Consider the following 115343-nt stretch of genomic DNA (forward strand, 5'->3'; position numbering starts at 1 on the left):
AGATACACATGATACGCATACTGATTGTTGAGGACATGACCATGCTCCGGGAAGCATTGACCACAATACTTTCCGATGAGAAGGATATGCAGGTCGTCGGCGCCCTGGAACATGCCGGAGATGCCCTGGAGTTCTGCCGTGAGAACCGGCCTGACCTTATCCTTATGGATGTGCTTACCGACGACAACCTGGTAAACGGCGGTTCCCACCGGAGCCTGGAGCAGGAAGAAAGCAGCCGAACCCAAATTAACGGTATAAGCGCCACCCAGGAAATCCTAGCTGAATTCCCGGACACCAAGATCGTCATCATAACCGCCTTCCCGGAGATTACCTTTATCGAGGCCGCAAAAAAAGCCGGGGCCCATAGCTTTGTCTATAAAAACGTAAAGAACGATTTACTCTTACAGATAATCCGGGGAACCATGGCAGGATACGGCACCTTTCCCACCCATATCCCCACCCTGGCGACCCTGAGCCCGAAATTTACCGACCGGGAGATGCGGATCCTGCGCCTCCTTGCCCAAGCCCGGGATCGCCGTTTTATTGAGCAGGAACTCAACATTTCCGAAGGCACCCTCAAGGCGGTTATCACCGGCATCCTCAATAAAACCGGCTACGATAGCATCATGCAGTACGTGGTATACGCCGTGGCTAACGGGCTCATTAGTCCCCATGGATAAAACACGTGCGAATAAAACCTAGACAAAAGTCTATATTTTACCCCCAAAGTCTAGCCAAAAGAAACCGGTATTTCCGGTTAAACGCGCTATGTTTATCTATAAAGCTATTTCTCCTCTGTGGAGAACTATAAAAAGGGGGTATGACATGACCAATCCGTCGGATACAGCGCATGAACACGTTGCTTTTATAGTGACTAAAATAACTAACACTACCCCCCCCATTACCGATAGGTTTACTAGGATATAGAAACCGGCCCATTTTCGGACAGCCCTTTCCTCCCCCTAAGTTCCCGGTAACCCAAACAGTTCTTTTCTCACCCCTGGCAAAAAGCCCGTACCCTCACGCATGGAGGCACGGGCTTTCTTTTTTCCCCAGAGGCTCAACACCGGCACCAAAAAGGAGATTCCGAATCCGTTGGGTTCGTTCAATTTGTATACTGCGGGTATTCACCCGCAAAAAAGCGAGGATTTTTGTATGAAAAAGACATTACTGGTAAGTATTCGTCTTGTGGCGTTGTTCGCGCTGCTCGGGGCATTCGCCCTGGCAGGGTGCGAGAACGGAGATGGCGGCACCAAAGTGCCATTCCTGGTATCCATTACCATAGAGGGAGCGCCGGAAACCTATGCTGCGGGCGCCGACCTGAATGTAGGCGGGCTGACTGTAACCCTGACCTATTCCAATGGAGTAGCCAGCTCCGTAACCCTTCCTGAGGGAACCGTTGGTGTCCTTGATGAGGCAGGGGACCTCACCTATACCGTAGGGGGTATCACCATAATTATTTCCGGGTACAACCCCGACGAAACCGGGGACCAGACCATCACCGTGACGGTGGGCAGTAAGACAGAGGAATACACCATCACCCTAAGCAGCACAACCACCGACAAGGCCGCCTTCAATACCGCCATTGCTGCGGCGAACACTGCCAAGGCTGGTGTGGTGGTTGATACCGATGCCGCCAATGTGGCCATCGGGACTGAGTGGGTAACCCAGGAGGTTTTGGCCGCCTTTAATACCGCCATTGCCACTGCCGAAGGGGTAGCCACCGACAGCGAAGCAAGCGCAGACCAGATTACCAGCGCGGTAACAGCCCTGAATGCTGCCATTGCCGCCTTTAACGGGGCGAAGCAGGACGGAACCGGGACCGATATCGTAAACGCCAACAAGGCTGAACTGAATACCGCCATTGCTGGGGCAAACACCGCCAAAACCGGTGTGGTGGTTGATAGCGCCGCCGCCAATGTGGCCACCGGGACCAAGTGGGTGACCCAAGGGGCACTGAGTACATTTAATGCCGCAATAAGTGCCGCCGAAGGGGTATCCTCCAAAAACGGGGCAACCCAGGCGGAAGTAGACAGCGCCGTTACTACCCTGAACAGCGCCAAAGACACCTTTAATGCCGCGAAGCAGGACGGGACCAAGGCCAACGAAGTATCCGTAGATAAGCCCGCCCTCACCACGGCTATTACCACGGCGAATAGCGCCAAGTCCGGTGTGGTGGTTGATACCGCCGCGGCGAATGTGGCCACCGGGACCAAGTGGGTGACCCAAGGGGCCTGGGATGCCCTTGCCACGGCGATTACCAATGCCGAAACCGTGTCCGCCAACAACGGGGCGACCCAGGCTCAAGTGAGCAGCGCCGTTACTGCCCTGAGCACTGCGGTCACCACCTTTAACAATGCGAAGAAGGACGGAGCCAAGACCGGCGGGGTAACAATAAATAAAACCGCCCTCAATACCGCCATTACCACGGCGAATAGCGCCAAGTCCGGCGTGGTGGTTGATACCGCCGCAGCGAATGTCGCAACCGGGACCAAGTGGGTGACCCAAGGGGCACTGGACACCTTTACCACCGCTATTGCTACTGCCGATGGGGTAGCCGCAAATAATTCGGCAACCCAGGCGGTAGTAGACAACGCAGTCACGACCCTGAATGCCGCCAAAGACACCTTTAACGATGCGAAGAAGGACGGAGCCAAGGCCGATGTCTCCATCGCAATCTATACCTTTACCTTCAATACCGGTGAAGGCGGGTCCGCGATTGCCGCCCAGACGGTAAGCGCAGGCGGGACCGTAACGCGCCCGGCAAACCCAACCAAAGACGGCGTTAACTTTGACGACTGGTACACCACAGAAGGATTAACCGTCAAGTACGACTTTACCGCCGCCGTGAACAGCAATACCACCGTGTACGCCAAATGGATCACCGCAGCGGATGCCGAAGCGGATGCCGCTAAGAAAGAGCTGGCGGAGGCCAAAGCCACCCTGGCCGGGAAGATTACCGAAGCCCTAGCGTTGAACTCTTCTATCAATATCCCGGAAAACACCGCCTATCAAACGGCGATTACTAGCGCACAGTGGGTCCACACCAACGGATCAACCAAGGAGCAGGTGACTGAGGCGATAGCTGCCCTCCAAACAGCAACAGGTACCTTCACTACCGCTAAGGACGCCGCCGACTTGGTAACCGCCTTAGTGCAGCTACAGACCGCCATTACCGCGGCGACCACGGCAAAGAATGCCGCCGTTATTACCACCGACTTTGCGGAAGGCACAAAGTATGCCGCTGGGGGCATTTTTCAAGGCGGATCCGCCGCCGCCATCCCGGTAGGCTTAAAAGTTCTGGCCGGAACCGACCCACGCACAGCCTATGAAACTGCCATCAGTACTGCCCAGAGCGCCTATGACAACCCCACGACAGCAGCTGCAGCTAACAGCGCAAAAGGCACCCTTGACGGGGCGAGCGGAACCTTTATCAGCGCCCTTGCCGCGGCGAAGACAGACGCAACTTCCGGCACGAAGGGCCTTCTCGCCCGCGTAACCGCCGCCACGACCGGAACCACCATCTACCTGTACGGCAATGAAGGCGTTGCCGGTGAAGCTGCCACTGGCAGTATCTCCAACAAAGCAATCATCCTGGAAGGCGTAGGCGAAGAACGAACGATTACACTTGAGAGTAACGGCAGGATGTTCCAGATTGGCACAAGCGGCAGTCTTACGCTTAACGACAACGTTACCCTTAAGGGCAAAGCTAGCAATACCAAGGAACTTGTGTATTTGGGTAGCACTGCTGAATTTATCATGAATACCGGATCGAAATTAACCGGCAACGTCAACAGCAGCACCTACGGTGGCGGTGTTGTTAATACTGGTGTGTTTAAGTTATCAGGCGGTGAAATCAGCGGTAACAAAGCCACCTACGGCGGCAGCGTGTATGTTTCTAGTAGCGGCACGTTTAACCAGTCCGGCGGCACGATCAGCGACAACACCGCTACCACCAACAACGGCGGCGGCGTGTATGTTAACGGAGGCACGTTTAACCAGTCCGGCGGCGCCATCAGCGGCAACGAAGCTACCTCCTACGGCGGCGGCATGTATGTTACCGGCAAGTTTAATCTGTCCGCCAGTGGCGTAATCAGCGGCAACAAAGCCGGTACCAGCGGCGGCGGCGTGTATTTTACCGGAAACAGCTCCGAGTTTAACCAGACGGGCGGCACAATCGGTGGCGATACAGAAGCCAAGGGCAACAAAGCCACCACCAATGGCGGCGGCGTGTATCTTGCCGCCGGCACGTTTAAATTGTCAGGCAGTAGCGCTATCAGCAACAACACCGGCACCAACGGCGGCGGCGTGTATGTTAGCGGAGCCAACTCCAAGTTTACCCAATCAGGCGGTACCATCAGCAGCAACAAAGCCACCAACGACGGCGGCGGCGTGTATGCTGCTGAGAACGACACGTTTGACCAGTCCGGCGGCACAATCGGCGGCGATACAGCAGCCAAGGGCAACAAAGCCACCAACGACGGCGGCGGCGTGTATATTTATAAAGGCAAGTTTAACCAGTCCGGCGGCCTAATCAGCGGCAACAAAGCCACCAACGGCGGCGGCGTGTATATGTATCATACCGGATCAAGCCCATACCCCACGTTTAATCTGTCCGGCAATGGCGAAATCAGCGGTAACACCGCTACCGACGGCGGCGGCGTGTATGTTTTAGGCGGATCCTTAGCCACGTTTAACCAGACGGGCGGCGCCATCAAGAACAACGCCGCCACCAACGGCGGTGGCGGCGTGTATCTTTCCGGACAAACCCCGTTTAACCTATCCAGTAGTGGCGTAATCAGCGGCAACACCGCCAGCGGCGGCGGCGGCGTGTATGTTTTCAACGGTATATTTACCCAATCAGGCGGTACCATCAGCAGCAACATCGCCAGCACCATCGGCGGCGGCGTATATGTTAATCAAAGCAGTGGCAATGCCAGGTTCTTCATGTCGGAGGGAACCATTACCGCCAACAACAGCGCCCCCAGCGGATACGGAAATGCCTTGTATAAGAATGCTACCGGCTGGGCGTATTTCGGCGCATCTACCGGCAGCCCCAAAGAGGATGATTATATCATCGCAGGTGGAGGTGCAGGCGGTTTGGACGGCCTGATAACCGGACACCCCGCCACAGCGGACTAAGCAGTAACGGAAAAAAGGTGACTGTCACCAGTAAAACGTAAAACGGTGACAGTCACCTTTTTAGCCTGGAAAAACGGAAAAATGGTGACAGTCACCTTTTTAACCTATCGCAGTAAATACTATTTCTGTGCAAAAGAAAGCAATAAAAAGCCCGGTAACCCCGGGCTTTTTTTGCAATCATCGGTACCAATACAAAAAAATATTTTTCACTATTAAAGCAAAATCCAAAGTACCGTTTACACAGCGGGTATGGGGAAATAGATGAAATTCGCATAAACTTCGTTAGGCGAAATTTTTGGGCTAAGATTTTTACCAAAAATATACAAAATATTGACAAAATAATAAGAATATACTATATTTGTTAGTAAGGAAAGTAAGGAGGTAGGATATGGAAATAGCGAAGGTTACCTCAAAAGGGCAAATAACTATACCTCAAGATATTAGGCGGAAAATGGACCTAAAAGCGGGGGATAAAATTATATTTTTTGAAGAAAATGGTAAATTTTATTTTCAAAATACAGCTTCTGTAGCATTAAAAACTTTTCAAAAAGCTATGACGGGTGAAGCAAAAAAAGCAGGTTTTAATGACCTTGATGATGTTGTACAATATATAAAAAAAATGCGAAAAAGTCATGTAAAATAATATATGCGCATAATGGCTGATGCAAATATTCTCATTTCTGCAATTCTATTCCCATCATCAGTTGTAGCTAAAGTATTTGATTGCATAATTGGAAACTATATACTGGTTTTGTGTAATTATACAATCAAAGAAGTCGATAATGTATTTTTAGATAAATTTCCTCATAAGATTAATGAAAAAAATACCTTCATGGGTGAATTAATCTATGAGAAATTTGATCTTAAAATGGACAATAATAAAAAATATCCACAAATAAGAGATGTAGCTGATTTACCTGTACTTGCAAATGCTATTGAATCAAATGTTGATATATTAATAACCGGTGATAAAGATTTTGACGAAATTCAAATTAATAAGCCAATAATAATTAAACCGAGACAATTTTTAGATAAATATAAAATAGGATAAAGTGGTATTATCAGATCAAGTAAAAAGCCTTGATTGGAAAAAGCGAAATATTAAATTCATTACAAAATCGACGGAAGATGAAATTTCAGAAATAATAGACGAAATAAATGTATTACTAAATTAAGCGCCGGAGAATCGTTAGGGCAGGATAATTTCCTCTTCCCCGGGAAGCTCTTCCTCCTCCGGTTTTCTGGGTTCCGGCGTCGAATGGAATTCTTCAAAATAGGGCTCCATGCCGTTGATCATCCGGGGTATGGAAAGGAGGAACATGTCCGGCTTCAGGGGCAGGGTAAAGTTTGTTTCAAAGGGCGGTTTACCATCGCTGAATTCTACCCTGATCCGGTGCAGGCCCCCGCCCACATCGAAAATGTCCCGGTCACCCCGGAAAAATTCCAGGGTCTTGCTGCCGTCTACTGAAACTTTGATTAAGTCCGGGGCCCGGATATTGTCCGCTTCTATATTACGGTTATCCACCAGGATCGAATGGCCGCGGTTCAGAATGAAGAGAAGCACTCCCAGGCCGATCCAGGCAATCACCAGGGCTGAACGGATAATCAGGCGCCGCCTTTTGATATTGTTTTCCATACCCTATTCCTTCACCGCTTCTGTCCCGCCCCGCAGGCTGGAACGGGCTGCTTCCGCATTGGCCCGTTTGCGCCAGGCATGGATGACCAGCGCCAGGGCAATGATCGCGTAACTAAAGGCGTCCCTGAAATATTCACCGATCTGGGCGTCCCCGAAGAGGTTGGTCCCTGCACGGGGCACCACAATATACATGAGGTGGAGCAGCATGGTTCCGATAAACACATTTGGTATGCTTGCCTTGGACACCGATGCGCCCCCCACGAGGATCGCTGCGGCGGCGAAAAACCCGGTCTGTTGATGGGCGTTGTAGGTGGCAATGTTCCCCATGTTCTGTAAAAAGATGATCTGTCCCAGGCTTGCGAGGATCGTGGAAATGACAATCGCCAGGATCCGGGTGCGGTCCACGGGTATCCCCGCCGCATGGGCAACCGCCTGATTTTGCCCTACCGCCCGCATATCGTGGCCCAGCTTTGTTTTCCTGAACCAGATAATAAAGAGGCAGAGAAGGCCGATCACGATGTAATTGGCCACAGGAACTGAAATGGCCCCGATTTTAAGGGGAATGAATTTGTCCAGGGACTGGCGTACCGCATCAAGGTTCAGGGTGTTGCGTATTCCATAGCCCCGGGAAAGGATGATCGTCGGCGAATGTATGGGTATAAGGGCGGTCCACCTGTCCAGGACCTTTGCGGTCCAGATGGAAGGCTGCCCCATAAGATAGAGGACGATGAACTGATAGAAGCCGTCCATAAAGAAACCCAGCACATAGCCGGTAACCATTTCCCGGCCCCTGGCGCGGTTGAGTATCTGCCCGGCGATCCAGCCGAGGATTGCCGCAATGGGGATGGCGATTAGGCTTGCAAAGAGCAGCCCTGTAACCCCCACAATGTTCCAGTCCACCACGAAGATGAGGCCGATCTGTCCCGCCATGGCGCCCAGGACCATGCCGAAGTTTATCCCCATTCCCGCCATGATGGGGAGGAGTAGGCTGAATACCAGGAAGCAGTTCCGCCCTATACGGGTCAGTATTTCCTGCACAATCGATGTGAGGGGGAGCCCTGAAATGGGAATTGCCCCCAGGGTGATGATCACAAAGATTAGAACTACTGCGTTATCAGCCAGAAAGCTCTGTAACTTAAAATTCTGCTTCATTTGGTCACCTTCGTTTTCCGGGTCAGGGCATAGATGATCATCCCGTTGGAGATGAGAATCCGGATAACCTCGGACATATCGGTTTGCAGTACATTGTTGATTACCGAGGGGGTCATGGTGAGGATGCTCTGAAAGAGGAAGGTCCCCACCACCACATTGAGGATGCTGGCCTTGTTTACCGATGCGCCCCCCAGAAGTATGGCCGCCACAGCGGGGAAGGCCATGTAAAGGGGCGCCTGGTAGAGCTGTATAAAACCGAAGCCCTGCTGGTAGGTGAGTATGCCGATGGCGCCGTATATTGACGAAATCACTACCCCGATAATCCGGCAATGGTTTACCGAAACGCCCCCTGCCCTGGCAAAGTCCGGATTTGATCCCACTGCGGTGAGGGCGGTTCCGGTACGGCTCCGCATAAAAAGCCACATGATAAAGGCCATAAGGATAAAGAAGAGGATCGCCCCGGTGGGGAATTCAAAATAGGGCCCTATTTTTATTACAAGAAAATTGTTGAGCACCCGTGACCAGTACCCGTCCAGGGTGATGGTGGTCCGCAGCCCCTTCCCGGTATAGCCCCAGACCATGGTGGGGTTGGTGTAGGGGAGGATGAGCCACATGATCGCCATAAAAGTAACAATAGAAAAGCCCACATACATGGCGATGGTCATTTCTTCGCCTTTAACCTTGTTGAGGAGGAGCCCGTAGAGCCAGCCTAAGATGAGCGCAAAGGGCATGCTGAAAAGGATCGCCATAAGGAAACCCAGGGCGCCGGTAAATTCGCACTGCATGGCAAGGGTGGAACCCAAAAGGCCCGCCACTATCCCTACCGGGAGGCCGAAGTTGAGCCCCGCCCCGGACTGCATCATGGGGACCATGGCCAGTACCATTACCCCGTTCTGGCCGAAGCGGACCAGCACATCTTTTATAGAGCTGTCCGCATTGACACCTACAAAGGGGGCGGCAATGAAAAGGGCTACCACAAAGAAAAAGATGATAAGCCGGGGCCATCCGAAGTCGGTAATAAATTCCCGTACCTTGCCGCTGAAATCGTTTTGGCTGTTTTTTTCGCTGATGTCGCTCATACTTTTTCCCCCGCCCTTCCGGCCATAAGAAGCCCAAATTCGGTAATCGGGGCATCCGGTTCCAGGATGCCGGCGATCCGGCCTTCATCCACAATGGCGATGCGGTCGCAGATGGAGCGGAGTTCCTCCAGTTCGCTGGAAATCATTATGATGGTGGTTCCCCTGTTCCGGTTATAATCGGAAAGGGTGTCCAGGACTATTTTTTTTGCCCCTACGTCGATACCCCTGGTGGGCTCGGATACAAAAAGCAGTTTTGGGTTCAGGGCAAAGGCCTTGGACAAACAGACCTTCTGCTGGTTTCCTCCGGAAAGTTCCTTGGCAGGCTGCTTGCTGGAGGTACATTTGATTTCCAATTTGCTGATATAGTCCTCAGCCAAAAGCCGCATGGCCTTTTCATTCCGTAGGTGGAAGAGGCCGCCGAAAAAGGATTTCAGGTACTGCCCCTTGATCTGCATGGCCCCAAAGGCAATGTTCCAGTCCAGGCTTTCATCCAAAAGCAGCCCCACCCCCCGGCGGTCTTCGGAGACAAAGGCGGCGCCAGCGTCCAGGACCTGACGGGGGCTGCCCAGGGGCAGTTCGGCGCCGTCCATCCAGGAGCGGCCTCCGGCGGCATAGAGGCCCATGATGCCGTTGGGGATCCCCAGTTTGCCCTGACCGGCTAGTCCGCCTATGCCGAAAATTTCCCCTTTTTTGACTGAAAAGGAAACGTCCCTGACGGTTTCCCCGGGCATGTCCACCCAGAGCTGTTCCACCCGGAAGGCTTCCCCTTCCAGCCGCCGTTTTTCATGGTTGCCGCCCCGGACCGACACTTCCCGCCCCACCATCCAAGTGGTGATTTCCGGTACGGTAACGTTTTTATTTTCAGTGTTCCGGACCACATTCCCGTCCCGGAGAACCACAATGCGGTCGCATAATTCCGTTACCTCCCGGAGGCGGTGTGAAATGAAGATGATGGCGATCCCCTCTCCGGCCAGCCGTTTCAGGGCCCCCAGGAGTATCTCCGCCTCCCCTTCGGTAAGGACCGCGGTAGGCTCGTCCAGTACCAGGAGCCGGACCTGATCCCGGTCGATTTCCCGGGCTATCTCGGTAAACTGTTTATGGGCTACGGGCATTTCGGAGACCACCGTTTCCGGGGAGATGGTAACCCCCAGCTTGGCTATGGTCCTGGTGGCCCGCTCCTGCATTACTTCCCGTTTCAGTGTGGCAAGCCGCTCCCCGAAAACTTCTACCGCTGGGTTTTGTTTCAGCGGTTCCCGGTTGAGCATGATGTTTTCACAGGCGGTAAAACCGGGTATCAGAGAAAATTCCTGGTGGACCATGCCGATCCCCGCATCCAGGGCGTCGAAGGGGCTTTTGAATGATATGGGTTTTCCGTCTATATGAATCTGGCCGCTGTATCCCCCGGTTTCGATGATATCGGACATACCAAAGAGGATGTGCATGAGGGTCGTTTTGCCTGCGCCGTTCTCCCCCACCAGGCCGAGAATCTCACCCCTTTCCAGGGAAAAATTAATCCCCGAAAGGACCGTGGTCCCGTAAAAGCTTTTTGCAATATTTTCCAGTCTTAACAAGGGAACATCATTGGCCATCGCATTTCCTTGAACAAAGCTAAGGGAGTGGGCAAGCCCACCCCCTCTTAAAACGTCTCAATGAAAATTAATTAGGTCTCTGGAACGTGATGTTGTAATATTTCTCAGGAACCACTACTTCGGTGGCCTTCATGTAACCTTTGCCGAACATGTAGGTATCCATGTAAACCAGTATCTGGTTGCGGGCCCGCACACCGGTGGCGGCGTCCTGATAGTAGTTGCCCTTCCATTCCGCACCGGGTGTAGCTTCTCCCAGAGCGGCGAAAAGGTCGTCCCGGCTGTCAACTTTGGCTTTTCCATCCAGGATACGTTTGGCAAATTCGCCGAGCCCCACGCTGACGGAGAAACCGTAGGAATAGGCCCAGGTACCGAAACGTCCGGAGCCGCCCTTATCGACCACCGCCTGTTCAACTTTTTTGAGGATCGCGGGGAAGTCCCCTTTTTCGGCAGAGAGGTCAATTCCCAGAGCACCCGGATAGCCCATGATGGGGGCGGGGAGGGACGCTTCGGGGAAAAAGCCGCCGTACTGCATAAGCTGGCGGATAAGGGGTTCCGTATGGGCATCATTGGTACAGAAGAACGCCGAGTTTTTGCCGTACTGGGCTACCCACTGGGGGGTCTGTTCCAGGATGTACTGCTGTGCGCCAGCGATTCCCACATCAGAGGTGGGGTCCGGGGCGGTAACAAATACAAACTTGATCCCCAAATCCTTACAGGCTTCTTCAAAAATCTGCCGGCGGAGTCCCAGGGTCTGGGAGGACATGTGCCGGGGGAAGCTGATGTGTACAAAGGTATCGCAGCCGAGTTCTTTGGCAATCCAGGGAATGGTATAGCCCCTGGAAATAAAGTCCGCATTAATGGCGAGATCCGCGACCCGTTGAATGATAAGGGGGTCTTCCTGGGGCTGACCGGTGAAAAGCAGGATGTCCGGGCGTTTCTCCTTGATCCGGCGGAAAGCTTCCGCAGTACCGGATACGCCCTGGTTCATGATAATAGCCTTCATCAGGGGATCATCCGCCAGGGTCACCATCTGGGTAATCAGGGTTTCCTGCTGGGCCATGAAGTTATCCGGGTAGGTAACATGCTGGATAATACCGCCATTGGCTACTGACCCGTAACGGCGGATCAGTTCCTCGGCGCCCCGCAAATCGTCATCGGACTGGGAAACCGTCCCTGTCATAATGCCGATGTGATAGGCAGGGGCCGCCTGGCCCGAATCGGGCTGTTTTGCGCCGTTTGCAAAGACCATTGCGCTGCCCAGTATCAGTGTCAGGGCAATTAAACTCAGTTTTTTCATACTTTCCTCCAATAAAAATTAACTATACCGGATTTTAAGGCTCTTGTATACAATTTGACAAAAAAAAACAGGCGCCCGCAAAATGGAGGCGCCTGTATAGTCTTCAGCCCGGCGTTTAATTGCCTTGGAACTTTATGTTGTAGTATTTTTCAGGTACTGTCTGTTCTGTGGTGGGAAGGTATCCCTTGCCCATAATATAGGTGTCCATATAGATGAGAATCTGGTTCCGCGCCCGGATCCCGGTATTGGCGTCCACATAGAAACCGCCGTTCCACTTGGCGCCGGGGGTAAATTCTCCCAGTGCGGCGTAGAGATCCGCGGTGCTGTCAACTGAAGCTTTCCCGTCCAGGATACGCTTGGCGAATTCGCCGAGTCCCGCAGAGGCGGTGAACCCGTAAGAGAAGGCCCAGGTGCCGAAACGGCCCGCGCCGCCCTTGTCCACCACGGTCTGTTCCACCTTCTTGAGGATAGCCGGGAAGTTACCCGCCTCGGTGGAGAGGTCGATCCCCAGGGCACCGGGATAGCCCATCAGGGGGCTGGGAAGATCCGCTTCCACAAACATGCCGCCGTAAACCAGGAGCTGCTTGAGCAGCGGTTCCGTATGGGCGTCGTTGGTACAGAAGAAGACCGCGTTTTTACCGTACTGGGCAATCCACTGGGGGGTCTGTTCCAGGATGTACTGCTGCGCGCCGGCCACACCCACATCGGAGGTCGGGTCCGGGGCGGTTACAAACACAAATTTTAAGCCCAGGTCGTTACAGGCCGCCTCGAAGATCTGGCGGCGCAGTCCCAGGGATTCGTAGCTCATGTGCCGGGGAAAGGAGATATGCACAAAGGTGTCTGCGCCGAGCTGTTTAGCCGCCCAGGGGATGGTATAACCCCGGGAAATAAAGTCCGCGCTGACCGCCAGGGTGGCGGACTTCTGGATAACCAGGGGATCCTCGTGGGATTCGCCGGCAAAGAGCAAAATGTCGGGCCGCCGTTCCTTAATCCGCCGGAAAGCTTCGGCGGTACCGGGGATTCCCTGGTTTACGACGATGGCCTTTGTCAGGGGATCATCCGCCAAGGTGGTTATCTGGGTGATGGTAGTTTCCTGCTGGGACATAAAGTTGTCCGGGTAGGTTACGTGCTGGATAATGCCCCCGGAGGACACTGCCCCGTAGCGCCGGATAAGTTCCTCGGCGCCCCGCAGGTCGTCCTCGGACTGGGAAACCGTACCGGTCATAATGCCGATATGGTAAGCGGCTTTGGCCGCGGGCTCTTTTTTCTGACATCCGGTAAAGACCAGAACACCGGTCATTAACAGGGCAAAAATAGCCAAACTAATTTTTTTCATGTATTCCTCCATAATTTATCAGTTTTTACCCCAATATAGATCGTGTCAATAGACCGGGAAACTATCCGGCTTACCAGTCTATCCCGGCGGCTTTTCTGAACCGCATCACCGTGGCCGCCGCTATGGGCCGGGCCTTTTCCGCCCCCCGGACCAGGATGGCGTCCAGCCCTGTGGGATCCGCCAGGATCGCCTCAAAGCGTTCCCGTATGGGGCTAAGTTCCCGGTTTACCACCCGGAAGAGCTCTTCCTTTGCCTCACCCCAGCCCATGCCGCCTTCCCGGTAGCGCTTGGCCAGACTAGCCTGCTCATCTGCGGTGGCGAAAAGCTTATATAATAGATAGATTTGACTGACTTCCGGGTCCTTGGGCTCTTCTACGGCCTGAGAATTGGTGACGATCCGCATGATCAGCTTGCGGAGCTCCTTTTCCGGGGCAAAGAGGGGGATGGTGTTGCCGTAACTTTTGCTCATTTTGCGGCCGTCCAGGCCGGGGATCACCGCCACCGACTCCTGGACCGCTGCCTGGGGAATCTTCAGTACCTGCTGCTTGTAGTTGGCGTTCACCGCCTGGGCTATGTCCTGGGCCATTTCGATGTGCTGGACCTGGTCTTTCCCCACGGGAACCACGTCGGAATTAAAGAGAATGATATCCGCCGCCATGAGTACCGGATAGGTAAAGAGCCCCATGTTGACCCCTGCATCAGGATCCTCCCCCTTTTCGGTGTTATCAGCCACGAAGGCCTTGTAGGCGTGGGCCCGGTTCATCAACCCCTTGCTGGTGAAGGCCATGAGCTGGGTGGCAAGCTCGAAGGTTTCGGGGATGGAACTTTGGCGGTAAAAGATGACCTCTTCCGGGTCCAGTCCGGCGGCCAGCCACCCCGCGGCAACCTGCCGGATCAGGGCGGAAAGTTCCTTAGGGTCCTTCATGGTGTTCAGGGCGTGGTAGTCGGCGATAAAGTACCGGGAGTCGTATTCCTTGGCCAGTTCCAGGGCGGGCTTGATGGCCCCAAAGTAGTTGCCCACGTGGAGTATCCCGGTGGGCTTGATTCCGGTGAGAGATATCTTTTTCATTCCCTTAATTTACCCGGAAAAGAAAGGGGCGTAAAGGGTAATGAGTTGCCTCATTGCTTCATAGTAAAGTACCCCCGAAAAAGCTTTCCGCCCTTCGGGGGCGTTCTCCCTAATAGTTAATCGATCTAAGCGTCAGTTTACCGCTTGCGGTTCCGCCACTGTCCTTGGCGGCAAAATAGATGTTCCCGTGAGAATCCTTCAAAGTTCTCAAGGTCCGTACCCTGCTGGGCTGATTGTCCTGGACTATGAACGGGACTGCTGCGCTGCCATCGGATGGCGGGTTTTTGAATATCAGGGTAATGCCCGGATCGGCCCTGTCAGGCTCATTAGGACTGTGGCCCCCGGTTAGGACAAAATACGTATCACCCTTATTGCTTTCCTTTTCAATCATCCAGGCGCTCAGGTAAGTAACGGCGGGGCCGGTATGCGCCGGGTAACTAAACAGGAGCGTTCTGGCGGCATCCCCCTGGCTGGCATTGGCAAGGTTCACCTTGTACACCCCGCCGCCGGTCCAACTGGCAAAGTAGGCGGTATCGGGGTTCTCAGGGTCAAACTGAAGGGCCCGCACGGTTCCTGAAACGCCGGTAGCCGGGTTTGGCACAGAAATGGAGCCCCCTGCTGTTGGCGCAGCTGCACCGGCGCCCCATTTCCAGACCTTGACCACCCCGGTGTTTTTAGACTCAATAACATATCTGTCGTTGTACTTTATCCAGTGGGTGGAAACCCCATCAAGGGTACCGGACTTGGTAATTCCCAGGGTTTCGGGATTGATCTGATAAACACCGGTCCCGACCGGCCCGAGGCCCGCCACAAGATAATTGCCCTTGGCGGCGATTGCTATGGTACCATCAGCGGGAGCGCCGTCGGCGCTGACATTGGTCTTACCAACCGGTTTATTGCCCTGTATGTCATAGACATAAATGTAGATTGTTGTACCCTCCACACTTCCTATGGCCAGATACTCATCGGTCAAAGCAACTGAAGCAAAACCATCGTGGGTAAAAGCGGTGCCCTCAAAGTCAAATGTCTTTATAGGCTGCCCCAGGCTTTGGTTGTAAATATGAATTTTCCTGCTCCCCGCCGCATCCCCAATAGGGGTAACAATCGCCAGGGTCCCCTTATTTGAAGTTACAAACTGGGCATTGACCGGAAGCTCCGCCGTATTAAGCGGCTGATCGGGATTATCAACGCTCAGGGCATTCAGCCTGGTACCGTTCACATAGGCAAGGCTGGCTGAGTTTATCCTGGAAATGCTGGCGCCGGAAAGGGCATCCAAGGTCTTAACCAGGCTCGTGGAAGGGGGCGTATAAGCCGGAGCTTTCGGAACTTCCGCCGCTTTACCTGTAAGGCATCCCGCAAGCAATGTCACGCCGAGGAGCGTAGGACCCCATTGTAGCTGTTTTAGTATCATAAAACCTCCTGAAAATTGCTGTTATGGCAGCCAATAAAGTTAGCTATTCATAACTTATATATACCCTATAGCGCAATGGAGTTTTAGTCAACTAACAAAAGTTTGGTGCCAGGCACCGTTTTATAAGATATAACTTATAAATATTGAATTTCTGCTTGTTTTTCAGTTATAGTTGATGTATAATCAAATATATGCTGCGACGAAAGGTTTTTTGGGAACGGGTTAAGCCCTTTGTGGGGACAGAGCTGATTAAGGTGATCACCGGGATACGGCGCTGCGGGAAGTCGGTGATGCTGGAACTGATCAAGGAAGAACTCCGGGATCAGGGGGTAAATCCCGGTAATTTTATCAGCCTTAACTTTGAGGACCTGGCTAATAGGCAGTTCTGTACTGCCGAAGCCCTGAATGAACACCTGGAAAAGGCGATAGTGCCCCTGGAAGGCCGAGTATACCTCTTTCTCGACGAGGTCCAGGAGGTGGCAGAGTGGGAGCGCTGTATCAACTCCCTGCGGGTCAAGTATACCGTCGATATCTATATCACCGGGTCCAATGCGAAGCTCCTTTCCGGGGAGTTAGCTACCTATTTGGCGGGACGATACGTGGAAATAGCCATTACCCCCTTCTCGTTCACCGAATTTACCGAACTCTACAGGACCCTGGAGCCGGAACTAAGCGTTGCCGATGCCTTTCAGCACTTTATTGTTTTTGGGGGTATGCCCTTCCTCCATAACCTGCAATACAAAGCGGAGCCTTCGTATCAGTACCTCAGGGATGTGTATAATTCGGTGATCCTCAAGGATATAGTCAAACGGAACCACATCAGGGATGTGGACCTCCTGGACCGGATCATCCTGTATGTGGTCGCCAATGCCGGGCGGCCCTTTTCTGCGACCAGCATTTCCCGATATTTTAAACACGAAGGCCGGATCACGGCGCCTGAGACTATACTCAATTATTTAAGGGCCTGCGAAGACGCTTTTCTGTTTCACCGTATCCACCGGCAGGATCTGATGGGCAAGAAAATACTGACCGTATATGAGAAATACTACCTTTCCGATCACGGCCTTAGGGAAGCGGTATACGGGGAAAACAAACGGGACATCGGTCTGATTCTGGAGAATATTGTGTGCATGGAACTATTGCGCCGGGGCTATACCCTTACCTTTGGTACTATTCATGATAAGGAAATCGATTTTGTTGCGGAACGACGGAGAGAGCGGATCTATATTCAGGTGGCCTACCTCCTGGCATCGGAAGAAACGGTGAACCGGGAATTTAGTCCCCTGTTGAAGATACGGGACAATTATCCTAAATACGTGCTTTCCATGGACGAATTTGATATGAGCCGGGATGGGATACTGCATAGGAACATCCGGGATTTTCTGATGGATCAGGGGGATGTATCCTGATCCAATGCCGGGTCAGCGCGTACCTGTTCCATAAACACCTCTCTTGTTTACTTAATATTGTGAAAAGGCCTTTAGTCTTCTACTCTACATACCCCACTGTCACTGAATTGGTCGGGGTCTGGGAAAACTTGTCCTCCCCTGCATAGCCGGCCAGTACTCCGCAAACCGGTGAAAACCCTTCGGGTATTCCGGCCCTTTTATTCAGTGACGGGTCATCTTTAAACGCCCTGGTGGCGGACAGAACATAACAGGAAGCGAGATCCAAAGCGGTGGCGGACACAGTGTTATTAGCGGCGGCGGACCTCACCCTCAGCTATTAACTTCTTCAGCCGTTTGAATTCGATAAGCATTACAATCAATGTCAAGGCCGCAGATAAAATATCAGAAGCAGGCATGGCGAAAAACACCCCATGAAGGCCGAAGCGCCGGGGAAGCAGCAATAATAACGGTATATACATTAGTATCTGTCGGGATAAACTCAAAATAGTACTTTGAACAGGTTTTCCTATAGCTTGAAAATAGCTTGAAGAAAACATTTGAAAGGCAACTATGGGAAACATGGCGCTGCTGACCCGCAGGCAATAAACCCCCATATCCATTAGCGGCCCTTCTTCATTCCGGAAAACAGAAATGAAGAAGTGGGGGAAAAGGTGTATCAGCAAAAACCCGGCGCTAATAAAGATGGTCCCTGCAATGACCGCCCATTTGTAGGTTTTTTTGACCCGCTGGTATTTCTTTGCGCCGTAATTATAGCCGATAATGGGCTGGGCGCCCTGATTGATTCCCTGTAGGGGCATAAAAATCACAATAAGAATACTGAAGACAATCCCCATGGATGTAACGGCAGTATCACCGCCGTAGGTATTAAGGGCATGATTTTGCAAAACACCCACCAGGCCCATGGCTAATTGCATTGCAAATGGCGCAAAACCTATGGCCATTATTTTTAGTGTCAGCCCAAGTTCCAGTTTCATGTCCTGGATACGGAATCTCAGGGTAGTAAAACGGGAATTAAAATAACCTAAAACCCACACGAAGGAAATAAACTGGGATATAATTGTTGCCCATGCCGCTCCTGCAATGCCCATTTTAAAACCAAATATTAAAATAGGGTCCAGGATGATGTTGATTACCGCCCCGATGAGCTGGGTCACCATGGATGTACGGGGATGCCCGTCTGAACGGATAAAATGATTGATCCCCGGGCCCATGGCGCTGAAAACTCCGCCGTAGAGGATGATCTGCAAATAGGTCTTGGCATAGGGAAAGATATTCTCACTGGCGCCCAGGATGTGAATAATAATATCATCCAGAAAGATCAGACAGACTACAATAGCTATTCCCGGAACAAGAAAAAGCAAAAAGAAGGCGTGGCCCATGATTTTTTCAACCTCATCCCGGCGCCCTTCTCCAAGCCTGATTGAAAACAGGGAATTTGCCCCGATCCCGATTAATATTGACATAGCCATGAGTACCATCATGACCGGCATGACGATGGTTATACCCGCAATCCCCAGGGGATCAACCCCCTGGCCGACATAAATCCGGTCAACAATGTTATAAATCGCGTTTACCAGCATCCCTATGATTGCGGGTATGGAAAAATCAAGCAGCAGTTTCCCGATTCTTTCTGTTCCAATTCTGTCGGTTTTATTTGTGGTTGGTTCCATAGAATCCTTTATATTTATTTTATTTGTGTTGAGGGGTGGGTAGGTCCATCCCTCTAATGAAACTGTAGATCACAGCTTTCTATTCAGCAAAGACCCTACTTGCAGCAAAGTTCTTTGCTTTTTCACTATTAGCAGCATGTTGATAAAACATCTGATAAGGAAATGCCTGTGCTTTACTTAAATACTTCTTTGCTCATACGATCAATTTCTGCGCTCACTTTTTCAAAGACTCCGGGGAAAGTACTCATGGGAAGCCCCTGGCAGAGATTCGGGATAAAGTAATACTTGCCGTTTTGTTTACAGGTGCGCTCAACTTCTTTCCGGATTTCTTCATCGGTCACATCGGCTTTATCCAGAACACCGTTGTTAAGGTCCCCCATAAAGGAAATTTTAGGGCCGAATTTTTTAACAAGTTCCGGTACATTATTTGTACTAAGACAACCCTGCCATACATCAATCCCTGCCTCAATCATATACGGAACAAGTGTTGCAGCGTAAGAATCCGCATGGTGGACGATAATTTCAATGCCATGGGCCTTATAGAAACCGTAAACCTTTTTATACGAATCAAGAAAGAATTCTTTGAACATATCCGGGGAAAAGAAGGTTGAAATCTGGGTACCCCAATCGTCGTGATGAAAAATAAGATTTACACCCATTTTACTGGTGATTTCTTCGGCAAGGGTAAGCTCAAAGTTTGTAATATATTCAATCAATTCTTTCATGGCATCCGGTTCTTCGTATAAATTTGCAAGGCAGTCGTCTATGCCCATAAGATTGTGGCACTGTTCAAAAATTCCGGGGCCTACCATATAAGCAGCATACACTTCGTTTTTATCAATCGCCGCCACGGCTTTCTTTGCATCCGCCCATTCAGATTCGGGGAAAACAATATTCGGCGCATGAACCAAATCCCGCCATTTGGTTACATCTTTGACAAGCTTATGGGCAGCGTCATGAACGGGGAACCCCCCGGGAGTTCCCTCGGGCCAGCTATAGGTAACCCCCCATGCATTAACAATCGTTTGGCCCGGAGCAGGATAAGGATTAACGCGCCCAATCGGATCTGTACCAAAAATAAGATTCATGTACTCGTATTGATTGACAAACCGATCGGGCTTGCCTCCGTGAATAGTTTCCAAAAAATTCTGTTTCTTTGTTAACATAAGTAAGCTCCTTAAAAATCGGCTTAAGCCGTTTGTGTTGCCTTGAAGTTATGCTCCGCATACTCCTTGGACTTTTGTTCATTGATTCCATAACAGAGCATTATAAGAAAATAGCCGAGATTAAGTCCTGCAAGCACGGCGCCAATCAGGACTCCCATGAGGTGAACATCCGCAACGCTTTGTGTAGCGCCGTCATAACCGGATGCGTCAAGCAGAAATGCAATCACCACCGATGAAAGGGCCATACCGATTTTGATGCCAATACCGAAAAAGCTCATGGTAAAGGTCCGGTTGTCCTTCCCTGACTTGTATAGCAGGTATTCCCCGCAGTCAAGGTAAAGGTTGACTCCGCAGGCATTGACAATTCCCAGGGAAAAAAGTCCGGCGGCGGTACAAATGATGTACACCAAAGGCCCCCTGTCCCCCAAAAACGCAATGCCGGCGTAAATAATGGTACACAGGATACCTGTCAGCAGGGCCGAGTTTTTCTTCCCCAATTTTCGGGAAATTGGCTGGCCGGCAAAGGAACCCAGGAATGCGCCTATACTTTGGGCTGTCATGGCGAATACTATCATTTCAGGCGCCCTGACAACGTAGTTAAAATAATAAACCCCCAGAGCCATGACTAATATATAAGCCGTATGACGGAACGCATCCGCCAACAATAGAATGATTAGCTGCCCGTTCTTCAGAGTTTCGCCAAATATGGCGCCCAGTTTGATCGAGGCGCCGCCGGCGCTTTTGAAATTTGGGTCGAAGCCTTCGTATTCCTTGGTCATAAAGAAAAGGGGAAGCTGGCCCAGGGCGCCTAATGCTGCAATAATTACCTGTATGACCGAATAACCGTCCGCTCCCGTTTTATCCACCCAGAGAATAAGGGGCATGGTAATAAGAGAACCGATAATTGTACCCGCCTGCTGCCCCTGCATGAGCTTGGCGGCGATTGCCATACGGTGATCCATATCGGGTCCGGATATTTTGGCCAGGAGGCCGTTTTGGGAAAGCTGAACAAAGCTGTTGCCTCCGCCGTACAGTATGTACCCGATAAATACAATCACTGCCTTTGCCATCATGGGAATATTAGGATTGAAAAAACAGAGGGTAGTGCCCAGGGCAATAATGAAGGGACCGTACAAAAGCCATGTGCGGTATTGCCCGTGTTTTAGTTGCAATTTTTGTATGATAATACCGGTAAATATACCCAGTACTCCATCTGCGATGCGGGCCACAAGCATGATGGCTCCCATGACAACTGCGGTAATTAACATTCTGTCAGTAATATAGAAAATCAGATACGACATGGCGATCATGCCACCTAATACCAGAGACGTCTCAGCAGCAAAAAACACCCAAGGAATACTCTTTTTCCAGTTTGTACTATCACTCATGGATTACCTTCCTTTAATTTATAGGGTACATCTAAAAACTCGGTTAGTTTTTAGATGTACTCCGCATTTGCTCGTTTAACGACTATAGTAAGGGCTATTTTATCGGTGCAATTCTACCGGCAATTTTTGTTGGAATCGTAATGCCGCTGGAAATATAATCATCCAGTACTTCACAAATGGTACCATGTCCTAACTCAAAATCTTTCCCGGGCGTCAGCACTTCCCAATTAGGAATGAACCATAAGCTGTCACTTTTGCTCGCGCAGGTATACACTGCATCCGGATCAAATGGAGATCCATCTTCCATCTTGATAGATGTAATGCGATTTCCCGCTGGGGCATTTTGGTCAAATTCTACGAGAATACCTGAAATATGTATAAACGAATTGTTTTCGTTGGGGAATGCCGATACACCATTTTCCAGGGCACTACGGATTACTTCGCCTTTTAGTGTGAAGGTACAGACCGGAGCGTCCGGAAACAACGCGGTCAGCAGCTGGTTGCGTATTACTTCGCCTGCGTTAAGATTTGCCCGAATGGCAGGACCTTGAAGCAGCCCGATTTGTACGCCGGTTTTCCAACGCATTGAATCGGTGAGAAGATTACCAAAGACGGACTCTGCGCGGCGGCTATAATCTCGTGTACCATAAAGGGTTTCCGACAAACTAAACACCGTTTCGTTTAGATATGCGGCATTCCGGGCATTTACCTGGTCGATAAAAGCCTGCACTTCCGCATCCGGTGTAATGCCTGATTCTGCCTCGTGTCCTTTTATTGGAATAAGCCGCGCAGTTACGTTAAGCACTTCGCTGCCTTTTACAGTGAGTTCAATGACCCCGAGATTATTGCCGTATTCGCCTGTTTCACCGATAAGGACACCATTATATAAAAGCCCGTTCTGGTGAGCGGTGTGGCAATGTGCGTCAATAATCAGGGAAAGCCATGGGCAATGTTCGGCAAGATAGGTACTGCGGATAGTTTCGTCTGCATCTTGTACGCCAAGATGCGTAACAGCGATAAACACATTTGCGCCCTTTGCTGTTGATTCTGTCCGCGCCCTTTCCGCTGCCTTAACTGCTTCGTCGCCGGTGGTACCGGATGTAATGCCGATGAACGCAATTTTTGTTTTACCGAAACTTTTTATCACAAAATCTTTGATTTCCGGTATATTTGTCTTCCAGTCTGCTCCGATATTTGCCGCCAATATAGGAAACTTTACCAGTTTTGAGAGCATTTTAAAATCGACGGAATCAAATTGCTCGTGATTGCCCATGGCGAACACTTCATAACCTACCATATTCATTACAGTTGCCACATCCCGTCCATCAGAAAGAGATGCAAAAGGTGTTCCGTCAAATGCGTCTCCGGCAGATACTATTACAACATCGCGTTTTTCTGCGCGAAGCGAATCTGCGTATCCTTTCACATAGGGTTCAATCGCCACATTTGAATGCACATCATTTGTATGCAAAATAGTGATGACATTTTCTACCGGTTCTTTCCGTCCGCCGGCAAATACAGCTCCCATTGCTGAAAACAGCAACAACACCGATAATAGCATTCTTTTGGACTTCATAATTAACTCCTGAAAAAAATATTTTGCGGTGCAATAGATATCCTAATCCATGCGCCTTTGTCAAAATGCCGGCTTTTTACACAGGTAACACTTACACAGTACAATGCCACTCATTGCGTAAGCTGAGGTAATTTCACCCAAACAGCTTCCGGCTTTCTTCGTAAACCGTTTCATCGAAAGCCGGAGGTGTACCCATTGCCGAGCAGAGAAAAGACTTTTTCTCCATGCTGGGTCCATACTTTGCCACAAAACGCTTTGCTGCGGCAACGGCATCTTCAGTCTTTGTATCCGGCCCTAGCGCCACATCGGGATCAAGGCCGATGATAAGTTTGTCGCCATACTTATCATACAGCATACTTTTGTCATTCATTGACTGTGCCCCACCCCATGAATCGCAGCCAGCCTCAATATAAGCTGGTACAAGCAGTTCATTTTTGCCGCAGGAATGCATATCAAAATACATGCCTTGGGAATGGACGTGATCGACCACTTTTTTAAGATAGGGAACGATCATTTCCTGCACCGTTGCCAGGGAGAAAAAGGGCGCTTGCTGGCCGCCCCAATCATCATGAAAATTAATGACCAGGGGGTTATACTGTTTTTTGGCGTTTGTTATTATCTCTTTATATAATTCCGCGAGTTTGTCAAAAAGATCCTTGACCGCATCCTTTTGATCATCGTCAATCAGCGCGACAACGGCATTCTCAAAATCCATAAAGGAGATGAGCCTTTCATAAAACCCGGTAAAAATCGAAAAGGTAAGCGCCCTTCCATCGGTGGTATATGCTGCGTTTGCTTTGGCGGAACCTTCCCAATCCCATTTGCTTATATCGGGGAATTTAATCACCTTGGGCCAGTCATTGGCATCCTCAAGGGCAGGGTTACCGGGTTTTACCGTGGAACCCCCAACTTGGGGTACGTAGATCCATTCAATGCCAAATTTGTCCTTCCCGCCGACCAGTTCTTCGGGTGATAGGGGATTCACCTCCAAGGCCATTCCCCGGGCTATGTTATCAGGGTCAATACGGGGGGTTAGCAGACACTGATCGGCCATAAGCGGCAGCCAGTGGGGGAGCTCCCCCTTATACAGGGCTTCGTAGTTTTCCCGAGGGGTTACCGGGGTTTTAAATTTTTTAGCGCCCGGGGCGCCCGGAAAAAGAGGGGGCCAATGCTCGCTAACCGCCAGCTCTTCTTTGCTAAATGGAACGCTTTCCATCGTTATCCTCCATACTGTTTAAAATGCTTCAAGTAAGCATACATTAGGGCCTATAACCTGTAAAACAGAAAATTATTGTCTTGCAACAATAAAAACTTGTGGTATAATTACCCATGGATTACAAACAGCTACGTAATTTCCTCGCGGTCTGCGATGAAAAAAATTTTACCAAGGCTTCAAGTCAACGTTTTATTACCCAGCAGGGTTTAAGTATATCTATCAAAGCCCTGGAAGATGAGCTTGAGGTTCCCCTGTTTTACCGGAACCCAAAAGGGATTGAGCTGACCGAATTCGGCAGGGTTCTTGAAACGGCTGCCAAGTCCTACACAAACCAGCACGACCATATCATTGACACGATCCGGCAGCTTAGGGAAAAAGCTAAATCCCAGGTGTCTATCGGAATTGCCAACGGGCTGGATCATCTGTTTCCTCCCCTGTTTTTAAGTACCTTCATTGTGGAGCATCCGGATATTTCCCTGAATATCATGAATTTTGTCGAAGAGACCTGCCAAAAATCCATGCGGGAAAATAAGCTGCAAATTGGTTTTTCTCCCGCGCCGGTTGACATGAATCTGTTTGCTTCGCTTATATGTGAACGAAACAAAATCGGCCTTTTGGTTGGAGAAAAACACCCTTTTGCAGAGCGCAGTTCCGTAAAGCTGCAGGAACTGAAGGGTGAAATGGTCATTTCCCTGAATAACCGCATGCACCCCTTCGATTTACTGTGGGATCAATGTATCCGGAACGGGGTTGTACCGGAAATCAATTTGAGTAGTCCTGCAATGGAACTGACCTGTGAATTAATCAGCACCAATCGTGTTGTTGGTTTTGGCGGAGGCCCTCAGGACCGGTTTCCCGGTTTAGTGCACATAGAAATTGAAGATATGGATTTCTATTGGGAATTTCATCTTATTGTAAACAAGTATGCCTTCATCAGTGATGCTGCAAAAGAGTTTATTGCCTATGCAAAAGAACGGTTCAATACACAATAGTCTGCCAATAGATACTCACAGAAAAACTATTCTGGGCTAATAGTGACCTCTTCCTTAATGGTGGTCAGAATAGTAATGGTGCTGGTATTGATCACCCGTTTTTCAATACGCATGACATCGATGAGCTGCTCCACTTCTTTTACCGAATGGGCCACTATTTTCAGCATATATTCGTAGGTTCCCCCGATGCGGTGGCATTCGAGAATGTCCGGGCAGGTTTTGACAAATTCCACGAAATCCCGGTCGTAGTCTATGTTGTGATGGCTGAATTCTACCATGCAGAAACAGGTGAATTCCTTATTGAATTTCTGGGGATTTAAAATAGCCACATATCCCTTTATGTACCCGGATTGTTCCAGCTTACGCAGCCGCTCACTGGCGGCGGGCAGGGAGAGCTTAATGTGCCGGGATAGTTCTTTTAGGTGTATACGGGCATCCTTGCGCAGAATCTCCAGGATTTTGCGGTCAATGGCATCCGGTTTTTTCTCTATACTATCCATTTGTATTTACAACTGTAACATAAATAGGGAAATTTAACAAGGAGGATTCTTCTGGGCCTAATATAGTACTGCGATAGAAAAAACAACTTAAATTATTAAGGCCATTTGAACTTCTTCTTTAAAATTTCTGAATTTTAGTAAAAACCCTCCAAAAAATAAAATATGTATTACTATTCTAACTGTAGAGTCAGGTTAGTCCATTAGGGACACTATTTAATTATTTTTCGGAGGTTCGTATGAAAGTCGGAACAGTTACTGAAATCAAAAAACATGAGTACCGGGTTGGGCTCACACCCAAGGGTGTGGAAGCCTTTGTCAAGCATGGTCACCAGGTGCTGGTGCAGAAGGGCGCCGGGGAAGGTTCAGCCTTCCCGGACGATCTGTACAAGGCGGCGGGGGCCAAGATTGTGGATCGCGCCGAGGATGTGTTTGCGGAAAGCGAAATGATTGTCAAGGTAAAGGAGCCTCTGGAAGCGGAATACAAGCTGATCCGGGAAGGCCAGGTCCTGTATACCTATCTCCACCTGGCGCCGGATCGTGCTTTGACCGATGCCCTGGTCAACAGCAAGTGCATCGGTATTGCCTTTGAGACCATCAAGGATCGCAGCGGCGGGCTTCCCTGCCTGAAGCCCATGAGCCAGATCGCGGGCCGCCTGTCGGTCCAGGAAGGGGCGAAGTACCTTGAAAAGCCCTTTGGTGGCCGGGGCGTCCTGCTCTCCGGTGTTCCCGGTGTTCCCCGGGCGGAAGTGGTGGTACTTGGAGCCGGTATTGTGGGCGCCAATGCGGTAAAAGCGGCGGTCGGGTTGGGCGCCAGGGTTACGGTTCTGGACATCAACCTGGACCGGCTTGAATACCTGGAAGATATTTACGGAGCGGCCCTCAACACCCTCTATTCCAGCCCCCAGAACCTGGACGCCATTCTGCCCACGGCGGATTTGGTAATCGGCGCGGTGCTTATCCCCGGGTCCTCTACCCCCCATCTTATCAAGAAAGCGCACCTTAAGACCATGAAACCCGGTTCAGTCATTGTTGACGTGGCCATTGATCAGGGCGGATGCAGCGAAGCCAGCCATGTGACCTACCACGACGATCCGGTGTATGTCCTGGACGGGGTGGTCAACTATTGCGTGGGCAATATGCCCGGGGCGGTTGCAAATACTTCGACAAATGCCCTTGCCAATGCCACATTGAACTACGGCCTTTCAATTGCGGATCTCGGCGTTGCCGGGGCGCTCAAGAAAGACAAAGGCCTTCTGGAAGGGCTCAACACGTACAAGGGCAAAATTACCTATGAAGGTGTGGCAAAAGCCCACAACCTGCCCTATGTACCTGCAACGGATGCTTTGACCTGAAAATTCACTTAGAGGAGTGTATTTATGGAAGCTTTTGCAAGAACTATCTCTACGATTGATGGTTGGCTTTGGGGGCCCTGGCTCCTGATACTCCTGTTCGGTACCCACCTGTACCTGACTGTAAGAACCGGGTTCATTCAGAAGAAGCTTGGTTTGGCTATCAGGCTTTCGGTAACTAAAGACAAAGGCGGCGAAGGGGATGTATCCCAGTTCGGCGCCCTGACTACCGCCCTGGCCTCTACCATAGGGACCGGCAATATTATCGGGGTTGGCACGGCGATCGCCGTGGGCGGCCCCGGGGCGGTGCTGTGGATGTGGCTGACCGGCGTGTTCGGTATAGCAACCAAGTACAGCGAGTCCCTGATTGCGGTTAAGTACCGGGTAAAGACTGAGAAGGGTACCATGCTCGGGGGGGCCATGTTCGCCCTGGAACGGGGTCTCAAAAACAAGAAGCTCGGGCGTTTCCTGGGCATCCTGTTTGCGGTCTTTGCGGCGCTGGCTGCCTTTGGCATTGGCGACGGGGTACAGTCCAACGCAGTGGCGGACTTGGTGCAGCGGAATTTCCACATTCCGGCCTGGATTTCCGGCCTGATCATGATGGTTTTCACCGGGCTGGTGCTGGTCGGCGGGCTCAAGGCAATTTCCAAGGTCTGCGAAAGCCTGGTTCCGTTTATGGCAGCAGTCTACACTCTTGGTTGTATCATCTGTCTTATTATGAACGCCCAATATGTGGGCCCGGCGTTTGTGGCAATCTGGAATGCCGCGTTTGCCCCCAGGGCTTTAACCGGCGGTTTGCTGGGCTACGGCTTGATGGCAGCGGCTCGGTTCGGCATAGCCCGGGGTCTGTTTTCCAACGAATCCGGCATGGGCTCCGCGCCCATCGTTGCTTCCGCGGCGAAGACTGCAAACCCGGTCCGGCAGGCTCTGGTCTCCATGACCGGTACCTTCTGGGACACTGTGGTGGTCTGCCTTATGACCGGCCTGGTGATTGTAAGCTATGAAGTGGCGCCCAATGGCAGCACCGGCTTCACCAACGGCGGCGCCCTGACCAACGAGGCGTTTTCCCAGATACCCGTGTTTGGCCCCATTATCCTCACCTTCGGCCTGATCACCTTTGCCTTCTCTACCATTCTGGGCTGGTCCTACTACGGTGAAAAGGGCGCGGAGTACCTCTTTGGGTCCAAGATAAATATTCCCTACCGTATCCTGTACACACTGATAGTGTTTGTAGGCGCCGCCATTCCCCTGGGCCTGGTCTGGGATATTGCGGATGCCCTGAACGCCTTGATGATACTTCCAAATATCCTGGCGGTACTGCTTTTAAGCAATATAATCGTTGAAGAAACGAAGAAGTACAGCGGCATCCATATTGACGATGTGGATACGACCCCCATCCCCCTGATGGAGAGTCTCAGAAGGAAAAACCCGGTATAATTACGACACGAAGCTTGTGAATGGGGATGGTTGGGACCAGATGCGGTTTCCGGCCATCCCCATCTTTTTTTTAAATTGAAAATCATATAGTCTTTGCCCATGGTATATCTTGGTATAGTATTCAGGATAATCGGCGGGCTCTGCCTCTTCCTCTACGGGATGAAGGTGATGAGCGACGGGATTCAGCAGGCTGCCGGGGATCGTATGCAGAAGGCCCTGAATTTTATGACCAAAAACCGGTTTATCGGGGCGCTGACCGGCATGGTGGTGACCGCCCTGGTCCAGTCCTCCTCGGCGGTTTCGGTGATGCTGGTTTCTTTTGTGAATGCCGGGATCCTGACCCTTACCCAGGCCATCGGGGTGATCATGGGGGCAAATATCGGCACTACCACCACCGCCTGGATCGTGTCCCTGGTGGGGTTTTCCATAGATATTTCCGCCCTGGCCCTGCCGGCTATCGGACTTGGCTTTCTAATGCGTTCCGCGAAGTGGAAGCATAAGAATTTCGGGGAGGCCCTCCTGGGCTTCGGTTTTATCTTTCTGGGTCTGAATTTTCTTACCGACGCCCTGCCCACGGTGAGCCCGGAATCCATGGAATTTATCCGGAAAATCTCCAACCTGGGTTTCCTTTCAGTAATTTTCGGGGTGTTTATAGGAACCATGCTTACCCTGCTGATGCACTCCTCCGCTGCTACCATCACCCTTGTTATCACCCTGGCCTTCGGCGGGGTTATCAACTTTGAGATAGCCGCCGCCCTGATCCTGGGGGCCAACATCGGTACCACCATCGACGCCATCCTAGCCGCCATCGGGACCAAGACTGCGGCAAAACGTACCGCCATGGTGCACGTGTTTTTTAATGTGGCGGGCAGTATTGTTGCGCTGATTTTTTTCCGGCCCCTGTTGGCACTGGTGGATTTCCTGGTTCCCGGTTCCCCCATTGGGGTGGGCATCACCACCCACCTGGCAATGTTCCACACGGTCTTTAACCTTCTCTGCACCCTGGTGTTCCTGCCCTTTGTAACCCAGCTTGCTGCCCTGGTTTCCTTCCTTATCAAGGACAAGGACGGGAAGCAGGGACGGCCTCGGCCTTATCGGCTTGAATACCAGCGGGCTACCCCCAGTACACCGGAACTGAATATTATCCGGGCTGAAAAGGAAATCCAGGATATGGCGGGCCTGGCATCCTCCATGTTTGCCCAGGTCAGCCATGTTCTGCCCGGCCTGCGGGGGGAGGGGAACAAGATGGAAATAGTGGATGCCCTGGTGGATGATCTGAAGGACAGCGAGGAATATGCCGACGAGATGCGGGAGGAGCTGACCCGGTTTTTCATAGAATGCACCCGCCAGCGCCTGGGCCGTCAGTCTGAGGCGAAGGTCTATCGGCTGCTGCGGATCATTTCCGATTTGGAGGACATGACCGATGACTGCTACAGCGTAGGCCTCCTTCTGAACCGCAGTGTGCGGAAGGACCATATTTTTAAGAATAAGGAAATGGAAGCCCTGGTCCCCTATGTGAGCAAGGTGGAGGATTTTCTCAGGTTTGTGGAAGAGCACCTGGGCGCCAGTATCTCAGGAGAACAAGCCCTCTTTGCGGAGAAACTTGAAAACGACATTGACAAATCCCGGAACAAGCTGCGGAAACTGGGCCGCAAACGGATTGAGGCCGGGGTGGATGTGAAGACGGAACTGCTCTTTATTGACGTGGTCCGGCGCATAGAAAAGGTGGGGGACTACTGTTATAACATCGCGGAAACTTTGATAGAGAAGGGGTAATGGAGTTGGGGGTACGGAATAGGCTATTCCACACCCCGCTACAGCAAACCGCCCTGTTCGCTAGCGATGGTGGTGCTGGGGCCGTGGCCGGCGTAGACCCGGATGCTCCCGTCCAGGGTGAAGAGCCGGCGGAGGCTTTGCTGGATTTGGGGCCAGCTGCCGCCGGGGAGATCCGTGCGGCCCCAGCCGGCTTTGAACAGGGTGTCCCCGCTGAAAAGGACCTTGGCCTTTTCGTCCAGGAAGCCCACGGAACCCTGGGTGTGGCCGGGAAGGTGCAGGGTTTTGAAGGGGCCTATGTTGGCCCCTTCGGCGAGCAGGACATCCGCAGCGGGCATATCCTGCCAAAGGGCGTCTATGTAATCTGCATTTCCCGCAGCAATGGTGAAGCTTTCCACATGGACCTGGTAGGCTTCGGGTCCCAGGTATTTGGCGTCCTCCTGGTGGATGGCAATAACCGGCGGCTCCTTCCCGGGAAAGGCCCGGGCCAGCTCCGGCAGGGCGGCGATATGGTCAAAGTGGCCGTGGGTAAGTAAAATATACCGGGGCCGCAGATTAAGCCGCTTAAGCCGGGCAACGATTAATTCAGGATCCGCTCCGGGATCGATGACGGCGCTGTCGCCTGATTCATCCCAGGTGTATATCCAGCAATTGGTTTCGATTGCTCCTACAACAATATGTTCGATCATGTGTTCCCCTATGGAGGTATTGTACCCTGCGTATCACAGATTTGCTAGTAATAATCGCCCTGGTAGTCCTCGGATGTGGCCTGGTTCCCGTGGCCGGGGCTTTTTTGATGCGGAGATCCTGGCGTCTTTTCCGGAGCCGTTTTGACAAACTGTGCCTAGAGCCCATTCTGGATTATGCCGCCTGCCAGAAGACCCCCCTGGAAGGCGCCCAGTACCGGTTTACCGGCGGGTTTGAGTCCCTTACGGACGGGAAGACCCTGTGGATACGCAGCGAGACCCTGACCATCCCGGTTGTTCTAGCGGGAGCCCATACCTACCTATTGCCCATGCCCGAGGGAGGTGAAACCCTGGGCTCCTTTGATCCCGGTGAGGAAGCCCCGGAGCGTATACGCTGGGACCGAATTTCCACCCTTACCGGGGGGGCCAAGGTTTTTGTGGGGGGGCTGCTCTGCCATGTTGAGGACCGGTGGACCTTTGTTTCCACCAAGGAGAGCCCCCTGCTGGTTATCTTTTATGACGGGCCGGATCATACCATGGCAACCCGGGCGATTCGGGCGGGGCGGCACCGGAATGAATACTGGAACCGGCTTACCCCCTATGGGTTTATGTTCAACGCCTTTTTCCAGATACTCATCGCCCTGTCTTTCCTTTCCCGGCCCGCCTTCCGGCTGACCGCGCTCTGCGCCTTTATCGCCCTCTTTGCCCCGATTTTTCCCCTGCTGCCTCCGGGGGTGCTCCTGACTGTGGTGTACCGGCGGCTCTGGTGGCGGGCCCGCATTTTCCGGGCCTACCGGGACCTGGCCCGGCTGCCTTTGAAGTACCTTTCTATGGGGAAGAAACTTATTGGGGAGAGTTTTTCCCGTCAAGGACGGCTTCCGGACGGCGAAGTTTACGGGGCGGTCTGGCGTAAAGAACTCCCCGGGGATGCGGTCCCGGGGCTTATTCCCGGGGATACCCTGGAGAAAATCCCGAAGGATATCCCCTTGATCATACCGGAACAACATTTCCATAAAGGCGAGGGTTGGTATATTTTCGGAGTGATGCCCGAGGAGGCGGAGGGGCTTGAAACACCCCTGCCAGTCCAGCCCCGGGATCCCTTTGCTGCCTATGGGGCTATACCGGGGGAGCCTGAGGGTTTAGCGGAACGGTATACCCGCTCAGCCTATATTCTGGAAATTACCGGGGGGCTGATCCTTTTGGTTGGCATAGGGCTAAATCTGCTTTTTGTCGGCATGATCCTGTACCTGCTTGCTGTATAGGGTCTGACGGGCGTTACATGAGCAGATACAAGACCTCATCACCATGGGCGCCGGTATCGGCCAGGGCCCGCACGGTTATTTCACGGACCTCTTCCGACTTGATATGCCCCTAATGCTACCTCTCTATTTACTCTACCATACCTTGGGGATTTCGGCAAACTGCCGGAGGACCAGTAAGATCCTACTATCCACTCCTGCGTTGCCTCCTGTCACCCCTGTGCTTACCCATTAAAGCATTTTTCCCTTTCAGCTCCCTAAAGGGGGTATATAGGCCATCAGTGTCCATATACTCAGGGAGGGTTCTCAGGCGGATTACATGGCTATACCACTGGAAAAGAAAGGGAATCATGCGTATATTTAAGACAAAGCGGTTTGCCAGGCTTTCCGATAAGGCAGGGATCACCGATACCGACCTGAGCGCTGCGGCTGAGGAAGTAAGCCGGGGAGCCTATGAGGCCGACCTGGGCGGGGGTGTATTTAAAAAGCGGATCGCTCGTTCTGGGGCTGGAAAGTCCGGGGGCTATCGGGTTATCCTGTTTTTCCAGCAGGATGAGCGGCTATTTTTTGAGTATGTTTTTGCCAAGTCAGGCCAGGCAAACATAGGGGATAAAGAGTTGAGGTGGTTCAGGAAGGTTTCCAAGGAATACCTTGAATATACCGAAAAAGAGCTTTTAGGCCGTCTGGATGGCGGTTGGATTGAGGAGATATGGCTATGAGGAAGTATAAGAGCGCCATTTTTAAACACCTCCACGGGGAGATGACAGACCTTTTCAACCAGGGCAAAGTCACCGCCGCAGAAATGCGGGAATTTGAACAGGATTGCTTTAAGGAAAGCGCCGATGCCCCCCAGGTCCTGGCAGCGCCTCAGCCCGCCATGTCCGCAGCGGGCCCCAGACCCCGGGGCCGCAGCATAAAATAAGCGCCGCAGCCTGGCCCCTTTTCCCAAAAGTGGCGCCAGGTACGCTTTTCTTTCCACCCTTTTTAAAATTTCGTCTTTAATAAACCATCGATTTCATCAATGGGTAAATCCGGCTGGGTATATTTTTCCTTAGTATAATCTCCATAGCCATTTTCATATTGCTGAATGAATTTAACCATGCCAACAGGGCCTAATGTTTCCCGTAATGCCTGAAGTCCTGCTTTATTAATTTCTATTAAACTATTCAGATTAACTGTCGCACATTCGCCCGGTGCGCCGCCCGCCGGCACTCGGTCTCCAGCAAGTTGCTGGAACAAATCGTATGCGCCGCGCTCGCCTCCGTCAGGTACTCCCGCAGCGCATCAGACAGATCCTCTTCAAAGAACAACCTTCAAGAACGCCGACGAGTCGATATACTGCCGCACTAGAGCCGTTCCTCCCGACCTTCCCGCAGAATCTCCAGGGACCCACGCCCCGAAGCCGCCCGCACCCGGGGAATCTCGTTCCACGCCATCCGCTCTGAGGTATCCTCAATCGTGATGGTCGCCCGGGTTTTTTCCGGCACCGACACTGGGCTTTCCGGCACAAACTTTCTGTCTTCAAAAAAAGCGCTTATGACCAACATACAAGCCCCCTGCCATTAATTATACCATACCTGGTTCTGTTGAGCAAACGCTCCCCGCTCCCCCATAAAAAAGGGCGCACCCGGTTTCCCGAGTACGCCCTCTGGTGTCAGTCACCTGGCACGTTTTTCTTAGGCTAAACTGGTGCCAGGCACGCGCCATACACCTTTTCGCCCTTTACCGCGTCATTCGAAAATGCCGAATTCACACTGGACTGTGCCCCCACCTGTGCCATTGTACCATGGGACTGATAATTCAATAAATCAAATTAATACGAAGCCGATGTCTGTTCCTTTGTTATATCCGTCATAACTGCACGCAGTTCTTCCCTGTCCTGACCCAATTGCAAAACCAACGCATCCGCCATTTTGCCCGCGTTCGCTTCGCTGCCCAAACCCAATGCCGTAGCAATTTGCCCCCGCATTGTGTTTGTCAGGGATGTGTTGATGGCATTAAAATTCCCCGGCCTGTTATAGCTGAACCCACGACCATCTTCATATTTTACATTCGCCGTTGGTGTTTGCCCAGCAGCGGTTGTCTTTGCAACAAATTCATTTGCCGCAACACCGCCCTCCGTTGTCCAGTCGCAGGTAATTAAATATTGTCCCGACTTATACGCGTCCAAAAATTTATTAAAATTTTCCCTGTCCGCTGCGTTGGTAAAAATTGTGTTAATTATGGTGGCGCCTTGTGCGTCCATTGTATTCATAAATTCAGTAATTGATACGCCAGTTGCCTTCCCATTTGGCTTTTGTATTGCCGTTTCGGCACCCGCCAATGTTGTAAATTTTGTTTTCAGTGAACCGCCAACATGGACGCCGCCGCGATCACGAGCGCCGCAAAGCCGCCATATAGCCCCTGTCTCTTTTTCATACTTGTCTCCTTTAGGCTTAAAGCCTTCGTTTCTGCCGGTATCCTTACGGAATCAGCGCGTTCACCATGGGCCTTCTTGCCGGTCGTTCTTTCTCCTTTTTTACCCATACGGTCTATTTTAGTGACCGAATGAGACGCACAGCCCCCCAAATGGGGCAGACGTACCTGAGAGCGGAAACCCCGGAACCACCGGAGCGATATGCGTGTAAAGTATTATATTACAAGGAATTATGTACGGGGAGGTCTTGTGGGGCTCTTAGTGCCTGCAACATGGGGGTAGTTTAGGCAATACGAAAAAATTGTGCAATAAGCGGGGCAAAAAGGGGGAGAGCAATGATTAGGTAGGATAAAACGAGTTGTCCTCTGATCTTCCCCTCTTCCCCTTTGTGGTGAAATTCTTCTTATTGCTATTCTTCTCTGGTTTCGTCGTCTTGAACTTCGGTTTCCGGCTCCTCATCCGGGAATTCCGCCGAAGCCTCGGCTGAAAAATCCGAGGTTTCAGCGGGTATTTCCCCGCCTTCATGGTCAAAGCTGCTTTCCAGGCCGGTATCCTCGGGGAAAGTCTCATCCGCATCACGGGAATTTTCGTCCTTCCGGGCCCGGGCATGGTTGACCGTAAGGGTTCTGCCCCGGAAATTTACGCCATTCAGGGCGGTGATAAGCTCTTCCGCAACGCTGGTACGGACCTGTATAAAGGAATAGTTGTTCAGGATATTGATGAGTCCGATATCATCCTTGGAAATTTGTGTCTTGGTGCCGATGAGCCCCAGGATTTCCCGGGGGAAAACCCGCCGATTCCGGCCTATGCTGATAAATATCCGGGTGGATTCTTCTTCCGGCAGGGGCTGCCGTGCCGCTTCGGCTCCCTCGGCGGGGTTCCGTTTGCTCTTGGGGGCGGCGGGCGCTACTTGCAACGCAGTTCCCCGGGCATTACCCGCCGGCTTCTCCCGGCTGCCTTTAGCCGTCTCGAAAGCCCCGGATTTGCGTGATCGACCGGTTCCCTGATCCTGGATCATCAGCAGATATGCCGCCAGGTAGGAGCGCCGGAAAAAGGAAACCTTCTTCCGGAAAAGGGAACGGTATTGGTTGAGCAGTTTGGGATCCGCCTCGGTCTGAATCTTTTCAAGAATTTCATCTAGACGGTTTTTAATTTTTTCTTCATTAAATAAAACGGACATTCATTTTTCCTATTGTTAAAATTTGTCTTAGCATGACATATATATAGTATTTACTCAATACACTATTTTTTTCTTTGCCCTTTCCGGTACCGGATAACATAGGGGGTGAAGGATCCCCGAAGCAGCACCCGTGAAAACCCATCGGCTGTCTGGGGGACGTCGATGAGTATTTCTGCCGCTGCTTTGGCCGCCGGGGTTTCCAGGAGCCGGGTAAGTAGGGCTTCCCCCAGGCCCAGGCCCCGGTATTCCGGGCGGACTTCCAGGGCGGCAATTTCCAGGATTTCCCCCCGGAGTTTGCCTGCTATATAAGCGGCAAACTCCCCACCGCTGGTTTCGGCAACCAGGGCCGGTTCCCCGGGAAATAGCCAGGGCGTTTCGCCCAGGGGGGCTTGTGGGCCGCCCGCCGCTTCTTCAAGGCAGAGCCGATGCAGGGTTTCCGCCGCCGTTTCATCCGCAGCCAGGCTTTCCCGGAACAGGAAATCTTCCAGCACCAGATCCTCAGTTTCCTCAGGCTCTTCGCCTAACCGTTCCAAGCCCCATTTTTCCCTGAGGGAGTTGTACCAGAAGCGCAGCTCCTTTTTCATTTCCTGTTCTTTGAAGGCGAACCAGAGCTTTTCCGCCTCCGGATAGGGGGCCAGGGCATCCTTAAAGGCACGGAATACCCCCTTCCCACGGTTCAGGGCTCCGGTGAGCCGCTTTTGGATTAGCGGGTTCTTGAAACTCGCAGCAAAACGCTCCATTACCCGGTAGCCATCCGCGGAATCCCATTCGGGGATGCTGATAAATCGGTCGTCTTTGTCATCCGCCCAGTCTATGTCGTCTTCACTGACCACCATCCCTTCCTGGGTATCCAGGAAGAGGGTACCGAATTGATCCTCCATGGCAAAGAGGAGATCGTCGATTAATGCGTCGGTAAGTTCAAACTGCATTCTTATACTCCCATGCAGGTTCCCACTGAAATTGCGGTATCGATCATATAATGATCCTGCGGGACGGTTTTAACCCCTTCCGCAGGGACCCTGAGATCTACGGAGCTTATGGATTCCCCTTTCAGGGCGACCATCCTGCCGTATTCGCCTTTGGCCAGAAGTTTTGCCGCGGCGGTTCCCAGGCTGGTGGCCAGGACCCGATCGGAGGCGCTGGGTATGCCCCCTCGCTGCACATAGCCCAGCACCGTTGCCCTGGTTTCCAGGCCCGTTTCGGCCTCAATTTCCCCGGCTATCCGGTAGCCTATGGATGGAACCACAGTTTGTTCCCGGTATTTCTTTCGTTCCTTTTTGTCCATTGCCGCTTCCTCAATCGACATGGCCCCCTCGGCTACTACCACGATGGAAAAGCCCCTGCCGCTTTGGGTACGTTTTTCCAGGTGGCGGCCTATGGCCTTAATGTCGTAGGGGATTTCCGGTATCAGGATGACGTCCCCCCCGCCGGCTATCCCCGCGTAGAGCGCCAGCCAACCCGCCTTGTGGCCCATAAGCTCAATGATCATCACCCGGTTATGGCTCTGGGCGGTGGAATGGAGCCGGTCTATGGCCTCGGTGGCGATGGACAGGGCTGAGTGGAAGCCAAAGGTTCGGTCGGTGCCGATAATATCATTGTCGATGGTTTTTGGGAGCCCCAGGACATTCAGCCCCTCCTTGGCGAGGAGGTAGCCCGTGGTATTGGTGCCGTTCCCCCCCAGGACTACCAGGCAATCCAGGTTCAGTTTCCGGTAGTTTTCCTTAATCAGCTCTACCTTGTCTTCCTCGATGTCGCTGCTGTACTCCTTAGGCCGAGCCTTAAAGGGCTTTTCCCGGCTGGCCCCCAGGATGGTGCCCCCCCGGGTGAGGATCCCCATAAAGTCCACCGGCCGCAGTATGCGCCAGTCCTCGTCGATGAGGCCCCGGTAGCCATTGGCGATACCCACAGCGGTCATGTTGTACCTGTCGTGGGCAGCCCGGCACACACCCCGGATGGCGGCGTTCAGTCCCGGGCAATCCCCCCCTGCGGTAAGGATCCCGAAGGTTTTTGTCGCACTCTGTTCTACGGCTGCCATGGCGGCCCCCTTGTGTTTGTTACTTTTCCCGTCGATATAGTATTAGAGTTGTTTAAAAACCAACTAGGTTTCCTCACAAGTTCATTATATTAAAGAAAGAGACAAAATGGGAAGAACGGTACTTTTAATATGCACTTTCGGCCTCCTGTTTTCCGGCACCCCGGGGCTCTTTGCCGACGAGGAAACCGAGCGGACTCTGAGGGCCTTTGCGGATCCTGCCCGGGTTTGGGGAACCGGGGTGGAGGGGGTGATTGAGGAAGCCTACCGCCAGTGCTTTAAGACCTATATCCTGGACGGCAAGGTGATGAACCTCCGTATGCCCTTTGCCCAAAACAACGAGCGGGACCAGCTTTCGGACCAGACCTGGGAATTCCAGGGGGGCGGCAAGGCTGATCCGGTTTCCCTGTGGGAAATTATCACCGGAATCCTGTACTCCGATGAATTTGAGAGCTATGCCGGAATTCTGGGGGACGGGAAGGAAAAGGTGATGATCCTGGACATCCCCACCAGAACCTGGACCAGTTCCCGTGATCTTTTTGACATAGCCCGAATGAAAGCCGGGGCCTACCGGGGCCTGCCCCACCGTCCCTATGTACTCGTAAATGGCGAGGGGCTCAGCGAAGCGGACGTGTACAATTATTTATATTGTCTGGGCTGGGTGGGTATGGACTGCTCGGGCTTTGTCTGGCATACCCTTAGCTATATAGCCCGCAAGGGGGGGGTCACCTTGGCTGGGCCCTGCGCCGGGCCATCGGCATTCCCCGGGGGGGGGAGCCTTCCTACTATGTGGGGACCTGGTTCTTCAATTCCCGGACACCGGAAATCATCGCCGTCCGGGATGAGATCCGCAGCATTAAACCTGCGGATGTGCTGCTCTTCCGGGGCTCCAGCGGGGGGGTGGTTCATTCCGCCATTATCCAATCGGTGGATCTGAACGAGGGGGTCATCCGCTACCTCCAAAGCACCGACGAGGCGCCCCTGAACGAGCGGGGGGTCCACGAATCCCTCATCTACTTCAACCCCGCCCACCCCGAACTAAGCCTGGGCGACCCTTCCCTGGTCTGGACCCAGGCCCGGTACCCCTCCTTCCCGGGTGAAATGGCCTCGGCCTTCTCTGACGACGGGGAACGCTACCGTGCCTTCGGCGGCGGGCGGGTGGTGCGGCTCCGGGCCCTGGCAGCGCCGATTCAGAAGATTAACCAGGGGCGATAGTGACTTCAATCACGATTTAAGAAATTTTTCTTAATAAAAGGCGCCATAGGTATGATAATTAACTATGGACAAAGCAATCCCCATACAAACCTTTATTCGCGAAATTCGCGGGCGTAAAGTGATGCTTGATAGCGACTTGGCCGCTTTGTATCAGGTTGAGACCAAGGTGTTAAACCAGGCGGTAAAACGGAATATTGGGCGCTTTCCCTCGGACTTCATGTTCCAACTGGACCCGGAAGAATGGGAGACTTTGAGGTCACAAATTGTGACCACAAAAACCGATGAAAAAAGGGGCGGCCGGCGGGCGGCGCCATACGCATTTACCGAACATGGCATTTTAATGCTATCTAGTGTTTTAAAAAGCGATATCGCCATTGATGTGAATATCAAAATAATGCGGGTATTTGTTCAAATGCGCCAATATGCACTTTCACAAACCGATACAAGCGGGCAAATTGTGGAGTTACGTAGGCTATTGCTCCTTTATATTGATCGCAATGATAAACGGGTGGATGATATTCTCAGGGTGCTGAACAGTTTTATCGCAAGTCCACCTAAGACAAAGCCAATCGGCTTCAGGGCCAACCACGAAGATACAGGTAAAACGCCTCTCTGATTTTCTAGTTTGGTATAACTAACTCTTTACATTCCCCCGGAAGAATGGTATCTTAAAGATAGTTTTATCTAACATTTTGCCGAGGACCCTTATGACCACCGATGTTCAGAATTCAAGAAATGATCTTCCCGATTTTTTCCGGGACCTTAAAAATGGGCTCCCCATACGGATGCTGGTCGCCCCGGCGGCCTTCGCCGTCCTGGAGGATCTTCCCCGCATCCTGGGGTATCTCCGTTCCCTGGGGGTTATGGCCTTTCATCCCGTACTGCCCTATGCGGATATTACCCTGTGGGCCTATTACCGCAGCCTGGGTGAATGTTCCGGGAAGCCCCTGATCACATCCGCCTGTGTCGGTATGAACTGGTTTCTTAAGCATACGCACCCGGAATACGCTGAATTTATTACCCCTGTGTACAGCCCCCTGCTCTGTACGGCCCGATACCTCCGGTCATACCGGGGGATAACGGAGCGCATTGCCTTTCTTTCCCCCTGTGTTTTAAAGCGCAGAGAATTTGTGCTGGAGAACCGTGAGGAACTGGTGCATTACAATGTTACTATCAATGCGCTTTCCGCATGGCTCAAAGAAAATCCTGTTGATATAAGCCAATATGAGCCTTGTCTGCCGGAAAGCGATGGATATGGACCGGGTTTAACCCTGGCTGCTTTCGGCAGTATCGGTAAATGCCTGTCCGCCCTGGATACCGGCGTGGAGTACCTGATTGAACAGGGGCTTGAGAATGCCGCCAGCCGTTTTTCGGAGCGGGGCGCCTTTTCGGAAACCCAGATGATACCCTTTGTGTTTGAAACCTACGCATGCGAAGGGGGCTGCGCTAATGGGTCGGGGGTCAGGGGAATGCAATACCCGGCGTCTAACGGCGGCGCCTTTCTTGAAAAAAGTACCGCCCCGGGAAAACCGGAGGCGGTACTGGAATTATTCTCATCCTATGACCAAACCCTGGACCGCGCTGATTTCCGTCACCGGCCCAATTGAACCGGTGGCGCTGCGTTTAGTACTTAATTAAAATTTTCAAGCACATACCCTTTCCGGGCTTCATTGGGAATGAACGAATATTTGTGGAAAATATCGTTCTCTCCCATGATCACAGAATAGTTATCATACCGGGTGTTATTGTAGGCAAAGAAACCGTCGGGGTACCAGAGCATGATACGCCTGGGGTGTTTGTTGAGAAGCCCCTGGAGGTAGTGGGATGCGGCGAGCCGTTCTTCCCCGCTTACTGCGGCTTCCCAGGCTACCATGGCCTCATCCCGTTCCTTGAAGGGGACGATGTCGTTTTTTTGTTCACCGAACAAGAGGACCATCATCATGTCATCATCCGCAAGGCCGTGGGGAACAAATTCGCCCACAGTCATGTTGTAGTTCCCGGTGACGTTCACCGCCTCCGAATAGGCGGCGCTTTCCAGGGCCTCCACATGGGCCTTGAGGTTTATCGCCCCCAGGTGTTCGGTGATGATCTCTGCAGCCCGGACATAGAGAGGCGCCGAGGCGTCCACCAGGATGCGCCAGTTAATGGGATTACCCTCGGGGGTTTCCCTGAGCCCGTCGCCGTTCCGGTCTACATAACCCAGCTCGGTAAAAAGCTGGGCGGCCTTTTCGGGATCGTAGGGCTGGGAATTGTTGGGGCTGGTGTGGAACGAGCGGGGGTGGGGGTAGCCCACAGTACCGGTAATGCCCCGGCCGAGTCCCACGATGCGTAGAAGTTCGTCCCGGTTGATGGCGTAGCTTATGGCCTCCCTGAAAGCCAGGTCCCCGAAGGGCAGCTTGGTGGTGTCCAGGGTAATGCAGGCGCCCCAGAGGTAGGGGGTCTTAACGATAGTAACGTTGGGGACCTTGGACCATTCCTCCACCATTTCCGGCGGCAGGTTCCGGGCCGCCCCGTCGATCTCGCCGCTCCGCAGGGCGGTGAACATGGTGGAGAAATCCCGGATCACCACCAGGTTGAGCTTATTTACCAGGGGCTTTCCCAGATGGTAATCCGCATTGGCTTCCAGTTTGTAGTATTCCCCCACTTTATAATCCACCAGCTTATAAGGGCCGGTACCTATGGACTTTCCCGTAAACTGCCGGGGGTCCTGGATGTTTTCCCATTGGGCCTTTTGAACAATGGGCAGCTCGGCGCAGGGTTCCCGATCAAAATAGGGCATGGGATAGGCCCCGGCTACCCGCAGGGTAAGATCGTCAATAACCGTGATGCCTTCCCCGGGGAGACGGGGGGCGGAACTGGTATGATGGGAATAACGGTTATTTGAAGGCCCTTCCCGGTTATAGTCAATCGTAAATTTGACATCCGCAGAGGTGAGGGGGGTCCCGTCGTGCCATTTTATTCCGGGCTTGAGTTTGATCTCCCAAACCAGGTTGTCATCGGTAACCGGCCTGATATACTCCGCCAGGATCATCTTCGGCGCTGGGCCATAAGGATTAGGCCCCGCGAGCTTTTCGTTGATCGCGTCCAGGACCCAGGGGCTATAGGACCCGCCCCCCCAAGTGGTAACGCTCCCGGCGTCATCATAAATACCAATGGTAAGCTCCTCCGCCGTCTGGGGCCCCCTTCCGGAACCATCCCCGGAAGATCCGGTCTTTTTCTGTCCACAAGACATGAGAACAGAAATACAAACTAAAAAAACCAAAACACGCGTTTTCATAAAAACACTCCTCTTCTTATCATTCATTACCACCACTGTGGCATTTTAAATTCCCAGATCTTGAACAATTTTATTAATATGTTCCCGCATCATGGGGGAACGTTCGTAAAGCGCTGCCCCCTGCCGTTCTGCGGACACCACCTCATTATCCAGGGGAAGAAAACCGGCAAAGGTGAATTCGGGCATCTCATCTTTCAGAAATTGTATGTCCTCCGGGGAACGTATCTTGTTTCCCAGGGCGTAGCCATGCTGTACACCTAAATCCAGGGACATCTTCAGGATTTCTTTCGCAGCTTTAATGCTCCGGGTTCCCGGTTCCACCACCAGAAACATTGCGTCCACCCCCTTGGCGGTTCCCCGGCCCATATGTTCCGTCCCGGCCACCATGTCCATGATGACCGTTTCCTTTTCCTTTAAAATGAGGTGGGTCACCAGAGCCTTGAGCATGGCGTTCTCCGCGCAGGCGCAGCCTTGATCTGCCCCCCGGACTGCGCCCATCATAAGAAAGCTGATGTTTTTTATCCGCCGGGAAAATTTTTCCGGAATATCCTTTACCCGGGGGTTGGTCTTAAAGAAGGAGCCGTACTCGCCGCTTTTAGCCCCGGTCCTTTCCTCAAGGAGATCCCGCATATCAATAATGGGCCGTATCTCGGCGATTTCCTCTGGGGAAAAACCGAGGGCCTCTCCCAGAGTAGGGTTTACATCCGCATCAATGGCATAGACTTCCCGGCCCTGCTCGGCAAGGCAGTAGGTCAAAAGGGCAGTAAAGGTGGTTTTGCCCACCCCGCCTTTGCCGCATACCGCAATTTTTTTCATGTCCTGTTTTTTCCTCCTATATAAATGAAGTCTTAATCATCAAAACGCCTAAGGCGCTTATAAACAGTGAACTGAAATAGGGAAGGCTTTGGAGAACCAGGGCAAAACGCCGTTGGCCCGCCAGGAGCCGCTTGGTCAAAACAATGGCCATTCCCACAAGGATAAGGGCGAAGGCAAGGCCCAGGCTGAAGAGGAAGATGATCCCCATGCCCATGCCCACCTTGCCCGCAGCGGTGGCTACCAGGAGTACCGCCAGGGCATCCGGGCAGGGGATGATCCCCCCGGTGATGCCCAGGGAGATCACCCTTCCCCAGGAAAGCTGGGTTTTCGGCATGGTAATCGCCCCCCGGGAAGCGTAGTTGCGGACCGCGCTGAAAAGAAGTTCCCGGGGCTCCTGGACAACGGCGTCGCTTTTTTGGATGAAAGTTTTTTCGCCGAGCTTTCCTATATATTTGATAGTTCTCTCCGACTGGGCCACCACCGCATCCACTGCTCCGGTTTTTATGGCCATTCTGAAAAACTCAGAACGCTGCCGTTCCTGGATAGCCCCGGGAAGCCTGACATGGGCGGAGCAGCCCGGAGAGCAGAGGGTAAAATTTTCCGCCCCCGCAGCCTTAAGGGATTCCTGAAGCTCACTGTCATCCTGGGCAATCATGAGGGCCTCATTCGCCTCCGCCGCCTGTCCGTCAATCAGAATATTCACCGTATCCCGTTCCAGTATCCTGAGGTTGGGGAGCAGGTGCGCATGATCCGTCTCCTTTCCCAGGATCCTTCTGATAAAGCTCCGTATGCCTATACCAATGATGAAAATACCGCAAGCCACGCTTAAGACCGGGACAAACTCCCCGGGTAGAAAAACTTTGGCCGCCGTGGAGGCCAGGAGGCCGAAGCCGTAGATACTTATGGTGTGGGTCAGGGTAAGGACTATACCCAAGCAGAAGGCGTGCAGCACCGTTCCCTGGTTGGCGATCAGGAAGGCCCCCACCAGGGCCTTGCCATGGCCGGGGGTAAAGGCGTGGAGGAAGCCTACACCCAGGGCGAGGATCAAAAGCAGCACAGGAATCCTACGGGATCCCGTGCCCCGGATAAAGTCCATGATCCCGGAACGTTCAAATCCGCTGCGGATAAATTCCCTGATGGCGGCTGTGGATAGGGGGGGCTTCTTTTTTTCAGGGGCCGCGGAGATCGGGAGCAAAGCCGCCGCCCTAGTCCGTTCAGCAGCCATGGCCGCCGCAAGGGCCGGGTCCAGGGCATACTGCAGCTCAAGTACGTCCTGAAGGAATTCATGCCGCTTTTCGCTCAGGAAAGCTATTTCTTCCGGGGCATTGTTTACGAGGCTTAAGGAATATACCGCGATTTCCGGGTAAAAAGAAAATTCATAACGCAAATTGCAACGAAGGTATCCGCCCTGATCCATTTCTGCTTCCGTGGTTTCTGCCCTGCCTTTTTTAGTAACTAGTGCATATTCCAGGATTATGGTAGAAACTCCGGCGGCGAAATAATCCCATTCAGAGGCGGTGAAATTTTCAAATGACAGTTTTTCTGTCTTGCCGTCAAAGTCAACCTTCAGGGTTTTCAAAAAAAATTCAGAAAACGCCAGGATATCCTTTTCTTCAAAAATTTTGTTTTTATCAGGATCCAGAGTTTTTAGAAAGGCTGTACTGAACAGAACCCCGGATGAAATATCAAATTTAAAGTTGACAGTATCCTTGTTTACTTCGACCGTGGTTTTTACGGCGATCTCGTCGGCAATGTGCGCAAACAGGGGGAGGGGAAAGGAAATAAACAGCAGCCCAAGAAGGGCCGCAAGTTTTGCCGAGGGGATCATTTTGTTCATACAGTCAGGGCATAACCCGAATCATCCGGTGCAGCCGCAGGAAGCGTCGGGGTCTCCACAGCGGAGATCAATTCTCTGGTATACCCATGGACGGGATGATGGATTAACTTGTGGGCGTCCGCCTCTTCCACCACCGCCCCTTCATGCATCACCATCAGGCGGTCGCAGAAATGGTAGGCCAGGGAAAGGTCGTGGGTAATGAAGATGTACCCCATATTGTAACGGCTCCGCAGCTCTTCCATGAGCTTTAACAGTTCCTTGCGCAGGGAAGCGTCCAGCATGGAGCTGGGTTCATCGGCTATGATGTACCGGGGTTTGGCCACCACTGCCCGGGCAAAGGAGAGACGCTGCCGCTGTCCTCCGGAAAGCTCATTTGGGGTCCGCCTCAGGAAGGCGTCGCTATAGGGAAGATGCACATCCTGCAATGCGGCGTGGACCCGCTCCTTCATCTCCTCCTGGGTGTATCCTCCCTCAATAACCATGGGTTCCGCCGCAATATCGAAGAGAGTTTTATTATTATGCAGGGACTGATAGGGATCCTGAAAAACCAGGTGTATCTTCCGGGCTGCCCTTGCGCGTTCCGCTCCCTTCATCAGGTGCAGGGCTTCTCCGTTCAGGAATATTTCCCCGCCATCGGGCTTTTCCAGGCCCATGATGAGCCGGCTTACAGTGGTCTTGCCTGAGCCGCTGCCCCCTATGAGACCCAGAACTTCTCCGGGCCGCAGGGTAAAGGAAACATCCTGTACCGCATGGATGGGCGCAGAAGCCTTCTTGAAGAGCCCCTGCCTTGAGTAAAAGGTTTTGGAAAGGGATCGGACTACCAAGGCCTCCTTTAGAAGCCCGGCCTCTTTCAGAGGTCCGGTTTCTGAAGGAATATCGGATTCCACAGAAAGTTTTACTGTCGTAGCTATTCTTTCTGTTCCGAAATTCTGATCCCGTACCCAGGTCTTGGGCTGATCCAGCCGAGGGAAGTTGTTGAAAAGACTGGCGGTGTGGAAATGACGGTGATGCTGATAGACCTCAGCCATGGAACCGTAGTCAACAAACTCTCCTTTGTACATCACTGCTAGGCTGTCGCTGTAGTTCATTGCCAGGGGCAGATCGTGGGTGATGAGGATGATGGAAATGGATAGCCGATCCTTCAGTTCCATCAGTAGATCCAGGATGCTTTTTTGGACCAGCACATCCAGCCCTGTGGTGGGTTCATCCGCAATGAGGATGTCCGGGTTATTCGCCAGGGCCATGGCGATTACAATCCGCTGCTTCATGCCCCCGGAAAGCTCATGGTTATAGCAATCCTGCCGGGACTGGTCTATCCCCACAAAGTCCAGGAGCCGGGCTACCTGGGCATTTTCTTCCTGGCGGGGTACTTTCCGGTGTATCCTGATGGCTTCGATTAACTGCTTTCGCAGGGAAACTACCGGGTTCAGAGTATTCATGGCGTTCTGGGGCACATAGGCGATGGTTTTTCCCCGGATGGTGAGGATCTTCATCTTTCCTGCCAGGAGCATATTTTCCCCGTGGATAAAGACCGATCCGCCGGTAAGTTCCGCAGGGTGGCGCAGGAGCCCTAGGATGGTCATGGCCAGGGTCGTCTTGCCGCACCCCGATTCCCCCACGATCCCCAGCACTTCTTTTTTTCGCAGGGTCAGGGAGGTCCCGGAAACGGCGAGGTATTCATCATGACCGGTGTTGTAGCACACACTAATATTGTTCAGAACTAAGGGTAGTGATTCTGCGGTTCTTTCACCGGCATCCTGTTCCCGGGATTTTTTGAAGGAACCGTAGGAAGAGTACAGAGTCCCCCGCTTCCCGGCCAGGGAAAACCCGATCAGGGAAAAGGAAAGGCAGGAAAGGCTTATGAGGAGCCCTGGGGGGAGTACCCAGTAAACCCATGCGCCGGTGAGGAAGGCTGCCCGGGTATTGGCAAAGAAGAGCATACTCCCCCAGCTTTTGGAAATCGGGTCCCCCAAGCCAAGAAAGCTCAGGGATGATTCGATCAGGATGGCGCTCTGGGCCACCAGGACGAACTGGGGCACTATGAGGGGCATCAGATCCGGCAGGGTATGGCGCAAAATTATCTTCCAGGACTTTTCCCCCATGGCCCGGGCGGCGTCTATATAGCCGCAGTTCCGGGTTTTCATAACCTGGGACCGCAGTTCCCGGCAGGGATGGGCCCACATGACCAGGGAAATTACCAGGATCTGGGTTCCCATGCCCGGGCCGAGGAACACTCCCAGGACTATGACCAGGGGGAGGAAGGGCAGGGACATGATCAAGTCCACCACCCGCATGATGATCCGGTCCAGGCCGCCCCCGAAGTAACCGGAAGCCAGGGCGGCGATCACCGCCACCGCGGTGGCGTAAAAGGCGGCGAAAAGGCCCACGGAAAGGGAGATTCTGCCTCCGTACATCAGCTCGGAAAGGAGATCGTGCCCCACATCGTTACAGCCCAGGATGTGGGCGGAATCGGGTTTTTCAAAGGGAGTGCCGCTGCGCTCAAAGGGATTGTAAGGCGCCACTATCGGCGCAAGGATACTGACTCCGCCTATGATCGACAGGAGCAGGGCTCCCAAAAGGCCTAAACGGTATTCGGGGCGGCATAAACGAAGAAGGAACTTTTTCATGCTTCCACCACCTGGCGCCTGACCCGGGGGTCCAGCAGGGGATACCCCAAATCGGCTATGAGGTTGCAAATCAGGATACTTACCGAAATGACCAGGAAACTGCCCTGCAAAAGGTTGTAGTCCCGGGCTCGGACGCTTTCATAGATGGTGTTCCCAATGCCGGGATAGGAAAACACGGTTTCCACCACCGCGGCGCCCCCTACCATAGCCCCGAGCCCGGACATCAGGTTGGTGTAAATGGGGAGTATGGCGTTTCTCAGGGCGTGGGTAAAGAGTATCTTCTTTTCCCTGAGCCCCTTGGCGTGGGCCAGGAGTATATAATCATCCTCCATGGCGATGACCATGGCAGACCGGGTGGTCAGGTACATGGACCCGGTCTTGGCGATGGTCAGGGTCATCACCGGCATGATCAGGTGGCGTATCACCTCTATCAGGTACTTCCCCGTGCCGGGAACCGCCCCGATAGAGTAGGCCCCGAAGGAAGGCAGCCAGCCCAGGGCAGCGGAAAACAGGGTGATCAGGAGCATGGCCACCCAGAAGGGGGGCACGGATCCCAAGAGCATCACCACAAACAGGGACCCCAGATCGCGGGATCCTCCCCGTTTCCAGGCGCCTATAACCCCGATTACCACCCCCAAGGTCGCGCTGATCAGGAGGGATATCCCCATGAGGAGTAGGGTCCAGGGCAGCCGATATTTCAGTATGTCCCATACCGGGCGGCCGTAAATCACCGAAAGCCCCAAATTTCCCCGGAAAACGCCCAGAATATAGTTTTTAAACTGGGTCATGACCGGGAGATCAAGCTCAAATTCGTGGAGTACCTGCTGAATCTGCTCCTGGGACATGGACTGTATATCCGCACCAACAATCAGATAGTTCGCCGGGCTTCCCGGGGCTATTCGGGGAAGGGCGAAATTCAGAACCAATATACAGGCCAGTACCACTAGGTACTGGCAAATGGTTTTAACGTAGACCATAATACATCCTTTTATGTTAGTAATTTCTAACAACAAAGTACTTTATACAGAATAATATTAGTTGTCAATAACATAATTAGCTAAAACTAACTATTTTTGCCAAAATCGGTAAAAAGCCCTTGCGCTAATAGAAACAATATATTACTGTAGTCTAACAAAATTAACTTAGACTAACAGGAGAGGCGATGAAAAAGATAGCTATATATGGAAAGGGAGGAATAGGTAAATCCACCACGGTTTCCAACCTTTCGGCGGCCCTTTCTATGGAAGGGTTTAGGGTTATGCAGATAGGCTGCGACCCCAAGGCGGATTCCACCAGGAATCTTACGGGCGGGAAAAGCATCCCCACGGTTTTGGATGTGCTGCGGGGAAAAAAAGATTCCATAGTCCTGGAGGACTTGGTCCACCCGGGGTTTAACGGGATCTTCTGCGTGGAGGCCGGCGGCCCGACCCCCGGTATAGGCTGTGCCGGACGGGGCATCATCGCCGCCTTTGAAAAACTGGAAGAGCTTAAAGCCTACGAAATCTGCAAACCCGATATCGTACTCTACGATGTCCTGGGGGATGTGGTCTGCGGGGGCTTTGCCATGCCCATGCGGGAAGGCTACGCTGACGAAGTACTTATCGTAAGTTCCGGGGAGATGATGGCCCTCTATGCGGCCTACAACATTGCCCAGGCGGTAAAGAATTTCGCCGGCCGCAGTTATGCTACCCTGACCGGCATCATCCTGAACCGGCGTAACATCGAAAATGAACGGGCCCTGGTAGAAAAAGCCGCCGGGGAAATCGGCACGGACATTATCGGGGAGATCCCCCGGTGTTCCCTGGTGCAGGACGCGGAAGCCCAGGGGAAAACAGTGCTGGAACTCTTTCCTGAGAGCGAAATGAGCGGGACCTACCGTTCCCTGGGGATACTCCTTGCGGGAGAAACCCTTCAGGCGGCGGCATCATGACCGATGCATTGTTCAATGGCTCTTCCGCAGCCAATTTTTATACCGACGAACTTCCCATTTCGGAACTTGTCGCCGATGCCGATCGGGTTTTAGGGACCGACGCATCCCGGGCGACCCTGCATTATTGTTCCCCCGCCCACGGCGGTTGGGGGGTGGTGAAGGTCGCCCTTACGGTTCCCGAAACCTTTTTGCTCTTTGTCTGCCCTGCTGCCTGCGGCCGCCATGGCGCAATCGCTTCCATAGAACAGGGGTACCGGAAAAAGATAGGTTACCTCTGCATCACTGACAATGAAATTGTTCTGGGGGGCTACGAGGAGGAAATCGAACGGGCTGTGCGGGAGCTGATGGAAAGGGTGAAGCCCCGGCCAAGGGCGCTTATTATCTTTGTAAGCTGCATTGACGATCTCCTGGGAACCGATTATACCACTGCCCTGGCGCGGATGGAAGCGGAACACCACATTCCTGTTAAGCTTGCCCGGATGAACCCCATCAGCATGGACAGTAAACTGCCCCCGGGAATACGGGTACAGAAATCAATGTACGAACTGCTCCCTTCCCCTGTGGAAAAAGACCGGAGCATCCTTCTTATGGGTGCTTACCGGCCCCCTACCCAAACATCGGAACTGGCGAAGCTTCTGAAACACTACGGCTTCGGCCCCATCCGGCACCCCGAATACTGCACGGATTTTGATTCCTTTACGGAATTTTCCCGAAGCGCAGCATCCCTCGTCGTGAGGCCCGAAGGCAGGGCCGCCGCAGAGGATCTCCGGGAAAGGCTGGGCATACCTGAGTTCAGGGCTTTCATGGCCTTTGACAGGGAAACTATTTTTGAACGCTACCGGGGCATCATTGCCTTTCTGGAATCCCTGAACCATCCCGGGGAAACGAAGGATTATTCCCCAAGCCGGGAATCTATGGAAGCCTGGTTCAAACCCTTTATCGAAGCCCTGGAAGCCAGGGAAGCCGAAGCCCGAACTGCCCTGGCCGGCGCAAGCATCGCCCTTGACACCTCAGTAACCATAGCTCCCTTCAGTCTGGCCTTAGCTTTGGTCAAGAGCGGCCTTAATGTTACCCGGATCTATACCAGCCAGCTCCCGGGGTTTGAAAAGCCCCATCTGGAGGAACTGGCCCGGATCAAGGGTGATATTATGGTGGCCAGCCCCAACCATGTACGGAAGTACGGCCTCCGCTCCACCACCGCCCGGGCGGATATAGCCCTGGGCTTTGAGGCGGGGTACGCTACTTCCGCCCCCATCACTGTTCCTGTCGCTTTTGATGAACAGTTATACGGTTTTGAAGGCTATACCATGGTTCTGGAAGCAATACTCAAAAGTGTTGCTGTGGGCAAATCGGATCTGCGTCAGCAGGTCAAGGATTACGGTCTGGTGGTGTAAGCCACCGCATATAGCACATATCATAGTGGAGTTATGCGAAACTTTGTTTCGCTTCGATTAGACTGTGCGGCATTCGCCGCACTAGGACAGGAGTTATTTATGGCGCAGATGTTGTATTCATTGCCTCCCCTGGCCCCGGATTATTCCGGTGTGGCTTCGATTTTTCATGACCTGGGGGCTCTCACTATTATCCACGATGCATCGGGCTGTACCGGCACCTATACTGGGTACGATGAACCCCGCTGGTTCGGCAGCACGAGTCCTACCTTCAGTTCCGGCCTTCGGGATATGGACGCCATCATGGGGGAAGATGAAAAACTTCTGGAGAAGATAGAGGCAGCGCTAAAGACAACCGGGGCGCCCTGGGTAGTAATAGTGGGGAGTCCCGTACCCATGGTGGTCGGATTTGATTTCAGGGGCTTCGCTTCCCTGATTGAACATCGGCTCGGGGTTCCGGCCTTTGGGTTTCCTACCAACGGACTTGGGTATTATGACAAGGGGCAGCGTGACGCCTACCTTGCCATCGCAGGACGGTTTCTGAAGGACGCCCCGGTAAAAAATCCCCGGAGGGTCAACATTCTTGGCGCCTCGGTCTTGGACGGTTTTGATGATGCCACCCTGGATATGATGGAAGGTTTTCTTAATGACGCCGGATTGGAGCTGGGCGCGATCTGGGGCGCCCGATCCGGTCGGGAAGCTCTTGGGGATTCCGGCGGAGCCGGGGCTAACTGGGTGGTAAGCGCCGCCGCCCTTCCCCTGGCCCGGTTTTTACAGACCCGGTTCGGTACTCCTTTTACCATGGGCTTTCCCGTGGGAAAACAGGAGAGCAGCCGTATTCTTTCTGCTCTTAGTAATTATATCGATGGAAAGACCGTTGACCCTAAAAACAGTATCCCTGATACGTCAAAACAAACCAGTGAAGCCGGCACAATAATTATCGGGGAACCTGTATTTTGCAGTTCCCTCCGGGTATATCTGGAGGATGAATACGGCGGCGAGCCGGTTCGGATAGGGACCTTCTTTGAGGAAGGAAAAGAACTGCTCGGTCCGGGGGACTGTTTTTTTGGGGGTGAACTTGAGGCAGAACAATTCTTTGCCAAGCCGGGGCTTAAACGGGTGATTGCCGATCCGATCATAGAGGATCTTCTGCCGGGAAATGCTTCCATTGAATTTATTCCACTTCCCCATCGGGCGATCTCAGGCCGTATTTACGAAGAAAGCCGGTCCCTGTGGGCACTACTTGCAACGCCGACTTTAGTCGGAAAGTTCCCCGCGCAGTGCAAGTCATTGGCGGTCACGGATTGTTTGGCAGTTCCAGGGTAATATTAAACTTTGCCAGTTCCCGTTTACCTGTTTCAAATAGTTTTTCCGGGGGTAGTGTTTTTATATCAAACTCAATGAGCAGGCTTCCGGTCAGGGGTTTAAGCTCCACCCGGGTGATTCCCGGCACGGCCTGAATCCGGGCGAGGGCCTGTTCTCCAACAACGGGGTTTTTCAATTCATTGAACCGGAGCCGTATACGGCCGGGAAAGTAGCTTACGATCATAGTGCCCTTTACCTACCGCTTTCCCTCTGGTAAAAGGGGCCGCATACTGTTCATGCTGACCCCCAGGGTGGTGAGGTTATGGAGCCACACCGAATTGGTGGTGGTGAAATTACCAAAGATGCTCATCAGTATAAGGGCGCTATTGATACTAATCGCAGTAACCGTGTTGTCATGTATACGCTTCATTGCCCGCTGGGACATCAGCCTGGCTATAACTAGGGGGTACAGTGAGGGGTCCCGGAGGGTGATGTCCGCCACACTACGGGCAAGATCCGCTCCGTCCTTCATGGCTATGCCCACATCGGCGGCGGACATGGCCGGGGAATCGTTCATCCCGTCCCCCACCACTGCCACGGCGCAGCCCAGTTTTTTGAGAGCCTTGACCAGATCGGTCTTCTCCTGGGGCAGCAGTTCCCCCCGGAAACCATCGGCCCCCAGTTTGCGGGCAATCCGTTCGGTGGTTCGCTTGTTATCCCCTGAAAGCAGGTAGATCCGCTTTATCCCCAGTTTTCGCAGCATGGCGATAACTTCCATCGCCTCTTCCCGAAGGGGATCGTCGATCACCAGAAGCCCTGCCAGTTTACCTTCCCGGGCCAGGTACAATACGGAACGCCCCTCACCGGCGGCGGCGGCTTCATCGGCGGCGGCAATAGAGATATCGATCCCTTCGTCATCGCTGACAAAATGCCGGGAGCCTATAAGGGTAAGCTGCCCGTCGTATTCGGTGGCTATGCCGTGGGCGGCGATGTACTTGACCGTGGTGTGCTTTTCCCGGTGTTCCACCCCCATTTCCAGGGCGTGCTTCACCACAGCCTTCGCCACAGGGTGGGGAAAGTGCTCTTCGAGGCAGGCGGCGATCTTCAGGACCTCGGTCTCCTTGTACCCGTTATAGGGGATGATCCGCTCCAGGGCAGGGGCCGCCTTGGTGAGGGTACCGGTTTTGTCAAAGACTATGGTGTCCACCCTGGCGAAATCCTCCATGGGGGCACCGCCTTTGAAAAATACCCCGTTGTTAAGGCCTTCACGCATGGCCGAGATAAACACCAGAGGTGTTGATAGTTTTATTGCACATGAAAAATCAACTGAAAGTACAACCTGGGCTTTTTGGAAATTACCGTTGAGCAGTGCGGTGAGCCCTGCAGCAATAAAACTGAAGGGGACCGCCTTGTTGGCCAGTTCATTGGCCCGGCTTTCAGTTTTTGCCTTAGCAGCTTCCGAGTCTTCTATGAGCTGGATGATCTTCTGAAACCGGGTATCATCACCTTTTCTGAGGACCTCAACAATAAGTTCACCTTCTTCAATGACCGTTCCCGCATGGACCGATGCGCCTGCGGTTCTGGAAACCGCCAGGGGTTCCCCGGTCATGGAGCTTTCATTGACCGTGGCATTGCCCTCAATAACCTTTCCGTCCACAGGGATCAGGGTTCCTGCCCGGAGTACCACCTGATCCCCCGGCTCAAGCAGGGAGTAGGGAATCTGTTCGTCCTGACCGTCTCGGCGGACCCAGACCTGCCCTACCTTCAGGGAAATAGCCGCCGCCAGGTTTTCCCGTGAACGGCGCCGGGCCCACTGTTCCAGGTACTGCCCGGTTCGGAGTAGCATCATCAGAGTAGAGGCGGAGCTGTAGTTTTTCTGGGCCAGGGAAAGGGAAATGACCGAAGCGTCCAGCAGGGATACATCCATTTTCATGCCCCCAAGGGAACGCAAGCCTTCGGCTATATAGGGAATGGCGCCTAATATGGTAAACAGGGGTTTCAGTGCCGGGGGCCTGAAAAGGCGGAAGAGCTGGTAAGCGATATAGGCCCAGCCCGGGGATGACTCTTCTTTTTCCTCTGTCCTAGGAACGGAAGCAATCAGGGCTTCCAGATCGATCTGTCCTAGAATTCCGCAGAGACCTTTTTCATCCAGAAGGCCCGTATCGTAATGGAGAAGGATACTGCCGGTTCTGGGATTAAGGGCCGCGCTCCGTACCCCGGGGATCTCCGAAAGTTCCCGGGCCATCCCCGCCATGGCCGGGGACCCGCATGCCCTGAGGGTATCGGGGTTGGTACGGAGCCTGATCCGACCGGGGAGGGAGTGTACAACTGCGGCACGCACGGCTTAGGCCTTGGCGGCTTCCGGGGTCGCCTTACGTTGGGCATCCGCCTCGGCCAGTATATCCTCGGCACTTTCCTTAACGGTTTCTACCGTTTCCATGGCCTTATCCTTCAGGTCCATAAGCCCGCCCAGGGCCTTGGTACAAACCGACCGGATCTCCTTGCTGTTTTTATACACCAGGGCGCCCACCACCGCCCCTCCCACAAAGACCAGTCCATACTTCCACCAATTGTTCATACAAACACCTCCTTATTGAACATTGAGTAAGAGTAAACTAAGTTAGTTAGCTCTTTATAACCCTTAAAAGTTATCATTAGATAACAGTCATGTCAATAGATAGTTTGGGGTATTTAAACTATACAAACATGTAGCTGTTTATATTCTTATACATTGGTATAATATCCCAATAATTACGGAGGGAAATATATGTGGGTATTTTTCGCATTATCCTCGGCTGTTTTTGCGGCTTTAACTTCAATTTTAGCAAAAGTTGGTATTGCAAATATAAATTCAAATTTGGCAACAGCTATTCGGACAGTTGTGGTTTTAATATTTTCATGGGGAATTGTTTTTATAACCGGAAAACAAAATGATATTGTAAATATAGGACATAAAAATCTATTATTTTTAATACTTTCAGGTGTTGCGACGGGAATATCATGGCTTTGTTATTATAGGGCTTTACAAATAGGAGAAGCATCAAAAGTAATACCCATTGATAAATTTAGCGTTGTTATTGGAATGGTGATGGCGTTTATTGTATTAAAAGAAACAATAACTATTAAGTCAATTATTGGTGGAATATTAATTACTGCCGGAACATTCGTTCTGATACTTTAGAGGAACTATATTCAATAATTAGCCCCCCGCAGGGTCATAGATCTTCCCGCTGGCCGCAGGCGCATGGCTGCGTCCGATGAAGAGCAGCACCAGCAAGGTGATGATGTAGGGGATCATGTTCAACAAATGGGTAGAAACACTGAAGCCGAATTTGGGGTTCCCCAGGGTGAGGGAAAGGGATTTGCAAAAGCCGAAGAGCAGGCAGGCCAGGACCGTGTTCTTAGGTTTGAATTTGCCAAAGATAACCGCCGCAATGGCGATGAAGCCCTGGCCTGAAATGATCGACGGGAAAAAGTAGGAAACCGTAGACAAGGGGATCACCGCACCGCCCAGGGCGGCGAGTATTCCTGAGAGGATCACGCAGAAGTAGCGTACCCGGAAGACGCTGATGCCCAGGGTGGCCGCCGCACGGGGGTGTTCCCCCACGGAGCGGATCCGCAGGCCCAGGCGGGTTTTGAAAAGCAGAAACCAGATGAACACAGCTAAAAGTATGCAAAAGTATACTGAGACGTAGTTTTTTAGGGTGTAGTTCAGGAAGGATTCGGCGGGGAAGAGTTTTCCCAGCACCACGGGCAGCTTGCCCGAAAGTTCCACCGGCCGGGTCTGGGTGGACCCTGTGAAGATGGCCTTGCAAAAGTAGATCGATGCCCCCGGGGCCAGGAGGTTGATGGCGATTCCGGAAATGGTCTGGTCCGCCTTAAAGGTGATGGAGGCCAGGGCGTGGAGACAGCCGAAGAAGGCTCCTGCCAGGGCGCCGCCAAGCAAGCCGATCCAGGGGCTGCCGGTTAGCACTGATACTGCGGCGCAGGTAAAGGCGCCGATGGTCATCTGCCCTTCAATGCCGATGTTCACCACCCCGGAGGTTTCACTCATGATACTGCCCATACCCGCTATGATTAGCGGGGCGGCGTAGGTCAGGGTAGAGCTGATGAGCAGCCCTATATCGGAAGCGCTGAGTATCATAGGGGCCTCCCTTCTTTTTTTGCTTTGATGAATTTTATCAGCACCCGGAAGGCGCCCATGATGGCAATGGAATAGATGATCACCCCGATGATCACGTTCACCAGTTCGCTGGGGGCGCCTATGGTGTTAAGTTTACTGCTCCCGTATTTCATTCCTCCATAGAAGAGCCCCGCGAAGAGGGCGCCTATGGGGTTGATGCCCCCGATCATGGACACCGATATGCCATCGAAGCCGTAGCCTTCCTGTGCGGCAAGCTGGGTGATCCGTCCCACCACTCCCAGGACCTGGGTGGCCCCGCCCAGCCCGGCCAGAAGACCGGAGATGCCCATGCTGGTTACTATGGACCGGGCAACCGGGATGCCCCCGTACTCCGCAGCGTTTCTGTTGAACCCCACTGCCCGCAGCCTGTAGCCCAGGGTGGTTTTGTTCAGGATGAGCCAGCAGAGGAATACCGCAGCCAATGCCAGGAGCATCCCCCAGTGAACCTTGACGGTACCCAGGGTTTCCCGGAAGGCATCGGTGTAGATACGGGATGTTTCGGCAATATCCTGGGAGGCGGTGGAACTGGGTTTTTTGAAAGCCGGGGACATGACCAGAAAGTTGGAAAGGTAAAAGGCTATCCAGTTGAGCATGATGGTTACGATAACTTCATGGATACCCTTGTAGGCCTTCAGAAACCCTGCGATACCTCCTAAGCAGGCCCCTGCAAGGCCCCCGGCCAACACACAAACTATACCGTGGATACCCGCAGGCAGGGGCAGGAGCAGGCTTACTGCCAGAGCGGAGATGCCCCCCATGATATATTGCCCCTCGGCCCCGATGTTGAAGAGTCCGGTCTTAAAAGCAAAGGTAACCGCCAGGCCGGTAAAGATGATAGGCGTGGCGTACTGTACCGAGTACATGATCGTTTTGAAGGAGCCGAAAATGCCCAGGAACAGGGTGGCGTAGGCGCTGATGGGGTTAAACCCCGTGATGAGCAGTATCAGGGATCCCGCCAGGAGGCCGATAAAAATTGCCAGGAGGGTATAGAGGAAGGTATCGTTCCATATACGGGTTACTATCCGGGGCCGTTTGAGAGCCGGGCCGGATTGTTCGGGCCCCTTTGCCGGATCGGATTGTTCAGACCGCTTCATTTGCCGTTCCTCCCGCCATCATAAGTCCCAGGGTAGATTGATCCGCCCTGTCCCCGGACATACTGCCGACGATCTTCCCCCGGAACATCACGTCAATGCGATCCGATAGGTTCATGATTTCACTCAATTCAAAGGAAACTAAAAGCACCGCCTTTCCCGCGTCCCGCTGGGCTACGATGTAACGGTGCACATATTCAATGGCCCCCACATCAAGGCCCCGGGTGGGGTTGACGCAGATGAGCAGCTTTTTGTCGTTGGTCACTTCCCGGGCGATGATAAGCTTCTGCTGGTTTCCCCCGGAAAGGCTGCCCGCCCTGTGTTCCGCGCAATCTTCGGGCCGGATGTCGAATTTTTCGATCAACTGTTTTGCATGGGCAGTGATACTGTTTTTTTGCAAAAAGCCGTGGCTGGAAAATTCCTGCTCCTTCACATTCTGGAGCACCAGGTTCTCCGCCACCGAAAAATCCAGCACCAGACCGTGTTTCTGCCGGTCTTCCGGGATGGATGAAACTCCACTATCAAAGATCATCCTGGGTGACTTGTTGAAAATATCTGTCCCGGAAATGGTGATCGATCCGGACTGGGCTTTTCGGAGCCCTGTCAGGGCGGAGACCAATTCGGACTGGCCGTTACCGTCTACCCCGGCTATACCCACGATCTCCCCGGCCCGCACCGAAACGGAAAGGCCGTTTACCGCAGGGTGGTCCCAGTAATCCCTGACCACCAGATTTTCTACTTTTAGCGTTACATCACCGGGATGGGCAGTTTTTTTATGGGTTGAAAATTCTACTGCCCGGCCCACCATCATGGAGGCAAGATCCTGTTCGCTCACTTCTGATACCGTAACCGTATCGATGGTCTTCCCGGAACGGATGATGGTACAGCGATCCGCCATGGATTTAATTTCCGCCAGTTTATGGGTGATGATGATCACCGTCTTTCCTTCGCTTACCAGGTTCTTCATGATTATCCCCAGTTCTTCTATTTCCTGGGGGGTAAGGGAGGCAGTGGGTTCGTCGAGGATCAGTATTTCTGCGCCCCGGTAGAGGACCTTGAGGATCTCTACCCGCTGCTGCATACTCACCGAGATGTCTTCCACCTTCGCATTGGGGTCCACTTTCAGCTCATAGCGCTCGATCAGGGCCTGCACGTCCGAGCGGGCTTTTGCGGCGTCTACCACCCCAATAGCCTTTACCGGTTCCCTGCCCAAAATAATGTTTTCCGTAACCGTAAAGGGCGGTACCAGCATAAAATGCTGGTGCACCATGCCGATGCCGTATTCAATCGCCCGTGAAGGGGAGTCAATGGTTACCTTTTCGCCTTTAATAAAGATGTCTCCGGAATCCGGCTGGAGAAGCCCGTAGAGTACATTCATCAGGGTGCTTTTGCCTGCACCGTTTTCACCAAGGATCGCGTGGATAGAGCGCTGGGGGACCGTCAGGCATACATTGTCGTTGGCTTTGAAGGAGCCAAACATCATGGTGATGTTCCGCATGTCCACTGCCACTTGCAACGTAGTTTCCTGCGCAGGGGGCAATTCCTCGACCTTAGTATTGCTTAAAGCCATAACGACTCCTTCAAATTCTTTTTGACGGAATATCCGTATAGTATAGCATTTTTTTTAAAATATTGAAACCGGTAAACAAAAAAAACGGCAACGGAATCTCCGCTGCCGTTTTTAAAAACAGGCTTTGTTTAGTTAACCGCGGGTAAATTGTATTTGCCCGGGAAGAGGGCGTTAATTTCCGCGGCCGTGGCCGGGACTTTCTGCTCTCCGGAAATGATCTTTGCCTTGATGGCTTCCACATCCCGGATAACATCCGCCGGAATATGATTGCCCGTGGTGGCATAGCCGACGCCGTTGTTTTTCAGATTGTACAGCAGGGTACTGCCGGGAACATAGGTGCCTTTCCGTAAAGAATCGGAAACATCGTAGAGGGCATTATCAACCCGCTTGAGTGCGCTGGTGAGCACATTGTTGGGGGCTATGTAGTTCTGGTCCATATCGACCCCGATTGCCCACTTGTTCTGTTCCCTGGCGGCCTCAATGACCCCCGCGCCGGTACCACCCGCAGCGTGGTACACAATATCCGCGCCCGCAGCAAAGTACTGGTTGGCGATATTCTTACCCGCAGCAGGATCACCGAAGGAACCGGAATACTGACCCATTATCTGTGCATTGGGATTGGCGGTAAGAACCCCCGCATAATAGCCGACCGCGAAGGTTTCCATGGTGGGGGATGAAATCCCGTTGACATGGCCCACCTTCCCGGTCTTGGTGACCTTACCGGCAATGTAGCCCACCAGGAAAGAACATTCTTCGGCGGAGAACACTATCCCGGTGACGTTCTTGTTGGGAACATCAGAGGCAGCGTAGGCATAGTCTACGATGGCAAACTGCTGGTTCGGATAATCTTTGCCGGCCTGGGCAAAAGCATCCCCAAGCATGAAGCCAACGCCCCAGATAAGATCGCTTTTCTGATCCACAAAGGTGTCAATATTTGGGGTATAGTTGCTTTCATCCTTGGATTCAATATAGCTCACATTGGCGCCGGTTTCGGTGCGGAGCCGCTGCAACCCTTCCCAGGCACTCTGGTTAAAGGACTGGTCATTGACCCCGCCCACATCGGTTACCAGGCCGATCTTTGTAATCTTCTCACTGCTCTGTGCAGCTTGCGGCGCTTGGGTCGTTTTTTTCTGACAACCCGTAAAGATAAGCGCAAAGGCTAAAAAAACGGCTGCCACTAAAAGGAAGCCTCTATTTTTTCCATATATCATTTCTGTTTCCTCCAATAAGATGGTAATAGAAGGGGAAACCCCCTGTCAAGCATTATGCCAGGGGGTAACTGAACTTAGGTGAATTAGGGCGCCTTTGAGGGCGACACGGTCCACTTGGTATAATTGCCGCTGACGTTCTTATCCAGCCGCGGGGGTTTGACCGATTCCCCCTTTGCGGTCCTGGCCTTCAGGTATTCCCCGATGATCAGGGTTGCGGAACCGCCCACAGGGCCGAATTCCGGGGTTTCTGCGGCCACAAAGTAAACCCGGTCCTTGCTGTCCGTGTTGACTCCGGTAGCTTTGAACCAGCCGTAGCTGTCATTTTCCGCGCTGGCGCTGAGGCGGTAGCTATTCAGGGCTACCTTGATGTCCGGTGCTGTGTGCTCCGCCAGGGGCCGTCCCTTGTACACCGCATTCTTTATCCGCTGGCCCACAGGATTCCCCGCGTATACCTCGTAGCTCACCCCGTAGACATGGTCCAGGCCGTAGCCGCTTCCTTCTACGGCATTCCCGTTTACGGTGTAGTATTTTGCCGTTTCCTCCATCCAGGCCAACAGTTCCGGCCCGCTCAATTTGATGCCGTAGAGCAGGTTGTTATCGAATTGATAGAGATCGTAGATGTTCTTCAGGCTGATGCTGGCGGTCTTTGCGCTCCCTTCAAAGAGGACCGAGGGGATCCAGTTGTTCCGGTGAACATCTGCGGTGATGGAAACATCCGCCCCGCCGGCGGCCCAAAGCTGGGCTTCGGAAACCAGATCGTAGGCATCACCCTGGGTGATGAAGAAATTGTTCACTTTGTCCCAGGCGCCGTCTTCGGCGGACAGGGTGGCGATGGGCACCTGCACAAAGGCGTCGGCCTTGGTGTAGTAGGTTTCCATCAGGGCTTTCAGGCCCTCGTCATCGGCCACATCTGCGTTAAGGGCAATTTGTTCGCTTTCCAGGGCCACAGCATAGGTACCGTCCTTGTTAAGGGTGACAATGTTTTTGGTAACATTATTGCACCCTGCATTCAGGTAGGGAACGTCCTTGCCGTCCTTGTTTTTGACAAGCTCGGTTCTTGGGGTATGGTCATGCCCGCCGATTACCAGATCAATGCCTGTGGTGTTTTCGATAAGGTGACGCATCTGGTTTTCTTTGTTGCTGTTGTTTACCTCGGAAACCCCGAAGCCGGAATGGGCTGCTGCAATGACGATATCGCATTTTTCAACGTTCTTAAGCTGCTTGCTCCAGTATTGGGTCCACTCGTAGGCATAGGTCTGGGCGGTGTTGTCACTGTGGGAAAACAGGGTGTCTGGGTAATGGCTGCGGGGATCCCAGTTGGGGACATTCACGTTTTCAAAACCCAGGATGCCAACCTTAAAGGTTTTGCGCCCAACCTTAAAGGTTTTGACCACATAGGGCACAAAGTTGCTCTTTGGGGTACCGTCGGGATTGAGGATATTGGCCGCCACTGCGGGAACCGCCGGGGAAGAATTGAGCACCGCGTCGATTCCCGGGGGCATGGCGTTTTTCATCCTGGCGGATTCGGGAACCGCCGCAAGCTGGGTAGTGTTCATGCGCAGCATGTTGTAGAACTTCTGCTGAATGTCCACGGTGTAGTTGTACTCATGGTTGCCCGGTACAAAGGCGTCATACCCTATATAACGCAGGCTGATGGCCATGGGGTTCCAGTCGCCCCCCTCGGAGTTGACATTGAAACTGGTCATGGCAGAGCCCTGAATGATGTCCCCGGCATCAATAAGCAAGGTATTGGCACCGTATTGGGCGCGCTGTTCCTTGATTACCGTTGCTGTTTTCAGATAGGTGTTGTTAACACTGCGGCCGTTCAGGGGGTTGATGTTGTAGATCCTGCCGTGCATATCCGTGGTGGTCAGAATGGCCAGTTCCACTGAATCGGGGCCGTCCCCTGTACCCGGTCCTGAAAGACAGGACGACATCATTACTAAAGGCGCCAGTAATACTGCTGATAGTATTGCCGGGCCTTTCCATTTTTTAGAAAATCCTTTGAACATAAAAACTCCTCCATAAATAATATTCATAATAGTATTAGTATACTAATACTTAATATGCTGTTTAAACCCATCAGGCCCCGCTGTCTGTTATATGTTCCGCACCCCGCTGGTCAAGTACCTTTAATGAACTAAGTATCAGGTGAAGAAAGGTGCGGCCATTTTCTTCATAGGAATCGAGGCGGCCTGTGACTTCCACCCAGCTATGGGCTGCGGGGTAGGGGTCGTCCCAGGAAACCTCAAACCCAAGCCTGTTATCCGCGCCCTCATGGCAGGCCGGGCCAATCCGGTCCACATAGTAGTAGCTCAGGCCCAGGGCCGGGTAGTCTTCCTTTTCAAGAGACCCTTCGTAGCGTATGGTCTTACCCAAATACTTGTTTCTGTTAACATAAATATCAATAACCTGGGGGAGAAAAACAGATTCCGTGATTTCAACCACATCCTCTGGCTGCTCGTATTTCTGCGCGGGGAACTGCGTTGCAAGTGGTTCCAAAGGGTGGGCCGCCGCCGCCGCCAGGAGACCCGGTTCGGGCTCCTCTGTAAGCTCCTCCTCATCCGGCTCTATCTTTTCTGCGGCCCCTGTTAACCCGACACCGGATTTTCCCCGGCTGTTACAACCCGGGACAGAGACGAGGATGAAAAAAAAGCATAGGCCAATGGTAATGGCTTTTTGAATGGCAATCCCTCCCGGAATGTAGCACACTAAAGACTACAAGCTAGTCGGCATATTGTCAAGGGGAAAAATATGCCCGAAGATTTTAGGTTTTGTTTTTACTACTAAAATCCATGTTTCACCAACAGAATACAATACTCTTTTACAAAACTATTTGATACTAAAATTGAATTTCGGAAAAAGGAATATTTCAAAATTTCTCTGGAGAGGATTAACGTGGTAAAAGGAAAGTGGATAATCAATGTAGAAGAGATGCGGTGTAAAAATTGGGCCAACGGTTTTGAAATGATTTTCCATCTGGATGAAAACAGGACGCTGGTTGGTAAAATCATGCCCCTTCCAAGGGGATTAGCCGCCAGTATTTCCCAGCCCCATGATTTGGTTATTTTTTTATACCGCCTTTGGCGAAGGGCAACCCGTCTTTTTTATAAAGCTTATTACCGGCGTTTACCCGGGCTGGAGTATAAGTGGGCCTCATATACGGGACAGGTGGAAACCGAAAAGTTTTTCAATGTTCTCTGCGATCTGCTCTCCCATTACCCGGATGGCTGTTCCCCGGAGTTCCGCCGCCAAAGTATAATTTTCCGCCACCATTCCTGGATCAGCCGCTTTGCCTCGATGAGGGACCGGCGCTAGCCAGGGTGAGTCGGTTTCCAGGAGCAGCCGATCCTGGGGCACAAAGGGCAGGGCTTCCCGCAGATTAGGGGCGTTTTTGTAAGTAAGGTTTCCTGCAAAGGAAATATAGTACCCCAGGTCCAGAAAGGTCCGGACTTCTTCTTTGCCATAGGAAAAACAATGTATCACCCCAATCACATCAGGCCGCCTTGCCAGGATCGCCGCAGTTTCCTTAGGGGCGTCCCGGGAGTGTATGATAATGGGAAGGTTCCGCCGCTTTGCCAGATCCAGCAGCATCTCCAGCAGTTCCTCCTCCCCGGCCTTGTCCAGCTCTGTCCCTGGGGGCAGTTCCTGATGATGGTCCAGCCCGCATTCCCCTACAGCAAGCACCAGTCCCGGCGGGGCTGCGGCGATGCAGGCTTCCAACTGGGGAACCAGTTCCCCCCTGCCCGCAATAGCCTCCGGGGTAGGCCAGAGCCCCCCGCTGAACCGCACCCGCTCAAACCGGGAAAAGGCCCCTATACGCCCGCTCAGGTCATCCGCCTCGGTCCCAATGTCGATGATACCTCCGAATCCCCCTGCAAAGAGCTCCCGTATCCGGGTTTCTGTGTCTATTATGGGGCCCTTTTGGGCGGGGAGATCCAGCTTGTCCAGCATGGAAAGGTGGGCGTGGGAATCGATTAACAGGGGCTTATCTGCGGGAAGTTCCGGAATGCTCATAGTTCTTGACCATAGCGAAGAGCTTTGGTAGTATCAAGGGGTAAAATGCCGGGGTGTTGGAATGGTAGACAACGGGGACTTAAAATCCCCTCCCCGCAAGGGGGTACGAGTTCGAGTCTCGTCCCCGGCAAAAAAAAGAGCGGCAAAGCCCAGTGGCCTTACCGCTCTTCACTTCCTTTTTAATATGTAACCAGATTCCGCTTACAGCTTAAACAGCAATTCCTCAAATCCCGGGAAGGGCCAGGCGTTCTTGGCCACCAGCTTCTCCAGGGCGTCACCCTTGGAGCGCAGGGTCTCCATGGCGGGGCGGACCTTTTCAAAGTAAGCCTTGGCCTGGGCAAAGTTTTCTTCGGCGCCCTGGGCTTCCGAGAGGACCGTCTCCAGTTTGGCCGCATCGTCGAAGAGTTCCGCCGACAGCTCGGCGATTTTCTTGGCCCGTTTTTCCTGGGAGGCGCTGGCGGCGCCTATGGCTGCCAGGGAGGATGCGTCCCGGGCCAGGGAGGCGGCATAGGAGGTGACCGCCGGGAAGATGGATCGGCGGGCCATTTCGATCATGACCCCCGCTTCGATGTTGATCTGCTTGGAGTATTTCTCCAGGTAGATATGGTAGCGGCTTTCGGACTCTTCCTTGGTAAAGACCTTGTGGGTCTCAAAGAGGGAAATAGTTTCGCTGCGAGTGAGCACCGAAAGGGCGTCCACAGCATTTTTAACATTTGGGAGACCCCGGCGCTCGGCTTCCCGGACCCATTCGTCGGAGTAGCCATTGCCGTTGAATACCACCCGGCGGTGCTTGGAGTAGGATTCTTTGATGACCGCTTGCAGGCCATCAATTTTGTTGGAAGCTTTTTCCAGTTTGTCGGCGAATTCCGAAAGCACCTGGGCCACCGCTACGTTAAGGTAGGTGTTGGGGGTGGCTATGGACTGGGAGGAGCCCACCATGCGGAATTCAAATTTGTTTCCCGTAAAGGCGAAGGGGCTGGTCCGGTTCCGGTCGGAAACATCCTTGGGAAGGTTGGGGAGGCTGGTAACCCCCAGCTTGACCTTCACCCCGGATTCGGATTTGCCCGAGACCTTACCCTCGGCAATATTGTCCAGGATTTCTGTTAAGGGGCCGCCAAAGAAAATCGACACGATGGCCGGGGGAGCCTCGTTGGCGCCCAGGCGGTGGTCGTTGGCGGCAGTGGCCACAGAGGATCGGATCAGCAGGGCGTAACGGTCCACCGCTTCCACCACCGCAGTGGCGAAGAGGAGGAACCGGGCGTTGGACTCCGGATTTTCCCCGGGCTCAAAGAGGTTGATCCCGTCGTCGGTAGCCATGGACCAGTTATTGTGCTTCCCCGATCCGTTTACCCCCGCAAAGGGTTTTTCGTGGAGCAGCCCCTCCATGCCGTGACGGCGGGCTACGCTCCGGATAGTTTCCATCACCATCTGGTTCCCGTCCACCGCAGCAGTGCTGTTGGCGTATACCGGGGCAATTTCAAACTGGTTAGGCGCCACTTCGTTATGCTGGGTTTTGGCGGGGATCCCGATTTTCCACAGCTCGTAGTTTAATTCGCGCATAAAATCTGCGACCCGTTCCTTGAGGGCGCCAAAATAGTGATCCTCCATTTCCTGGCCCTTGGCAGGGAGGGCCCCAAAAACGGTCCTGCCCGTAAGCATGAGGTCCGGGCGCTGGTCGTAGAATTTTTTGTCCACCAGAAAGTATTCCTGTTCGGGGCCAACGGTGGTGTATACCCGTTTGGCAGTTTCGTTCCCCAGGGCGCGGAGTACCCGCAGCGCCTGTTTGTTCAGGGCGTCGATGGATTTGAGCAGGGGCACCTTTTTGTCCAGGGCCTGGCCGTAGTAGCTGATGAAGGCCGTGGGTATGCACAGGGTGGTGCCTGTGCGGTCCTGTTTGAGGAAAGCCGGGCTGGTCACATCCCAGGCAGTATAGCCCCGGGCTTCAAAGGTGGCGCGGAGGCCGCCGGAGGGAAAGCTCGACGCATCGGGTTCGCCCTTGATAAGTTCTTTGCCGGAAAATTCCATGATCACCCGGCCGTCTCCGGTGGGGGAAATAAAGGAATCGTGTTTTTCCGCAGTCAGCCCGGTTAAAGGATGGAACCAGTGGGTAAAGTGGCTGGCCCCTTTTTCTATGGCCCAGTCCCGCATAGAGGCGGCTACAACCTCCGCCGCTTCCAGGGTCAATTCCTTTTCGCCCTCCTGGACCGCCAGGATTTCCTTGTAAATATTCTTGGGCAGCCGCTCGCGCATGACTGCATTAGAAAAACTGTTGGAGCCGAACAATTCGGCTACCGGGGTCTTGGTAAAATCAATGCCGCCTTCGCAGCAAGGATCGGAACAACTCATATACATCCTCCGTTATTAGAATTTCATTTGTATTATTATGTAGCAAGAAATATGCCAAGTCAATGAAATTGCCCGGAATAGTATACGATTTTTACATCCTCAGGGGTCTAATCTAATTAATTGTGATAAAAGGAATTATGAGGCGGCGCATTTCTGCGGGATTTCTCTTGCAGGGGGTGTGATAGGGGAGGGGGGAAGCAAAATATGATAAAGATACAGAAATGTAGTTTTTGGGGTAAAACATACATTTGTGTAGGGTTTGTTTTGTGCATTGATGGGGAAAACTTCTTGGCGCCTCACCCGCCAACCGGAATCTCTACCTTCACTATGGTACCTTCGCCCCTCTCGCTCTCAATCGCCAGGCGTCCCCGCAAAATTGCCGCACGCTCATACATACCCCGAATCCCCAACTGGGCCGAAGCTGACCCGCCGGCAAACCCCTCGGCTCCAGGGCGGTAAACCGGCGGGTCAAAGCCCTTCCCGTCATCAGAAACACTGATGCACAGACCGGCGCCATCTTCTCTGTATTGCACATTCCGCATGGCCCGCACAACTACTACGATTTCCGAAGCATTCGCGTGTTTTTCAATATTGGTCAGGGCCTCCTGGACAATTCGGAAACACTGTAACTGCATTTCTTCACTCATCGGATCAAGCCGCAGGGTATCCTCTATATCGATACGGCAATCAATCCCTGTGCGCTTGCCGTAATCGTAGCAAAGCCGCCGCAGCGCGTCGGGCAAACCCTGAAAGATGAAGTCCGGGGGTACCAGGGTGTCGCAGATAGACCGCACCCGCCTGATAAGCCCCTCCAGGGCCGCCGCGATTTCCGCGCAAATATCATTACGCTCCCGGGCATCGGAAACCCGCTCTATCTTCCCAACCCGCAAGGCCAGGTAATGCAGGTCCTGGGCCACCGTGTCGTGGAGTTCCCGGGCAATCCGGGACCGCTCCTGTTCCAGAGCCAGCATCATTTCCCGGGAAAAAACCTGTCCGTGCTGTTCCCGTTTGCGGGCATGGCCCAGGGCCCGGTAGAGCTGCCATACCGCCAGGGTCGCCACGGCCATTAAAAAAGTAAAAATCAGGAATAGATGAAGATACGTTTCGTTAATGGAATCCGCCAATTCCCCGTCCACCATCTGCCACCGGATCAATGCCCGGCGAATCTCCATAACCAGGGCCAGCGCATCCTCCCGCCGCCCTGCTTCCAAAGCCGCCGTAAAGGAAGCGGTCAAATCCTTCAGCTCCCGGACCTCGGTCTCCTGGGAAAAGGGAAATATCCGGTTGACCGGGGAAGCTAAAAAACCACCCACGTAGGCGGTGAAATCATCCATGGATCGGCGAAACTGCCCGCCGGCTTCCAATTCCTGCTCCACCGCCAGCCACAGTTCCGCAGCCCTATGGGCCGTATACTTCCCATCGGAATGCCCGCCGGTTTTGCCCTCTGCTCCGGGGGTTTTCAGGGGAACCAGGAGCCCGTACAGAGGAATAAGCATACATACTAAAAGCCATTTTTTTGATCCCATAGACTCGCTAAACCTCCTGTTCCGCCGATAGCCAATAAGTGCGGTATGGATTATAGTGTAAACCATGGGGACAAATTCATCCACCATATACAGGGTAAAGCTCGTTTTATGCTGCCTCTTTGCGGTGGGGGCCAACTTTTTATTAACCCGCTTTAAGGGGGATGTACTCGCCCTGCCCCTGTACCTGGACACCCTGTTTACCTGTGCCGTCACCTTTGCTGCGGGCCTTTTACCCGGTATCTGTACCGCAGTGCTCACCGCTACCACATTCCCCTACATTTTCTATGGGGTCCACAAGGATACCCTGTTTGTCCTCTGTTCCATCGCAGAAGTTCTGTTGATATGGAGCTTCCGCCGCCGTCTTTCAGAAGAGAAGGGCGCTCCGGTCCAGGTCTCTTTTGTCAACAAAGTTGCAGTCCTGTTTATCCTGGCAGTTTTCGCCTGCCTCATGGAAAGCCTTTTGGGCGGGGTGATTGATTATTTTCTTTTTAATTTTTGGGGTGAAACAAAATTCAGGTATTCCCCGGAGGATCGGTTCAAGCTGGGGCTTCTGCGGAATAATATGCCCCTGCTCTGGGCGAGCATCATTTCCCGGCTCCCCATCAACATAGTGGACCGGTTTATCGTGATTTTTGGCGGGTATAGCGTGTCATTGGGGATTAGGAAATTTTTCAGGGGGCGCTAGGCGGCTTCACCGGAAAGAGTAAAGCCGCATTCTTGTACTACGCTGTTAATGCCACGGCGAATCATTTTAACATCTGGAATAACAAAAACAGCGGGATTATTTTTCAAGGTACGGTCTCCCGTACCCTGAGCCGGGCGGGGAAGGGCTTATCCCGCTTGGTTAGCCGGGATAAGCCCTTGAGATCGTCTATTTGCCTGACCCTGTAATTAAGGGCGTACTGGATACGGCGGAGCTTTTCGGCCTTTTTAGCGCCCTTGTGGGCAAGGCCCCGGGCCGGTTCCGCTGTCGCCGTATCCATACTAGCGTCCTTTATTCTGCTGCAACGTCAAGATAGGCTATATGGGCGCTGGTGGTGCTGCCGCCTCCGTTGAGGAAGGTGCTGCCGCTTCCAACGGCGATAAACCGATTGTTCCCAAAGGCTATGCTGTAAATCTCATGGGTTCTGAGGAATGTGCTATCGGATGACAAGGTCCAGGTTGCGCCATCGTCCTTGGAGGTAGCAATCTTGCCGCCTATGCCGCCGGCGACCCAGGTGCCGTTCCCATAGGCTATGGCTCGGACCCCAGAGATCCAGCCTGAGGTGTAATCAAATGGGTTGTTCGTTACCTTCGTCCAGGTTGCGCCGTCGTCCGTGGAGGTAGCTATATCGCGGGAGCCGACGGCGATCCAGGTGCCGTTCCCATAGGCTATGCTTCTGAAATCGTTGTCGATGCCGGAGGCGCTGCTGAATATGCTCTGCTCTATCTTGACCCACGTGCTGCCATTGTTTATGGACTTTGCCATAGAGCCGCCTGAGCCGCCGCCGATCCAGATGCCACCCCCATAAGCCATGGCGCTCATGTAGGTGCTGGCTGCTGATGTCTGCGTCCAGGTTCCGCTATGACTAGAGTAAGCTACCTTGTTGTTCCCGGCGGCGACAAACCTGTTGTTCCCATTGGCTATGCCCGAGATAGCGGTGGTACCGAATGAGCTATTCGCTGCCAGCGTCCAGGTTCCGTTTTCGCCAGTGTCGGAGCTGGCTATCTCGCCGTTAGAGCCGACGGCGACCCATTTGCTGTCCTCGATTGAGTCGGCTTTGCCATAGGCTATGCCGTTGATGTTATAGCTAAATGGGCTCACTGCACCTGCCCAGGTTATGCCATCGTCTGTAGAGTAACGTATCCTACCGGCTTGGCTGACAGCGACCCATTTGTCGGTCCCATTATAGGCTATGCCTGTTATCCGAGACCCGAAAGCATCTAAGTCAGAGTTTGACATCGGCGGCGCCGTCCAGGCGGGGCCTGTGTAGGGATCGCTCACGGTTATCGTAAAGTCCTTGATGTAGTCGGTGGAAGGCGTCTTTCCGTTGGCAATGGTGGCGGTTATGGTAAGGGTTCCCCCTTCGCTGGGGGTAAAGCTGGTTCCGGTTATTGCGGTAACGCCCGCGCCCGCCGTTTTGACGCTCCACACGATGTCCTGGTTGGTGGCGTTATCAGGCGTCACGGTTGTGTAGGGCGCTTGGTAGCCGCCGTTTGAGTAATAGTTGTTTAAACCGATCAACGTATTTTTGATGGCGGTTTCAGGGACGCCTGAAATGTCTGTTACCGGCACGAAAGCGGCGGCAACGCTTATCGAGAATTCCTGGGTGTAGTTGGAGGACTCCGTCAGTCCGTTAGTAATGGTTGCGGTGAGGGCAACGGTTCCTTCTGCGGAAGGGGTAAAGGTGTTTCCGCTTATGGTTCCTTTGCCTTCGGGGACGGTCCATACGATGGTTTTGTTGGTGGCACTAGCAGGAGCCACGGTTACGGCGCTTAAATCAAGCGGAGCATCCACATACCATGCTGTGGGGACCTCTGAAATGTTTGTAACGGCTGTAAAAGTGGCGGTGTCATTAATGGTTATCGTAAAACTCTCGGTATAATTCGAGGATAACGTCAGCCCGTTGGTAATGGTACCGGTTATAGTAACGGTTCCAGCTGCGGCAGGGGTAAAGGTGCTTCCGCTTATACTGCCCGCGCTTGCAGGGACGCTCCACACGATAGTCCTGAAGGTGGCGTTATCAGGAGCCACGGTTACGGTGCTTAAATCAAGCGCTGTATTTATGGTTCCCGTTGTGGGTACGTTGGTAATGCCCGTTACCGCTACAAAATTGTCGGGGTCAATAATGGTAATAGTAAAGCTCTGGGTGTAATCGGAGGAAACCGCCGCCCCGTTAGTAATGGTGGCGGCTATGATTACGTTTCCTTCTGCGGTAGGGGTAAATTTACCTCCGCTTATGTCGGTAACGCCCGCGGTGGAAGAGGTGAGGCTCCACACTATGGTCTGGTTGGTGGCGTCAGCAGGATCCACGGTTGCGCCGCTTAATGAAAACTCCACGTCTTTGACTCCGGTTGAGGATACCCCTGAAATGCCGGTTACCCCTACGAAGGGAGGGGTGTAGGGGTAGTTAGGAGGGCTGGTAGGGTCGCCGCTGCTATCATCACCGCACGCGGTAAACGCCAAACCCAATGCCAGCACGGCTGCCAGCAAACTAAAGAATCGAAGCTTTTTCATAGAAAAGCCTCCTTTTTGTCTATGAACCGCCCCATAGGGGGCAGCTTCTTTCATGCCGCACAAGCGGCGCGAAATACAGGGGACATGAAAACGCCGCTTTTTTGTCCCCGGGGCGGAACAATAAAAGCGGCGTTTTTTCGTGAAGATATAAGTTGTAACGTTTGTAAATTCGAAATTACATGGGGGGGGGGGGGGGGGGGTAATAGTAACAGTAATACTGCTTTTTTATTAAACAGTAAATTCAGAAAAATGTAGATAATCGGCAAAAACGCATAGACCATTAGTACCCCCTTTGTTTTTTGCGGTTTACACCCCAAAAAACCATTTTGGTAAAAGGTACTATGAAAAAACCATTTTGTCTCGAAAATTTGGATAATTCTTTCAGAAAAAAGCAATTTTACTAAAAATATTTTTTTAGAACCGGGAGTCAACTCCCGACTTTTGATAAAACAGGGAGTTTGCTCCCGGTTTGTAGGATCGCACTATTACTGTGCGGTGTCTCTACAGGCTCCCTAATTCTTCCCGCTTTGTAAGCCCTGTCTTAAAGTAAATATGGCTGATATGGTTTTCCACAGTATGCAAACCAAGGGAGAGCGCCGCAGCAATCCGCGGATTATCATAGTTCTGTTTAACCAGGGCCAGTACATCCCGTTCCCGCTTGGTAAATTTGGCGTACGCATCGGTCTGGGCATTGATTTTAATCTCCAGCCGGGGATCGATAAACAGCTCCCCCCGCATCACCGTATCAATGGCCTGTAAAAGTTCTTTTTCGCTGGCCGATTTTGGCACATAGCCCATGGCCCCGCTGTCCATAGCTGACCTGATCCGGAAGGGGTCTTCATACACCGAACACACCAACACTGCGGGTATTTTGGCTTTCCGCAGTTCGCAGTATTTTTTCAGGTGCCCAATAAAATCAAGCCCGTTCTCCTCTCCCAGCGAAATGTCCAGAATCACCACATCCACCGGGAAATGAAGCTCCATAACCCGCCGGGCTCCCTCCAGGGAAGGCGCCTCCCCCACAATGGCACAACGCCCCGTATCGGTCAGGCAGGAGGCCAAACCCCGCCGGGTCAGGGGATGGTCGTCAATCAGCAAAACTTTGATTTTATCTTTAGTCATACTTCTAACCTCAGATCGGCAAATTAAGTTGACTATAAACAATCACTGAAAAAGAAACAAGCCGTGGGAAATTTACAAAAAAATGTAGAGACAGAATTGACAAATACGCATAAATATGATATATTGTACGTATGGGGGATTTTACGAATAGAAAATTGACATTGAGCCTTGATTCAAATGTTATAGATTTTGCACATGATTTTTCCAGAAAAACTAATAAACCAATTTCGAAAATTGTTGAAATTTTTTTTTTGGAATTAAGAAATAGTAATACTTCCGGTTTATCTACATACTCACCGTTTCTTTGATAGCATTTTCGACAAGCATATTGAGAGAGATACCGCGTGCGGAAGCGGTGAGTACCGCTTTTCGGTGAAGGTCGGTACTTATCCGCACGTTAAACGACCCCTTGAACGGTTTTTCCGGTTCTTTGCCCTTTCCGGCACAAAATGCCAAATAGTCGTCAACAAAACCTTGTATAAATAGTCAAAAAAGACTAATTTAGGGTTAAGGTGGTTTTATGAGGACGGTCCAATTGAATATCGAACTCCCCAATCTGGTTAATTCAACCGAATTTGAGCTTAAAGCCCTGTTAGCTTCAAAATTATACGAAAGGGAAGAGCTATCCCTTGGCCAGGCGGCGAAGGTAGCAGGTTTGTCTAAACGGGCTTTTATAGAAATACTGGGGAATTATGACGTTTCGCTATTCTCCGAAAGCGAAGAAGATATACGCGCCGATATAGCAAATGCCTAGTATCATTTCTAATGCCAGTTGCTTGATTGTTTTATCCAATGTAGGGCAGTTGGATATTTTGCCCGGACTTTATGAAACCATCATTATCACCCCGGAAGTAACACAGGAATTTGGTATGCCCTTACCTAAATGGGTACAGGTGATCCCAGTCTCCGATTCCTATAAAATCCAAATGCTTCAAGGTTCACTTGATTTGTGTGAGGCAAGTACCATCGCGTTGGCTATTGAAACACAAAATTCCTTGATGATCCTGGATGATAAAAAAGCCCGGCGTGTCGCTCGGGATTTGAACCTTCAATTAACCGGTACTCTAGGGGTAGTTGCTAAGGCTTATAAAGCCGGATTGATTTCAGATATTTCAAAACTTATTGAGAATTTACGAAATAGTAATTTCCGTGTTCCCCGTAATTTTGAAACGATAATCCTTAACAAGGATATGAGTAGAGAGTAGTGAGCCAGGCGGTGCCAGGCACACTTTTGCCTGTTCGCTCTCTTGATAACCCATGTGGTATCTTGTTCCTTCTTAGTAATATTGAAAGGGGTAATAAATGGCCCTATCCGGAGACCTTAAATAAGCTTGCAAACGCTCTGGGGATTGAAGTTTTTGAACTTTTCAGACCGGAGAAAGCGCTTACTGAGGATATAAAGGCTTTGATGGACCGTCTTGTCCAGGATATATCAACATCCGTAAATAATTCCATAGAAAGTACCTATCAGCAGTACCGCCAGGAACCCCGGAAGAAATAAAAAGGCGGCACAGCCTGCGGGCTAAAACCCGTGCCATGCCGCCCTCATCGCTTTTTTACATACCCCCCAAGGGGGCTGACCTTCTTTTTACTGGCAGCCGTCTTATCCGATGGCCGCAGAGCCGGTTTCACCGGTACGGATCCGTATGCATTCCTCCACAGGTAGGATGAATATTTTTCCGTCCCCAATTTCCCCGCTCCGGGCGCCCCGGATTATGGCGTCTACCGTGGGTTTTACAAAGTTGTCATTCACCGCAATTTCGATGCGGACTTTCTTTAAAAGGTTCACCTCAATCTCAATACCGCGATACTGCTCAGTATAGCCTTTCTGTTGGCCGCAGCCCATGGCATTGGTAACCGAAATTTTGTAAACTTCGGACTTGTACAATTCCTGCTTAACTTCGTTCAGCACATGGGGCTGTATATATGCAATAATTAGTTTCATTCTACTCCTCCTTACATGTTACTGAAAATCTGGAAGCCTGCGTAAGCTTCCGACTTGTGTTCGCTGCGATCGAGCCCTATGGCTTCTTCTTTTACACTGACCCGCAGTCCTACTGTCGCCTTAATCAGGAGGAAGAGGATAAGACTGGTAACAGCCGCCCAGGCGCCTACGGCAAGAATGCCCAGGGCCTGAATTCCCAGCTGGGTGAATCCGCCGCCATGGAGTACCCCCACCGCAACGCCGTCCACCTGGCCCCAAATACCGACTGCTAGGGTACCAAAGATACCGCAGACCAGGTGTACCGATGAGGCGCCGACCGGGTCATCGATCTTGAGGACCTTGTCAATAAACTCGACCGACAGAACCACGAGCACACCGGCGATAAGGCCGATGGCAACCGAGGCCCCGGGACTTACCACAGCGCAGGGAGCGGTAATGCCTACAAGTCCTGCCAGAAGACCGTTCAGGGTCATGGAAGCATCGGGTTTCTTAAACCAGATCCAGGAGAAAAACAGCGCCCCTACCGCCCCCGCAGAAGCTGCCAGAAGTGTGGTAACGCAGACCCGGGCAATATTAAGGCCGCTCCAGATTCCGCCATCACCCACGGTGGCTATGCCGGTTGAAGCACCGTTAAAGCCGAACCAGCCGAAGAACAGAAGAAGTACGCCCAGGGCCGCATAGGGGATATTATGTCCCGGAAACGCTTTAACCGAAACTTTTCCGTCCGCCCCTTTGGTATATTTCCCGATACGAGGGCCAAGGACCGCAGCGCCAATGAGAGCTGCCCAGCCACCCACGGAGTGAACTACTGTGGAACCGGCAAAGTCGTGGAAGCCAAGCTGAGCCAGCCAGCCGTCGCCGCTCCATATCCAGTGGCCGGAAATGGGGTAAATAAACGCCGAAATAAAACAGGTATAAATCAGGTAGGATTTAAATTTGGTCCGTTCCGCCATGGCGCCTGAAACGATGGTCGCCGCAGTAGCGGCAAAAACCACCTGGAAAAACCAGGATTTGTAAAAGCCGCCGGAATCGAAGTTCAGTTCCATGGGACCATGGAAAAATTCCGAAGTGCCAATAAACCCGCCCTTATCCTGGCCGTACATGAACGCCCAACCTATGGCCCAATACACAAGCGCACCAAGACAGAAGTCCATCACATTTTTCATGGTAATGTTGGTGGCATTTTTTGCCTGGGTAAGCCCGGTTTCAACCAGGGCAAATCCGGCCTGCATGATAAAGACCAGGATGGCCCCTAAAAACAACCAAACCACATCCAGGGAAAACCCCAAGGATTCGATACTTTCCTCGGCAAAGAGGGAAACACCCCCCATACACAGGACAAGTATCCCCAAAATAATTAACCTTTTTCGCACCTTTTTGTCCTCCAATAAGTCGTATTAAAATAGAGGTTGCAAGAATCGTGCCATATTTTGAGAAAAGAGTTTAATTTTCGAGAAAAATTTGAAAATAGAAAAAAATTTAAAAATTAAGAATTAGAAGTAATAGATAAGAAAAGAAATTAGGGATTGTACATTCCTAATTTCTTACCCCAAATTTCTCATTGTAATAATTTCCTACCTTTTCGTACCCTTATTTTTAAATACCTACATTTTTGTTGCTCTATAAGAGCGCCAGTTGATGCCGTAGTGGTGGACCCGGAGGCCCATCTGCCGCTCGGTGATGCCCAGGCGGCGGGCAGCGGCGGCCATGTTACCGTCGGCGATTTTCAGGGCCTCCACGATAAGTTCCTTTTCCAGACGGGAAAGGGCCGCTTCCAGGGTGGTGGTGGGCTCCGTGTTGGTGGATACTGCGGACTGGAGGCTGGGGGGGAGGTCGTAGGAGTGGATCACCTGATCCTTGGAGAGGATTACCGCCCGCTCAATGGCGTTTTCCAGTTCCCGGACATTACCCGGCCAGGAATAGCTGGTCAGCAGGTCGATGGCGGGGGTGGAGATGCGCTTGATCAGTTTGCCGTTTTTGTCGGCGTATTTTTCCGCGAAGTAGTCTGCCAGGAGGACTATATCGCTCTTCCGCTCCCGCAGGGGGGGAATCTGCACGGGGAATACGTTGAGCCGGTAATAAAGGTCTTCCCGGAAACGGCCTGTCTTGACCTCCTCCTCCAGGTTACGGTTGGTGGCGGCTATGAGTCGGACATCAACCCGTATGGTAGAGTTCCCCCCCACCCGTTCCAGTTCCCGTTCCTGGAGCACCCGCAGGAGCTTTACCTGGACCTGGGGGGATAGCTCTCCCACCTCGTCCAGAAACAGGGTACCCTTGTGGGCCAGTTCGAAGCGACCCTTGCGCTGCTTGTCCGCCCCGGTAAAGGCCCCCTTTTCGTGGCCAAAGAGTTCGCTTTCAATGAGGCTTTCCGGTATGGCCGCGCAATTTACCTTGACCAGGGGGGCGCCGACCCGCTTGGAGAGCCGGTGGATTTCTGCAGCGATTAACTCTTTGCCGGTGCCGCTTTCCCCGGAGATGAGTACCGTGGCATCGCTGGGAGCCACCCGGAAGAGCATCTCGTAGACCCCCCGCATGGGGTTGCTGGTGCCGATGATCTCGCTCCCGGACATGACCCGGCCGCCCTGATCCCGGTTTACCCTCTCGTCGCTTGCCGTAAGCCCACTGTTCCGGTGCAGCCGGAACTGTTCTTCCATAATCCGTTCCCGGAGTTTGGCGGAGTCTGCAATTATAGAAGAAACCTTTTCCATAAAGGTCCGGTCCCAGATCATCTGGGCATCAATATCCTCGCTGCGAATGCGCCGTTCCGCGCTGAGGGTGCCGATTACATTGCCCCCGGACCGTATGGGGACGCAGTAATAGCTGAGCCCCGCCATATCTTCCTTGGTACGGGTTTTCGCCCGGTTGAGGAAGTGGGTTTCCCGGGAAAGATCCGGGACCATAATGGCGATCCCCGACTCAAACACCCGGCCCACCAGGCCTTCCCCCAGCCTATAGACCCCCCGGCCTTTTTGCTCGGCGCTTAAACCGTAGGCTTCTTCGACTTTCAGCAGCCCCGTGGCCCGGTCCAGCAGGGTCACCATGCCCCAGGACAGGCCCGCCCGTACTTCCAGGAGGCTGAGCAGGGGCCCCAGGGCGGTCCTCAGCTCTACATGCTTGTCAAAGGTACGGGCAATATCAAAGAGGAGCTCCAGCTCTTCCCGCTCCCGGTCCGCCCCGATGGCCTCAGAAATAATTTCAGATTTCGGCGTCATGGAAAGACAATACTACGAATATGTAGGTTTTGCTATAGGGCATTCCTTAAAATGTGTAAAAAGCATCCCATCCCGCTGTGTATAGCAATCGCTTTAAGGCAGCTATACCAGGATAAAGGCCGGGGCGGGCGGGCAAATCCCCCCGGCCCGTCTTTGGAATTCCCTGCCGGAGGAGACCTACTGGGCTCCGTAGGCAGACTCTACAAGTTAGGGCTGGGGGGATTTGCCCGCCCGTCCCGATCATCACCCAGTATATCCTCCATAAAATGATAATTGCTATCCAAAAGCTCAAGCCCTGGGGTATTTCTCCGATATTAGTAATGAGGAGACTCCTATGTTGGTAAGAAAATCGTTCTATCTTGTAGCAGCCGCCCTGATTATCGGCGGCATACACCTCTGGGCGGGGGATAATGCCTCTTTTGTTGATCTCGGCTTTTCCCCGGATGGTACGATATATATGTTCGGCCAGTATGGGGTGGAATCACCGACCCTCCGGCCCTGGGCGAGTTTAGGGGTTGTGGATGTCCCCCGGAATAACTATGTGCCTGAAGGCAGGGTTTCCTATACCCATACTGATCCGGTGGTGGCCGGCCAGGATGGTTCCGGGGCGCTCTACCGGCTTTTGACCCGGAATACAACTCTGGCGAACCGGTATGGGATCAGTTTTCTCCACCAGGGGCAGCCCCTCTATATTTCCCTGGACACCCCAAGCGGCTCCGGGAATGGAGGGGAACTAATTGAATTTCGGGATTTTGAGAAAAATCTGGCTTACCGGGCGACTCTTGTCCCCACTTTTGATGGGTATGGCAACAATCTGAAATCATCCTTTATCATTAATCTGGAAAGGACCGGCAGGGATGGGACTAAGCGGAACTATATCGTGGGCAGCCCCCAGATAAAACGGCCCCTGATTACGGGCTACCGCATACGAAAAGTCATGGTGGCCCCCCAGGACGGTTCTTTGATCTTCGTGATCGAGATGAAGAAACCCGGTGACGGAGGCTTCGATGTCCGTTATATGGTCGAAGCAATAAAACTCTAAGTTTTTTTCAACCCCCTAAAGTGTATTTTACCTCCGCCGCATAACTCAGGCGGAGGTTATTATGTCAAAGTACTATCGTTCTTTTTTTTGGGGTCTCTTCCTGCCCCTCCTGGGATTCAGTGCCTGTACCTGTTCCAACGAGCAGGCCATACAGCAGGTATTGGGGGCTAACGCGGAGACTCCCGTGTTTCTGGGGATCAAAGCAGTATCCCCTCAGGAAGTTCTGTTCGAATTTTCCCAGCCGGTTAGAGTTAGCTCCCTCTATTTCAATCCTTCCCTGGAGATCCAGTCCATTGGTGAGGGAAGCTCGGTGCAGGTGCAATTAAAAGAGGCCATGCATGGGGGAGAACGGATTATGGCGGATATCCTGGTGGAGGATGGGCGGGGGAACACCCTGGGGGTGCTGATCCCCTTCCGTTCCAAAAATGATCGTATCCCCAAACTGGTGATCACGGAACTGCGTACGGAATACGCAAACCCCAAGGCGGAATTTGTGGAGTTCCGGACCCTCAGCGCCGGTAACCTGGGGGCCCTCCGGCTTTTTATTGCCGGGACAGGCATGGCGGAACCGGTGTTCGAGTTTCCCCCGGTGGAGGTGGCAGCAGGTGAATACCTGGTCCTGCACCTGCGGACCATTGACCCCGCCAGTGTCAATGAAACAGACGGGGACCGAGGGCTCTCCCCGGGAACCGAGGCCTTTCCGGATGCCCGGGATTTCTGGGTCCCCGGATCGGTCAAGCGGCTGAGAAAAACCGACGTGGTCCTGCTTTTGGATCAGGATGACAAGGTGCTGGACGGGGTGCTGCTCAGCGAAAACCCCGATGCAGCCTGGGCGAAGGATGATTTGAGCCGGGCCGCAGAAATCCTGGGTTCCCAGGGCGCATGGCTAGGTCCCGCAGGGGAAAAGCTGAAGAAGCCGGGTCCCCGGGACGCCTTCCCAAGCAAGGGGGCCACCGCCACCCGGACCATCTGCCGGGAAGAGGCCTCAGCGGACAGTAATACCCTCCAGGACTGGTACATCTGCGACAGCAGCCAGGCCAGTCCGGGAAAGCCCAATAGCGACAAACGGTACCAGCCGAAGCCTTAGTGTTTGAAGCCCCGCGCCTTGCCGTTTGGCTTGCCTGCGGGGCAACGGCGGATACTTAGATATAGTCTTTAAAAAAGTTAACGATCTCGTACTTGGGCAGGGCGCCGGTCCGCTGGGTTTGCAGTTGGCCGCCCTTGTAAAGAGCCAGGGTGGGGACGGACACCACATTATGCTGCTCCGCCAGATCCCCCTGGGCGTCCACATCGACCTTGACTATCTTCAAGCGCCCGAGATATTCCTCTGCAATATCATCCAGCATGGGGGCCATCATCTTGCAGGGGCCGCACCAGGTGGCCCAAAAATCAACCAATACCGGGATCGGGGACTTAAGGACCTCCCCCTCAAAATTTTCTTTGGTTATCGCAATTCCGTTACTCATGGAAGACTCCTAATAAGTGATATCTAAAGTTTACTGAATATAGCAGTTTTATACAATAATTTGTGGCAGTCTTACTCCGCTGGTGTTAAAAAACTTACCGTTTTGACAACAAACTTCGGCTTACCGCAGTTCCTGCAAGCTGTACAATTTCTACCAGGATCAGGATGATGATCACCGCCGCAATGGTCACATCGGTTCTGAACCGGTAGTAGCCGTACCGTATGGCCAGATCGCCCAGCCCGCCGCCGCCTATGGCGCCTGCCATGGCGGAATAACCGATCAGGTTGATGATGGACAGGGCCAGGCCGGAAATTAGGGCGGGCATAGCTTCGGGGATTAGCACCTTCCGGATGATCTGTATATTGGTGGACCCCATGGCCCGGGCTGCCACCAGTACGCCGCTATCCACCTCTGATAAAGCAGCCTCAGCGATACGGGCCACAAAGGGGGCCGCCGCAATAGACAGGGGGATGATCACCGCCGTAGGCCCGATACTGGTTCGGATGATCAACCGGGTCAGGGGGATCAGCAGGATCATCAGGATGATGAAGGGGAGGGAACGGAACAGGTTCACGATTCGGGAAAGGGCATTGTAGAGCAGCCCCTGGGGGTTAAGCCCTACTGGGGAGGCATAATAGAGGAAGGCCCCCAAGGGAAAGCCCATGAGGCAGGCAAAAAAGGCCGAAGCCAGGGTCATAAAGACCGTTTCCCAGGTTGCCTGGGGAAGCATCTTTAGAATGGGTAAAAATTTATTCCAATCCATGGATCAGCTCCTTTGCCGCCTGGGTCGCGGGGGTATCAAACACCACCTGCACCGTACCGGTCTCCACAATATGCCCACCATCCATCACCGCCACCTCCTGGCACACCCCCCGGATAACTTCCATCTGGTGGGTGATCATCACCACCGAAAGCCCCAGCTTTTCATGGAGTTCCCGGATAAGGGCCAGTATGGACCGGGTCGTCTGGGGGTCCAGGGCGCTGGTTGCCTCGTCGCAGAACAGCACATCCGGCTTTGCTGCCAGGGCCCGGGCAATGGCCACCCGCTGCTTCTGCCCCCCGGAAAGTTCCCGGAGCCGCGCCTTACGCTTATCCTTGATATCCACCAGTTCTAACAGTTCGTCTACCCGTTCCAGGATCTGTTTTTTGTGCAGCCCTGAAATTTCCAGGGGGTAGGCAATATTGCCTGTCACATTCCGGGACCCCAGGAGGTTAAAATTCTGAAAAATCATGCCCATGCGCCGCCGCCGTTCCAACAGGTCCCGGCCCTTCAGGGTATCCACCCGTTCATCCCCGAAAAGCACCTCCCCGGCGTCCGGCGTCTCCAGCAAGCTCATCACCCGGAGCAGGGATGATTTCCCGGCCCCGCTCCTGCCGATGATCCCGTAAATGCTTCCCCCGGGGATAGTCAAATCCACATTCTCAACAGCGGTTACGTCGGCATATCGTTTTGACACACCCCTAAGAACTATCATCAACCGCTCCCCCAAGGAGCGAAGCGCTCCTTTCTATGCAATATTTATATCATATAAATTCTATCGGAATACCTGTAAAATACCAAGGAATAAAAATCATGTCAAGGCAAATACCCTGATAAGGGATGGTGAAGCCCATGGGCCACGCTGAGCAGGCCCCTGCGGGAGTTTTGCATCAAGCTTCCCCGCCCCGGTTTTTCTCCGCCACTTCGGCAAACTTATCCTTCAGGGACCCAAACAAATCAACCAGGACCGGATCGAAGTGTACCCCCCTGCCCTCCATAATGATGCTGTTGGCCTGCTCGGTACTCATGGGGGCCTTGTAGGGGCGCAGGGCAATGAGGGCGTCATAAACATCCGCAATGGCCATGATCCGGCCCTGGAGGGGGATGGCTTCGCCCTTAAGGCCCCGGGGATAGCCTGAGCCGTCCCATTTTTCATGGTGAGCTCCAGCGAATATCTTTGCGTGAATGAGGAAGTCATGTTCCTTGGTTGTTTTCATGATCCCCTCAATGGCCCGTTCCCCGATTTCAGCATGCTTCTTCATTATCTCAAATTCTTCCGATGTCAGCTTGCCGGGCTTGTTCAAAATAGTATCACTGATTCCGATCTTGCCCACATCGTGAAGCTGGGCCGAGGGGATGAGAAATTCCTGGTTCCATGTTGAGGTTTCCTCCCAGTAGACCCGCTTTTCCAGTATTTTCTCCATCAGGAGCTTCAGGTAACGCTGGGTCCGCATTATATGCCCTCCGGTCACGTCGTCCCGAAATTCAACCAGTTCCGCCACCGAGGCAAGGACGGCGTTCTGCAGATCAAATACCTGTTCGGTCCGTTTGCGGACCATCTCCTGGAGGTTGTCGTTAAAGTCCTTCAACTCTGCCTGCTGGGATTGCAGGAGCAGGTGGTTTTCTATGCGCTTGATCAGCAGGGGAGGGGAGAAAGGTTTGAACACATAATCTATGGCGCCCAGGGAGAGCCCCTCCAACTCGCTGCCTGTATCGCTTTTTGCAGTGAGGAAGATTACCGGAATGTCTTTTGTTTCGGTATCGCTTTTAAGTTTTTTTATAGTCTCATAACCGTCCATACCCGGCATTTCCACGTCCAGGAGGATAAGATCAGGCTTAACCTTCCCAAGGATAGCGAACAGTTTTTCTGCAGAGGGGATAGGGAACACGTCGTAGTGCTCTTTGAGCATATCCTTCCCAATGGAGAGGTTTGTCAAATTGTCATCCACCAGCATGATGACATGCCGTTTAGTTTCCATTATTATCCTCCTTCTGTTTTTCCAGCCGTTTCTTAATCGTCTCAAATTCCGATTGGTTGCTCTGTTCCCGCAGCCAGGGTACAAGGTCCTGATCTGATTCGTAGGAATACTGTTCTAATTCTTCCAGTGCATTATCCAATGCTCCGATATTGTAATTTTCCGCCGCCTCCCGTATACGGTCCAACACATTTTGGTCCGGCTCTGGTTTCAGGGGTTTTTTGTTTTCTTCGCCCAGGGCTTGAAGCAGGGCGTTCAGATCCCGGATAAGCGTTTCTCCCTGATGTATGAAAGTCTCTGTATGGGTTTCCACAAAATTCTTATCACCGGCCTTTGCGGCCAGCTCCAATTCTTCTGCCAATTTCCCCAGGGGGTCGGCGCAGATGCCGTAACTGGATCCCTTAATGCCGTGGACAGTGATGGCATAATCCCCCAGAGCGCCGGGAATCCGCAGTGTGTCAAGCAAGGCGGGAGTATGGACCGCGTAGGATCGGAGGGTTTCAATATACCCCTCTTCACCGCCGAAACGTTCAATAGCCTTGTCAATATCAAGGCCCGGAATATTTTTGTCTGCCAGTAGTTTTGCTGCAGGGTTTGCCGTATTGCCGACAGTCGGTTCAGGGGCGGTTGCCGGTTCACCCTGTTCAAGCCGCAGTTCCTTTTCTTTGTCCTTATCACGGACCCAGTGGTTGATAACTTCGTTCAGGCGCATGATGTCGATGGGCTTGGAGAGGAAGGCTTGGAATCCGTTGGACAGGAACATCTCTTCGTTGCCCATGATGGCGTTAGCGGTTAAGGCGATGATGGGCACGGTTTTGGCGTATTCGCCGTCTATTTCGCTGCGAATGATCCGGGTTGCTTCAATGCCGTCCATGTCGGGCATCATGTGATCCATGAAAATGGCGTTGTACCGGAGCTCCCCGGCACGGATCAGGTCAATGGCCTTTGGGCCGCTTGAAACGCAGTCTACGGTCATTCCGTAGGGCTTAAGCATACCCTTGGCAACATCCAGGTTGGTGGCCACATCGTCCACTACCAGGACCTTGGCGTAGGGAATGTAGGCCCGGATCAGGTTCTTGTTCCGTTCATGCCGGCTTACGGAGTATTTGAAGTCCCGCAGGCGGCCTGCCACGATCTGGCCTATGGGGGTTTCGCTTACAAATCCCTGAAGAAGCGTAAGGGAGAAGGTGCTGCCCTTACCATATTCGCTTTCCACAGTAATAGTACCGCCCATCATTTCTATCATCCGTTTGGTGATGGAAAGCCCAAGCCCGGTCCCTTCAATCTTACGGTTACTTTTGGTGTCAACCTGCTGATAGTCATGGAAAAGCTTTTCTATATCTTCATGCTTTATGCCTATCCCGGTGTCCTTGACCTTTACCTTAAGCCGGACAAAATCCCCCTCCCGTTCACTGGAGATTCCCAGGGTTACGGACCCTTCGGTGGTATACTTAAAGGCGTTGCTCAGAAGGTTGTTGAAGATTTGCTTGATCCGCAGCTCGTCCCCGAGAAGTTTGCCGGGCAGGGTTTCATCAATGTCCAGTTTGAGGATGATGGGCTTGCTGCCGATGCGGACAATGTTCAAAGTGATAGTATCGTTGATAAGGCTGGGGATATCATATTCCACCGGGACAAGCTCAAAGCGGCCCGATTCGATTTTGGAAATATCCAGGATATCGTTGATGATCCCCAGGAGGGTCACACCGGAGCTGTAAATTTTTTCAAGGTTTTCACGGGCTTCGGTATTTATCTCATCTGTTTCTTTATCCAATTCCAGTTCCGAAAGGCCGATGATGGCGTTCATGGGGGTACGCATTTCATGGCTCATGTTGGCAAGAAAGCTGCTCTTTGCTTCCGATGCGGCTTCTGCGGCTTTCTTCAGTTCCTCAAGCCGCACTTTTTGCTCATTTATTTCCTTTATCATAAAGCGGTAGGCGCTGACATCAGAGAAGATCATGGTGTACCCGTAGAAACGTTTTCCCTCGTATAGTTCCTCGCGGCTGGTAGTAAAGGTACGGTCCCCCTTGGGGGTGCGAATAGTTATTTCGCCGCCCTGGAAAGGTTTTGAAAAATCCGTCAGATCCGTAAAAAAAGTAGCGGGCTCCATGTTTACCGTAAGAGGGTATATCTGGCTGATCACCGATGCTGTGTCGATTTTTCCGGGTACTAATTCTATGGGCACCGAAAGCCGTTCATGGGTCATGTTGGTGTCGATGACCGCATTATTACTGTTTATAACCAGGTAGAAATCCGTGTGGGAGGAAAGGATATTGCTGATAGCCATGGTTTGAATGCTGAACTGTTCCATGGGGTTGGAGAGCAGGGCAAAGGCGATAAACATAACGAAGTAGCTTAAGGGGACTATGTCGTAATTCATCCCAAAGATGCGCCCGGTAAACAATATATTGAGGATCAGGGGAGCAACTGTCGCCAGGGTCAGAAGCAGCTTATGGGAGGCCTTGGGAGCCGTCTTTACAACATTGTGGAGCAGGAGGCTTATCCCCACGACCCAGGCCAGGGCCATGAAGGCGTAGTGTATCCAGAAGCCCCCGGCGTATTCCGGCCGGGGATAATCGTAGTTACCGTAGTACCGCCAATGCAGGGGATTGGTAAGGATAACGATACAATCTATGACCGGCACCAGGAAGTTCAGCCTGGAGACGGGCTTTGATTTGAACAATTTGATGTCCGTGAGGCCCCGGGCAAACCAGAGCACGCAGTAGGGGTTCACCGCCAGGGCTATAGATCGCAGGGTAAACACAAAAGGAAACAGTTCGCCTCTGGTAACAATGTCTATGGCATTGAAAAAGAGCCACAGGGCGGTGGAAGCCCCCAGGGCAAAGAGCCCCTTCATCCGGCGGTTCCGTTTATCCGTAAACCACAGTAAGGCGAGTATGTAGGCTATAGCAAAAAATATGACAATGAAAAGAAAGAAAATCAGTATCGTTCCAACCATACCTACGCCCCCGTTTTTTAGTTTTCCATAGCCTAACCCTAGTATATTATTTGTCAATTGGGTTGGTAAATACCCGGCGATTCCCGGGCCCCTTGCCCTTTCGTCCCAACTATAGTAGAATAGAGCAAGTAGGGGAATGATGAACGTCAAGCTCATGAAAAGCCAGTTTTGCGCGGGGAACTGCGTTGCAAGTAGCGCCTGTTTTTACGGACCCCGCCGGGAATTCCTGGATGGCCCTATTTTTAGTATTCGTTGAATAACCGCCTGTATGGCGGTTTTTTTTTGCTTATTTACACTTTTGTGAGGAGGGGGAATGTTAAAGGGACGACATCTGATTGAGCCGGGGGATTTTACCATTGAGGAGCTGGATGGGCTGTTTAGCCTGGCGGAGCGGATCGAGGCGGACCCGGCCTATCTAAGGGAGAGCTGCCGGGGCAAACTGCTGGCGACCCTGTTTTTTGAGCCCAGTACCCGGACCCGCTTGAGTTTCGAGGCGGCTATGCTACGCCTGGGGGGGAGCTGCCTGGGCTTTGCCGAGCCGGGATCCAGTTCTGCGGTCAAGGGGGAGAGCCTGGCGGATACCATACGCACCGTGGCCTGCTATGCGGACGCCATCGTCATGCGGAACCCTAAGGAGGGGGCGGCCCTGGTGGCTTCCCGGTGCTCGGAGATACCGGTGGTCAATGCCGGCGACGGGGGGCACCATCACCCCACCCAGACTTTGACAGACCTGTTGACCATACGGCGGCTCCGGGGGGGCTTTAACGGGCTGACCGTGGGCTTCTGCGGGGACCTCAAGTTTGGCCGCACGGTCCATTCCCTGGCCATGGCCCTGGCGCGGTATGCGGGGATACGGATGATCTTCATCTCCCCGCCGGAACTTTCGGCGCCGGAATATATCACCCGGGGGGCCTTGGCAAAGGCCGGGGTGGAGTATCAGGAAACAGACCGGCTGGAAAAAGTGATGCCCAGCCTGGATGTGCTCTACATGACCCGGGTCCAGCGGGAGCGCTTCTTTAACGAGGAAGACTATATTCGCCTCAAGGACAGTTATATTCTCACCGCAGAAAAGATGGAGGCCGCCAAAAAGGATATGATCATCCTCCACCCCCTGCCCAGGGTCAATGAGATTTCCCTGGAAGTGGACGCCGACCCCCGGGCCGCTTACTTTAAGCAGGCCAAGTACGGCATGTACGTGCGCATGGCCCTGTTATCATCAGTATTAGGAGTTTTGTAATATGCTTAACATTGCGAAAATAAAGAATGGTATCGTGATCGATCATATAAAAGCAGGCCAGGGCATCAGGATTTTTAACTGGCTGGGCCTGGGCAAGGCGCCTTATAATGTGGCCTTTGTGGTAAACGCCAGTTCCAAACACATGGAGTTGAAGGACATTATTAAAATCGATAACACCATTGCTATCAATTATGAATTGCTGGGGCTCATCGATCCGGATATTACCATTAATATTATTGAGAATGAGATAATCACCGAAAAGATAAAGCTCCAGCTTCCCCAGCGGGTAGAAGATATCATCCTGTGCAAAAATCCCCGCTGCGTTACCTCCACGGAAACCTATGTGCCCCACATCTTCCACCTGGAGGACCCGGCCCTGGGAACCTACCGCTGTGAATACTGCGACGAGATACGCTCCGCCGGGGATTTCCGGTAAGATGATGTTGGGCAAATCTTCAGGGTATGCTATATTTCCGGCATGATCCTAATTACCGGCGGCCGCCTGATCGATCCTAAATCCGGAACCGATGATTTTCTGGATATAGCCCTGGAGGGCGGCCGGATCGCCCGCATCGGCAAGGCACTTCCGCGAACTGACTGCCAAGTCATCGACGCCAGGGGTTTGATCGTGGTCCCCGGGCTGGTTGATGTGCATGTCCATTTCCGCGATCCCGGTTTAACTTATAAAGAAGATATTCAATCCGGCGCGGCCGCTGCGGCTCATGGCGGTTTTACTGCCGTGGTCTGCATGGCCAATACCAAGCCGCCGGTGGATAACGCCGAAACCCTGGGGGAAGTCCTGGCAAAGGCCGCAAGGGCTAAAATCCGGGTCTATACGGTGGCTGCGGTGAGCCGGGGCATGGAGGGCAGGGAATTGACCGATATGGGGGCCCTTAAAAAGCTCGGCGCCCTGGGGTTCAGCGATGACGGCTTTCCCATCAAAGACCCGGCGTTTCTGCAAAAAGCCCTGCTGGCGGTCCGGGAACTGGATGTCCCCATCAGCCTCCACGAAGAGGAAGGCGCCTTGATCGGCCTTCCCGGAATAAACGAAGGGAAGGTTTCTGCCGCCCTGGGCCTGAGCGGGGCTCCGGGGGTTTCGGAAAGCTCTATAATTGCCCGGGACTGTATGATTGCCCTGGCAACAGGCGCCCGGGTCCACATACAGCATGTCAGCGCCGCTGAATCCCTGGATCTGATTCGGCTGGCTAAAGAACTCGGCGCCCGGCGCTTTCCGGGAAGCCCCCCTCGGATCAGCGCCGAACTGACCCCCCAGCATTTTTCCCTCACCGAGGATGCGGTCCTGGCCCAGGGGACCCTGGCCAAGCTGAACCCGCCCCTGCGTACCGAACATGACCGCCAAGCCCTTATTGGGGGCCTCAAAGATGGAACCATCGACATGATAGCCACTGACCACGCCCCCCACAGTACCGAGGAAAAGTCCCGGCCCTTTGCGGAGGCCCCCAGCGGGCTCATCGGTCTGGAAACCGCCCTGGCTCTGGGTATCACGAAACTGGTCCTTCCGGGGCATCTGAGCCTGCTGGAACTTATCGGGAAAATGACCGAGGCCCCGGCAAAGCTCTACGGGCTTGAGGCCGGGTTTCTGGCGGAAGGGGGGCCGGCGGATCTTACCCTCTTTGATGATAAGGAAACTTGGACCGTTTCCGGGTTTGCCTCCAAGTCCTCAAACTCACCTTTTATTGGACAGCCTCTGACGGGGAAGGTTAAATATACTATCTGTAGAGGGAAACTTGTATATCAGGACGGGGAGGTCTAGGCTGTGGCACAGGTGATTTCTAACCGGGCTTTACCGGGCGGGTTTTACCTGCTTGAGGCGGATATATCCGGCGGTGCTGGTAGTAGTGATAATTTTAATCAAAAAGTAGTTGTACAAAATGACAACTATCTACAAAAAGTAGATGATCAATACGTCAACTTTTCCCATTCGGCACCGGAGTTTCGGTCCGGGCAGTTCTGTATGCTCCGCGCTTGGGATACGGTGCCGGTGCTTTCCCGGCCTATCAGCGTGTTTGACGCCCAGGGGCCGAGGGTTTCCTTTTTGTATAAAACCCTGGGGCAGGGGACGGTTCTCTTTTCCCGGCTCAAGCCCGGAGACGCCCTCTCCATCCAGGGGCCCTTGGGGAGGGGGTTCCCTGAACTGTCCGGGCGTATCGCCATGGTGGGGGGCGGCGCGGGGATCGCCCCCTTCTACCTGGGGGCCAGGCAGTTTAGGGCTGCGGGCTGTACGGTGGACCTTTATCTGGGCTTCAGCGGCGAACCCTTTCTGGCTGAGGAATACCGGGGCCTGGCAAACCGGGTTACCGTGAACGTCGGGGGCTTTATCACCGATGCGATTGACCCGGCGGAATACGACTTTGTTTTCACTTGTGGCCCGGAGATCATGATGAGGGTCCTCTATGATAAGTGCAAAAAAGCCGGGGTTGAGGACAGGCTTTCCGTGTCCCTGGAGAGCCGTATGGCCTGCGGGGTGGGAGCCTGTTTTGGGTGCAGCAGAAAAACTACCCGGGGGAACAAAAAGGTCTGCAAGGACGGGCCGGTGTTCCCCGCAGCGGATGTGTTCGCCACAGGGGATGTTCCTGCCCGGATAGGGGGCGAGATATGAAGCCTTCTTTAGAAACCGATTTTGCCGGGGTCTCCCTGAAAAACCCCCTGGTCCTGGCCTCGGGAACCTGCGGCTTCGGCAGGGAATTTGATGAAATTTTTGAGATAAGCCGCTTGGGGGGCATCTGCTCCAAGGGGCTCACTCTGAAGGCCAGGCCGGGCAATGAGGGCATACGGATCTGGGAGACCAGCGCGGGGGTCATGAACAGCGTGGGCCTGGAAAACCCCGGGGTCCCGGGCTTTATCGCAGAAGAGTACCCCCTGATGCGGCGCTTGGGGCCGGCAGTGATCGTGAACCTTGGGGGGCACAGCATTGATGATTACCTACAGGGGGTGGAACTCCTTAACGCCGTGGAATTTGATATCCTGGAACTGAATATCTCCTGCCCTAATGTTAAAGCTGGGGGTATGGCCTTTGGGGTTAAAACTGAAATTGCCCGGGATGTGGTGCGCCGGGTCCGCAGTATTTGTAAGCACAGACTTATGGTCAAGCTTTCCCCCAATGCAGAGGACATAGTTGCCCTGGCCCGGTGCTGCCAGGAGGAGGGGGCCGACGGGGTTTCCCTGGTGAACACCTTTCTTGCCATGGCTATTGATGTTCAAAAACGAAAGCCGGTCTTTGAGAATACCTATGCAGGGCTTTCCGGCCCGGCTATAAAGCCCATTGCCCTGCGCATGGTACACCAGGTTGCCAAGGTCCTCACTATTCCTGTGATGGGGGTCGGAGGCATCACCACCTGGCAGGATGCGGCAGAATTTATCATGGCCGGGGCAAGGGCGGTACAGATAGGGACCGCTAGTTTTATTAACCCCGCCATATCCCTGGAGATACTGGAGGGCCTGGAATCCTGGATGGAGTCCCAGGGGATCGCGGATATTAATGAGATACGGGGTATTGTGTAGGGGTATTATTACTTGGATTTATGCAACATTCTCTTTTGTTCTTGCACCTCATCCTGAAATTATGATGACTCCTGGGTTATCGCTTTTCAAAAGCATAACCAACGCCGAAGGATACAACAACGGAAGGGTATACACCCTGACCAAGCCCTATATCTTTAGACTCTGAACTGATGATAAAAGGAGCCTTTACGCTGGGGGATATAAAAAGGCCGCCGGCTCTACCGATGTCAATCGTCCAGCCAAACCCGGGAGCAATACTAAAGCCGGAGAAGTGATCCGACTCCGGATGATCATTATCCTTATAAGGAGTATAGGTGTACCCGTTCCACGAATAATGATACCCCCCCTCTTCGGTACGCTGGTTCTCAAAAAAAACATACCCTAAACCAAGTTCCGCAAAAAACCTCCGCCCTGCCGGATACCATCGCCCGGCTATGCTTGTTCCGGCAATCCAATGATTTTCGCTATCATATTTATCCATAAAAGGCGTAGGCAAATAGTTATAGTAAGCGTACCCGCCAACGGTAAAGTAGGGGGTAATCACATATTCATACCTGGAGCCGCCGCCAAGGAAGCTTGCTTCGGCGGAAACAAAATGGGTCTGCGCGAAAACCCCGACCTCGATAAGCACCGCAAGCGCCAAAAAAAGAAAAATGCGCTTTTTCATAGTACGCTCCTTATCACAAACCGAAAGCGGTTCATTGCCTTATGCCTTTTTTGGGCGCCGGCGCTTGCTCCCCAGCAGATTGTTCCGCCGCCGTACTGCCGGCGTATATAGGACCGCCATCGTTAAAATATACCGATGTTGTTACGGTAGTAGCGGTGGCGCCATCGGCTGTTACCGTTACGCTTCCGGTTTCCGTTAATGTGTCCGTATATTTAATGGCAAGCGCCGAACCATACCATGTTGTAACATGGCTATTGGGCAGGGGAACAGTGCTGCCGGGAAGCGTCGTAACTTGACTCCTTTTGTCAATTGACACATTGATAATAGCGTCCGCCCCAAGCTCTTGCGCTTGTTTCAGCAATGCCTGGTAGGTGAATATCTGGCCGTTGGCAGTCACGCTGTCGTAAGTCGCAAGCCGGGTTTCGGTAAATACAAGCCCCATAGGTTGAAAATCTTTTACAGGAGTACGGATATGCTCGCCAAAATGGCCGGTATTCGTATTCTCAGTGCTGACACATCCGGTAAGCGCCAAAGTTACAGTGGCAGCCAGGGTAAACAATGTCCAAACAAACAATTTGCTTTTCATAAAAAACTCCTTACGTTATTTTTGTGGAATAAACATTCCATAATTTACCGGAAAATAAATTTAATACAATATAATTGTATAGTATTTACAATATCATATCTAATAACACGGTGTCAAGGGTTATTTTATAGGCTAATAACATAAGGCCTATGGCGACAGGCGTTCAAGTTGCCTCTTTTTTGCTTGCCAAAGAGCTAAAAACTTCATAAAATTACACAGAGGATAGAATGATTTACAATATGGACAAGTTGTACGAGGCGGTGGAGGCTAAAGGCCCGGTGTGCGTGGGGCTGGATACTTCCGCCGAATATATTCCCCCTGGGGAGTTGAAACGGGCCGCTTCGGAGACAGAGGCGATACTGGCCTACAACAAAGCTCTGGTTGACGCGACCATGGACGCCGCGGCCTGCTTTAAGGTGCAGATCGCCTGCTATGAAGAGCGGGGCCTTGCGGGGCTGGGGGTATACGCAGAAACACTGCGGTACATCCGGGAACGGGGCGCCTTGGTCATCGCCGACATCAAGCGGGGGGATATTGCGGACACGGCTCTGCGCTATGCCAAGGCCCACTTTGAGGGGGACTTTGAGGCGGATTTTGTCACCCTCTCCCCCTATATGGGGATGGATTCTGTCGAGCCCTGGCTAAGCTATGCGGACAGTAAAGGTAAGGGAGCTTTTGTGCTCATGCGTACCAGTAATAAGGGTATGCGTGACTTTGAATACCGGGAACTGAAAGACGGGGGCCGGCTCTACGATGCTGTGGGGGATCGGCTTTCGGAGCTGGCCGCTGCCCGGTCCGGCGCTCACGGCTACGGCGCCTTTGGGGCGGTTGTCGGGGCAGATCCAAAATCCGGCGCCGAACGGGACGAGGCAGCTTCCATACGGGAACAGCGGTCCAACCTGTTCTTTCTCATCCCCGGTTACGGCGCTCAGGGCGGTGCGGCAGATGACGCAGCATTGCTGCTCAGGAAGGGCAACGGCGGGGTGGTCAACGCTTCCCGGTCCATACTCAAGGCCTGGATGTCAGGCGGCGGTGGAGGCACTGCTTCTGCCGAAACGGTTGCCGTCGCGGATAATCGCTTTGCGGCGGAGGCGGCCCACCGGGCGGCGGTGGAGATGCGGGATGCGATCAGGACGGCGGCGAAGGGATAGGCGCCGGGGTGGATAGACGCCGGGCTCTGCCTACGCCTGCTAAGCCGTTTTGAGCTTTTTGCCCCAGGGTATCGATGATAGGACCACTGCAGCCACGATGATTCCCCCTCCCAGGAGGGCCGCGACCGTGGGCCGTTCCCCGGTGGCCAGGAGGACCCAGACAGGGTTAAACACCGGCTCTATCCCCGCGATGAGCATGGCCTGGACCGCGGAAACCCGCTGTATCCCGTAGCTGAAAAGGGTACAGGCGGCGCCGCTCTGGATCAGCCCCAGGAACAGAATCGCCAGGATGTTTGGGGTACTAAGAGCTGGCGGGGCGGCAAAAATGAAGGGAACCCCCACTGCAGCGGCGAGAAGATGGGACAGGATCATGGGGTTATTGGGATTTCCCCCCTGAATGCGGGCCAGTACCGAATACAGGCCGAAGGTAATCCCTGAAATGATCGCCAAAAGGTCCCCGGTAAAGGCGCCGCCCCCTAATCCGTCCTTGAAAATGAGCAGCATCCCCAGGATCACCGCCCCAAGGGCGAGCCAGTGCCGCCGTAGGGGCTTTTCGCCTGCCAGGATCCACCCGAAGATCGCCGCCCAGATGGGGGCGCTGTACTGTAACAGGATGGCGTTAGCCGAAGTGGTGAGTTTATTGGCCAGGGTGAAGAAGGTCATGGTGATGGCGTAGCAGGCTCCGGCGCCCAGGAAGGGCAGCAACCGGGGTTTTCCCCAAGTTTTCCGGCCCCCCAGAGAGGCGCCCAGGGAGTTTAGGATGATCATAAAAAGGGCGGCGAAAAGGCTTCTGAATCCGGCTATGACCATGGGATGCCAGGGGATGATTTTGATGAACAAACCCGAAGTGCTCCAGAGAATAGAGCAGGCTGCGATGGATACTTGACCTTTTCCATTTTGATTCATTGGTATACTATAAATTAAAGGAGTACCCATGGCTATCGACATTAGGGAATCCGCTCTGATTATCGTAGATGTGCAGAATGATTTTTGCCCTGCCTATACCGGAAAAGATGGGAAGACCCAGCCAACCGGGGCTCTGGCAGTGGCCCGGGGCTGTGATGTGGTTGAACCCCTTAACCTGGCGGCGGAAAAGTTTTATTTCGGACAGGGAAAGATCGTCGTCTCCCAAGACTGGCATCCGGCCCATCATAGTTCCTTCGCCTCCTCCCATCCGGGCAAAAAAGTGAACGAGTCTATACTCCTTCCTGTACCGGAACCCTTCCGGGGGGAACATGAACGGGATGCTAAAAATGAATATGTCCCTGCGGCAATCCAGCAGATTCTGTGGCCGGATCACTGTGTCCAGGGCAGCCAGGGCGCCATGTTGCACCCTGATCTCGACCTGGACCACGTTGATCTGATCATCCGTAAGGGCTGCCGCAAGGACCTGGATTCCTATTCGGTATTTTTTGAAAATGACCGGTACACCCCCACAGGCCTGGACGGGTTTTTGAAAGGCCTGGGAATTACCCAGGTCTTTATCGGGGGGCTGGCCACAGACTACTGCGTTCTCTACAGTGTCATGGATGCAATACGCTTGGGGTACAGGACGGTGATCCTTTCCGATGCGGTGAGCGGGGTAGGCGTACCCGAAGGTTCGGTGGAACAGGCCTTTAGCCTGATGAAGGGGGCAGGAGTCTCCTTTATTACTACCAAGGAGATACCAGGATGATACATTCAGCGCTTCTTACGGATTTTTATGCACTGACTATGGCTCAAGGCTATTGGAAAAACAACATGAACAAGCGGGCGATCTTCGAAGTGTTCTTCCGCCGCCAGCCTTTTGGCGGGGGCTTTTCCATCTTTGCCGGTCTGGGGCCCTTGCTGGATACCATCCGGGATTTTTCTTTTTCCGATGATGATCTTGCCTACTTGGAGAGCCTTAAATTTTTTGAAAAACCCTTCCTGAACTACCTTCGGGATTTTCATTTTACCGGTTCCCTCTGGGCCATGGACGAGGGAACGGTGATCTTCCCCCAGGAGCCCTTGATACGTCTTTCCGGTAATCTTATTGAGTGTCAGATCGCCGAAGGGATGCTCCTCAATATTATTAACTTTCAGAGCCTTATCGCCACCAAAACTGCCCGGGTCTGGCTTGCCACGGGCAAAGGCTCGGTGATGGAATTCGGCCTCCGCCGCGCCCAGGGGCCCGATGGGGCCATGAGCGCTTCCCGGGCGGCCTTCATCGGCGGCGCTGCCGGGACCTCCAATGTGCTGGCCGGTAAGGAGTACGGCATTCCCGTGCTGGGGACCATGGCCCATTCCTGGATCATGGCCTATCCCAGTGAGGAGGAAGCTTTTCAGGCCTATGCGGATATCTACCCCGAATTTCCGGTATTTCTTATTGATACCTACGATACATTGAAAAGCGGAACCCGCAACGCCATTAAGGTGGGCAAGCGGGTGGTGGAACGGGGAAAGAATTTCGGGGTTCGCCTGGACTCCGGGGACATGCACTACCTTTCGGTTCAGGTACGGAAGCTTCTGGATGACGCAGGTTTCCCCAATGCGAAAATTTCTGTTTCCAATGATCTGGACGAAAGTATTATTGAGACTCTCACCAATACCGGGGCGCCTATCGACTCCTGGGGGGTGGGGACCCGGATGGTCACCGGCGGGGATGAGTCGGCCTTTACGGGGGTGTATAAACTCACTGCCCGGGAGGATGCTTCGGGGAAACTCATACCCACTATCAAATTTTCCGACAACCCCGAAAAGACCACCAACCCGGGGCTTAAGCAGGTGTGGCGGCTCAAGGATTCCCAGGGTATGGCGGTGGCGGATATCCTGGGCCTGGAGGAAAGCCCCTCGGGGCCGGATACCCTGGAGCAGGGTTCCCGGTATATTTTCTGGCACCCCTCGGCGGATTACCGTCATTTTTATCACACCCTGGAGGGCAGCGCAGAACCGCTGCTCAAGCTCCGGCTGGATAAGGGCAGCCTGGTTTCCCCCCAGCCTTCCCTTGAAGAGATACGCCGGCATACCAAGGCAGAACTGGAACTCTTTGACAACAGTTACAAACGGCTCCTCAATCCCCATGTCTACAAAGTATCGGTTACAGAAAAACTACGTCAGCTCAAGTTGAATCTGATCAAGGACTATTTGGGGGATCTGTAATATGCCGGAAGGATCCATGGACGGAATAAAACTGCGGTTGATTGATCCGGGAAAAGATAGTTCGGTATCTTCCGCCACCGACAATACTATTACTGTTCAATCTGGAATAAGCGTAGAAGAATTGCTGGATAAATTTTCCATGCCCGCCGAAATGATCGCTGCAGTAAAAATAAACAACCAGGTGCTTCCACTGTCCACCCGGATCGAGGTGAATGCCGCCCTGGAGCCGGTTGCCCTGGACAGCCCTGACGGAGCCATGATCTACCGCCGTTCCCTGGCCTTTATTCTGGCCCTGGCGGGGTGGGAACTTTTTCCGGATCGCAGCCTCCGGGTAGGCCATTCCCTGGGGAACAGTTATTACTATACCTTTGCGGATGAAAAGAAACCAGAGAGCGGGGATATAAAGGCACTGGAAGAAAAAATGAAGGCCCTGGCGGCGGAGGATGTTCCCATACGTTTCCGGTACATGGCCTATACGGATGCCTTGGAACTCTTTGAAAAGAACCGCCAGAACGACACCAGACTGCTCCTGGAGCAGCGCAGTGAAGCCATGGTAATGATCAACGAATGCAAGGGGTTTACGGATCTGTATATCGAACCTCTGGTTAGCCGGACAGGGATACTGTCGGCCTTTGAGCTTATGGCTTACCAGGAAGGTTTTCTGCTGCGCTTCCCCGGGGCAGGTCTCGGAACCGTGATAGAGCCCTTTGAGGACAGCCCGGGCTTGTTTTCGGTTTACCGTGAATACAAACAGTGGGGCCGCATTATTGGTGTTCATTCGGTGGGGCAGCTTAACCGGCTGGTGGCTGAGCGGACCATCAGGGATTATATCCGCATTGCCGAAACCTTTCAGGAAAAGAAGCTCGCCGCCATCGCCGATCAGATCTACGCCCGCCGGGACTCGGTTAAGGCGGTGCTTATCGCCGGGCCCTCCAGCTCCGGCAAGACCACCACCGCCAAGCGGCTTTCGATACAGCTCAAGGTTATAGGCCTGGAACCTGTGGCTATCAGCCTGGATGATTACTATGTGGGTACCGACAAGACTCCTTTGGATGAAAACGGCCAGCCTGATTTTGAGTGCCTGGAAGCCCTGGATATCCCCTACTTGAATGAGCAGCTTCTTACCCTTTTTAAGGGCGGGGAAGTGGAACTCCCGGTTTTCGATTTTGTTTCAGGCAGCCGCCGGGAAGCGGGGAAGGGTAAACGTTTGCGCATGGGCAGCCGGTCCGTACTGGTCATTGAGGGTATCCATGGTCTGAACGATGCCTTGACTTCTCAAATTGATCGGGACAAAAAGTTCAAGGTCTACGTGTCCGCCCTGACCCAGCTGAACCTGGACGATCACAACCGTATCCCCACCAGCGACAACCGGCTGCTGCGGCGCATAGTCCGGGACTACCAGTTCCGGGGCAAGGATGCCGCCGCCACCATCAGGATGTGGCCCAGCGTACAGCAGGGCGCCAGGAAATACATTTTCCGTTTCCAGGAAGGCGCGGATGCCGCATTCAACTCCGCCCTGGACTATGAGCTGGCGGCCCTGAAATTTATCGCCGAACCCCAGCTCCGTTTGGTAAAGCCCACCATGCCGGAATATGCCGAGGCGTCCCGGCTCCTGGCTTTTCTGGGAAACTTCGCCCCCATCCCGCCCCAGTACGTGCCCGGCACCAGCATACTCAGGGAGTTTATCGGGGACAGCGAGTTTGATTACTGATATACCGGAGAGAATAGCTGCGCTACTTGCAACCCGGCTTTAGTCGGCAAGTTCCCCGCGCTGCTCTTACATATCCTTCAGGGAGAGCCCTTTGTATTCGATTTTGTACCCCGATAGTTTTTCTGCGATTTTTTCAGCCTTTGTGATGAGCAAGGGTATGCTGATTTTTTTCAGGTTCCGTTTTACCTCAATCACCGTTGCGGTCTTATCAAGATCGTTCAGGGTGACAATATCAATTTCGTTCTCCCCTTTTTTATCCCACCATGCACCCATGCCGCTTACTGCGGAGTTTTCCATGATTTTATTCCGGAAGTAGTCCTCCAGCACCGGGCCGCTGTAGGTTTCATAATCCTTGAGGATCAGTTTTTTGAGCAAAAGGGATCTGCCCGTTTCTATGAGGCTTTGATTGGGATAGATAAAACGGAACCAGAATCTCAAATACTGGTCGCTAATCTTCCACCGGGCATTGCGGCTTTCGGGCTTGGAAAAAAGGGGCCGGTTTTTGGTGATCAGGGAGTATTCCTTTTCAAGGATACTGAGGTATGCCCCGGTGTTTTTCCCGATCACCGAATCTACCTCGCTTTGGGTGGTCATGCCCCGGGCAATCAACTGTAATATTGAGAAATAGGTTCCGTATTCTTTGCCAAATTCTGAAATCAGCAGTTCCTTTCCTTCATTCAGAAAGGGCGAATCGGGATGTATAATCGCATCAAGCATTTTGCCGGTATCCACAGCCCCGGCGTCCAGAAGCTGGCCTATGTACCGGGGTATGCCCCCGGTGAGCATATAGAGGCAGAGCATATCCTCCTGAGTATATTCAGGATTGTAATCACCCAGTATTTTTTTTATCACACTGATTGTGAAGGGCCGCAGGGTTATTTTTGAGTTCAGCCTACCAAATAGAGGTTCCTTGCTGTTTTCAAAGATCCGTATCATCATTGAATAGATGGAGCCGCAGACTAAAAAATTTATTTTTATGCTGTCCTTGTACCGGTCCCAGAGGTTCTGAATGTCGCTGAATATGGCGGGGTTCACCCTTTCTAATTCCTGGAATTCATCGATGATGAGGGTGTAGTGTTCCTTTTCCGCAAAGAGCAATAGTTGTTCGAACAGATCTCGGAACCGGCTTATGGCGCCGAAAATGCGCAGCCCCAGGGCGGCCTCGGCCTCCTTCTGGAACTGGGCGCAGAGCAGGGGTTCCGTGTTCCTGGAAACAAAGAGGTACAGGTGTTTTTGGTTTTTTACGGACCGTAAAAGCAGCGCGGTTTTACCGATACGCCGTCGCCCTATCAGTACCGTAAAGGAACTGTTTTCCATTGACCGAACCCGGGTAAGATCCAGGTTTTCCAATTCTGTCTTTCTGTCGTAGAATTTCATGTAGGCCTCATTAAGTTAATATGTATTAATTTAATGGTCATTAAGTTAATTGTCAAGAGGGGCGGGGTTATTTTCCGGTTGCTGCTTTCCGGATGATTTCCCGGAACCGTTCCGGCAGGGGGGCCTTAAAGATACTGGGTTCCGCCATGCCGGGCAGGGTGATGGAGAGGGTACGGGCGTGGAGCATCAGGGTTACCCCGGGGAAACGCTTGTCCGCGGGAAACTTCGTTGGAAGTACCGGGGCGCCGTAGATGGGGTCTCCCAGGATGGGGTGGCCCAGGTGGCGCAGGTGGACCCGGATCTGGTGGGTGCGGCCGGTTTTGGGCTGGAGGAGCAGCAGGGACCAGGCGCCCCAGGAGCGGATCACCCGGTAGCGGGTCAGGGCGGCTTTGCCCTTGTCAAAGGAAACGGTGAAGCGCTTGCGGTCCCGGCTGTCCCGGACTATACGGGTTTCAATTACCCCCTGGGTTTCTTTGGGGGTCCCCTGAACCAGGGCGATGTAGGTTTTTTTGACGGTCCGGGCCTTGAACTGGTCCGCCAGGAAGGCTAGGGCGGCATCGTCCCAGGCTGCGATAATGACCCCGGAGGTGTCCTTGTCCAGGCGGTGGACTATGCCGGGGCGGAGATTGCCGGGGATGGCGGCGCCAGGGACAGAGCTGCCTGGCCGGGTGAGGCGGCGGTAGAGCAGGGCGTTGGCCAGGGTGCCGCTATGGTTTCCCGCACCGGGGTGGACCACCATACCCTGGGCCTTGTTGAGAACAATTACCCGGTCATCCTCGTAGAGTAGTTCCAGGGGTATATTCTCCGGGATCAGGTCCAGAGGCTCGCTTTCGGCCCAGGACAGTTCCAGCAGGTCTCCCGGTTTTACGGGGCGGGAAAGCTTGACCAGCTTGCCGTTCAGGCGGGCCTGGAGGAGTTTGGTTTTAAGCTGAGAGCGGGTGAGGAGTTTGATTTCCTCCGCCACATAGCGGTCAAGCCTGAGCCCGCCGGGGAAGTCGCCCTCTACCGTGCCAGAATAGTCGGGCATCAGGGGACGGCGCCGGTAGCGCCTTCGGCGGAGGCTTCGCTTTCGGCTTCGGGGTCCGGACTTTCCTCATCCTCAGGGTCGGTTTCTTCCGGGGGCCAGGGTTTGCGGAGTATGATTATATCCCCCTTGGGGAGTGCCAGCAGTTCCCGCTCTGCCTTGGCCCGTTTATGCCGGATTATTAGGTGATCTGCCAGGGCTATGAGTACGGCGCCGGTGATGGCAGCGCTGAAGGTTATCGCGTATTCGTTGGTGGTCATTTCAACAGCCCCGGCACTTTTGATGGGCCAGGGGGCGTAGCGGGTATCCCAGTCATGGTTGGCGGCGCGGAAGCTGTCTACCGAAAAGGAGGAAAAAAACACCATAAAAGGAAATGCCCCAAAGGCTATGATCTCTGCCCGGCGGAGGTCCCGTGCCCAGAGAGGGAATTCCGGTTTGTCCGTATCTGTGGTGGTGCTTGATGACTGGGCAAAGGCCGTGCCTGAGAGGATCGTGAGGAGTACCAGAAGGGCGACGGCTTTGCAGAACTTCATGGGGCCCGTTCCCCGAAGATGGCGGTACCTATTCTGACCAGGGTAGAACCCTCCTCTATGGCAATCTCAAAATCATTGGACATGCCCATGGAAAGACAGGCCAAATTGAAGGCCGGAAACCGGGCTGCCAGGGCATTCCGGGCGGCGGCTAAAGCCCGGAAAGAGGCGCGGACCGGGGCTTCCTCCTCCGTAAAAGGGGCCATGGTCATAAGCCCCCCCAGGCTGAGGCCTGAAAATTCCAGGGCCCTCTCTGCCGCCCGGCAGAGGCTGTCCAAATCACGATATCCGGATTTGGAATCCTCCGCAGTATGGTATTCCAGCAGGATCATTAAAGGGTTTTTCCGGTCTCCGGTCAAGTTCCCCAGTTCGGCGATGAGTTCATCCCGGTCCACGGACTGGATGACGTCAAAAAGACCGGCGGCTATTTTTGCCTTATTGCGCTGGAGGGAGCCTATCAGGTGCAGTTCCGTCCCCGGGTGGGCTTCTTTAAAACCGGCAAATTTCCCGGCCGCCTCCTGGACCCGGCTTTCCCCAAAGAGGCGTATACCGGCCTGCCACGCCTGGTCTATGAGAGGGGCATCCTGGAATTTTGATACCCCCATGAGCCTGACCTCTTCCGCCTTCCGGCCGGCCCGGGCGCAGGCCTTCTGGATGCGTTCCTGTATCTCCTCAACTGCCCCGGCGATCGCCATCGTTTCCTCCCGGTATCTCCTGTGTCAAAGCCGCAGCCAGGGCTGAGAATTCGCTGATACCCAGATTTTCCGCCCGTTCATTGGGATCGATACCGCATGTTTCAAGAAGCCCCAGGGCAAGTTCCTGAACCGGCTTTTTCCCGGCGCCCTGAAACTCCTTAGGGTGAATTATACCGGAAAGGATAAAACTTTGCAGGTTGTTTTTCACCGTTTTCCGCCGGGATGCAAAGAGCCCCCGTACCAGGGGCCTAAAAAGGGGCGGGTAGGCTTGTGGGGCGATATCGGTTCGGATATCGAAACGGATCCCCTGGGAATCCACCCTGGGGGCAGGGTAAAAGGAGGCCCCCTTGAGGACCATCAGGGGTTTTATGGTGTAGGCGGAAGCGCAGAGCACGGAAATGGAGGAATAGTCCTCGCTTCCCGCTGAAGCGCAGATACGCCGGGCGACTTCACGCTGGACGGTGACCACCATGCGGGTAAAGAGGCGGTTTTTTTCGATGAGGTCCGCCAGGAGGGCCGCAGCGATGTTGTAGGGGAGATTGCCCAGGAAATTGGCGGCCTGGTTTGCCGGTCCGGCGGGGGTTTCGGGCCAGGTCTTGAACACATCCCCGGGTATGAGGGTGAAGTCCGGGTTATCACCGAAGAATTCCCCCAGAGCTTTGATAAACCCTGTATCGATCTCGAAGGCCCTGACCTTTGCCCCCCGTTCCAGGAGTCCTGCGGTCATGGCCCCCAGTCCGGGGCCGACTTCCCAGACCGGATCACCGGGCACTATCTCCAGGGCATCCAGGAGCCGGCTGCGGGCCCCTGGGTTTATGAGAAAATTCTGCCCAAAGTGCTTGCGCATGCCCAGGCCGTTTTTTTCCAGGAAGGCCCGGATTTCCTGGGGCGAATCGTAATTAATTGAAGGGGGCAAGGGCTTGCCTCCGTTTGATGTGAATACTCCCCCGGCACAGGCATAGGCTAGCCAGAGCCAGGGACAGGATCAGTTCCCGTCCCTGGCCGCCGGCGTTGATGCCGGGAACCAGGGCAGCCAGGGAGACCAGCCGGTCCAGCAGGGCGTAAAGCGCTGAAAGGCCCATACCGACCAGATTGCTCAGGAAGGGGGAGAAGAAGCTCAAGCCCAGGGCGGCAAGGGCGGCTACCATGAAGACCGTGGTCAGGGGGACGATGATAAGCCCGGCCAAAAGGCCCACGGGCCTCACCATACCGAAAGCCGAGGCGCTTATTGCGGTGGTGGCCAGGTAGGCCCCCAGGGACGCGGACAGGGGCTGGGCCAGGGTTTCCGGGAGCCGCCCCCGGAGCAGGCCATGGACGGTTTCACCCACCGTGAGTATCCCTGCCAGGGCCAGGTAGGACAGGGTGAAGGAGAGGCTGTCCCCGGCTGAGGGGTGGATGAGTAGCTGGATCAGGAAAGCGGCGGCCAGCAGGGACAGGACCTGCCGGGGGAGGAAGCCCAGGATCGCGGCGGTCCCCAGAAGGTACATGATGGCGGACCGTTCCAGGGAAGGCTGGGCGCCCACCAGGGTAACATAGAGGACTATCAAAGCAGCTCCGGCCAGGGCAGCGGGCTTGAGCCCCAGGGGCTTACGGAGGAAGAAAGCCGCCAGGGCGGCGACTATGGCCAGGTGCATCCCCGACAGGGCCAGCACATGGGAACAGCCCGCATGGGTGTAAGCCTGGGCCAAGTCGCTGTCCAGGCTATCCCGGACCCCCAGGATCAGGGCTGCCCCCAGGCCGCCCCAGGGCTGGGCCTCAAGTTTGTCCAGCAGGGCCAGGCGAATAGCGGTGCGCCTTTGTTCCCAGACCGGGGCGGGCTTTGAGACGTGGACCCCCGATGCCCGGAACAGTGGGGCGGCGGCAAAGCCCTTGCCGGAACTTTCGGTGAAATTACCTTCCACATAAATCTCCGCTCCCCGGCCAAAGTCCTTGACCCGGGGCAGGGCTTCGCCGGGAAAGAACACCAGTACCCGGCCTTGGGCGGTGCTCCGCAGTCCCCCGGAACCAACGGCGCTGTTCAGCACCAGGTAGCCCATGCCCTTGCCGGTACTGGTGGACCGGGGGTCCTCAGCCAGGGTCCCGGTCAGAGCCCGCACCGTTTCCGGGGGCAGCCCCAGGCGGGGCGCCTGGTCAATAGAGCCCCGGGCCGCAATCCCCAGGACAAGCCCCCCGGTCAGGGCCAGAGCCTGCCGGTGCAAGGCCCGGTAGTTGCGAGAGGACACTTCCCCCGGCAGGCCCCATGCTAGGACATGACGCTGCGTGGACCGGAAGTTTCCGCTGGGGGACGCCCCCTCCGGCAAGCCGCAGGCCAGGACCCGGCTTAGGGAAACCAGGATGATGGGGATGCACACCAGGATCAGGGTACCAGGAACGCGGTACCGTCCCGGCAGCCCCCCCAGAGTGTAAAAACTAAGCGCCGCCCCCAGGCCGGCAAGGATAAACGGGGTTCTTTTCATCGTATAGAATACTCCTGCCCCTGGTATGATCCCCAGGCGGGAAATGCTTTAATCGCGCTTCTTTCTCAGTTCCTGTTCCGCCAGATGGAAGGAGATAAAATCCTCATCCTGGGACCGCACCCCAAACACCTCGCCAAAGATAGCATTTTTCGTTTCCTGCTCTATCGGGTCAGCCTCAATGTGGAGCAGTGAGCGGTTAGTCCCCTCGGTAAAGTCCACAGAACGTACCACCCCGCTCATGCTCAGGGGCGCCCGGTTCAGGCTGAACTGAAGCTTAACCCGCATCCCCGGATTAGCCTTCCCTCCGATGGTAACCGCGCAGCCCGTATCGGACAGATCCTCCACAATACTCTTTAGCCCCGGGGCCGCCTCCAGCTTTGTGGACGCTCCACCACCTTTCAGGATGTACAGGTAGGCCGGCTTATGGGTCTTTGCCCGGATAGATTTTCGCTTCTGGGTCCTGAAAAGGGAGAGCGAATGACTCACCTGGATCGCCGCAATACCCTTAAAGTACACCTCGTCCAGTACCTCGCAGTCAAACACATACCCCGCATCCTCCTCCCGCCAGAAGTAGATGGCAAGCTTCTGCCCCAGCCAGGAAGGCGCTGTAGTCAGCTTAGGGTTGGCAGGCCGGGTGATGAGCAGGTAGTCCCAGCCGCTTCTGATAACCTTTGCGTAGTACATAGCGGAATTGCCAATCACTACCCGCAGGTTCTGACCTTCGCTCATCTGCCGCGAGCTGGTAATACCCTGACCCTGCCCGGCCCCCAGCTCAATCTTCTTCCGGTATTCGTAGAGCCGGGCCAGGAAATCCTGCCCCGCCGGGTCCCGGTCTCCCACTGCCCGCATAGTCTGCACCAAAGTGCGGATACAGCGCCCCAGTAACTCCGGGTCCCCAAACACTGCCGTCTGGTCCCCCATTTCGTCCCGGACCGCAATACGCCTGAGCACCCCAATTTCCTTCCGGGAGAACCCCGCCGCCTTCCCCTTGGCATAGAACAACATCCGGGAATTCGGAGAGCTCCCCGCCGGCCGATGCAGGATAAACACCACAATTGCCAGAGCCGGGACCAGCGCCATCAGTATATATACCATCATTTCCCCATTCCCATAATCGGCCTACCATGCAACTATACAATAGCAGCCCGGTACTGTCAAAAGGAGTCCCCGGCCCCGCCGGAGGGTGTCTGTATGTTCCGTGGTTATTCTTTGGGAATGGGGCGGGAATGGTATGGAGGTGGCGTATTATCAGCTTTATTGAGCCTTTGATCCTCTATTGGGTCGTTTTTCTCCCGGTTTGGGGGGCGGGGTTTGCTCCGGAAGCTGTTGCAGGGGCGGTGGAGTACGTCCCCTTTGTCCCGATGGCGGAATTGGGGCGCATTTTTACTTACAATGTCCCGGCCCTGGCCCTGGTCTGGTACCTGCTTGCCCGTTCCCGGAGCGTTTCTCTGGGCGATCTGGCGCCCCGTCGGCGGGATCTGGGCTGCTTTCTCCTGGCTTTTCCGGGGCTTTTGGTGCTGGGCAGCTTGGTTGCCCTAGGGGCGTCCCTTTTCCCTGAGCTGCCTTCTCCGCTTATTGGGGCGCCCCGGGGACCCGCCGCCTTTCTGGTCATGGCCCTGTCCGCCCTGAGTACGGGCTATCTGGAAGAAAGCTATTTCCGGTTCTACCTGTTTACCCGGTTCAAAGAAGGGGGTGTGGGCCCGGTGAAGGGGCTGCTGTGTTCCAGCGTCCTTTTTGCCCTTTGCCATCTGTACGAGGGGCCTTTGGGGGTGTTGAATGCCTTTTTAGCCGGGGCGTTTCTGTTTGCGCTCTTTGCCCGGCGGCGATCCCTACATGGGTTGGCTTGGGCTCACGGGGGGTATAATGCCTTTGTCTATATCTGGACAGCTCTGTCCCTGTAGGATGGCTTATAGTTCGCAGAGGGATGGACCCGGCTCGCTGGGGGAGACTTTTTAGTTCCGGGTGATTACCTTACCACGCTGTCCGGTCAGTTCCAGGTAAGCCATATCCGCCAGGCCGAACTTGGCGTTTTTCGTATAGGTCTCGGCGTATTTGTCGTAGAGCATATCTTCGTACATATTTCCCGCAAAGCTGTCGTCCATGAGGCCGCTTTTTTGGACCGTGCCCCGCATGCCGGTGATGAGGGTTTTTACCAGGAAGGTTTCCAGGGACAGGCACTGTTCGTAGAGCTTGTCCTCCCGGTCTATCACAGGCTTGCGGGTCGAAAAGGGGATCGTCCTAGTTTCCGACGCAGCTCTGTCCCCGGCGGCTTCGTCGCCCATAGTGGCGTTGTCCACAGTGGGGACAGAGCTCAAGATTTCGTCCATCTTTGCCTGTTCCAGGAGCGCTGCGAAGGCATTGTTTCCGCTCTCCGTCCCCGCCGCCGGGGTCGCCGTAGCAGTCGGCGCTTTCACCTCGAACCGGCTTTCATTCAGATAATAGGAACCCAGGGCGCTGATATCCATCTACTCCCCCGCCTAGCGCTTCAGGCTCGTGGCGGTGCCGAGCATGTTGTCGCTGGTCTGTATGGTCTTGGAGTTGAACTCGTAGGCGCGCTGGGCAACGATGAGGTCCACCATCTCCCGCACCACCGACACATTGGACATTTCCAGGAATTTGTGTTCCAGCCGTCCCATGCCCTCATACCCGGGCTGGCCGGGAATGGGTTCACCGGAGGCCTGGGTCACCTTGTAGAGGTTTTCGCCCACCGAGTTGAGGCCCACCGGGTTGGGGAAGCGGTAGAGTTCCATCTGGCCCACCTGGACGGTTTCATCCCCGGAGGCGGGGGTCTTCACTTCCACCCGGCCGTCCCGGGCAATGGTGATGGTCTGGGGCAGGAAGTTTTCGGGCATCACAATATCCGGAAGCACCCAGTAGCCGTTGGAGGTGACCAGCCGGCCGTTTTCGTCCACCTTGAAGGCGCCGTCCCGGGTATAGCCGTAGGAGCCGTCGTAGGTCTGGATGCGGAAAAAGCCTTCCCCATTGATTGCCACATCGTAGACGTTCTCCGTGCTCTGGAGGGAGCCCTGGGTGAACATCCGCTGGGTGGCGGCAAGTTTGACCCCGTGGCCCATCTGGACCCCCACGGGAACCACCGTGTCTTCCGTGGCAGGGGTGCCGGCGGTTCTCACGGTCTGATAAAGCAGGTCCTCAAAATCAGAGCGGACCTTCTTGAAGCCCGAAGTGTTCACGTTTGCCAGGTTATTGGAAATCGTATCAATATTGGCCTGCTGGCCAATCATGCCGGACGCGCCGGTCCATAAACTCCGTACCATCTGTTACCTACCCTTTTATCCGAATTTCGCTGTTTGATTGAGCAAGACCCCGAGCATGGAATCCTCGCTCTGTACCATCTTCTGATTCGCCTCGTAGGCGCGGTTTACTTCTATCATTTGGACCATTTCCATGACCGGGTCCACATTGGAGGCCTCCACAAAGCCCTGGACCACCCGGGGCCGGGTGTTCAATTCCATGGTCTGGGCTTCCCCGGAAATGTCCGTGGCCCGGTAAAGGCTGGACCCCTGTTTCTGCAAATACCGGTCCAGGTCGAATTCCACCACCTTCAAAGTATCCAGGAGCACTGTCTGGTCCCAGGTATTGCCGTCCCGGGAAACCATGAGTTCCGGGTCGTCGGCGTATTGGGCGTTTATCCAGACCCCCCCTTCTTTATCAACCTGGAAGTTGTTCGCCTTAACCTTCAGGGGGCCATTATCGCCCAACACCGGGTAGCCCTCTTTAGTTTCCAGGTAGCCCTCTTTGCCCAACACGAAGGAGCCGTTCCGGGTATACCGTTCACCCCAGGGGGTCAGAACCGTGAAAAAGCCCTTGCCGTCCAGGGCAATGTCGAAGTCGCTCTGGGTTTCCTTCATGGCGCCCTGCTGGAAATCGGTGAAAATTTCGTTCAGTTCCACCCCCATGCCCAGCTTCCCGATAATAGGCGCCGCATCTCCGGAGCCAAAGGGGTGCCTATAGACCCCGTCGTCATCCATACGGCGCATCAGGAGTTCCGGAAAAGCCTTATGGACCGCGGTGTCTTTCTTGTAGCCGTCCACTTCCACGTTTGCCAGGTTGTTCGCCACTGCATCGAGCTTCCACTGCTGGGCCCGCATTCCGCTGGCCCCGGTATACCATCCTCTAATCACGTGTATCTCCTTTTAACTATATCGGCGGGGGAAAATAAAAGATTAGATAGGGACAGAGCTCAATTCTTGGGGACAGAGAAGAATCCCCCTCGGAGCGCCCGGCGTCTTTTTTGGCTGGCGGGAAGAGCAAAGATATGGTATAGTAGGGTATGGGCGATGGTAAAATATGCTAGAAATTGCCGATTTGCAAGCGTTATGCGCCGATGAAACAATAGCGCTTACCGGGCACGTGCTGGCGCGGATGCGTCAACGGGGCATCCGTTATACAGACATCAAGCATACCATTCAAACGGGGGAAATAATTGAGCAATACGCAACCGATTATCCCTACCCCAGTTGCTTGATAAGTTCGGTTGATTTGCATATCGTTTGTGGTATAGGCAATGGCGTATTGTACATTATCACCGCCTACCGCCCTTCTGCTGAAAAATGGGAAGCGGATGGTAAAACACGAAGGAGCTAACATGACCTGTGGTATTTGTAAGGCTGAAACGGAACAAAAACTGGTTACCTATACCGAAGATGTCAACAATTCGGTGATTGTCATTCGAAATGTCCCAGCCACGGTTTGTACCGAATGCGGCAATGTTTGGTACTCCGGAACCGTGGCCGCCCAACTTGAAGCCATCGTTGACCATTGTCTAAAAGGGATTGTTGCGCGGGGAACTCTGTTGCAAGTAGCCGATGTCGCGGTGGTGAACTACGCCGAACAGGTGGCGTGACCACAGAGCCCTCCCTAAGGGCGCATCATTTTTTAAGGATTTTGCCGTTCAGATCCGCCAAATTTTTAAGCACATTCCGGGCAAAAACCCGGACCTCGGGTATAAGCTGGTTATAAAAGTCAATTATTTCCTTTTCGTCCTTTTGCCGGGTCTCCACATCTTCCTGGGTAATAAACATATTCCCTTCCCCTGCCCTGAGCCATACCGGGTTAACTGAAAACGTGGAGGAAATAAGCCTGATATGGCGGTCATTTACGGTACGCCGGGATTTTTCGAGTAGCGCTACTTGGGAGCGGGAAACAGAAATCTCTTTACCAAAGTCCAGTTGACTAAGGTTCAGCTTTTTCCTCAATTCCAAAAGCCTACTATTAATTGATCCCTTGTTCATAAAATCAAGGTAGCAAAAAAATTACATTAAAACAAGAATATCATTGACAATGTTGCATTGTACCTCTATTATAGGACACAAATAGGAGTTATTTGTGGAAACTGGCGAAATTTCCGATTTTCCCCTGGAGACCTACCGGCAGCTCCCCTATGAGAGTAAGCAATTCCTCAAATCTATCTATCGTAATCTGGTTTTACTCCAAAATTCCATTGCACCAAAGGAACCCGGCCAGAAAAAGGGAGTAGCTGCGCGGGGAACTTGCCGACTAAAGTCGGTGCAAGCGGCGTCCGGGCATAGAGAAGAATAGAACGACCGGAACATGTTGTTCCTTTTACAATAATTTCTTAAGGAAATGAAAAAGAGGTGGTTACTATGAAGAAACGATTTGGAGCGGCAATACTCGGCAAAGCTGCTTTAGCAGCTATGTTGATATTCGTGATGGCATTTGTGTCTTGCGGCGATTTGTTTGGTCCAGACGACGACGACAATAACAACAACTTTAATCCGTACAACCCCACGTATTCCAGTCCCCCCATCAACGACATTGATGCGAGCTTAGTAGGGACTTGGAGGGATAATGTTCAGGATGGCGCCATATTAAATGTTTCCTTTCAATCTAGTGGGACCGCAGTAATCTGGGGCGGCAGTACCGGTTCTTGGTTGAATGATCCTACATTAGTATATCAAGGGGGTACCTGGGGTGCAAAGGATGGTAAGATTTCATATCAATACACTTCGACTCTACAGACCGTTGATGTCTATAGTTATTCCATAAATAACATAGGGCAACTTGTATTAACCGCATCAGGAATGACCATTGTATTAAATAAGAGCTCTTTTGTAGGTGTTTCTTACATTAACTATCTTCCCACATCCGTTGTCATGGGAACCCCCCTTACCTTAAGCGGTACGGTGTCGCCTTATAATGCTACCGACCGGACTATTGTGTGGAGTATTTCAGATGCCGATGGCACAGGCGCTGTCATAACCAACGGAAACATCTTAACTGCCTCCAAGATGGGAAACGTTTCCATAACCGCGACCATTACCAATGGGAAGGAGGACTCCTACTCCTATGGTTACGGTTACACCTACTACTACTCCATCGGATCCTACACCCAATCCTTTACGATAACCATCACATCCGATTTTGTGCCCGTTACGAGCATTTCCGATGTCCCCTCATCCGCCGTCGAAGGAGTCCCCCTTGTCTTGACCGGTACGGTGTATCCTGATAACGCCACCAACCAGACTATTGAGTGGAGTGTTGATAGCTATTATGGTACCATAATCGACGGAATCTTTACCCCAACCATTAGTGGCAATAACGCATACATAACCGCGACCATTACCAACGGGGGGTGGTCGGCTTCCTCTGACTACTCTACCTCCATTTATATTTACGTCAGTAGCATGACTCCTGTTACCGCCATTACCGGTGTCCCTACATCCGCCACCGCAGGAACCCCCCTTACCTTAAGCGGTACGGTGTCCCCTGCTGAAGCCACCTGGCAGACTATTGTGTGGAGCGTTGCAAACGCCGGTACTACCGGGGCTGCCATAATAAACGGAAATAGCTTAACCACCACAGCGGGAGGAACCGCTATCGTACGCGCGACCATTACCGACGGGACAAAGGGTTACTTCTCCGGTAGTTATTCCATCACCGACTACACCCAAGACTTTACGATAACCGTTATCCCGACAAATAGCATTAGCCTGAGCTTTACCGACGAAAGCGGCGCCGCCTTTACCCAGGGTGGTTTTACTATCAGTAAAGGTAATGCGATGAATTACACTAAAACTATCATCCTGGTTGGCGACTGGGACAGCCAGAAATGGCGGGTGGATAGCGGCGACTCGATAATAGTAGGTTCTTCTACCAGCGATAAGGTTACCGTGAACGCTGCGGACTATGCCCTCGGAGCTCATACCCTGAGCGTTAGGGTTGTCAAAAATAACGTCCCCTGGACTAAAAACATAACCTTTACGGTTGTTACCGACTAAGGACATAAGGAGAAAAACTATGGGTACTATGATGAATATATGGACTTTAAAACACCGGGTTGGAGCCTTCGCTGCATTGGCCCTGGCAATCAGTCTGGTTTTGGGCTGCGAAAGCCCGGTCAACGCGCCGGTCGTCGTGTCCCAGGGGGTACTGGTACAAATCGATCAGGGCATCCTGGCCCGTACCCTGCTCCCCAATGGGGACGGGCTCTACTACACCCTGGTCTTTACCGCCGACGGGAAGACCCCGGTCAACGCGGTCCTGGACAGCGGCGTTTCAAAGCCAATTTCCCTGAGCGCAGGACCCTGGGCTCTGACCGTTAAGGGCTATCTGTCCAAGGCCGATGCAGAGCTTATACCGGCGGTGACCCCTGTGGTAAGCGGAAACGTCCCGACGGTCGAGGTGAAGCCCGGGGAAATTGTCCCGGTAATAGTGAAACTACGCCCCACCCAGACTAGTGGGAAAAAAGGAACGCTGAACTACAAGGTAACATTTCCAAATTCCCCTGCGGTAACCATAGCGGATCTGACCGTGCAAAAATTTGGCGCCTCCAGCACCTCGGTTACGGTTGATCTTTTATCGAATACCACTGCGCCAAACACTATCATTGGAGCCGTTAGCAGCGCTTCCAGGACAGCCAGCGGTGTTATTGAGCTGGACTCCGGGTATTACGAGGTCCTTATAACCCTGAATAACGGAACTGTTTTTCAGGACGGCGATATCGCCCATATCTACGATAACCTGGAAACCCCGGCCATCTTTACGTATACAGATACCGGGACTGGGAGTCGTTTTGCCAAGGCTGACTATTCAGCAGAAGGGGTATACGTTGGGATCATCTCTTTTGCCGGGACTGCCACAGATCTGTTCGATGGGAACCTGATTTTTTTAGACGCCGCAGGAACGACAACACTTACTAATGCGTTGAAGTACCAGTATAATATTGCATCGCAAAGCGGAACTGCATTATTTTACAGTGTACACAAAGCCATAGCAAATTTGAAAAGCAACGAGGCATTATATCCAACAAATCTGGAATCGGTAAATCTTATTACCTTTACCGATGGGTTGGACAATGGTTCGTTTTTGCAGTCAAATTCTGCCCCACTGGAAGGTCAAAAACAAATGGAAAGCGGTCCATACGCCGCTTATATTGGAAACCAGATCACATCCCGCACTATTAGAGGAAAGCCCATAACTGCATATTCAGCAGGTGTTAAGGGCGGTGATGTTGAAGATATCGGAAAGTTTACCAGTGATTTGTCAGCCCTGGCGAGCCCCGGTAAAAGTTTTAAATTAGCCAATTATGAGCAACTGACAGATCAGTTTAAGAAAATCGCCGAGGGCTTAAATATCACCAATACTGATACCACCTTTACCATGGTAACAACCGGAAATGATCCTGACACGAAAATTCGTATGACCTTTGATAGTATTGGTATTGATTCAAGCGCCGCATCCGGATCGACCAAATATTTCGAAGGCACATTAACCTATACAGCCGGCGATCCTTACTTGACTAATATTACCTACGCAGACGGTTTTGGATCCACGGAAGGGGACGGGCCAATACCCGGAACGATAAACGGTTCAGAAATAAATTTTGTGCTTACTAATTTTCAAGGCTATAACAGAGCAAATGCGATCAACGTAAAGCAATGGACCAAAAAAAAGGCAGATACATTGTGGCAGAGGAACAGTGAGTATTCCGTAGGCAGCGCCGTTGCTTATACATTTGACAGACGTTCAGCAATAATATACCTTGTTTTAGATGCCAGTACATCCCTTGCATCCAACACCTCAGACTATATACCCGATATTAGGAATGCTGCCATCCGCTTTATTGAGGATATATATTCGCAGTATCACGAAGGCGAAATTAGTGATATATATTCACCCAAAACCCCCACATCCATAACAGAGCCCTGGATATTGCAGGCTGACGGGCGATATAAATCACCTGCTATTTTGGACGATGAGAAGACAATAATGAGGATAGATTTTTCCACCATTGGGGCAACAACCGTGCAAATTCAACTGGATGTTTCATCAGAATTGGATGGCGATTATGCATTGGTTAGCGGTTTGTACCTTATTGCTTCTGGTCCTCGTGAGTCCAATTATTCGTGGAGTTCTCTTTCTGCGCTATCAATTACCGAATATCAGTACCGAATATCCGGAAATGCTTCGCAAACGATAGCTATACCGGTGACATCGGCAGGCCATTATTTTATTGATATAGGTTATGAGAAAAATAGTTCGGGGACCGCAGGCGAAGATCGCGCATGGTTCAAGATTGAGAACTAGAAAGCGCTAAGCCAGGATGGTGTGGGCGGGTTTCCGGGCTTAGGCCCGGGAAACGGCTCCCCCGCCCCTTAGGCGGGGGGGAGGGACGAGGTCTTAAATTATGACAAATTCCTTATAATGCTCCTGGCTACATATTCCTTTATTTCATTATGCCGGGGAACAGCAGATTGTTTTCCGGTTTTTGGCTGCCGGTAAACGTCATGGCCTCCGCCATGACGCACAAATTGAGCCCCGTTCTTGCTTATGGCGCTGATTAAATCTACCCGTTTCATGCAATAAATAATTTTGCTTTATGGTATTTAGAAAGTTCCAGGCAATCATATAGATCTTTGAGCATATCTTCTAATTCCTCAAGGGTCTGACCCTGGGTTGGGTGATCGGGGAAATCATCAAAATACCCAATATACCACCCATCCTCTTGCCAATAGGTGTATTGTTTTTCCATTGCAGCCCTCCTGCTCGATTATAGCTAAGTATACCCTCTGATACATCAATAGTCAAAGGCGTCGTGGCCCCTTGCATTTTCGATAAAAGGCCCCTCATAGCCCTGATCGTTGACAAGCTCATTTGGCGGAGTTGAAAAAAAGGCCTTATCCGGGATATACTGAACAAAATCTTTTGTATGGATGGAGCCCTATGAACCAGGCCCTAGAGAACCTTAAAACCCGCGGACTTTTCCAGCAGTGCACCGACCCGGATGCCCTTTCCCGTCTGATGGACGCCGGTCCGGTAACTTTTTACGTGGGCTGCGATCCCACGGGCCCCAGTCTGCACATCGGCCATATGGTGCCGTTTTTTGCGTTCCGCCACCTTATGGCAGCGGGGCACAAGGGTATAGCCCTCATCGGCGGGGGGACTGCCCGGATCGGGGACCCCTCGGGGAAGACCGAGATGCGGAAGATGCTGAGCTACGAGCAGCTCGACGCCAACGCCGCCTGCATCGCCGCCCAACTGGACAAGTTCCTGGGCTTCGACGGGGACAGAGCTCGGACGGCGAACAACAAGGACTGGCTGGCGGACCTGAACTACATCGACTTTCTCCGGGAAATCGGCAGCCACTTTTCGGTGAACCGTATGCTCAGTTTTGAAGCCTACAAAATGCGCATGGAGACCGGGCTTTCCTTCATCGAATTCAACTACCAGCTCCTCCAAAGTTACGACTTCCTGGAACTGTACCGCCGCCACGGCAACCGCCTCCAGATAGGCGGCGACGACCAATGGGGCAACATCGTGGCAGGCGCGGACCTAATCCGCCGTATCGAAGGCGCCGAAGTCTTCGGCATGACCTTCCCCCTGGTAACCACCGCGGACGGTAAAAAGATGGGCAAAACCGAAAAAGGCGCCATCTTCCTGGATCCGGCCATCACCAGTCCTTACGAATTTTTCCAATACTGGCGCAATGTCCAGGACGCCGACCTCCGCCGCTTCCTCCTGATGTTCACCTTCCTCCCGGTAGGAGAGATTGACACCATCACCGCCCCGGGCAAGAACCCCAACGAAGGCAAAGAGCGCCTGGCTTGGGAAGTAACCGCCCTGATCCATGGCAATGATGAAGCCGACAAAGCCCTCTCCGGCGCTAAGGCCGCCTTTGGGGGGGAGGGCGGGGACAAATCCGCCATGCCCAGCGCAGCTCTGTCCCTGGCAAAGTTCCAGGCCGGTTACAACGTGGTGGACCTTTTCACCGATGCAGGCTTGACCCCCACCAAAAGCGAAGCCCGCCGCCTGGTCCAGCAAGGCGGCGCCTTCGTGTCCGCCAGCGGCGACACGGCTTCGCTGGCCGCCATCACTGACGTAGCCGCCCTGATTGGGGCTGACGCCCTGGACGGCGACGGGGAACTGGTGCTCCGAGCGGGGAAAAAGCGGTTTTGCCGGGTAACCACCCGGTAGGGGGCCAAGCCCTGT

General features: G+C 53.2%; 110 protein-coding genes and 1 tRNA gene. 44 read left to right on the forward strand and 67 right to left on the reverse strand.

Annotated elements, in window-relative coordinates:
• The first annotated feature begins 8 nt into the window (after positions 1-8).
• The 4 genes from TREPR_RS02525 (at position 9) to TREPR_RS02540 (ending at position 6193) form a co-directional block, all read left to right on the forward strand.
• Positions 9-680 carry a response regulator transcription factor gene (locus TREPR_RS02525; protein WP_015706711.1) on the forward strand — a complete coding sequence of 224 codons (672 nt, stop codon included), beginning with the start codon at positions 9-11 and terminating at the stop codon, positions 678-680.
• Between the two features lie 475 nt (positions 681-1155).
• Positions 1156-5142, forward strand: coding sequence for a beta strand repeat-containing protein (locus TREPR_RS02530; protein WP_041610982.1), 3987 nt, complete (start codon positions 1156-1158; stop codon positions 5140-5142).
• A 388-nt stretch (positions 5143-5530) separates the two neighbouring features.
• Entirely contained in the window at positions 5531-5785 is a 255-nt protein-coding gene (locus TREPR_RS02535) for an AbrB/MazE/SpoVT family DNA-binding domain-containing protein (protein WP_015706714.1), read from the forward strand.
• Positions 5786-5797: 12 nt separating this feature from the next.
• Entirely contained in the window at positions 5798-6193 is a 396-nt protein-coding gene (locus tag TREPR_RS02540; protein WP_015706715.1) for a putative toxin-antitoxin system toxin component, PIN family, read from the forward strand.
• Positions 6194-6331: 138 nt separating this feature from the next.
• Here the strand turns inward: TREPR_RS02540 and TREPR_RS02545 are convergent, their stop codons facing one another.
• The 8 genes from TREPR_RS02545 to TREPR_RS02580 form a co-directional block, all read right to left on the reverse strand.
• Entirely contained in the window at positions 6332-6778 is a 447-nt protein-coding gene (locus tag TREPR_RS02545) for a DUF6672 family protein (RefSeq protein WP_015706716.1), read from the reverse strand.
• A 3-nt stretch (positions 6779-6781) separates the two neighbouring features.
• Positions 6782-7930 (reverse strand): ABC transporter permease subunit, encoded by a 1149-nt coding sequence (locus TREPR_RS02550; protein ID WP_015706717.1) that lies wholly within the window; start codon positions 7928-7930, stop codon positions 6782-6784.
• A complete protein-coding gene (locus TREPR_RS02555; protein WP_015706718.1) occupies positions 7927-9009 on the reverse strand; it encodes an ABC transporter permease subunit in 1083 nt (360 codons plus the stop codon). The genes TREPR_RS02550 and TREPR_RS02555 overlap by 4 nt, the downstream gene beginning before the upstream one ends.
• Entirely contained in the window at positions 9006-10598 is a 1593-nt protein-coding gene (locus TREPR_RS02560) for a sugar ABC transporter ATP-binding protein (RefSeq protein WP_015706719.1), read from the reverse strand. The genes TREPR_RS02555 and TREPR_RS02560 overlap by 4 nt, the downstream gene beginning before the upstream one ends.
• Before the next feature lie 67 nt (positions 10599-10665).
• The gene (locus tag TREPR_RS02565) at positions 10666-11895 is read right to left on the reverse strand and encodes a DUF3798 domain-containing protein (RefSeq protein ID WP_015706720.1); all 1230 of its coding nucleotides are present in this window, start codon (positions 11893-11895) and stop codon (positions 10666-10668) included.
• A gap of 115 nt (positions 11896-12010) precedes the next feature.
• Complete coding sequence (locus TREPR_RS02570; RefSeq protein ID WP_015706721.1) at positions 12011-13231, reverse strand: DUF3798 domain-containing protein; 1221 nt, start codon at positions 13229-13231, stop codon at positions 12011-12013.
• 70 nt (positions 13232-13301) lie between these two features.
• Positions 13302-14300 carry a tryptophan--tRNA ligase gene (locus TREPR_RS02575; protein WP_015706722.1) on the reverse strand — a complete coding sequence of 333 codons (999 nt, stop codon included), beginning with the start codon at positions 14298-14300 and terminating at the stop codon, positions 13302-13304.
• A 109-nt stretch (positions 14301-14409) separates the two neighbouring features.
• Positions 14410-15711, reverse strand: coding sequence for a hypothetical protein (locus TREPR_RS02580; protein WP_015706723.1), 1302 nt, complete (start codon positions 15709-15711; stop codon positions 14410-14412).
• A 191-nt stretch (positions 15712-15902) separates the two neighbouring features.
• On the opposite strand from TREPR_RS02580, the gene TREPR_RS02585 reads away from it, so the two are divergent.
• Positions 15903-17120, forward strand: a complete 1218-nt coding sequence (locus TREPR_RS02585) for an ATP-binding protein (RefSeq protein ID WP_015706724.1) — start codon at positions 15903-15905, stop codon at positions 17118-17120.
• Positions 17121-17407: 287 nt separating this feature from the next.
• Here TREPR_RS02585 and TREPR_RS02595 read toward each other — a convergent pair whose 3' ends face one another.
• The 5 genes from TREPR_RS02595 to TREPR_RS02615 form a co-directional block, all read right to left on the reverse strand.
• A complete protein-coding gene (locus TREPR_RS02595) occupies positions 17408-18790 on the reverse strand; it encodes an MATE family efflux transporter (protein ID WP_015706726.1) in 1383 nt (460 codons plus the stop codon).
• A 173-nt stretch (positions 18791-18963) separates the two neighbouring features.
• Positions 18964-19956, reverse strand: a complete 993-nt coding sequence (locus TREPR_RS02600; RefSeq protein WP_015706727.1) for a uroporphyrinogen decarboxylase family protein — start codon at positions 19954-19956, stop codon at positions 18964-18966.
• A 23-nt stretch (positions 19957-19979) separates the two neighbouring features.
• Positions 19980-21344 carry an MFS transporter gene (locus TREPR_RS02605; protein ID WP_015706728.1) on the reverse strand — a complete coding sequence of 455 codons (1365 nt, stop codon included), beginning with the start codon at positions 21342-21344 and terminating at the stop codon, positions 19980-19982.
• 94 nt (positions 21345-21438) lie between these two features.
• Positions 21439-22920 (reverse strand): bifunctional metallophosphatase/5'-nucleotidase, encoded by a 1482-nt coding sequence (locus tag TREPR_RS02610; RefSeq protein WP_015706729.1) that lies wholly within the window; start codon positions 22918-22920, stop codon positions 21439-21441.
• A 133-nt stretch (positions 22921-23053) separates the two neighbouring features.
• On the reverse strand, positions 23054-24136 hold the full coding sequence (locus TREPR_RS02615) for a veratrol--corrinoid protein metyltransferase (RefSeq protein ID WP_015706730.1): 1083 nt from the start codon (positions 24134-24136) through the stop codon (positions 23054-23056).
• Between the two features lie 113 nt (positions 24137-24249).
• Here TREPR_RS02615 and TREPR_RS02620 point away from each other — a divergent pair, with 113 nt between their 5' ends.
• Positions 24250-25128, forward strand: a complete 879-nt coding sequence (locus TREPR_RS02620; protein WP_015706731.1) for a LysR family transcriptional regulator — start codon at positions 24250-24252, stop codon at positions 25126-25128.
• Positions 25129-25154: 26 nt separating this feature from the next.
• Here TREPR_RS02620 and TREPR_RS02625 read toward each other — a convergent pair whose 3' ends face one another.
• Positions 25155-25628, reverse strand: coding sequence for an Lrp/AsnC family transcriptional regulator (locus tag TREPR_RS02625; protein WP_015706732.1), 474 nt, complete (start codon positions 25626-25628; stop codon positions 25155-25157).
• Between the two features lie 236 nt (positions 25629-25864).
• Here TREPR_RS02625 and ald point away from each other — a divergent pair, with 236 nt between their 5' ends.
• From ald to TREPR_RS02640, 3 genes are all read left to right on the forward strand, one after another.
• Positions 25865-26980 carry an alanine dehydrogenase gene (gene ald, locus TREPR_RS02630; protein ID WP_015706733.1) on the forward strand — a complete coding sequence of 372 codons (1116 nt, stop codon included), beginning with the start codon at positions 25865-25867 and terminating at the stop codon, positions 26978-26980.
• Between the two features lie 24 nt (positions 26981-27004).
• Complete coding sequence (locus TREPR_RS02635) at positions 27005-28414, forward strand: alanine/glycine:cation symporter family protein (RefSeq protein ID WP_015706734.1); 1410 nt, start codon at positions 27005-27007, stop codon at positions 28412-28414.
• Between the two features lie 99 nt (positions 28415-28513).
• On the forward strand, positions 28514-30190 hold the full coding sequence (locus TREPR_RS02640) for a Na/Pi cotransporter family protein (protein ID WP_015706735.1): 1677 nt from the start codon (positions 28514-28516) through the stop codon (positions 30188-30190).
• Positions 30191-30228: 38 nt separating this feature from the next.
• Here TREPR_RS02640 and TREPR_RS02645 read toward each other — a convergent pair whose 3' ends face one another.
• Entirely contained in the window at positions 30229-30876 is a 648-nt protein-coding gene (locus tag TREPR_RS02645; RefSeq protein WP_015706736.1) for an MBL fold metallo-hydrolase, read from the reverse strand.
• Between the two features lie 41 nt (positions 30877-30917).
• Here TREPR_RS02645 and TREPR_RS02650 point away from each other — a divergent pair, with 41 nt between their 5' ends.
• The 3 genes from TREPR_RS02650 (at position 30918) to TREPR_RS02660 (ending at position 33054) form a co-directional block, all read left to right on the forward strand.
• Entirely contained in the window at positions 30918-32135 is a 1218-nt protein-coding gene (locus TREPR_RS02650) for a hypothetical protein (protein ID WP_245534770.1), read from the forward strand.
• Positions 32136-32482: 347 nt separating this feature from the next.
• Positions 32483-32851, forward strand: coding sequence for a type II toxin-antitoxin system RelE/ParE family toxin (locus TREPR_RS02655; RefSeq protein ID WP_015706738.1), 369 nt, complete (start codon positions 32483-32485; stop codon positions 32849-32851).
• On the forward strand, positions 32848-33054 hold the full coding sequence (locus TREPR_RS02660; RefSeq protein ID WP_015706739.1) for a hypothetical protein: 207 nt from the start codon (positions 32848-32850) through the stop codon (positions 33052-33054). The genes TREPR_RS02655 and TREPR_RS02660 overlap by 4 nt, the downstream gene beginning before the upstream one ends.
• A 62-nt stretch (positions 33055-33116) precedes the next feature.
• Here TREPR_RS02660 and TREPR_RS02665 read toward each other — a convergent pair whose 3' ends face one another.
• The 7 genes from TREPR_RS02665 to TREPR_RS02695 form a co-directional block, all read right to left on the reverse strand.
• Entirely contained in the window at positions 33117-33371 is a 255-nt protein-coding gene (locus TREPR_RS02665) for a hypothetical protein (protein ID WP_201765759.1), read from the reverse strand.
• Positions 33372-33478: 107 nt separating this feature from the next.
• Complete coding sequence (locus TREPR_RS02670; protein WP_015706741.1) at positions 33479-33679, reverse strand: hypothetical protein; 201 nt, start codon at positions 33677-33679, stop codon at positions 33479-33481.
• A 266-nt stretch (positions 33680-33945) separates the two neighbouring features.
• Positions 33946-34455, reverse strand: coding sequence for a hypothetical protein (locus TREPR_RS02675; RefSeq protein ID WP_041610984.1), 510 nt, complete (start codon positions 34453-34455; stop codon positions 33946-33948).
• 17 nt (positions 34456-34472) lie between these two features.
• Positions 34473-34658, reverse strand: a complete 186-nt coding sequence (locus tag TREPR_RS02680; RefSeq protein ID WP_041610985.1) for a hypothetical protein — start codon at positions 34656-34658, stop codon at positions 34473-34475.
• A gap of 299 nt (positions 34659-34957) precedes the next feature.
• Positions 34958-35728: a DbpA RNA binding domain-containing protein gene (locus tag TREPR_RS02685; protein WP_015706742.1), complete on the reverse strand. Its 771-nt coding sequence runs from the start codon at positions 35726-35728 to the stop codon at positions 34958-34960.
• 62 nt (positions 35729-35790) lie between these two features.
• Complete coding sequence (locus TREPR_RS02690) at positions 35791-36657, reverse strand: GNAT family N-acetyltransferase (protein WP_015706744.1); 867 nt, start codon at positions 36655-36657, stop codon at positions 35791-35793.
• A 2-nt stretch (positions 36658-36659) separates the two neighbouring features.
• Positions 36660-37763, reverse strand: a complete 1104-nt coding sequence (locus TREPR_RS02695) for a 6-phosphofructokinase (RefSeq protein ID WP_015706745.1) — start codon at positions 37761-37763, stop codon at positions 36660-36662.
• Positions 37764-37869: 106 nt separating this feature from the next.
• On the opposite strand from TREPR_RS02695, the gene TREPR_RS02700 reads away from it, so the two are divergent.
• The 4 genes from TREPR_RS02700 to TREPR_RS02710 all read left to right on the forward strand — a co-directional run bounded on the left by TREPR_RS02700 (position 37870) and on the right by TREPR_RS02710 (position 40582).
• Positions 37870-38697, forward strand: a complete 828-nt coding sequence (locus tag TREPR_RS02700; protein WP_015706746.1) for a hypothetical protein — start codon at positions 37870-37872, stop codon at positions 38695-38697.
• Positions 38661-38975 carry a hypothetical protein gene (locus TREPR_RS18850; RefSeq protein ID WP_245534771.1) on the forward strand — a complete coding sequence of 105 codons (315 nt, stop codon included), beginning with the start codon at positions 38661-38663 and terminating at the stop codon, positions 38973-38975. Before TREPR_RS02700 ends, TREPR_RS18850 begins: the two co-directional genes overlap by 37 nt.
• Positions 38976-39039: 64 nt before the next feature.
• A complete protein-coding gene (locus tag TREPR_RS02705) occupies positions 39040-39591 on the forward strand; it encodes an ORF6N domain-containing protein (RefSeq protein ID WP_015706748.1) in 552 nt (183 codons plus the stop codon).
• A 91-nt stretch (positions 39592-39682) separates the two neighbouring features.
• On the forward strand, positions 39683-40582 hold the full coding sequence (locus TREPR_RS02710) for a [Fe-Fe] hydrogenase large subunit C-terminal domain-containing protein (protein WP_015706749.1): 900 nt from the start codon (positions 39683-39685) through the stop codon (positions 40580-40582).
• A gap of 23 nt (positions 40583-40605) precedes the next feature.
• Here TREPR_RS02710 and TREPR_RS02715 read toward each other — a convergent pair whose 3' ends face one another.
• From TREPR_RS02715 to TREPR_RS02735, 5 genes are read right to left on the reverse strand one after another with little or no spacing between them, the layout of a single operon-like run.
• On the reverse strand, positions 40606-42252 hold the full coding sequence (locus TREPR_RS02715; protein WP_015706750.1) for an ABC transporter substrate-binding protein: 1647 nt from the start codon (positions 42250-42252) through the stop codon (positions 40606-40608).
• Between the two features lie 45 nt (positions 42253-42297).
• A complete protein-coding gene (locus TREPR_RS02720) occupies positions 42298-43068 on the reverse strand; it encodes an ATP-binding protein (RefSeq protein WP_015706751.1) in 771 nt (256 codons plus the stop codon).
• Between the two features lie 16 nt (positions 43069-43084).
• Complete coding sequence (locus TREPR_RS02725; RefSeq protein WP_015706752.1) at positions 43085-44905, reverse strand: urease accessory protein UreH domain-containing protein; 1821 nt, start codon at positions 44903-44905, stop codon at positions 43085-43087.
• Positions 44902-47532: an ABC transporter ATP-binding protein/permease gene (locus TREPR_RS17765; RefSeq protein ID WP_015706753.1), complete on the reverse strand. Its 2631-nt coding sequence runs from the start codon at positions 47530-47532 to the stop codon at positions 44902-44904. The genes TREPR_RS02725 and TREPR_RS17765 overlap by 4 nt, the downstream gene beginning before the upstream one ends.
• The gene (locus tag TREPR_RS02735) at positions 47529-48509 is read right to left on the reverse strand and encodes an ABC transporter permease (RefSeq protein WP_015706754.1); all 981 of its coding nucleotides are present in this window, start codon (positions 48507-48509) and stop codon (positions 47529-47531) included. Before TREPR_RS02735 ends, TREPR_RS17765 begins: the two co-directional genes overlap by 4 nt.
• Before the next feature lie 185 nt (positions 48510-48694).
• Between TREPR_RS02735 and TREPR_RS02740 the strand changes: the two genes are divergently transcribed.
• The 3 genes from TREPR_RS02740 to TREPR_RS02750 all read left to right on the forward strand — a co-directional run bounded on the left by TREPR_RS02740 (position 48695) and on the right by TREPR_RS02750 (position 52179).
• Positions 48695-49462: a nucleotide-binding protein gene (locus TREPR_RS02740; RefSeq protein WP_015706755.1), complete on the forward strand. Its 768-nt coding sequence runs from the start codon at positions 48695-48697 to the stop codon at positions 49460-49462.
• Positions 49459-50856 carry a nitrogenase component 1 gene (locus TREPR_RS02745; protein ID WP_015706756.1) on the forward strand — a complete coding sequence of 466 codons (1398 nt, stop codon included), beginning with the start codon at positions 49459-49461 and terminating at the stop codon, positions 50854-50856. The genes TREPR_RS02740 and TREPR_RS02745 overlap by 4 nt, the downstream gene beginning before the upstream one ends.
• Positions 50857-50955: 99 nt before the next feature.
• Positions 50956-52179 (forward strand): nitrogenase component 1, encoded by a 1224-nt coding sequence (locus TREPR_RS02750; RefSeq protein ID WP_015706757.1) that lies wholly within the window; start codon positions 50956-50958, stop codon positions 52177-52179.
• Here TREPR_RS02750 and TREPR_RS02755 read toward each other — a convergent pair.
• The 3 genes from TREPR_RS02755 to TREPR_RS02765 are packed head-to-tail and all read right to left on the reverse strand — an operon-like array spanning position 52151 to position 54736.
• Positions 52151-52402: an HMA2 domain-containing protein gene (locus tag TREPR_RS02755; protein WP_015706758.1), complete on the reverse strand. Its 252-nt coding sequence runs from the start codon at positions 52400-52402 to the stop codon at positions 52151-52153. The two genes, TREPR_RS02750 and TREPR_RS02755, sit on opposite strands and share 29 nt — an antisense overlap.
• A 12-nt stretch (positions 52403-52414) precedes the next feature.
• Entirely contained in the window at positions 52415-54499 is a 2085-nt protein-coding gene (locus TREPR_RS02760; RefSeq protein ID WP_015706759.1) for a heavy metal translocating P-type ATPase, read from the reverse strand.
• 3 nt (positions 54500-54502) lie between these two features.
• Entirely contained in the window at positions 54503-54736 is a 234-nt protein-coding gene (locus TREPR_RS02765; protein ID WP_015706760.1) for a DUF6110 family protein, read from the reverse strand.
• A 189-nt stretch (positions 54737-54925) separates the two neighbouring features.
• Here TREPR_RS02765 and TREPR_RS02770 point away from each other — a divergent pair, with 189 nt between their 5' ends.
• Positions 54926-55339 (forward strand): EamA family transporter, encoded by a 414-nt coding sequence (locus tag TREPR_RS02770; RefSeq protein WP_015706761.1) that lies wholly within the window; start codon positions 54926-54928, stop codon positions 55337-55339.
• A gap of 18 nt (positions 55340-55357) precedes the next feature.
• On the opposite strand, the gene TREPR_RS02775 is transcribed toward TREPR_RS02770, so the two are convergent.
• The 7 genes from TREPR_RS02775 to TREPR_RS02805 form a co-directional block, all read right to left on the reverse strand.
• Positions 55358-56302, reverse strand: a complete 945-nt coding sequence (locus tag TREPR_RS02775) for an ABC transporter permease (RefSeq protein WP_015706762.1) — start codon at positions 56300-56302, stop codon at positions 55358-55360.
• Positions 56299-57435 carry an ABC transporter permease gene (locus TREPR_RS02780; protein ID WP_015706763.1) on the reverse strand — a complete coding sequence of 379 codons (1137 nt, stop codon included), beginning with the start codon at positions 57433-57435 and terminating at the stop codon, positions 56299-56301. Before TREPR_RS02780 ends, TREPR_RS02775 begins: the two co-directional genes overlap by 4 nt.
• The gene (locus TREPR_RS02785; RefSeq protein ID WP_015706764.1) at positions 57422-59002 is read right to left on the reverse strand and encodes an ABC transporter ATP-binding protein; all 1581 of its coding nucleotides are present in this window, start codon (positions 59000-59002) and stop codon (positions 57422-57424) included. The genes TREPR_RS02780 and TREPR_RS02785 overlap by 14 nt, the downstream gene beginning before the upstream one ends.
• 128 nt (positions 59003-59130) lie before the next feature.
• Positions 59131-60180 (reverse strand): BMP family lipoprotein, encoded by a 1050-nt coding sequence (locus tag TREPR_RS02790; RefSeq protein WP_041611395.1) that lies wholly within the window; start codon positions 60178-60180, stop codon positions 59131-59133.
• A gap of 116 nt (positions 60181-60296) precedes the next feature.
• Entirely contained in the window at positions 60297-62225 is a 1929-nt protein-coding gene (locus TREPR_RS02795) for a bifunctional metallophosphatase/5'-nucleotidase (RefSeq protein WP_041610986.1), read from the reverse strand.
• A gap of 70 nt (positions 62226-62295) precedes the next feature.
• Positions 62296-62925 (reverse strand): TIGR03943 family putative permease subunit, encoded by a 630-nt coding sequence (locus TREPR_RS02800; RefSeq protein WP_015706767.1) that lies wholly within the window; start codon positions 62923-62925, stop codon positions 62296-62298.
• Between the two features lie 444 nt (positions 62926-63369).
• Positions 63370-64230, reverse strand: coding sequence for a TatD family hydrolase (locus tag TREPR_RS02805; RefSeq protein ID WP_015706769.1), 861 nt, complete (start codon positions 64228-64230; stop codon positions 63370-63372).
• Positions 64231-64277: 47 nt separating this feature from the next.
• On the opposite strand from TREPR_RS02805, the gene TREPR_RS02810 reads away from it, so the two are divergent.
• Positions 64278-64360: transfer RNA gene (locus TREPR_RS02810), tRNA-Leu, on the forward strand.
• A 71-nt stretch (positions 64361-64431) separates the two neighbouring features.
• On the opposite strand, the gene TREPR_RS02815 is transcribed toward TREPR_RS02810, so the two are convergent.
• Positions 64432-66576, reverse strand: coding sequence for a glutamine synthetase III family protein (locus TREPR_RS02815; RefSeq protein WP_015706770.1), 2145 nt, complete (start codon positions 66574-66576; stop codon positions 64432-64434).
• Between the two features lie 296 nt (positions 66577-66872).
• Entirely contained in the window at positions 66873-68102 is a 1230-nt protein-coding gene (locus TREPR_RS02820) for a sensor histidine kinase (RefSeq protein ID WP_015706771.1), read from the reverse strand.
• Positions 68103-68166: 64 nt separating this feature from the next.
• Between TREPR_RS02820 and TREPR_RS02825 the strand changes: the two genes are divergently transcribed.
• Positions 68167-68787 (forward strand): hypothetical protein, encoded by a 621-nt coding sequence (locus TREPR_RS02825; RefSeq protein WP_015706772.1) that lies wholly within the window; start codon positions 68167-68169, stop codon positions 68785-68787.
• A gap of 103 nt (positions 68788-68890) precedes the next feature.
• Here TREPR_RS02825 and TREPR_RS02830 read toward each other — a convergent pair whose 3' ends face one another.
• The 3 genes from TREPR_RS02830 to TREPR_RS02840 form a co-directional block, all read right to left on the reverse strand.
• Positions 68891-69085 carry a hypothetical protein gene (locus TREPR_RS02830; RefSeq protein ID WP_015706773.1) on the reverse strand — a complete coding sequence of 65 codons (195 nt, stop codon included), beginning with the start codon at positions 69083-69085 and terminating at the stop codon, positions 68891-68893.
• 11 nt (positions 69086-69096) lie between these two features.
• Positions 69097-71319: a sialidase/neuraminidase family protein gene (locus TREPR_RS17770; protein WP_052299691.1), complete on the reverse strand. Its 2223-nt coding sequence runs from the start codon at positions 71317-71319 to the stop codon at positions 69097-69099.
• A gap of 501 nt (positions 71320-71820) precedes the next feature.
• Entirely contained in the window at positions 71821-72441 is a 621-nt protein-coding gene (locus TREPR_RS02840; RefSeq protein WP_015706776.1) for a response regulator transcription factor, read from the reverse strand.
• A 131-nt stretch (positions 72442-72572) separates the two neighbouring features.
• On the opposite strand from TREPR_RS02840, the gene TREPR_RS19215 reads away from it, so the two are divergent.
• A complete protein-coding gene (locus TREPR_RS19215; protein ID WP_425358171.1) occupies positions 72573-72749 on the forward strand; it encodes a DUF6364 family protein in 177 nt (58 codons plus the stop codon).
• Here the strand turns inward: TREPR_RS19215 and TREPR_RS19220 are convergent.
• Entirely contained in the window at positions 72727-72897 is a 171-nt protein-coding gene (locus TREPR_RS19220) for a toxin-antitoxin system HicB family antitoxin (RefSeq protein ID WP_015706777.1), read from the reverse strand. The two genes, TREPR_RS19215 and TREPR_RS19220, sit on opposite strands and share 23 nt — an antisense overlap.
• 79 nt (positions 72898-72976) lie before the next feature.
• On the opposite strand from TREPR_RS19220, the gene TREPR_RS02850 reads away from it, so the two are divergent.
• The 3 genes from TREPR_RS02850 to TREPR_RS02860 are packed head-to-tail and all read left to right on the forward strand — an operon-like array spanning position 72977 to position 73942.
• Positions 72977-73195, forward strand: coding sequence for a UPF0175 family protein (locus TREPR_RS02850; RefSeq protein WP_201765760.1), 219 nt, complete (start codon positions 72977-72979; stop codon positions 73193-73195).
• Entirely contained in the window at positions 73188-73646 is a 459-nt protein-coding gene (locus TREPR_RS02855) for a PIN domain-containing protein (protein WP_015706779.1), read from the forward strand. Before TREPR_RS02850 ends, TREPR_RS02855 begins: the two co-directional genes overlap by 8 nt.
• Positions 73646-73942, forward strand: a complete 297-nt coding sequence (locus TREPR_RS02860; protein ID WP_148257221.1) for a helix-turn-helix domain-containing protein — start codon at positions 73646-73648, stop codon at positions 73940-73942. Before TREPR_RS02855 ends, TREPR_RS02860 begins: the two co-directional genes overlap by 1 nt.
• Before the next feature lie 102 nt (positions 73943-74044).
• On the opposite strand, the gene TREPR_RS02865 is transcribed toward TREPR_RS02860, so the two are convergent.
• The 3 genes from TREPR_RS02865 to TREPR_RS02875 form a co-directional block, all read right to left on the reverse strand.
• A complete protein-coding gene (locus tag TREPR_RS02865) occupies positions 74045-74386 on the reverse strand; it encodes a P-II family nitrogen regulator (RefSeq protein WP_015706781.1) in 342 nt (113 codons plus the stop codon).
• A gap of 11 nt (positions 74387-74397) precedes the next feature.
• Complete coding sequence (locus TREPR_RS02870; protein ID WP_015706782.1) at positions 74398-75759, reverse strand: ammonium transporter; 1362 nt, start codon at positions 75757-75759, stop codon at positions 74398-74400.
• Between the two features lie 231 nt (positions 75760-75990).
• Positions 75991-77598, reverse strand: coding sequence for a sigma-54 interaction domain-containing protein (locus TREPR_RS02875; protein WP_015706783.1), 1608 nt, complete (start codon positions 77596-77598; stop codon positions 75991-75993).
• A gap of 334 nt (positions 77599-77932) precedes the next feature.
• On the opposite strand from TREPR_RS02875, the gene TREPR_RS02880 reads away from it, so the two are divergent.
• Both TREPR_RS02880 and TREPR_RS02885 read left to right on the forward strand, forming a co-directional pair.
• Positions 77933-78640 carry a DUF2259 domain-containing protein gene (locus tag TREPR_RS02880; RefSeq protein WP_015706784.1) on the forward strand — a complete coding sequence of 236 codons (708 nt, stop codon included), beginning with the start codon at positions 77933-77935 and terminating at the stop codon, positions 78638-78640.
• A 61-nt stretch (positions 78641-78701) separates the two neighbouring features.
• Positions 78702-79727 carry a lipoprotein TP_1001-related protein gene (locus tag TREPR_RS02885; protein ID WP_015706785.1) on the forward strand — a complete coding sequence of 342 codons (1026 nt, stop codon included), beginning with the start codon at positions 78702-78704 and terminating at the stop codon, positions 79725-79727.
• Positions 79728-79782: 55 nt separating this feature from the next.
• Here the strand turns inward: TREPR_RS02885 and trxA are convergent, their stop codons facing one another.
• The 5 genes from trxA to TREPR_RS02910 all read right to left on the reverse strand — a co-directional run bounded on the left by trxA (position 79783) and on the right by TREPR_RS02910 (position 85798).
• Positions 79783-80106, reverse strand: coding sequence for a thioredoxin (trxA, locus tag TREPR_RS02890; protein WP_015706786.1), 324 nt, complete (start codon positions 80104-80106; stop codon positions 79783-79785).
• A 94-nt stretch (positions 80107-80200) separates the two neighbouring features.
• On the reverse strand, positions 80201-80869 hold the full coding sequence (locus tag TREPR_RS02895) for a methionine ABC transporter permease (RefSeq protein ID WP_015706787.1): 669 nt from the start codon (positions 80867-80869) through the stop codon (positions 80201-80203).
• Positions 80856-81581 (reverse strand): methionine ABC transporter ATP-binding protein, encoded by a 726-nt coding sequence (locus TREPR_RS02900; protein WP_041610987.1) that lies wholly within the window; start codon positions 81579-81581, stop codon positions 80856-80858. The genes TREPR_RS02895 and TREPR_RS02900 overlap by 14 nt, the downstream gene beginning before the upstream one ends.
• A 175-nt stretch (positions 81582-81756) precedes the next feature.
• Positions 81757-82845: an HD domain-containing phosphohydrolase gene (locus TREPR_RS02905; protein WP_015706789.1), complete on the reverse strand. Its 1089-nt coding sequence runs from the start codon at positions 82843-82845 to the stop codon at positions 81757-81759.
• A complete protein-coding gene (locus TREPR_RS02910) occupies positions 82835-85798 on the reverse strand; it encodes an ATP-binding protein (protein WP_015706790.1) in 2964 nt (987 codons plus the stop codon). The genes TREPR_RS02905 and TREPR_RS02910 overlap by 11 nt, the downstream gene beginning before the upstream one ends.
• A 313-nt stretch (positions 85799-86111) precedes the next feature.
• Between TREPR_RS02910 and pyrB the strand changes: the two genes are divergently transcribed.
• From pyrB to TREPR_RS02935, 5 genes are read left to right on the forward strand one after another with little or no spacing between them, the layout of a single operon-like run.
• The gene (pyrB, locus tag TREPR_RS02915) at positions 86112-87035 is read left to right on the forward strand and encodes an aspartate carbamoyltransferase (protein WP_015706792.1); all 924 of its coding nucleotides are present in this window, start codon (positions 86112-86114) and stop codon (positions 87033-87035) included.
• 1 nt (position 87036) lies between these two features.
• The gene (locus tag TREPR_RS02920; RefSeq protein ID WP_015706793.1) at positions 87037-87471 is read left to right on the forward strand and encodes an aspartate carbamoyltransferase regulatory subunit; all 435 of its coding nucleotides are present in this window, start codon (positions 87037-87039) and stop codon (positions 87469-87471) included.
• Between the two features lie 42 nt (positions 87472-87513).
• A complete protein-coding gene (locus TREPR_RS02925) occupies positions 87514-88809 on the forward strand; it encodes a dihydroorotase (protein WP_015706794.1) in 1296 nt (431 codons plus the stop codon).
• Positions 88810-88812: 3 nt separating this feature from the next.
• A complete protein-coding gene (locus TREPR_RS02930) occupies positions 88813-89655 on the forward strand; it encodes a dihydroorotate dehydrogenase electron transfer subunit (protein WP_015706795.1) in 843 nt (280 codons plus the stop codon).
• Complete coding sequence (locus tag TREPR_RS02935; protein WP_015706796.1) at positions 89652-90557, forward strand: dihydroorotate dehydrogenase; 906 nt, start codon at positions 89652-89654, stop codon at positions 90555-90557. The genes TREPR_RS02930 and TREPR_RS02935 overlap by 4 nt, the downstream gene beginning before the upstream one ends.
• Positions 90558-90633: 76 nt before the next feature.
• On the opposite strand, the gene TREPR_RS02940 is transcribed toward TREPR_RS02935, so the two are convergent.
• Positions 90634-91224 (reverse strand): hypothetical protein, encoded by a 591-nt coding sequence (locus TREPR_RS02940; protein WP_015706797.1) that lies wholly within the window; start codon positions 91222-91224, stop codon positions 90634-90636.
• Between the two features lie 31 nt (positions 91225-91255).
• On the reverse strand, positions 91256-91810 hold the full coding sequence (locus tag TREPR_RS02945) for a lipoprotein (RefSeq protein ID WP_015706798.1): 555 nt from the start codon (positions 91808-91810) through the stop codon (positions 91256-91258).
• A 239-nt stretch (positions 91811-92049) separates the two neighbouring features.
• Between TREPR_RS02945 and pyrF the strand changes: the two genes are divergently transcribed.
• On the forward strand, positions 92050-92961 hold the full coding sequence (pyrF, locus tag TREPR_RS02950; RefSeq protein WP_245534772.1) for an orotidine-5'-phosphate decarboxylase: 912 nt from the start codon (positions 92050-92052) through the stop codon (positions 92959-92961).
• 39 nt (positions 92962-93000) lie between these two features.
• Here the strand turns inward: pyrF and TREPR_RS02955 are convergent, their stop codons facing one another.
• Positions 93001-93909 (reverse strand): DMT family transporter, encoded by a 909-nt coding sequence (locus tag TREPR_RS02955; RefSeq protein WP_015706800.1) that lies wholly within the window; start codon positions 93907-93909, stop codon positions 93001-93003.
• Here TREPR_RS02955 and TREPR_RS02960 point away from each other — a divergent pair.
• From TREPR_RS02960 to TREPR_RS02970, 3 genes are read left to right on the forward strand one after another with little or no spacing between them, the layout of a single operon-like run.
• Complete coding sequence (locus TREPR_RS02960) at positions 93896-94636, forward strand: nicotinamidase (protein ID WP_015706801.1); 741 nt, start codon at positions 93896-93898, stop codon at positions 94634-94636. The genes TREPR_RS02955 and TREPR_RS02960 overlap by 14 nt on opposite strands.
• A complete protein-coding gene (locus tag TREPR_RS02965; protein WP_015706802.1) occupies positions 94633-96081 on the forward strand; it encodes a nicotinate phosphoribosyltransferase in 1449 nt (482 codons plus the stop codon). Before TREPR_RS02960 ends, TREPR_RS02965 begins: the two co-directional genes overlap by 4 nt.
• 1 nt (position 96082) lies before the next feature.
• Positions 96083-97792 (forward strand): nucleoside kinase, encoded by a 1710-nt coding sequence (locus TREPR_RS02970; protein WP_015706803.1) that lies wholly within the window; start codon positions 96083-96085, stop codon positions 97790-97792.
• Positions 97793-97858: 66 nt separating this feature from the next.
• Here TREPR_RS02970 and TREPR_RS02975 read toward each other — a convergent pair whose 3' ends face one another.
• The 7 genes from TREPR_RS02975 to TREPR_RS03005 all read right to left on the reverse strand — a co-directional run bounded on the left by TREPR_RS02975 (position 97859) and on the right by TREPR_RS03005 (position 104972).
• Positions 97859-99169 carry an ATP-binding protein gene (locus TREPR_RS02975; protein WP_015706804.1) on the reverse strand — a complete coding sequence of 437 codons (1311 nt, stop codon included), beginning with the start codon at positions 99167-99169 and terminating at the stop codon, positions 97859-97861.
• Between the two features lie 67 nt (positions 99170-99236).
• Positions 99237-100196, reverse strand: coding sequence for an RluA family pseudouridine synthase (locus TREPR_RS02980; protein ID WP_015706805.1), 960 nt, complete (start codon positions 100194-100196; stop codon positions 99237-99239).
• A complete protein-coding gene (locus TREPR_RS02985) occupies positions 100196-100726 on the reverse strand; it encodes a hypothetical protein (RefSeq protein ID WP_015706806.1) in 531 nt (176 codons plus the stop codon). The genes TREPR_RS02980 and TREPR_RS02985 overlap by 1 nt, the downstream gene beginning before the upstream one ends.
• Complete coding sequence (locus TREPR_RS02990) at positions 100723-101418, reverse strand: YggS family pyridoxal phosphate-dependent enzyme (protein WP_015706807.1); 696 nt, start codon at positions 101416-101418, stop codon at positions 100723-100725. Before TREPR_RS02990 ends, TREPR_RS02985 begins: the two co-directional genes overlap by 4 nt.
• Entirely contained in the window at positions 101396-102334 is a 939-nt protein-coding gene (rsmA, locus tag TREPR_RS02995; RefSeq protein WP_015706808.1) for a 16S rRNA (adenine(1518)-N(6)/adenine(1519)-N(6))-dimethyltransferase RsmA, read from the reverse strand. The genes TREPR_RS02990 and rsmA overlap by 23 nt, the downstream gene beginning before the upstream one ends.
• Positions 102318-103874 (reverse strand): ComEC/Rec2 family competence protein, encoded by a 1557-nt coding sequence (locus TREPR_RS03000; protein WP_015706809.1) that lies wholly within the window; start codon positions 103872-103874, stop codon positions 102318-102320. The genes rsmA and TREPR_RS03000 overlap by 17 nt, the downstream gene beginning before the upstream one ends.
• Positions 103875-103922: 48 nt before the next feature.
• Positions 103923-104972 (reverse strand): flagellar brake protein, encoded by a 1050-nt coding sequence (locus TREPR_RS03005; RefSeq protein ID WP_148257222.1) that lies wholly within the window; start codon positions 104970-104972, stop codon positions 103923-103925.
• Positions 104973-105100: 128 nt separating this feature from the next.
• Here TREPR_RS03005 and TREPR_RS03010 point away from each other — a divergent pair, with 128 nt between their 5' ends.
• Positions 105101-105775 (forward strand): CPBP family intramembrane glutamic endopeptidase, encoded by a 675-nt coding sequence (locus tag TREPR_RS03010; protein WP_015706811.1) that lies wholly within the window; start codon positions 105101-105103, stop codon positions 105773-105775.
• Positions 105776-105826: 51 nt separating this feature from the next.
• Here TREPR_RS03010 and TREPR_RS03015 read toward each other — a convergent pair whose 3' ends face one another.
• Genes TREPR_RS03015 through flgF form a run of 3 tightly spaced genes read right to left on the reverse strand, consistent with a single transcriptional unit; the run spans position 105827 to position 108016 of the window.
• Positions 105827-106339 carry a rod-binding protein gene (locus TREPR_RS03015; protein ID WP_015706812.1) on the reverse strand — a complete coding sequence of 171 codons (513 nt, stop codon included), beginning with the start codon at positions 106337-106339 and terminating at the stop codon, positions 105827-105829.
• 12 nt (positions 106340-106351) lie between these two features.
• Positions 106352-107149 (reverse strand): flagellar basal-body rod protein FlgG, encoded by a 798-nt coding sequence (gene flgG, locus TREPR_RS03020; protein ID WP_015706813.1) that lies wholly within the window; start codon positions 107147-107149, stop codon positions 106352-106354.
• A 15-nt stretch (positions 107150-107164) separates the two neighbouring features.
• A complete protein-coding gene (gene flgF / locus TREPR_RS03025; protein ID WP_015706814.1) occupies positions 107165-108016 on the reverse strand; it encodes a flagellar basal-body rod protein FlgF in 852 nt (283 codons plus the stop codon).
• Between the two features lie 166 nt (positions 108017-108182).
• Between flgF and TREPR_RS03030 the strand changes: the two genes are divergently transcribed.
• Both TREPR_RS03030 and TREPR_RS03035 read left to right on the forward strand, forming a co-directional pair.
• A complete protein-coding gene (locus tag TREPR_RS03030) occupies positions 108183-108479 on the forward strand; it encodes a DUF4258 domain-containing protein (RefSeq protein ID WP_015706815.1) in 297 nt (98 codons plus the stop codon).
• A 1-nt stretch (position 108480) separates the two neighbouring features.
• Positions 108481-108738, forward strand: coding sequence for a type II toxin-antitoxin system MqsA family antitoxin (locus TREPR_RS03035; RefSeq protein WP_015706816.1), 258 nt, complete (start codon positions 108481-108483; stop codon positions 108736-108738).
• Positions 108739-108763: 25 nt separating this feature from the next.
• On the opposite strand, the gene TREPR_RS03040 is transcribed toward TREPR_RS03035, so the two are convergent.
• A complete protein-coding gene (locus TREPR_RS03040; RefSeq protein ID WP_169313402.1) occupies positions 108764-109090 on the reverse strand; it encodes a helix-turn-helix domain-containing protein in 327 nt (108 codons plus the stop codon).
• A 130-nt stretch (positions 109091-109220) separates the two neighbouring features.
• Here TREPR_RS03040 and TREPR_RS03045 point away from each other — a divergent pair, with 130 nt between their 5' ends.
• The 3 genes from TREPR_RS03045 (at position 109221) to TREPR_RS03055 (ending at position 113441) form a co-directional block, all read left to right on the forward strand.
• Positions 109221-109433: a hypothetical protein gene (locus TREPR_RS03045; protein WP_015706818.1), complete on the forward strand. Its 213-nt coding sequence runs from the start codon at positions 109221-109223 to the stop codon at positions 109431-109433.
• A gap of 65 nt (positions 109434-109498) precedes the next feature.
• Positions 109499-111133, forward strand: a complete 1635-nt coding sequence (locus TREPR_RS03050) for an Ig-like domain-containing protein (RefSeq protein ID WP_015706819.1) — start codon at positions 109499-109501, stop codon at positions 111131-111133.
• 19 nt (positions 111134-111152) lie between these two features.
• Entirely contained in the window at positions 111153-113441 is a 2289-nt protein-coding gene (locus tag TREPR_RS03055; protein ID WP_015706820.1) for a vWA domain-containing protein, read from the forward strand.
• A gap of 98 nt (positions 113442-113539) precedes the next feature.
• Here the strand turns inward: TREPR_RS03055 and TREPR_RS18095 are convergent, their stop codons facing one another.
• Both TREPR_RS18095 and TREPR_RS18100 read right to left on the reverse strand, forming a co-directional pair.
• Entirely contained in the window at positions 113540-113713 is a 174-nt protein-coding gene (locus tag TREPR_RS18095; RefSeq protein ID WP_015706821.1) for a type II toxin-antitoxin system HicA family toxin, read from the reverse strand.
• Positions 113710-113886 (reverse strand): type II toxin-antitoxin system HicB family antitoxin, encoded by a 177-nt coding sequence (locus tag TREPR_RS18100; protein WP_015706822.1) that lies wholly within the window; start codon positions 113884-113886, stop codon positions 113710-113712. The genes TREPR_RS18095 and TREPR_RS18100 overlap by 4 nt, the downstream gene beginning before the upstream one ends.
• 191 nt (positions 113887-114077) lie before the next feature.
• Between TREPR_RS18100 and tyrS the strand changes: the two genes are divergently transcribed.
• Positions 114078-115328, forward strand: coding sequence for a tyrosine--tRNA ligase (tyrS, locus tag TREPR_RS03060; RefSeq protein ID WP_015706823.1), 1251 nt, complete (start codon positions 114078-114080; stop codon positions 115326-115328).
• Positions 115329-115343 lie beyond the last annotated feature (15 nt).

It is taken from the genome of Treponema primitia ZAS-2 (genome assembly GCF_000214375.1).
GTDB classification, from domain to species: Bacteria; Spirochaetota; Spirochaetia; order Treponematales; family Breznakiellaceae; genus Termitinema; species Termitinema primitia.

Excerpts from the sequence above, each read along its gene's own strand:
- TREPR_RS02745 (WP_015706756.1), top strand. The coding sequence starts at position 49,459 with ATGACCGATGCATTGTTCAATGGCTCTTCCGCAGCCAATTTTTATACC.
- TREPR_RS02820 (WP_015706771.1), bottom strand. The coding sequence starts at position 68,102 with ATGGGATCAAAAAAATGGCTTTTAGTATGTATGCTTATTCCTCTGTAC.
- TREPR_RS02525 (WP_015706711.1), top strand. The coding sequence starts at position 9 with ATGATACGCATACTGATTGTTGAGGACATGACCATGCTCCGGGAAGCA.
- TREPR_RS02550 (WP_015706717.1), bottom strand. The coding sequence starts at position 7,930 with ATGAAGCAGAATTTTAAGTTACAGAGCTTTCTGGCTGATAACGCAGTA.
- TREPR_RS02670 (WP_015706741.1), bottom strand. The coding sequence starts at position 33,679 with ATGTTGGTCATAAGCGCTTTTTTTGAAGACAGAAAGTTTGTGCCGGAA.
- TREPR_RS02725 (WP_015706752.1), bottom strand. The coding sequence starts at position 44,905 with ATGAACAAAATGATCCCCTCGGCAAAACTTGCGGCCCTTCTTGGGCTG.
- TREPR_RS19215 (WP_425358171.1), top strand. The coding sequence starts at position 72,573 with ATGGGGGATTTTACGAATAGAAAATTGACATTGAGCCTTGATTCAAAT.
- TREPR_RS03055 (WP_015706820.1), top strand. The coding sequence starts at position 111,153 with ATGGGTACTATGATGAATATATGGACTTTAAAACACCGGGTTGGAGCC.
- TREPR_RS03000 (WP_015706809.1), bottom strand. The coding sequence starts at position 103,874 with ATGAAAAGAACCCCGTTTATCCTTGCCGGCCTGGGGGCGGCGCTTAGT.
- TREPR_RS02750 (WP_015706757.1), top strand. The coding sequence starts at position 50,956 with ATGGCGCAGATGTTGTATTCATTGCCTCCCCTGGCCCCGGATTATTCC.
- TREPR_RS02685 (WP_015706742.1), bottom strand. The coding sequence starts at position 35,728 with ATGTCCGTTTTATTTAATGAAGAAAAAATTAAAAACCGTCTAGATGAA.
- TREPR_RS02655 (WP_015706738.1), top strand. The coding sequence starts at position 32,483 with ATGCGTATATTTAAGACAAAGCGGTTTGCCAGGCTTTCCGATAAGGCA.
- TREPR_RS02720 (WP_015706751.1), bottom strand. The coding sequence starts at position 43,068 with ATGAAAAAAATTGCGGTATGCGGCAAAGGCGGGGTGGGCAAAACCACC.
- TREPR_RS02625 (WP_015706732.1), bottom strand. The coding sequence starts at position 25,628 with ATGGATAGTATAGAGAAAAAACCGGATGCCATTGACCGCAAAATCCTG.
- TREPR_RS02740 (WP_015706755.1), top strand. The coding sequence starts at position 48,695 with ATGAAAAAGATAGCTATATATGGAAAGGGAGGAATAGGTAAATCCACC.
- TREPR_RS03030 (WP_015706815.1), top strand. The coding sequence starts at position 108,183 with ATGCTAGAAATTGCCGATTTGCAAGCGTTATGCGCCGATGAAACAATA.
- TREPR_RS02620 (WP_015706731.1), top strand. The coding sequence starts at position 24,250 with ATGGATTACAAACAGCTACGTAATTTCCTCGCGGTCTGCGATGAAAAA.
- TREPR_RS02615 (WP_015706730.1), bottom strand. The coding sequence starts at position 24,136 with ATGGAAAGCGTTCCATTTAGCAAAGAAGAGCTGGCGGTTAGCGAGCAT.
- TREPR_RS02635 (WP_015706734.1), top strand. The coding sequence starts at position 27,005 with ATGGAAGCTTTTGCAAGAACTATCTCTACGATTGATGGTTGGCTTTGG.
- TREPR_RS02540 (WP_015706715.1), top strand. The coding sequence starts at position 5,798 with ATGGCTGATGCAAATATTCTCATTTCTGCAATTCTATTCCCATCATCA.
- TREPR_RS02755 (WP_015706758.1), bottom strand. The coding sequence starts at position 52,402 with ATGATCGTAAGCTACTTTCCCGGCCGTATACGGCTCCGGTTCAATGAA.
- TREPR_RS02640 (WP_015706735.1), top strand. The coding sequence starts at position 28,514 with ATGGTATATCTTGGTATAGTATTCAGGATAATCGGCGGGCTCTGCCTC.
- TREPR_RS02770 (WP_015706761.1), top strand. The coding sequence starts at position 54,926 with ATGTGGGTATTTTTCGCATTATCCTCGGCTGTTTTTGCGGCTTTAACT.
- TREPR_RS02735 (WP_015706754.1), bottom strand. The coding sequence starts at position 48,509 with ATGGTCTACGTTAAAACCATTTGCCAGTACCTAGTGGTACTGGCCTGT.
- TREPR_RS02555 (WP_015706718.1), bottom strand. The coding sequence starts at position 9,009 with ATGAGCGACATCAGCGAAAAAAACAGCCAAAACGATTTCAGCGGCAAG.
- TREPR_RS02970 (WP_015706803.1), top strand. The coding sequence starts at position 96,083 with ATGCCGGAAGGATCCATGGACGGAATAAAACTGCGGTTGATTGATCCG.
- TREPR_RS02695 (WP_015706745.1), bottom strand. The coding sequence starts at position 37,763 with ATGGCAGCCGTAGAACAGAGTGCGACAAAAACCTTCGGGATCCTTACC.
- TREPR_RS02565 (WP_015706720.1), bottom strand. The coding sequence starts at position 11,895 with ATGAAAAAACTGAGTTTAATTGCCCTGACACTGATACTGGGCAGCGCA.
- TREPR_RS02935 (WP_015706796.1), top strand. The coding sequence starts at position 89,652 with ATGAAGCCTTCTTTAGAAACCGATTTTGCCGGGGTCTCCCTGAAAAAC.
- TREPR_RS02945 (WP_015706798.1), bottom strand. The coding sequence starts at position 91,810 with ATGAAAAGCAAATTGTTTGTTTGGACATTGTTTACCCTGGCTGCCACT.
- TREPR_RS02535 (WP_015706714.1), top strand. The coding sequence starts at position 5,531 with ATGGAAATAGCGAAGGTTACCTCAAAAGGGCAAATAACTATACCTCAA.
- TREPR_RS02895 (WP_015706787.1), bottom strand. The coding sequence starts at position 80,869 with ATGGATTGGAATAAATTTTTACCCATTCTAAAGATGCTTCCCCAGGCA.
- TREPR_RS02560 (WP_015706719.1), bottom strand. The coding sequence starts at position 10,598 with ATGGCCAATGATGTTCCCTTGTTAAGACTGGAAAATATTGCAAAAAGC.
- TREPR_RS02765 (WP_015706760.1), bottom strand. The coding sequence starts at position 54,736 with ATGAACAATTGGTGGAAGTATGGACTGGTCTTTGTGGGAGGGGCGGTG.
- TREPR_RS02545 (WP_015706716.1), bottom strand. The coding sequence starts at position 6,778 with ATGGAAAACAATATCAAAAGGCGGCGCCTGATTATCCGTTCAGCCCTG.
- TREPR_RS02855 (WP_015706779.1), top strand. The coding sequence starts at position 73,188 with ATGCCTAGTATCATTTCTAATGCCAGTTGCTTGATTGTTTTATCCAAT.
- TREPR_RS02925 (WP_015706794.1), top strand. The coding sequence starts at position 87,514 with ATGATCCTAATTACCGGCGGCCGCCTGATCGATCCTAAATCCGGAACC.
- TREPR_RS17765 (WP_015706753.1), bottom strand. The coding sequence starts at position 47,532 with ATGAAAAAGTTCCTTCTTCGTTTATGCCGCCCCGAATACCGTTTAGGC.
- TREPR_RS02660 (WP_015706739.1), top strand. The coding sequence starts at position 32,848 with ATGAGGAAGTATAAGAGCGCCATTTTTAAACACCTCCACGGGGAGATG.
- TREPR_RS03050 (WP_015706819.1), top strand. The coding sequence starts at position 109,499 with ATGAAGAAACGATTTGGAGCGGCAATACTCGGCAAAGCTGCTTTAGCA.
- TREPR_RS02605 (WP_015706728.1), bottom strand. The coding sequence starts at position 21,344 with ATGAGTGATAGTACAAACTGGAAAAAGAGTATTCCTTGGGTGTTTTTT.
- TREPR_RS02960 (WP_015706801.1), top strand. The coding sequence starts at position 93,896 with ATGGCTATCGACATTAGGGAATCCGCTCTGATTATCGTAGATGTGCAG.
- TREPR_RS02645 (WP_015706736.1), bottom strand. The coding sequence starts at position 30,876 with ATGATCGAACATATTGTTGTAGGAGCAATCGAAACCAATTGCTGGATA.
- flgG (WP_015706813.1), bottom strand. The coding sequence starts at position 107,149 with ATGGTACGGAGTTTATGGACCGGCGCGTCCGGCATGATTGGCCAGCAG.
- TREPR_RS02700 (WP_015706746.1), top strand. The coding sequence starts at position 37,870 with ATGGGAAGAACGGTACTTTTAATATGCACTTTCGGCCTCCTGTTTTCC.
- TREPR_RS02775 (WP_015706762.1), bottom strand. The coding sequence starts at position 56,302 with ATGATACTCAGCGCTTCCGATATAGGGCTGCTCATCAGCTCTACCCTG.
- pyrB (WP_015706792.1), top strand. The coding sequence starts at position 86,112 with ATGTTAAAGGGACGACATCTGATTGAGCCGGGGGATTTTACCATTGAG.
- TREPR_RS02940 (WP_015706797.1), bottom strand. The coding sequence starts at position 91,224 with ATGAAAAAGCGCATTTTTCTTTTTTTGGCGCTTGCGGTGCTTATCGAG.
- TREPR_RS02830 (WP_015706773.1), bottom strand. The coding sequence starts at position 69,085 with ATGGATACGGCGACAGCGGAACCGGCCCGGGGCCTTGCCCACAAGGGC.
- TREPR_RS02985 (WP_015706806.1), bottom strand. The coding sequence starts at position 100,726 with ATGAAGTTCTGCAAAGCCGTCGCCCTTCTGGTACTCCTCACGATCCTC.
- TREPR_RS02530 (WP_041610982.1), top strand. The coding sequence starts at position 1,156 with ATGAAAAAGACATTACTGGTAAGTATTCGTCTTGTGGCGTTGTTCGCG.
- TREPR_RS02980 (WP_015706805.1), bottom strand. The coding sequence starts at position 100,196 with ATGCCCGACTATTCTGGCACGGTAGAGGGCGACTTCCCCGGCGGGCTC.
- ald (WP_015706733.1), top strand. The coding sequence starts at position 25,865 with ATGAAAGTCGGAACAGTTACTGAAATCAAAAAACATGAGTACCGGGTT.
- TREPR_RS18095 (WP_015706821.1), bottom strand. The coding sequence starts at position 113,713 with ATGAAACGGGTAGATTTAATCAGCGCCATAAGCAAGAACGGGGCTCAA.
- TREPR_RS02975 (WP_015706804.1), bottom strand. The coding sequence starts at position 99,169 with ATGAAATTCTACGACAGAAAGACAGAATTGGAAAACCTGGATCTTACC.
- TREPR_RS02875 (WP_015706783.1), bottom strand. The coding sequence starts at position 77,598 with ATGACGCCGAAATCTGAAATTATTTCTGAGGCCATCGGGGCGGACCGG.
- TREPR_RS02955 (WP_015706800.1), bottom strand. The coding sequence starts at position 93,909 with ATGTCGATAGCCATGGGTACTCCTTTAATTTATAGTATACCAATGAAT.
- TREPR_RS02990 (WP_015706807.1), bottom strand. The coding sequence starts at position 101,418 with ATGGCGATCGCCGGGGCAGTTGAGGAGATACAGGAACGCATCCAGAAG.
- TREPR_RS02585 (WP_015706724.1), top strand. The coding sequence starts at position 15,903 with ATGCTGCGACGAAAGGTTTTTTGGGAACGGGTTAAGCCCTTTGTGGGG.
- TREPR_RS02680 (WP_041610985.1), bottom strand. The coding sequence starts at position 34,658 with ATGGGTAAAAAAGGAGAAAGAACGACCGGCAAGAAGGCCCATGGTGAA.
- TREPR_RS02805 (WP_015706769.1), bottom strand. The coding sequence starts at position 64,230 with ATGAGCATTCCGGAACTTCCCGCAGATAAGCCCCTGTTAATCGATTCC.
- TREPR_RS02690 (WP_015706744.1), bottom strand. The coding sequence starts at position 36,657 with ATGCAGTTTGAACTTACCGACGCATTAATCGACGATCTCCTCTTTGCC.
- TREPR_RS02710 (WP_015706749.1), top strand. The coding sequence starts at position 39,683 with ATGACCACCGATGTTCAGAATTCAAGAAATGATCTTCCCGATTTTTTC.
- TREPR_RS02580 (WP_015706723.1), bottom strand. The coding sequence starts at position 15,711 with ATGATACTAAAACAGCTACAATGGGGTCCTACGCTCCTCGGCGTGACA.
- TREPR_RS02900 (WP_041610987.1), bottom strand. The coding sequence starts at position 81,581 with ATGATAGTTCTTAGGGGTGTGTCAAAACGATATGCCGACGTAACCGCT.
- TREPR_RS02840 (WP_015706776.1), bottom strand. The coding sequence starts at position 72,441 with ATGACTAAAGATAAAATCAAAGTTTTGCTGATTGACGACCATCCCCTG.
- TREPR_RS02920 (WP_015706793.1), top strand. The coding sequence starts at position 87,037 with ATGCTTAACATTGCGAAAATAAAGAATGGTATCGTGATCGATCATATA.
- TREPR_RS02880 (WP_015706784.1), top strand. The coding sequence starts at position 77,933 with ATGTTGGTAAGAAAATCGTTCTATCTTGTAGCAGCCGCCCTGATTATC.
- TREPR_RS02795 (WP_041610986.1), bottom strand. The coding sequence starts at position 62,225 with ATGTTCAAAGGATTTTCTAAAAAATGGAAAGGCCCGGCAATACTATCA.
- TREPR_RS02705 (WP_015706748.1), top strand. The coding sequence starts at position 39,040 with ATGGACAAAGCAATCCCCATACAAACCTTTATTCGCGAAATTCGCGGG.
- TREPR_RS02780 (WP_015706763.1), bottom strand. The coding sequence starts at position 57,435 with ATGAAGCGGTCTGAACAATCCGATCCGGCAAAGGGGCCCGAACAATCC.
- TREPR_RS02715 (WP_015706750.1), bottom strand. The coding sequence starts at position 42,252 with ATGAAAACGCGTGTTTTGGTTTTTTTAGTTTGTATTTCTGTTCTCATG.
- TREPR_RS02785 (WP_015706764.1), bottom strand. The coding sequence starts at position 59,002 with ATGGCTTTAAGCAATACTAAGGTCGAGGAATTGCCCCCTGCGCAGGAA.
- pyrF (WP_245534772.1), top strand. The coding sequence starts at position 92,050 with ATGGACAAGTTGTACGAGGCGGTGGAGGCTAAAGGCCCGGTGTGCGTG.
- TREPR_RS02865 (WP_015706781.1), bottom strand. The coding sequence starts at position 74,386 with ATGAAACTAATTATTGCATATATACAGCCCCATGTGCTGAACGAAGTT.
- TREPR_RS02910 (WP_015706790.1), bottom strand. The coding sequence starts at position 85,798 with ATGGTTGGAACGATACTGATTTTCTTTCTTTTCATTGTCATATTTTTT.
- TREPR_RS02570 (WP_015706721.1), bottom strand. The coding sequence starts at position 13,231 with ATGAAAAAAATTAGTTTGGCTATTTTTGCCCTGTTAATGACCGGTGTT.
- TREPR_RS02825 (WP_015706772.1), top strand. The coding sequence starts at position 68,167 with ATGGGGACAAATTCATCCACCATATACAGGGTAAAGCTCGTTTTATGC.
- TREPR_RS02575 (WP_015706722.1), bottom strand. The coding sequence starts at position 14,300 with ATGAAAAAGATATCTCTCACCGGAATCAAGCCCACCGGGATACTCCAC.
- TREPR_RS02610 (WP_015706729.1), bottom strand. The coding sequence starts at position 22,920 with ATGAAGTCCAAAAGAATGCTATTATCGGTGTTGTTGCTGTTTTCAGCA.
- tyrS (WP_015706823.1), top strand. The coding sequence starts at position 114,078 with ATGAACCAGGCCCTAGAGAACCTTAAAACCCGCGGACTTTTCCAGCAG.
- TREPR_RS02815 (WP_015706770.1), bottom strand. The coding sequence starts at position 66,576 with ATGAGTTGTTCCGATCCTTGCTGCGAAGGCGGCATTGATTTTACCAAG.
- TREPR_RS02595 (WP_015706726.1), bottom strand. The coding sequence starts at position 18,790 with ATGGAACCAACCACAAATAAAACCGACAGAATTGGAACAGAAAGAATC.
- trxA (WP_015706786.1), bottom strand. The coding sequence starts at position 80,106 with ATGAGTAACGGAATTGCGATAACCAAAGAAAATTTTGAGGGGGAGGTC.
- TREPR_RS02885 (WP_015706785.1), top strand. The coding sequence starts at position 78,702 with ATGTCAAAGTACTATCGTTCTTTTTTTTGGGGTCTCTTCCTGCCCCTC.
- TREPR_RS03005 (WP_148257222.1), bottom strand. The coding sequence starts at position 104,972 with ATGATGGTATATATACTGATGGCGCTGGTCCCGGCTCTGGCAATTGTG.
- TREPR_RS18100 (WP_015706822.1), bottom strand. The coding sequence starts at position 113,886 with ATGGAAAAACAATACACCTATTGGCAAGAGGATGGGTGGTATATTGGG.
- TREPR_RS03010 (WP_015706811.1), top strand. The coding sequence starts at position 105,101 with ATGGTATGGAGGTGGCGTATTATCAGCTTTATTGAGCCTTTGATCCTC.
- TREPR_RS02965 (WP_015706802.1), top strand. The coding sequence starts at position 94,633 with ATGATACATTCAGCGCTTCTTACGGATTTTTATGCACTGACTATGGCT.
- TREPR_RS02905 (WP_015706789.1), bottom strand. The coding sequence starts at position 82,845 with ATGGAAACTAAACGGCATGTCATCATGCTGGTGGATGACAATTTGACA.
- TREPR_RS17770 (WP_052299691.1), bottom strand. The coding sequence starts at position 71,319 with ATGAAAAAGCTTCGATTCTTTAGTTTGCTGGCAGCCGTGCTGGCATTG.
- TREPR_RS03015 (WP_015706812.1), bottom strand. The coding sequence starts at position 106,339 with ATGGATATCAGCGCCCTGGGTTCCTATTATCTGAATGAAAGCCGGTTC.
- TREPR_RS03035 (WP_015706816.1), top strand. The coding sequence starts at position 108,481 with ATGACCTGTGGTATTTGTAAGGCTGAAACGGAACAAAAACTGGTTACC.
- TREPR_RS02600 (WP_015706727.1), bottom strand. The coding sequence starts at position 19,956 with ATGTTAACAAAGAAACAGAATTTTTTGGAAACTATTCACGGAGGCAAG.